Origin of the sequence: Amycolatopsis sp. WQ 127309 (genome assembly GCF_023023025.1) — a bacterium.
GTDB lineage: Bacteria > Actinomycetota > Actinomycetes > Mycobacteriales > Pseudonocardiaceae > Amycolatopsis.
In genome coordinates this window covers 6,233,484-6,344,811 of record NZ_CP095481.1, presented here as the reverse complement: position 1 = coordinate 6,344,811, position 111,328 = coordinate 6,233,484, and the positions used below count along the sequence as shown (strand labels likewise).

Annotated in this window: 114 protein-coding genes and 3 pseudogenes (1 of these 117 running past the window's edge); 61 read left to right on the top strand and 56 right to left on the bottom strand. The window is 72.2% G+C overall.

Features of this window, described 5'->3' with window-relative positions:
* The first annotated feature begins 142 nt into the window (after nt 1-142).
* A complete protein-coding gene (locus MUY22_RS29015) occupies nt 143-1,450 on the top strand; it encodes a lipase family protein (RefSeq protein ID WP_247049751.1) in 1,308 nt (435 codons plus the stop codon).
* A gap of 50 nt (nt 1,451-1,500) precedes the next feature.
* Nucleotides 1,501-2,145 carry a TetR/AcrR family transcriptional regulator gene (locus tag MUY22_RS29010; RefSeq protein ID WP_247049749.1) on the top strand — a complete coding sequence of 215 codons (645 nt, stop codon included), beginning with the start codon at nt 1,501-1,503 and terminating at the stop codon, nt 2,143-2,145.
* Here the strand turns inward: MUY22_RS29010 and MUY22_RS29005 are convergent.
* Nucleotides 2,135-3,007, bottom strand: a complete 873-nt coding sequence (locus MUY22_RS29005) for a LysR family transcriptional regulator (protein WP_247049748.1) — start codon at nt 3,005-3,007, stop codon at nt 2,135-2,137. The two genes, MUY22_RS29010 and MUY22_RS29005, sit on opposite strands and share 11 nt — an antisense overlap.
* Nucleotides 3,008-3,109: 102 nt before the next feature.
* Here MUY22_RS29005 and MUY22_RS29000 point away from each other — a divergent pair, with 102 nt between their 5' ends.
* Nucleotides 3,110-4,006, top strand: a complete 897-nt coding sequence (locus MUY22_RS29000; protein ID WP_247049747.1) for a TIGR03620 family F420-dependent LLM class oxidoreductase — start codon at nt 3,110-3,112, stop codon at nt 4,004-4,006.
* A gap of 40 nt (nt 4,007-4,046) precedes the next feature.
* On the opposite strand, the gene katG is transcribed toward MUY22_RS29000, so the two are convergent.
* From katG to MUY22_RS28985, 3 genes are all read right to left on the bottom strand, one after another.
* Nucleotides 4,047-6,233 (bottom strand): catalase/peroxidase HPI, encoded by a 2,187-nt coding sequence (gene katG / locus MUY22_RS28995; protein ID WP_371827496.1) that lies wholly within the window; start codon nt 6,231-6,233, stop codon nt 4,047-4,049.
* Nucleotides 6,234-6,290: 57 nt separating this feature from the next.
* The gene (locus MUY22_RS28990; protein ID WP_247049742.1) at nt 6,291-6,713 is read right to left on the bottom strand and encodes a Fur family transcriptional regulator; all 423 of its coding nucleotides are present in this window, start codon (nt 6,711-6,713) and stop codon (nt 6,291-6,293) included.
* A gap of 75 nt (nt 6,714-6,788) precedes the next feature.
* The gene (locus MUY22_RS28985) at nt 6,789-7,268 is read right to left on the bottom strand and encodes a pyridoxamine 5'-phosphate oxidase family protein (RefSeq protein WP_247049738.1); all 480 of its coding nucleotides are present in this window, start codon (nt 7,266-7,268) and stop codon (nt 6,789-6,791) included.
* A 125-nt stretch (nt 7,269-7,393) separates the two neighbouring features.
* Between MUY22_RS28985 and MUY22_RS28980 the strand changes: the two genes are divergently transcribed.
* Entirely contained in the window at nt 7,394-7,729 is a 336-nt protein-coding gene (locus MUY22_RS28980; protein WP_247049736.1) for a hypothetical protein, read from the top strand.
* Nucleotides 7,729-7,872, top strand: coding sequence for a hypothetical protein (locus tag MUY22_RS28975; protein WP_247049734.1), 144 nt, complete (start codon nt 7,729-7,731; stop codon nt 7,870-7,872). Before MUY22_RS28980 ends, MUY22_RS28975 begins: the two co-directional genes overlap by 1 nt.
* Nucleotides 7,873-8,245: 373 nt before the next feature.
* Here the strand turns inward: MUY22_RS28975 and MUY22_RS28970 are convergent, their stop codons facing one another.
* Nucleotides 8,246-9,064, bottom strand: a complete 819-nt coding sequence (locus MUY22_RS28970; protein WP_247049732.1) for an IclR family transcriptional regulator — start codon at nt 9,062-9,064, stop codon at nt 8,246-8,248.
* Between the two features lie 94 nt (nt 9,065-9,158).
* Here MUY22_RS28970 and MUY22_RS28965 point away from each other — a divergent pair, with 94 nt between their 5' ends.
* From MUY22_RS28965 to MUY22_RS28950, 4 genes are read left to right on the top strand one after another with little or no spacing between them, the layout of a single operon-like run.
* Nucleotides 9,159-10,268, top strand: a complete 1,110-nt coding sequence (locus MUY22_RS28965) for a mandelate racemase/muconate lactonizing enzyme family protein (protein WP_247049730.1) — start codon at nt 9,159-9,161, stop codon at nt 10,266-10,268.
* Nucleotides 10,256-11,761: an aldehyde dehydrogenase gene (locus MUY22_RS28960; protein WP_247049728.1), complete on the top strand. Its 1,506-nt coding sequence runs from the start codon at nt 10,256-10,258 to the stop codon at nt 11,759-11,761. The genes MUY22_RS28965 and MUY22_RS28960 overlap by 13 nt, the downstream gene beginning before the upstream one ends.
* Nucleotide 11,762: 1 nt before the next feature.
* Nucleotides 11,763-12,899, top strand: coding sequence for an iron-containing alcohol dehydrogenase family protein (locus MUY22_RS28955; protein ID WP_247049726.1), 1,137 nt, complete (start codon nt 11,763-11,765; stop codon nt 12,897-12,899).
* Nucleotides 12,900-12,942: 43 nt separating this feature from the next.
* On the top strand, nt 12,943-13,764 hold the full coding sequence (locus MUY22_RS28950) for a siderophore-interacting protein (protein ID WP_247049725.1): 822 nt from the start codon (nt 12,943-12,945) through the stop codon (nt 13,762-13,764).
* On the opposite strand, the gene MUY22_RS28945 is transcribed toward MUY22_RS28950, so the two are convergent.
* Genes MUY22_RS28945 through MUY22_RS28935 form a run of 3 tightly spaced genes read right to left on the bottom strand, consistent with a single transcriptional unit; the run spans nt 13,733 to nt 15,830 of the window.
* Nucleotides 13,733-14,212 carry a VOC family protein gene (locus MUY22_RS28945; protein ID WP_247049724.1) on the bottom strand — a complete coding sequence of 160 codons (480 nt, stop codon included), beginning with the start codon at nt 14,210-14,212 and terminating at the stop codon, nt 13,733-13,735. The genes MUY22_RS28950 and MUY22_RS28945 overlap by 32 nt on opposite strands.
* Before the next feature lie 11 nt (nt 14,213-14,223).
* The gene (locus MUY22_RS28940; protein ID WP_247049722.1) at nt 14,224-14,940 is read right to left on the bottom strand and encodes an SDR family oxidoreductase; all 717 of its coding nucleotides are present in this window, start codon (nt 14,938-14,940) and stop codon (nt 14,224-14,226) included.
* Nucleotides 14,941-14,942: 2 nt separating this feature from the next.
* Nucleotides 14,943-15,830 carry a DUF427 domain-containing protein gene (locus tag MUY22_RS28935; protein WP_247049720.1) on the bottom strand — a complete coding sequence of 296 codons (888 nt, stop codon included), beginning with the start codon at nt 15,828-15,830 and terminating at the stop codon, nt 14,943-14,945.
* Between the two features lie 102 nt (nt 15,831-15,932).
* On the opposite strand from MUY22_RS28935, the gene MUY22_RS28930 reads away from it, so the two are divergent.
* From MUY22_RS28930 to MUY22_RS49775, 6 genes and pseudogenes are all read left to right on the top strand, one after another.
* Nucleotides 15,933-16,436, top strand: a complete 504-nt coding sequence (locus MUY22_RS28930) for a CGNR zinc finger domain-containing protein (protein WP_247049718.1) — start codon at nt 15,933-15,935, stop codon at nt 16,434-16,436.
* 109 nt (nt 16,437-16,545) lie between these two features.
* Nucleotides 16,546-17,019, top strand: a pseudogene (locus MUY22_RS28925) (MOSC domain-containing protein); the annotation flags it as partial.
* A 487-nt stretch (nt 17,020-17,506) separates the two neighbouring features.
* Nucleotides 17,507-17,680: pseudogene (locus MUY22_RS28920) on the top strand (hypothetical protein); the annotation flags it as partial.
* Nucleotides 17,681-17,725: 45 nt separating this feature from the next.
* Entirely contained in the window at nt 17,726-18,130 is a 405-nt protein-coding gene (locus MUY22_RS28915) for a 2Fe-2S iron-sulfur cluster-binding protein (protein WP_247049716.1), read from the top strand.
* A gap of 45 nt (nt 18,131-18,175) precedes the next feature.
* Nucleotides 18,176-18,637, top strand: coding sequence for an SRPBCC family protein (locus MUY22_RS28910; protein ID WP_247049714.1), 462 nt, complete (start codon nt 18,176-18,178; stop codon nt 18,635-18,637).
* A 186-nt stretch (nt 18,638-18,823) separates the two neighbouring features.
* A pseudogene (locus MUY22_RS49775) lies at nt 18,824-19,510 on the top strand (LysR substrate-binding domain-containing protein); the annotation flags it as partial.
* Between the two features lie 100 nt (nt 19,511-19,610).
* Here the strand turns inward: MUY22_RS49775 and MUY22_RS28895 are convergent.
* Nucleotides 19,611-19,943 (bottom strand): hypothetical protein, encoded by a 333-nt coding sequence (locus MUY22_RS28895; protein WP_247064514.1) that lies wholly within the window; start codon nt 19,941-19,943, stop codon nt 19,611-19,613.
* 467 nt (nt 19,944-20,410) lie between these two features.
* Between MUY22_RS28895 and MUY22_RS28890 the strand changes: the two genes are divergently transcribed.
* A complete protein-coding gene (locus MUY22_RS28890; protein ID WP_247049712.1) occupies nt 20,411-20,899 on the top strand; it encodes a carbonic anhydrase in 489 nt (162 codons plus the stop codon).
* Between the two features lie 6 nt (nt 20,900-20,905).
* Here MUY22_RS28890 and MUY22_RS28885 read toward each other — a convergent pair whose 3' ends face one another.
* Entirely contained in the window at nt 20,906-21,292 is a 387-nt protein-coding gene (locus tag MUY22_RS28885; RefSeq protein ID WP_247049710.1) for a DoxX family protein, read from the bottom strand.
* 233 nt (nt 21,293-21,525) lie between these two features.
* Here MUY22_RS28885 and MUY22_RS28880 point away from each other — a divergent pair, with 233 nt between their 5' ends.
* Nucleotides 21,526-22,269: a hypothetical protein gene (locus tag MUY22_RS28880; protein WP_247049708.1), complete on the top strand. Its 744-nt coding sequence runs from the start codon at nt 21,526-21,528 to the stop codon at nt 22,267-22,269.
* Between the two features lie 52 nt (nt 22,270-22,321).
* On the opposite strand, the gene MUY22_RS28875 is transcribed toward MUY22_RS28880, so the two are convergent.
* Genes MUY22_RS28875 through MUY22_RS28860 form a run of 4 tightly spaced genes read right to left on the bottom strand, consistent with a single transcriptional unit; the run spans nt 22,322 to nt 27,493 of the window.
* Nucleotides 22,322-23,473, bottom strand: coding sequence for a Gfo/Idh/MocA family protein (locus MUY22_RS28875; protein ID WP_247049706.1), 1,152 nt, complete (start codon nt 23,471-23,473; stop codon nt 22,322-22,324).
* A gap of 10 nt (nt 23,474-23,483) precedes the next feature.
* Nucleotides 23,484-24,257 (bottom strand): sugar phosphate isomerase/epimerase, encoded by a 774-nt coding sequence (locus tag MUY22_RS28870; protein ID WP_247049704.1) that lies wholly within the window; start codon nt 24,255-24,257, stop codon nt 23,484-23,486.
* A 60-nt stretch (nt 24,258-24,317) separates the two neighbouring features.
* Nucleotides 24,318-25,259 (bottom strand): glycoside hydrolase family 6 protein, encoded by a 942-nt coding sequence (locus MUY22_RS28865; protein WP_247049702.1) that lies wholly within the window; start codon nt 25,257-25,259, stop codon nt 24,318-24,320.
* Nucleotides 25,260-25,285: 26 nt separating this feature from the next.
* Nucleotides 25,286-27,493, bottom strand: coding sequence for a glycoside hydrolase family 9 protein (locus MUY22_RS28860; RefSeq protein ID WP_247049701.1), 2,208 nt, complete (start codon nt 27,491-27,493; stop codon nt 25,286-25,288).
* Nucleotides 27,494-27,795: 302 nt separating this feature from the next.
* Here MUY22_RS28860 and MUY22_RS28855 point away from each other — a divergent pair, with 302 nt between their 5' ends.
* The 5 genes from MUY22_RS28855 (at nt 27,796) to MUY22_RS28835 (ending at nt 33,306) form a co-directional block, all read left to right on the top strand.
* The gene (locus MUY22_RS28855; protein WP_247049699.1) at nt 27,796-29,085 is read left to right on the top strand and encodes an ABC transporter substrate-binding protein; all 1,290 of its coding nucleotides are present in this window, start codon (nt 27,796-27,798) and stop codon (nt 29,083-29,085) included.
* 64 nt (nt 29,086-29,149) lie between these two features.
* A complete protein-coding gene (locus tag MUY22_RS28850) occupies nt 29,150-30,109 on the top strand; it encodes a carbohydrate ABC transporter permease (protein ID WP_247049697.1) in 960 nt (319 codons plus the stop codon).
* A complete protein-coding gene (locus MUY22_RS28845; protein WP_247049695.1) occupies nt 30,109-30,930 on the top strand; it encodes a carbohydrate ABC transporter permease in 822 nt (273 codons plus the stop codon). Before MUY22_RS28850 ends, MUY22_RS28845 begins: the two co-directional genes overlap by 1 nt.
* On the top strand, nt 30,927-32,249 hold the full coding sequence (locus tag MUY22_RS28840; RefSeq protein WP_247049693.1) for a GH1 family beta-glucosidase: 1,323 nt from the start codon (nt 30,927-30,929) through the stop codon (nt 32,247-32,249). The genes MUY22_RS28845 and MUY22_RS28840 overlap by 4 nt, the downstream gene beginning before the upstream one ends.
* A 55-nt stretch (nt 32,250-32,304) precedes the next feature.
* A complete protein-coding gene (locus tag MUY22_RS28835; protein ID WP_247049691.1) occupies nt 32,305-33,306 on the top strand; it encodes a LacI family DNA-binding transcriptional regulator in 1,002 nt (333 codons plus the stop codon).
* A 5-nt stretch (nt 33,307-33,311) separates the two neighbouring features.
* On the opposite strand, the gene MUY22_RS28830 is transcribed toward MUY22_RS28835, so the two are convergent.
* The 7 genes from MUY22_RS28830 to MUY22_RS28800 form a co-directional block, all read right to left on the bottom strand.
* A complete protein-coding gene (locus MUY22_RS28830) occupies nt 33,312-35,105 on the bottom strand; it encodes a DUF2264 domain-containing protein (RefSeq protein ID WP_247049689.1) in 1,794 nt (597 codons plus the stop codon).
* Nucleotides 35,102-36,067 (bottom strand): hydroxyacid dehydrogenase, encoded by a 966-nt coding sequence (locus tag MUY22_RS28825; protein ID WP_247049687.1) that lies wholly within the window; start codon nt 36,065-36,067, stop codon nt 35,102-35,104. The genes MUY22_RS28830 and MUY22_RS28825 overlap by 4 nt, the downstream gene beginning before the upstream one ends.
* On the bottom strand, nt 36,064-36,897 hold the full coding sequence (locus MUY22_RS28820; RefSeq protein WP_247049685.1) for a carbohydrate ABC transporter permease: 834 nt from the start codon (nt 36,895-36,897) through the stop codon (nt 36,064-36,066). Before MUY22_RS28820 ends, MUY22_RS28825 begins: the two co-directional genes overlap by 4 nt.
* Complete coding sequence (locus tag MUY22_RS28815) at nt 36,894-37,841, bottom strand: carbohydrate ABC transporter permease (RefSeq protein WP_247049683.1); 948 nt, start codon at nt 37,839-37,841, stop codon at nt 36,894-36,896. Before MUY22_RS28815 ends, MUY22_RS28820 begins: the two co-directional genes overlap by 4 nt.
* A gap of 211 nt (nt 37,842-38,052) precedes the next feature.
* Nucleotides 38,053-39,339, bottom strand: a complete 1,287-nt coding sequence (locus tag MUY22_RS28810) for an ABC transporter substrate-binding protein (protein ID WP_247049681.1) — start codon at nt 39,337-39,339, stop codon at nt 38,053-38,055.
* Nucleotides 39,340-39,400: 61 nt separating this feature from the next.
* Nucleotides 39,401-40,498 (bottom strand): substrate-binding domain-containing protein, encoded by a 1,098-nt coding sequence (locus MUY22_RS28805; RefSeq protein ID WP_247064181.1) that lies wholly within the window; start codon nt 40,496-40,498, stop codon nt 39,401-39,403.
* Between the two features lie 55 nt (nt 40,499-40,553).
* Nucleotides 40,554-41,165, bottom strand: coding sequence for a TetR/AcrR family transcriptional regulator (locus MUY22_RS28800; RefSeq protein WP_247049679.1), 612 nt, complete (start codon nt 41,163-41,165; stop codon nt 40,554-40,556).
* A 362-nt stretch (nt 41,166-41,527) separates the two neighbouring features.
* Here MUY22_RS28800 and MUY22_RS28795 point away from each other — a divergent pair, with 362 nt between their 5' ends.
* Entirely contained in the window at nt 41,528-42,781 is a 1,254-nt protein-coding gene (locus tag MUY22_RS28795) for a cation:proton antiporter (RefSeq protein ID WP_247064179.1), read from the top strand.
* Between the two features lie 39 nt (nt 42,782-42,820).
* Nucleotides 42,821-43,225 carry a hypothetical protein gene (locus MUY22_RS28790; RefSeq protein WP_247049676.1) on the top strand — a complete coding sequence of 135 codons (405 nt, stop codon included), beginning with the start codon at nt 42,821-42,823 and terminating at the stop codon, nt 43,223-43,225.
* 1 nt (nt 43,226) lies between these two features.
* Here MUY22_RS28790 and MUY22_RS28785 read toward each other — a convergent pair whose 3' ends face one another.
* A complete protein-coding gene (locus tag MUY22_RS28785) occupies nt 43,227-44,321 on the bottom strand; it encodes an aromatic acid exporter family protein (RefSeq protein ID WP_247049674.1) in 1,095 nt (364 codons plus the stop codon).
* Between the two features lie 76 nt (nt 44,322-44,397).
* Between MUY22_RS28785 and MUY22_RS28780 the strand changes: the two genes are divergently transcribed.
* From MUY22_RS28780 to MUY22_RS28765, 4 genes are all read left to right on the top strand, one after another.
* Entirely contained in the window at nt 44,398-45,399 is a 1,002-nt protein-coding gene (locus tag MUY22_RS28780; protein WP_247049672.1) for an acyl-CoA dehydrogenase family protein, read from the top strand.
* Nucleotides 45,396-46,664 (top strand): bifunctional PIG-L family deacetylase/class I SAM-dependent methyltransferase, encoded by a 1,269-nt coding sequence (locus tag MUY22_RS28775; protein WP_247049670.1) that lies wholly within the window; start codon nt 45,396-45,398, stop codon nt 46,662-46,664. Before MUY22_RS28780 ends, MUY22_RS28775 begins: the two co-directional genes overlap by 4 nt.
* A complete protein-coding gene (locus tag MUY22_RS28770; RefSeq protein WP_247049668.1) occupies nt 46,661-47,365 on the top strand; it encodes a glycosyltransferase family 2 protein in 705 nt (234 codons plus the stop codon). Before MUY22_RS28775 ends, MUY22_RS28770 begins: the two co-directional genes overlap by 4 nt.
* 114 nt (nt 47,366-47,479) lie before the next feature.
* Nucleotides 47,480-48,640 (top strand): NAD(P)/FAD-dependent oxidoreductase, encoded by a 1,161-nt coding sequence (locus MUY22_RS28765; RefSeq protein WP_247049666.1) that lies wholly within the window; start codon nt 47,480-47,482, stop codon nt 48,638-48,640.
* 449 nt (nt 48,641-49,089) lie between these two features.
* Here the strand turns inward: MUY22_RS28765 and MUY22_RS28760 are convergent, their stop codons facing one another.
* The 4 genes from MUY22_RS28760 to MUY22_RS28745 form a co-directional block, all read right to left on the bottom strand.
* Nucleotides 49,090-50,040, bottom strand: a complete 951-nt coding sequence (locus MUY22_RS28760) for an MEDS domain-containing protein (RefSeq protein WP_247049664.1) — start codon at nt 50,038-50,040, stop codon at nt 49,090-49,092.
* A 403-nt stretch (nt 50,041-50,443) separates the two neighbouring features.
* Nucleotides 50,444-51,013 carry a YbhB/YbcL family Raf kinase inhibitor-like protein gene (locus MUY22_RS28755; RefSeq protein WP_247049662.1) on the bottom strand — a complete coding sequence of 190 codons (570 nt, stop codon included), beginning with the start codon at nt 51,011-51,013 and terminating at the stop codon, nt 50,444-50,446.
* 28 nt (nt 51,014-51,041) lie between these two features.
* Complete coding sequence (locus tag MUY22_RS28750) at nt 51,042-51,476, bottom strand: MarR family winged helix-turn-helix transcriptional regulator (RefSeq protein WP_247049660.1); 435 nt, start codon at nt 51,474-51,476, stop codon at nt 51,042-51,044.
* A 26-nt stretch (nt 51,477-51,502) separates the two neighbouring features.
* Complete coding sequence (locus tag MUY22_RS28745; protein WP_247049658.1) at nt 51,503-52,996, bottom strand: FAD-dependent oxidoreductase; 1,494 nt, start codon at nt 52,994-52,996, stop codon at nt 51,503-51,505.
* Nucleotides 52,997-53,085: 89 nt separating this feature from the next.
* Here MUY22_RS28745 and MUY22_RS28740 point away from each other — a divergent pair, with 89 nt between their 5' ends.
* Nucleotides 53,086-53,694, top strand: a complete 609-nt coding sequence (locus MUY22_RS28740) for a TetR/AcrR family transcriptional regulator (RefSeq protein WP_247049656.1) — start codon at nt 53,086-53,088, stop codon at nt 53,692-53,694.
* A gap of 240 nt (nt 53,695-53,934) precedes the next feature.
* Here the strand turns inward: MUY22_RS28740 and MUY22_RS28735 are convergent, their stop codons facing one another.
* Complete coding sequence (locus tag MUY22_RS28735; RefSeq protein WP_247049654.1) at nt 53,935-54,702, bottom strand: hypothetical protein; 768 nt, start codon at nt 54,700-54,702, stop codon at nt 53,935-53,937.
* 267 nt (nt 54,703-54,969) lie between these two features.
* On the opposite strand from MUY22_RS28735, the gene MUY22_RS49770 reads away from it, so the two are divergent.
* The 8 genes from MUY22_RS49770 (at nt 54,970) to MUY22_RS28700 (ending at nt 62,725) form a co-directional block, all read left to right on the top strand.
* On the top strand, nt 54,970-55,095 hold the full coding sequence (locus MUY22_RS49770; protein ID WP_371827495.1) for a tryptorubin family RiPP precursor: 126 nt from the start codon (nt 54,970-54,972) through the stop codon (nt 55,093-55,095).
* Nucleotides 55,096-55,170: 75 nt separating this feature from the next.
* Nucleotides 55,171-56,211: a cytochrome P450 gene (locus MUY22_RS28730; RefSeq protein ID WP_247049652.1), complete on the top strand. Its 1,041-nt coding sequence runs from the start codon at nt 55,171-55,173 to the stop codon at nt 56,209-56,211.
* Between the two features lie 73 nt (nt 56,212-56,284).
* Entirely contained in the window at nt 56,285-57,772 is a 1,488-nt protein-coding gene (locus MUY22_RS28725; protein WP_247049650.1) for a long-chain fatty acid--CoA ligase, read from the top strand.
* Nucleotides 57,769-58,536 (top strand): crotonase/enoyl-CoA hydratase family protein, encoded by a 768-nt coding sequence (locus tag MUY22_RS28720; RefSeq protein ID WP_247049648.1) that lies wholly within the window; start codon nt 57,769-57,771, stop codon nt 58,534-58,536. Before MUY22_RS28725 ends, MUY22_RS28720 begins: the two co-directional genes overlap by 4 nt.
* Nucleotides 58,533-60,461 carry an acetoacetate--CoA ligase gene (locus tag MUY22_RS28715; protein WP_247049646.1) on the top strand — a complete coding sequence of 643 codons (1,929 nt, stop codon included), beginning with the start codon at nt 58,533-58,535 and terminating at the stop codon, nt 60,459-60,461. The genes MUY22_RS28720 and MUY22_RS28715 overlap by 4 nt, the downstream gene beginning before the upstream one ends.
* Nucleotides 60,458-61,351, top strand: coding sequence for a 3-hydroxyacyl-CoA dehydrogenase NAD-binding domain-containing protein (locus MUY22_RS28710; protein ID WP_247049644.1), 894 nt, complete (start codon nt 60,458-60,460; stop codon nt 61,349-61,351). Before MUY22_RS28715 ends, MUY22_RS28710 begins: the two co-directional genes overlap by 4 nt.
* Nucleotides 61,352-61,380: 29 nt before the next feature.
* Nucleotides 61,381-62,247 (top strand): 4-hydroxyphenyl-beta-ketoacyl-CoA hydrolase, encoded by an 867-nt coding sequence (couO, locus tag MUY22_RS28705; RefSeq protein ID WP_247049642.1) that lies wholly within the window; start codon nt 61,381-61,383, stop codon nt 62,245-62,247.
* 4 nt (nt 62,248-62,251) lie between these two features.
* Nucleotides 62,252-62,725 (top strand): GNAT family N-acetyltransferase, encoded by a 474-nt coding sequence (locus tag MUY22_RS28700; RefSeq protein WP_247049640.1) that lies wholly within the window; start codon nt 62,252-62,254, stop codon nt 62,723-62,725.
* On the opposite strand, the gene MUY22_RS28695 is transcribed toward MUY22_RS28700, so the two are convergent.
* Both MUY22_RS28695 and MUY22_RS28690 read right to left on the bottom strand, forming a co-directional pair.
* Nucleotides 62,722-63,729 (bottom strand): zinc-binding dehydrogenase, encoded by a 1,008-nt coding sequence (locus tag MUY22_RS28695; protein WP_371827696.1) that lies wholly within the window; start codon nt 63,727-63,729, stop codon nt 62,722-62,724. The two genes, MUY22_RS28700 and MUY22_RS28695, sit on opposite strands and share 4 nt — an antisense overlap.
* 54 nt (nt 63,730-63,783) lie before the next feature.
* Nucleotides 63,784-64,194: an STAS domain-containing protein gene (locus MUY22_RS28690; RefSeq protein WP_247049636.1), complete on the bottom strand. Its 411-nt coding sequence runs from the start codon at nt 64,192-64,194 to the stop codon at nt 63,784-63,786.
* 564 nt (nt 64,195-64,758) lie between these two features.
* Between MUY22_RS28690 and MUY22_RS28685 the strand changes: the two genes are divergently transcribed.
* A complete protein-coding gene (locus MUY22_RS28685) occupies nt 64,759-65,415 on the top strand; it encodes an HAD family hydrolase (protein WP_247049634.1) in 657 nt (218 codons plus the stop codon).
* Here MUY22_RS28685 and MUY22_RS28680 read toward each other — a convergent pair.
* From MUY22_RS28680 to MUY22_RS28655, 5 genes are all read right to left on the bottom strand, one after another.
* Nucleotides 65,408-66,232, bottom strand: a complete 825-nt coding sequence (locus MUY22_RS28680; RefSeq protein WP_247049632.1) for an ABC transporter ATP-binding protein — start codon at nt 66,230-66,232, stop codon at nt 65,408-65,410. The genes MUY22_RS28685 and MUY22_RS28680 overlap by 8 nt on opposite strands.
* 19 nt (nt 66,233-66,251) lie before the next feature.
* Nucleotides 66,252-67,172: a VOC family protein gene (locus MUY22_RS28675; RefSeq protein WP_247049630.1), complete on the bottom strand. Its 921-nt coding sequence runs from the start codon at nt 67,170-67,172 to the stop codon at nt 66,252-66,254.
* Between the two features lie 14 nt (nt 67,173-67,186).
* On the bottom strand, nt 67,187-68,383 hold the full coding sequence (locus MUY22_RS28670) for an acyl-CoA dehydrogenase family protein (protein WP_247049628.1): 1,197 nt from the start codon (nt 68,381-68,383) through the stop codon (nt 67,187-67,189).
* A gap of 201 nt (nt 68,384-68,584) precedes the next feature.
* On the bottom strand, nt 68,585-69,118 hold the full coding sequence (locus MUY22_RS28660; RefSeq protein WP_247049626.1) for a flavin reductase family protein: 534 nt from the start codon (nt 69,116-69,118) through the stop codon (nt 68,585-68,587).
* The gene (locus tag MUY22_RS28655) at nt 69,115-69,951 is read right to left on the bottom strand and encodes a fumarylacetoacetate hydrolase family protein (RefSeq protein WP_247049624.1); all 837 of its coding nucleotides are present in this window, start codon (nt 69,949-69,951) and stop codon (nt 69,115-69,117) included. Before MUY22_RS28655 ends, MUY22_RS28660 begins: the two co-directional genes overlap by 4 nt.
* 103 nt (nt 69,952-70,054) lie before the next feature.
* Here MUY22_RS28655 and MUY22_RS28650 point away from each other — a divergent pair, with 103 nt between their 5' ends.
* Nucleotides 70,055-70,762 carry a GntR family transcriptional regulator gene (locus MUY22_RS28650; RefSeq protein ID WP_247049623.1) on the top strand — a complete coding sequence of 236 codons (708 nt, stop codon included), beginning with the start codon at nt 70,055-70,057 and terminating at the stop codon, nt 70,760-70,762.
* Nucleotides 70,759-72,165 carry an amidohydrolase family protein gene (locus MUY22_RS28645; protein WP_247049621.1) on the top strand — a complete coding sequence of 469 codons (1,407 nt, stop codon included), beginning with the start codon at nt 70,759-70,761 and terminating at the stop codon, nt 72,163-72,165. The genes MUY22_RS28650 and MUY22_RS28645 overlap by 4 nt, the downstream gene beginning before the upstream one ends.
* On the opposite strand, the gene MUY22_RS28640 is transcribed toward MUY22_RS28645, so the two are convergent.
* Nucleotides 72,154-72,990 carry a helix-turn-helix transcriptional regulator gene (locus MUY22_RS28640; protein WP_247049619.1) on the bottom strand — a complete coding sequence of 279 codons (837 nt, stop codon included), beginning with the start codon at nt 72,988-72,990 and terminating at the stop codon, nt 72,154-72,156. The two genes, MUY22_RS28645 and MUY22_RS28640, sit on opposite strands and share 12 nt — an antisense overlap.
* 124 nt (nt 72,991-73,114) lie before the next feature.
* On the opposite strand from MUY22_RS28640, the gene MUY22_RS28635 reads away from it, so the two are divergent.
* Together MUY22_RS28635 and MUY22_RS28630 are read left to right on the top strand one after the other, a co-directional pair.
* The gene (locus MUY22_RS28635; protein WP_247049617.1) at nt 73,115-74,011 is read left to right on the top strand and encodes an MBL fold metallo-hydrolase; all 897 of its coding nucleotides are present in this window, start codon (nt 73,115-73,117) and stop codon (nt 74,009-74,011) included.
* Nucleotides 74,012-74,016: 5 nt separating this feature from the next.
* Complete coding sequence (locus MUY22_RS28630) at nt 74,017-75,432, top strand: carboxylesterase/lipase family protein (protein ID WP_371827695.1); 1,416 nt, start codon at nt 74,017-74,019, stop codon at nt 75,430-75,432.
* Here MUY22_RS28630 and MUY22_RS28625 read toward each other — a convergent pair.
* Entirely contained in the window at nt 75,374-76,312 is a 939-nt protein-coding gene (locus tag MUY22_RS28625) for a hypothetical protein (RefSeq protein ID WP_247049615.1), read from the bottom strand. The genes MUY22_RS28630 and MUY22_RS28625 overlap by 59 nt on opposite strands.
* Nucleotides 76,313-76,484: 172 nt before the next feature.
* On the opposite strand from MUY22_RS28625, the gene MUY22_RS28620 reads away from it, so the two are divergent.
* Nucleotides 76,485-77,246, top strand: a complete 762-nt coding sequence (locus MUY22_RS28620; protein ID WP_247049613.1) for a trypsin-like serine protease — start codon at nt 76,485-76,487, stop codon at nt 77,244-77,246.
* A gap of 198 nt (nt 77,247-77,444) precedes the next feature.
* Nucleotides 77,445-79,682 (top strand): PQQ-dependent sugar dehydrogenase, encoded by a 2,238-nt coding sequence (locus MUY22_RS28615; RefSeq protein WP_247049611.1) that lies wholly within the window; start codon nt 77,445-77,447, stop codon nt 79,680-79,682.
* Nucleotides 79,683-79,759: 77 nt separating this feature from the next.
* Here the strand turns inward: MUY22_RS28615 and MUY22_RS28610 are convergent, their stop codons facing one another.
* The 4 genes from MUY22_RS28610 to MUY22_RS28595 are packed head-to-tail and all read right to left on the bottom strand — an operon-like array spanning nt 79,760 to nt 82,912.
* Nucleotides 79,760-80,695: a 2,3-dihydroxyphenylpropionate 1,2-dioxygenase gene (locus MUY22_RS28610; RefSeq protein ID WP_247049609.1), complete on the bottom strand. Its 936-nt coding sequence runs from the start codon at nt 80,693-80,695 to the stop codon at nt 79,760-79,762.
* Nucleotides 80,695-81,621: an alpha/beta fold hydrolase gene (locus tag MUY22_RS28605; RefSeq protein ID WP_247049607.1), complete on the bottom strand. Its 927-nt coding sequence runs from the start codon at nt 81,619-81,621 to the stop codon at nt 80,695-80,697. The genes MUY22_RS28610 and MUY22_RS28605 overlap by 1 nt, the downstream gene beginning before the upstream one ends.
* A complete protein-coding gene (locus MUY22_RS28600; protein WP_247049605.1) occupies nt 81,618-82,112 on the bottom strand; it encodes a cupin domain-containing protein in 495 nt (164 codons plus the stop codon). Before MUY22_RS28600 ends, MUY22_RS28605 begins: the two co-directional genes overlap by 4 nt.
* A gap of 14 nt (nt 82,113-82,126) precedes the next feature.
* Complete coding sequence (locus MUY22_RS28595; protein ID WP_247049603.1) at nt 82,127-82,912, bottom strand: SDR family oxidoreductase; 786 nt, start codon at nt 82,910-82,912, stop codon at nt 82,127-82,129.
* Between the two features lie 41 nt (nt 82,913-82,953).
* Here MUY22_RS28595 and MUY22_RS28590 point away from each other — a divergent pair, with 41 nt between their 5' ends.
* From MUY22_RS28590 to MUY22_RS28565, 6 genes are all read left to right on the top strand, one after another.
* Nucleotides 82,954-83,772, top strand: a complete 819-nt coding sequence (locus MUY22_RS28590) for an IclR family transcriptional regulator (RefSeq protein ID WP_247049601.1) — start codon at nt 82,954-82,956, stop codon at nt 83,770-83,772.
* A 100-nt stretch (nt 83,773-83,872) separates the two neighbouring features.
* On the top strand, nt 83,873-85,357 hold the full coding sequence (locus MUY22_RS28585; protein WP_247049599.1) for an NAD(P)/FAD-dependent oxidoreductase: 1,485 nt from the start codon (nt 83,873-83,875) through the stop codon (nt 85,355-85,357).
* A gap of 11 nt (nt 85,358-85,368) precedes the next feature.
* Entirely contained in the window at nt 85,369-85,824 is a 456-nt protein-coding gene (locus tag MUY22_RS28580) for a cupin domain-containing protein (protein ID WP_247049597.1), read from the top strand.
* Nucleotides 85,821-86,195, top strand: coding sequence for a nuclear transport factor 2 family protein (locus MUY22_RS28575; RefSeq protein ID WP_247049595.1), 375 nt, complete (start codon nt 85,821-85,823; stop codon nt 86,193-86,195). Before MUY22_RS28580 ends, MUY22_RS28575 begins: the two co-directional genes overlap by 4 nt.
* Before the next feature lie 85 nt (nt 86,196-86,280).
* A complete protein-coding gene (locus MUY22_RS28570) occupies nt 86,281-86,868 on the top strand; it encodes an RNA polymerase sigma factor (protein ID WP_247049593.1) in 588 nt (195 codons plus the stop codon).
* Entirely contained in the window at nt 86,861-87,733 is an 873-nt protein-coding gene (locus MUY22_RS28565; RefSeq protein ID WP_247049591.1) for a CU044_5270 family protein, read from the top strand. The genes MUY22_RS28570 and MUY22_RS28565 overlap by 8 nt, the downstream gene beginning before the upstream one ends.
* Nucleotides 87,734-87,844: 111 nt before the next feature.
* On the opposite strand, the gene MUY22_RS28560 is transcribed toward MUY22_RS28565, so the two are convergent.
* Nucleotides 87,845-88,537: a siderophore-interacting protein gene (locus MUY22_RS28560; protein WP_247049589.1), complete on the bottom strand. Its 693-nt coding sequence runs from the start codon at nt 88,535-88,537 to the stop codon at nt 87,845-87,847.
* Nucleotides 88,538-88,697: 160 nt separating this feature from the next.
* Between MUY22_RS28560 and MUY22_RS28555 the strand changes: the two genes are divergently transcribed.
* From MUY22_RS28555 to MUY22_RS28545, 3 genes are read left to right on the top strand one after another with little or no spacing between them, the layout of a single operon-like run.
* Entirely contained in the window at nt 88,698-89,864 is a 1,167-nt protein-coding gene (locus MUY22_RS28555) for a hypothetical protein (protein WP_247049587.1), read from the top strand.
* A gap of 41 nt (nt 89,865-89,905) precedes the next feature.
* Nucleotides 89,906-90,241, top strand: coding sequence for a hypothetical protein (locus MUY22_RS28550; RefSeq protein WP_247049585.1), 336 nt, complete (start codon nt 89,906-89,908; stop codon nt 90,239-90,241).
* A 54-nt stretch (nt 90,242-90,295) separates the two neighbouring features.
* Nucleotides 90,296-90,451 (top strand): hypothetical protein, encoded by a 156-nt coding sequence (locus tag MUY22_RS28545; protein ID WP_247049583.1) that lies wholly within the window; start codon nt 90,296-90,298, stop codon nt 90,449-90,451.
* Between the two features lie 181 nt (nt 90,452-90,632).
* On the opposite strand, the gene MUY22_RS28540 is transcribed toward MUY22_RS28545, so the two are convergent.
* The gene (locus MUY22_RS28540) at nt 90,633-91,799 is read right to left on the bottom strand and encodes a GAF domain-containing protein (RefSeq protein WP_247049581.1); all 1,167 of its coding nucleotides are present in this window, start codon (nt 91,797-91,799) and stop codon (nt 90,633-90,635) included.
* A 145-nt stretch (nt 91,800-91,944) separates the two neighbouring features.
* On the opposite strand from MUY22_RS28540, the gene MUY22_RS28535 reads away from it, so the two are divergent.
* From MUY22_RS28535 to MUY22_RS28525, 3 genes are read left to right on the top strand one after another with little or no spacing between them, the layout of a single operon-like run.
* Entirely contained in the window at nt 91,945-93,762 is a 1,818-nt protein-coding gene (locus tag MUY22_RS28535; protein ID WP_247049579.1) for an NAD(P)/FAD-dependent oxidoreductase, read from the top strand.
* A gap of 31 nt (nt 93,763-93,793) precedes the next feature.
* Nucleotides 93,794-94,351, top strand: a complete 558-nt coding sequence (locus MUY22_RS28530) for a sigma-70 family RNA polymerase sigma factor (RefSeq protein WP_247049577.1) — start codon at nt 93,794-93,796, stop codon at nt 94,349-94,351.
* Nucleotides 94,352-94,360: 9 nt separating this feature from the next.
* A complete protein-coding gene (locus MUY22_RS28525) occupies nt 94,361-95,035 on the top strand; it encodes an esterase family protein (RefSeq protein WP_247049575.1) in 675 nt (224 codons plus the stop codon).
* A 6-nt stretch (nt 95,036-95,041) separates the two neighbouring features.
* Here the strand turns inward: MUY22_RS28525 and MUY22_RS28520 are convergent, their stop codons facing one another.
* Nucleotides 95,042-95,698 (bottom strand): DUF5134 domain-containing protein, encoded by a 657-nt coding sequence (locus MUY22_RS28520; RefSeq protein WP_247049573.1) that lies wholly within the window; start codon nt 95,696-95,698, stop codon nt 95,042-95,044.
* 138 nt (nt 95,699-95,836) lie between these two features.
* On the opposite strand from MUY22_RS28520, the gene MUY22_RS28515 reads away from it, so the two are divergent.
* Nucleotides 95,837-96,673 (top strand): SAM-dependent methyltransferase, encoded by an 837-nt coding sequence (locus tag MUY22_RS28515; protein ID WP_247049571.1) that lies wholly within the window; start codon nt 95,837-95,839, stop codon nt 96,671-96,673.
* 4 nt (nt 96,674-96,677) lie between these two features.
* Here the strand turns inward: MUY22_RS28515 and MUY22_RS28510 are convergent, their stop codons facing one another.
* The 4 genes from MUY22_RS28510 to MUY22_RS28495 form a co-directional block, all read right to left on the bottom strand.
* Nucleotides 96,678-97,385 (bottom strand): GNAT family N-acetyltransferase, encoded by a 708-nt coding sequence (locus MUY22_RS28510; protein WP_247049569.1) that lies wholly within the window; start codon nt 97,383-97,385, stop codon nt 96,678-96,680.
* A 123-nt stretch (nt 97,386-97,508) separates the two neighbouring features.
* Nucleotides 97,509-98,516 (bottom strand): right-handed parallel beta-helix repeat-containing protein, encoded by a 1,008-nt coding sequence (locus MUY22_RS28505; protein WP_247049567.1) that lies wholly within the window; start codon nt 98,514-98,516, stop codon nt 97,509-97,511.
* 21 nt (nt 98,517-98,537) lie between these two features.
* Entirely contained in the window at nt 98,538-100,469 is a 1,932-nt protein-coding gene (locus tag MUY22_RS28500) for a glycoside hydrolase family 55 protein (RefSeq protein WP_247049565.1), read from the bottom strand.
* A 639-nt stretch (nt 100,470-101,108) separates the two neighbouring features.
* The gene (locus MUY22_RS28495; protein ID WP_247064177.1) at nt 101,109-101,903 is read right to left on the bottom strand and encodes a SigB/SigF/SigG family RNA polymerase sigma factor; all 795 of its coding nucleotides are present in this window, start codon (nt 101,901-101,903) and stop codon (nt 101,109-101,111) included.
* A gap of 331 nt (nt 101,904-102,234) precedes the next feature.
* Here MUY22_RS28495 and MUY22_RS28490 point away from each other — a divergent pair, with 331 nt between their 5' ends.
* Together MUY22_RS28490 and MUY22_RS28485 are read left to right on the top strand one after the other, a co-directional pair.
* On the top strand, nt 102,235-102,966 hold the full coding sequence (locus tag MUY22_RS28490) for a GAF and ANTAR domain-containing protein (protein ID WP_247049563.1): 732 nt from the start codon (nt 102,235-102,237) through the stop codon (nt 102,964-102,966).
* Nucleotides 102,967-103,072: 106 nt separating this feature from the next.
* Complete coding sequence (locus MUY22_RS28485) at nt 103,073-103,540, top strand: hypothetical protein (RefSeq protein WP_247049561.1); 468 nt, start codon at nt 103,073-103,075, stop codon at nt 103,538-103,540.
* Between the two features lie 22 nt (nt 103,541-103,562).
* On the opposite strand, the gene MUY22_RS28480 is transcribed toward MUY22_RS28485, so the two are convergent.
* Together MUY22_RS28480 and MUY22_RS28475 are read right to left on the bottom strand one after the other, a co-directional pair.
* On the bottom strand, nt 103,563-104,216 hold the full coding sequence (locus MUY22_RS28480) for a VCBS repeat-containing protein (protein WP_247049559.1): 654 nt from the start codon (nt 104,214-104,216) through the stop codon (nt 103,563-103,565).
* Between the two features lie 130 nt (nt 104,217-104,346).
* Complete coding sequence (locus MUY22_RS28475; protein WP_247049557.1) at nt 104,347-104,925, bottom strand: TetR/AcrR family transcriptional regulator; 579 nt, start codon at nt 104,923-104,925, stop codon at nt 104,347-104,349.
* Nucleotides 104,926-105,011: 86 nt separating this feature from the next.
* On the opposite strand from MUY22_RS28475, the gene MUY22_RS28470 reads away from it, so the two are divergent.
* A complete protein-coding gene (locus tag MUY22_RS28470; RefSeq protein WP_247049555.1) occupies nt 105,012-105,893 on the top strand; it encodes an SDR family oxidoreductase in 882 nt (293 codons plus the stop codon).
* Between the two features lie 66 nt (nt 105,894-105,959).
* Entirely contained in the window at nt 105,960-106,874 is a 915-nt protein-coding gene (locus tag MUY22_RS28465) for an aminoglycoside phosphotransferase family protein (protein ID WP_247049553.1), read from the top strand.
* Here MUY22_RS28465 and MUY22_RS28460 read toward each other — a convergent pair.
* From MUY22_RS28460 to MUY22_RS28435, 7 genes are all read right to left on the bottom strand, one after another.
* A complete protein-coding gene (locus MUY22_RS28460; protein ID WP_247049551.1) occupies nt 106,871-107,701 on the bottom strand; it encodes an SAM-dependent methyltransferase in 831 nt (276 codons plus the stop codon). The two genes, MUY22_RS28465 and MUY22_RS28460, sit on opposite strands and share 4 nt — an antisense overlap.
* Before the next feature lie 188 nt (nt 107,702-107,889).
* On the bottom strand, nt 107,890-109,044 hold the full coding sequence (locus MUY22_RS28455) for a 4-hydroxybenzoate 3-monooxygenase (protein WP_247049548.1): 1,155 nt from the start codon (nt 109,042-109,044) through the stop codon (nt 107,890-107,892).
* 73 nt (nt 109,045-109,117) lie between these two features.
* The gene (locus MUY22_RS28450; RefSeq protein WP_247049546.1) at nt 109,118-109,903 is read right to left on the bottom strand and encodes an AraC family transcriptional regulator; all 786 of its coding nucleotides are present in this window, start codon (nt 109,901-109,903) and stop codon (nt 109,118-109,120) included.
* An 11-nt stretch (nt 109,904-109,914) separates the two neighbouring features.
* Nucleotides 109,915-110,037: a hypothetical protein gene (locus tag MUY22_RS49490; RefSeq protein ID WP_256474691.1), complete on the bottom strand. Its 123-nt coding sequence runs from the start codon at nt 110,035-110,037 to the stop codon at nt 109,915-109,917.
* 176 nt (nt 110,038-110,213) lie between these two features.
* On the bottom strand, nt 110,214-110,474 hold the full coding sequence (locus MUY22_RS28445; protein WP_247049543.1) for a hypothetical protein: 261 nt from the start codon (nt 110,472-110,474) through the stop codon (nt 110,214-110,216).
* Between the two features lie 187 nt (nt 110,475-110,661).
* Complete coding sequence (locus MUY22_RS28440) at nt 110,662-110,838, bottom strand: hypothetical protein (protein WP_247049541.1); 177 nt, start codon at nt 110,836-110,838, stop codon at nt 110,662-110,664.
* Nucleotides 110,839-110,899: 61 nt separating this feature from the next.
* Nucleotides 110,900-111,328 carry the 3' end of a glycoside hydrolase family 2 TIM barrel-domain containing protein gene (locus MUY22_RS28435; protein WP_247049539.1) on the bottom strand. Its footprint extends 2,385 nt past the window's final position, so 429 of the gene's 2,814 nt are visible here — the last part of the coding sequence; its start codon lies beyond the right edge, outside the window — the gene reads right to left on this strand; its stop codon occupies nt 110,900-110,902.

Sequence of the window (111,328 nt, the reverse complement as noted above, 5' to 3'; positions counted from 1 at the left end):
CGCGCACCGCTCTGGTCCGAGCTTCTCGTAGCCGCTGGTCACCCGACCGGCGGAAATGGTGTACGCCCCTGTACACCATTGCTACTGGCTGGTAGGTTACCGATTCACCATTGTGATCCACTTCATGATTCAAAGGGGAGTCATGATCAAGCCTGCCCGCTTGCTGGCCGTCGCCGCGGCCCTCACGCTGACCGTCGCCGCGGCGCCGGCGGCCTCCGCGGCTCCGGCGGCCGATTCCTTCTACACCTACAGCGGCAGCGAACCGCTGTCGTCGTTCGATCCCGGGACCGTGCTCAAGACCCGGACGCTGAGCTACCACATCGTCGGCATTCCCACGCCGCTGACGGCGATCCAGCTGCTCTACCGGACCACCGACGCGCAGGGGAACCCCGCGGCCAACGTCACCTCGGTGGTCCGGAGTCCCAACGGAGACACCAAGAAAGCCATCTCCTACCAGTCGGCCTACGACTCGCTCAACCCGGCGGACAGCCCGTCGCGGGCGATCGCCGGCGACGTCACCCTCGGCGGGCTGCTGCCCAACGGGGAGTCCCTGCTCGTCACGCCCGCGCTGCTCCTGGGCTACAACATCCTCATCCCCGACACCGAGGGGCAGGACGCGAACTTCGCCGCGGGGCCGGAGTACGGCACCAAAACCCTGGACTCGATCCGGGCCGCGACGAAGGCGGCCGAAACGGGCCTGACCGGCACCACCAAGTTCGGCCTCATCGGCTACTCGGGCGGCGCGATCGCGACCGGCTGGGCGGCCGCGCTCGCGCCGAGCTACGCACCCGACGTCAACAAGAACCTGGTGGGCTTCACCGAAGGCGGCGTGCTCGTCGCGCCGTCGCACAACCTGAAGTACGTCGCCGGCAGCCCGGTGTGGTCCGGCGTCATCCCGATGGCGCTCGTCGGCGTCGCCCGCTCCTACGACATCGACCTCAAGCCCTACGCCAGCGCGTACGGCCTGAAGGTCCTCCAAGAGGTGGAGCAGGCGTCGATCATCAACGCGCTGGGCCGCTACCCGGGGCTGACGTGGGAGAAGCTCGTCAAGCCGCAGTACTCGAACCCGAACTCGGTGCACCCGTTCGTCGACGCCGTCAACAAGGTGAACATCGGCTCGGCGCCGACGCCGTCCGTTCCCGGCTTCATCGCGCAGGGGAACAACGGGCTGCTGGAAGGCACCTTCGGCAACCCGCCGGGGATCGGGACGGGTGACGGCGTGATGGTCGCCGGCGACGTGCGGGCGCTGGCCCGGCAGTACTGCGCCGGTGGCAACAGCTCGATCAAGTACGCGCAGTACGACCTGCTCAGCCACGTCGGCGGCGCGGTGCGCTGGGCGCCCGACGCGATCGGCTGGCTGAACGACCGGTTCGCCGGGAAGGCCGCGCCGTCCAGCTGCGGGCACATCCCGGCGGGCAACTCGCTCGCCCCGGAGGTCCCCACGAGCTGACACCGCTGTGCCCGGCCGGAGCACCCGGCCGGGCACAGTACGGTCTGCACGTGACAGCGCACCGGAAGCTGCCGAAGGGCCCGCACGGCCTCAGCCGTGACGAGGTGGCCGGCACCCAGCGCGCCCGGCTGATCGACGCCGTGCTGGAGAACGTCGGCACCCGGGGCTACCTCGGCACCACGGTCGGGCACATCACGGCGACCGCGGGCGTCTCCCGGACGTCGTTCTACCAGCAGTTCGCCGACAAGCAGGACGCCTTCCTCGCCGCGTACCGCGTGCTCAGCAACGACTTCATCGACCAGGGCGTCGCCGTGGCCGCCGCGGCCCCGACCCCGCTCGAAGCCGTCGCCGCGTGCGGCGACTTCCTCGTCGACTACGTCCACCGCCGCCCGACGGCCGTCCGCGCCGTCCTGCTCGAGATCTTCGCCCTCGGCGACGCCGGCCTCCAGGCCCGCGAAGAAGTCCTGCGCGCGGGCGAAGCCGTGTTCGACCGGACGGTCCTGTGGTTGCGCAGCACCGATCCCGCGCTGCCGGCGCCGCCGCCGTTCACCGCGCGCACCGTCGTCGCCGCCACGATCGAACTCATCACCCAGGCCATCTGGCAGGCCACCGAAGAGGCGTACGACCAAGCCCGGGAAGCCGTCCGCTACACGTGGCTGCTCGGGATGTTCGGGCACCGGAGCCTCAGCTGGTGAGGCCCGCCTCCGCGCACTTGCGGAACGCCGCCACCAGCCGGTTCCGGTCCCCCGCGCGGGTCGCCAGCGCGACGTGGCTCGGCTCGACGTCCGCCAGCGGAACGGTGGTCAGGTCCGGGCGCAGGCCGGTGGGCGTGGCGGAGCCCGCCGGGACGATCGCCACCGCCTGACCGCTCGCGACCAGCTCGATCTTGTCCTCGATGGCGCTGATGAACGGCCCGTCCGGCGCCGGGCGGCCGTCGGGACGCGGGTCGACGCGCCAGAAGGCGTCCCACTCGGCGTCGGACGCGCGGGGCAGCGGTTCGTCGGCGATGTCGTCGAGCGTCACGGATTCCTTGCCCGCCAAGCGGTGGTCACTCGGGATCAGCAGGACCCGCGGCTCGTCGCGCAGGACCGTCACGTGCAGCCCGGTGCTGGGCAGTGGCAGCCGGACGATCGCCGCGTCCACGCGGTTCTCGAGCAGCGCCGCGCGGGCGTCGTCCCACTTCAGGTGGAGCGTGCGGACGTCGGCGTCCGGGTGGCGGTGGCGCAGCGCGCGGACGGCCGGGGTGACGATCAGGTTCCCGGTGTAGCCGACGGTGATCCGGCTGGGCCGGGCGACCGCGCGGGCGCGGGCCGTCGCCGCGGCCGCCGAACGCAGGACGTCGGCGGCGAGCGCGAGGAACGCCTCGCCGGCCTCGGTGAGCCGGGTACCTTGCGGCGTGCGGTCGAGCAGGCGCGCGCCGACCTGCTGTTCCAGCCGGACGATCTGGCGGCTCAGCGACGACTGCGTCAGGTGCAGCTCGGCGGCGGCGCGGCCGAAGTGCCGGTGCTCGGCGACGACGGTGAAGCTGCGCACCAGCCGGAGATCGAGGTCGTCCACGGTCCGAGCGTACCGCCATGAGCTGTGGTGATGCACAGATCGCGACACGCGATGCGAAACGCCAATTGGACGCGGCGGGGCAGGGTGGCCCACGGTGGAGGCATGGACATCACCACGGCTCGCGCCGCGCTCGGCCCGCTCGGCGTCTACCTGCCGATCTCGTTCACCAGCAGCCCCTCGGCCGAGGACCAGCGCGAAGGCGCGCGACGGCTGGAGCGCGCCGGGTACCGCGCCGCCTGGACCAACGAGGTCGTCGGCGGCAAGGACGCCCTGGTGCAGCTGGCCGTGCTGCTCGCCGCGACGGACCGGCTCACGTTCGGCACCGGCATCGCGAACATCTGGGCCCGCGAGCCGCAGACGCTGCACGCGGGCGCGGCCCAGCTGGCCGACGCGTACCCGGGCCGGCTGGTGCTGGGGATCGGCGTCGGCCACGCGCCGCAGGCCGCCGGGGTCGGGCGCGAGTACGGCAGCCCGGTGAAGACGCTGCGCGACTACCTGGAGCGCATGACGGCGGAGACGTGGCCGCCCGCGCCGGACGTGGCGTACCCGCGGATCCTCGGCGCGAACGGCCCGAAGATGCTGGCACTGGCGGGCGAACTCGCCGACGGCGCCTACCCCGCGAACCTGCCCCCGGCGTACACGACCGAAGCGCGCAAGACGCTGGGCGCGGACAAGCTGCTGGTGGTCGGCCTGACGGTGGTCACGGAAGCCGACCCTTCTCTCGCTCGCGCGGCGGCGCGGGAGAAGGCTGCTGCCAGCCTGGGCCTGCCGTGGTACGGGAAAGCCATGGAGCGCTTGGGTTTCGACGTCGCGAACGTCGACGGCTTGGCGGACGCGGTGGTCGCCCACGGCGGCCCGGACGCGATCGCGGCGAAGGCCCAGGAGCACCTGACGGCGGGCGCGGACCACGTCCTGCTGATGCCCCCGACGACCGACGACTTCCTCGCGGACGTCGCAGAGCTGGAACGACTCGCGCCCGCGTTCGGCACTTTCACGTGAAAGTGCCGGACGCGGGCGCGGAGCCTGCCTACAGGTCAGCTCAGACCAGGTCGTACCGGTCCGCGTTCATGACCTTGTGCCACGCGGCCACGAAGTCCTTGACGAACTTCTCCTTGGCGTCGTCGCTCGCGTAGACCTCGGCCAGCGCGCGCAGCTCCGAGTTGGAGCCGAACACCAGGTCGGCGCGGGAGCCGGTCCACTTGACCTCGCCGGTCGCGCGGTCGCGGCCCTCGAAGGTCTCCTGGTCCTCCGACGTGGACTTCCACTCGGTCTCCATGTCGAGGAGGTTCGCGAAGAAGTCGTTCGTCAGGGCACCCGGCGTCGCGGTCAGCGCACCCAGCGACGTCTGCTTGTGGTTCGCACCCAGGACGCGCAGGCCGCCGATGAGGACGGTCAGCTCCGGCGCGCTCAGGTTCAGCAGGTTCGCGCGGTCGATCAGCAGGAACTCCGACGGCAGGCGGTGGCCCTTGCCGCGGTAGTTGCGGAACCCGTCGATCGTCGGCTCGAGCGGCGCGAAGGACTCCGCGTCGGTCTGCTCCTGCGTCGCGTCGGTGCGGCCCGGGGTGAACGGCACCGTGATGTCGACGCCCGCGTCCTTCGCGGCCTTCTCGACGGCCGCCGCGCCACCGAGCACGATCAGGTCGGCCAGCGAAACCTTCTTGCCCCCGGCGGAGAAGGACTCCTGGACGCCCTCCAGCGTGCGCAGGACCTGCGCGAGCTGGTCGGGCTCGTTGACCTCCCAGCCGCGCTGCGGCTCGAGGCGGATGCGGGCGCCGTTCGCGCCGCCGCGCTTGTCACTGGCGCGGAACGTCGAAGCCGACGCCCACGCGGTCGAGACGAGCTGGGCGACGGTCAGGCCCGAGTCGAGCAGCTTGGCCTTGAGGTCGGCCACGTCGGCGTCGGAGACCAGCTCGTGGTCGACGGCGGGGACGCGGTCCTGCCAGATCAGGGCTTCCTGCGGCACCAGCGGGCCGAGGTAGCGCTGGATCGGGCCCATGTCGCGGTGGGTGAGCTTGTACCAGGCGCGGGCGAACGCGTCCGCGAACTGGTCCGGGTTTTCGTGGAAGCGCTTGGAGATCTGCGCGTAGACCGGGTCGACGCGCAGCGCCAGGTCGGTCGTCAGCATCGTCGGCTTGCGGGCCGGGTCGCCGGCCTCCGGGCCGGGGATGGTGTCCTCGGCGTCCTTCGCCACCCACTGGTGGGCGCCGGCCGGGCTCTTCGACAGCTCCCACTCGTAGCCGAACAGGTTGTCGAAGAACTGGTTGCTCCACTGCGTCGGCGTGGAGGTCCAGGTGACCTCGAGACCGCTGGTGATGGCGTCGCGGCCCTTGCCGGAACCGAAGGTGTTGTTCCAGCCGAGGCCCTGCTCCTCGATGCCGGCGCCCTCGGGCTCCGGGCCGACGTGCTCGTCGGGGTCGGCCGCGCCGTGCGTCTTGCCGAAGGTGTGGCCACCGGCGATGAGGGCGACGGTCTCCTCGTCGTTCATCGCCATCCGGCCGAACGTCTCGCGGATGTCGCGGGCCGAGGCCAGCGGGTCCGGGTTGCCGTTCGGGCCTTCGGGGTTGACGTAGATGAGGCCCATCTGGACCGCGGCGAGCGGGTTCTCCAGGTCGCGGTCACCGGTGTAGCGCTCGTCGCCCAGCCAGGTGCGCTCCGGGCCCCAGTACACGTCCTCGTCCGGCTCCCACACGTCGGCGCGGCCGCCGGCGAAGCCGAAGGTCTTGAAGCCCATGGTCTCCAGGGCGCGGTTGCCCGTGAAGATCATCAGGTCGGCCCACGAGATCTTCTGGCCGTACTTCTTCTTGACCGGCCACAGCAGGCGGCGGGCCTTGTCCAGGTTCCCGTTGTCCGGCCAGCTGTTCAGCGGCGCGAAGCGCTGCATGCCGGCGCCCGCTCCGCCGCGGCCGTCGTCGGTGCGGTAGGTGCCGGCGCTGTGCCACGCCATGCGGATCATGAACGGCCCGTAGTGCCCGAAGTCCGCGGGCCACCACTCCTTCGACGTGGTCAGCACCGCGTCGACGTCCGCGGCCAGCGCGTCCAGGTCGACGGTCTTGAAGGCGGCGGCGTAGTCGAAGTCCTCGCCGAGGGGGTTGGCGACGGCGGGGTGCTTGCGCAGGATCTTCAGGTTGAGCTGGTTCGGCCACCAGTCGCGGTTTCCCGCGCCCTCGGTCGGGTGGTTGCGACGCCCGGCCGAGACCGGGCAGCCGCCCGCGGTCTCCTCGTTCATCTCGCCAACAACGGCGTCAGGGCTGTCAGACACAGGAATCCTTCCGGGAAACGGTGTTCAGGAACTGGAACAGTCGGGGCACAGGCCCCGGTAGACGACCTCGGCCTCGTCGATGACGAAACCGTGGGCTTCGGAGGCGGTCAGGCAGGGCGCACTGCCGACGGCGCAGTCGACGTCGGCGATGGCCCCGCAGGACCGGCAGACGACGTGGTGGTGGTTGTCCCCGACCCGGGCTTCGTAGCGCGCCACGGAACCCGGGGGCTGGATGCGCCGGAGCAGCCCGGCGCCGGTCAGTGCCCGCAGGACGTCGTAGACGGCCTGGTGGGACACTTCGCCGAGGTCGCCGCGCACGACGCCGATGATCGAGTCGGTGTCGGCGTGCGGGTGGCCGTGCACCGCGGTCAGCACCGCCAGCCGTGGACGCGTGACGCGCAGGGACACCCCGCGCAGCATCCGCTCGAACTCCGATGTCGTGGGCACGGCGGCGAGTCTGCCCGATAATCTGGAATGAATCAAGATTGACTCTCTCGAAGCCACCCATCCGGGTCTTGACCGCTACAGCTCGACGCGGTGGTCGTCACTCCGGCCGTGCCGCTGACAAGGCGTTCCGGGCTCGCGCGGGCAGAGCACCCACATCTCCGACGCCGTGAACGCGTACAGCCGGTACGCCGACGGCGCCGTGACGTCGCCGAGGCTCATGTCCGCGGCGCCGTCACTCCGGGGGTAGCCGGCCAGGGCGCGTTCGAGGTCGTCACCGGCGAGTTCCCGCGCTTCGCCCGCCGCGTACACCGCGCGGCCGTGGTACGGCTGGACCGTCGAGTCGAAGACGACCGCGCTCGCCCGCGGGCGTTCGGCGAGGTTGCGGGAGTGGTGGGCGTCGAGGGCCGAGACCCAGACGAACTCGCGATCACCCGCCGGGGCGAAGTAGACGGGGGTGAGCCAGGGCGCGCCGTCCGGGCCGGTCGTGCCCAGGGTCAGGTAGCGGTTCGTCTCGATCAGGTCCCGCGCGTGGGCGTCGAGGTCGCTGTCGGTCATCGGGACATCCAACCGTATTCCCCGAACCGGTGAGATGGAGATCACGAGTGCCGGCGTTTACCGGTGCACCGGCCGGGTAACCGGACTGCGTCCGGGTTGGTTCACTTCTCCCAGGAGTCGTTCGCATGACCAGCGTCCTGACCGGCGGCCGCGAAAACGCCCGCCGGGTCCCCCCGCAGCAGCGCCGGCCGGACGGAGGCGACCCCTCCGCCGAGCTCACGAGGCTCGCGGCCCTGGCCGATCTGGCCCGGCGGTCGACACCGCCGATCATGCACCGCGCGATCCTCGCCGGCGGCGATCCGGCGAGCGTGGCCGCGGCCGCGCGGCTGAGTGCCGCGCAGGCCCACATCCGCTGGCACGAGTGGGCGGGTACCTCGGTCCCCCTCGACGAGTACCTCCGGGTCCACACCGCGTTCGCCGACGCCATCGGCGCCCACCACGACGTCATCCAGGAGATCTGATGTCCGCCACCACCGACACGCCGCCCGCGCCGGGCACCCGCGCGACGCTGGCCGAGCTGGCGGCCCTGGGCGAAGCGGCGACAGGCCTGCTGACGGAGATCACCGAGCACCTGGCGCAGCTGGACCCGCCCGCGAAGGACTGATCTCGCCCAGCTGACCACCCACGTCCACTGTGGACGTGAGTTTGATGCTTCCCGCCCTCAAGTGGGTCGGTGCGCACTGATCGGGTTGTTGCGCGCCGGATCAGACTCAGCTGCCCGCGCGGCGGCTGCGGACGTGGGCTTCGTGCTTTCCGTCCGCGAGTTGTTGTGCGCAGGATCGAACTCAGCCGCCCGCCGCCGCTGCGGACGTGGGCTTCGTACTTCCCTCCCCCAAGCGATCGGCGGGCTGTTGCCCGCCAGATCGGATTCAACCGCCCGCTGCCGCTGTAGTCGTGGCTTCGTGCTTCCCATCCCTGGCCGATCGGCGGGCCGTTGCGCACCAGCTCGGACTCAGCCGCCCGCGCGGCGGGCGGTCTCAGGTGAGCCGTGTGCGTGGGGGCAGTGGCTTCCGCTCCGCCGCGAACCCCAGGTGCTCCGAAACCTGGGCCGCCGCCTCCGCTGTGCTCCGGCCGGCCGCCTCCAGGCGGTTCGCCAGTCTGGCCGCCGGCGCGGAGATGTTCAGTGCCGCCACCACGCGGCCGCGGAAGTCGCGGACCGGGGCCGATACTCCGGCCAGGCCCTCCTCGAACTCCTCGTGGACGCGGGCGAAGCCGTCGCGGCGGCACTCCTGGATCTTCGCCCAGAGCTGCGGCAGCGTGCGGACCTCCGAGCGCGGGTCGTCGGCGTCGAAGGCGGGGAAGCGGACGTACAGCTCGTCCGGGGTCGCGTCGAGCAGCAGCACCCGCCCGGCCGACGTGCAGTACGCGGGCACCCCGCGTCCCTCCCAGTCGTGGGCGCGGAACGAGTGCCCGGACACCGAGAGCAGCGTCAGCACCTCCTGCTCCCGCAGGACGCACAGGTGGCTGGTCTCCTCCAGCTCCGCCGACAGCGCGTGCATCACCGGCTCGGCGGCGCGCACCAGCCGATCCTCCACCGTGCGCGCGACCAGGGAGAACAGCCGCCAGCCCAGCCGGTAGCCGAGGGTGTCCGGGTCGCGCTCGACAACACCCTCTTCGGCGAGGGCCTTCAGCGCCCGTGAGACCTGGCTCTTCTCCCGGCCGGTCAGCTGCGCCAGCCGGACGACGCCGAGCCCGCCGACCCGCTGCGCTTCGGGTGAGGCGAGCGCCTCCAGCAGGTCCAGGTCGCGGCGCAGACCGTGGCCCGAAGGCCGGGCCGCGTCGGCCGGGAGCGTCATCTCCGGACGTTAACAGTTGGTCTCAGCGCAACGCGCGTTGCGATGTGCCGCCGCCCCTTGCCGCGTCCCGTGGCGGCTCATAACGTCGAAGCCGATGAAGATCACCGACATCGTCCTGGACCGGCTGCGGCTCGACCTAGACCCGCCGCTGCGCGCGGCGTGGGACCCGCGGCCGCGGCGCCACTTCGACGCGACGATCGTGCGCGTCCACACCGACGAAGGCGTCACCGGCATCGGGTCCGGCGACACGATGGCCGGGTTCGACGCCGTCAAGGACCTGTTCCTCGGCGAAGACCCGCTCGACATCGTGCGGCACGTGAAGGCCATCGAGACGGCCAACTTCCACGGCGGCCGCTTCTGGCCGCTGGAGGCCGCGCTCTGGGACGTCATCGGCCAGGTCGCCGGGCTCTCGGTCGCGACGCTGTTCGGCAACGCGGCCAAGGCGGTGCCGGCGTACGCGTCGTCGGCCGAATTGAAGCCGCCCGCGGAACGGGTCGAGACCGCGCTGCGGGCGCGCGAAGCCGGGTTCCGGGCGATGAAGATCCGCATCGACCGGGACCACGTCGCCGACGGGATCGCCGCCGTCACCGCGGTGCGCGACGCGCTCGGGCCCGACTTCGCGATCATGGTCGACCTCAACCAGTCCTGGCGGATGGCCGGGGACACGGCGGCCGCGTCGGATCTCGCCAAGACCCGCGGGATCGTGCGGCGGCTGGCCGAGCTGGATGTCTTCTGGGTCGAGGAGCCGCTCCCCTACGAGGACGTCGACGGCTTCCGGACGCTGCGGGCGGAGAACCCGGGCGTCCGGATCGCGGCCGGCGAGATGCACCACTCGGTGCCCGAACTGCTGCGGTACCTGGAACACGACGTCCTCGACGTCTACCAGATGGACGTCGTGCTCGCGGTCGGCATGCACCGGGCGCGCACGCTCGCCGAAGTGGCCCAGCTCAAGCACCGGGCCTTCACCCCGCACAGCTGGACCAACGGCATCGGCGTGCTGGCCAACCTGCACGTGGCCGCCGGGGTCGGCGGCGGGCCGTTCTTCGAGTTCCCGTGGGACCCGCCCGGCTGGACGCCGCAGCGGCGCGACTTCATGCTGGCGGAGCCGCTCATGATCACCCCCGACGGCACCCTGGAGGTCCCGGCACGACCGGGCCTCGGCATCGAACTGGACGAGGAGGCGGTGGCCCGGTGGCGGATCTGACGCACCAGGACTGGCAGGCCCTGGCGGACAAGCTGACCTTCGAGACCCGGCCGTTCGTCGGCGGCCGGCCCGTCGAGTCCACTTCGGACACAACGTTCGCGAGCACGTCCCCGCGCGACGGCCGGGAGCTGACACGCATCCCGGCCGGGAGCGCCGAAGACGTCGACCGGGCGGTCCGCGTGGCGCGGGAGTCGTTCGAGGACGGCCGGTGGCGCGGCCTCGCACCGCGCGAGCGCAAACGTGTGCTCCTGCGCTGGGCCGAGTCCATCGTGGACAACGCGAACGAGCTGGCGCTGCTCGACTCCCTCGAGATGGGCAAGCCGGTCGGCGAGGCGCGGCGGGTCGACGTCACCAAGGCCGCCGAGACGATCGCCTGGTACGCCGAGACGATCGACAAGACCTACGACGAGGTCGCGCCCACCCCCGGCGACGCGCTGGCGTGGATCACCCGGGAGCCGCTCGGCGTGATCGGCGTCGTCGTCCCGTGGAACTACGCGCTGCTCATCACGTCCTGGAAGCTGGGCCCGGCGCTGGCCACCGGCAACTCCGTCGTCGTCAAGCCCGCCGAACAGACGTCGCTGGCGACGCTGCTGCTGGCCCGGCTGGCGACCGAGGCCGGGCTGCCCGACGGCGTGCTCAACGTCGTCCCGGGCCGCGGCGAGGTCGTCGGCCAGGCGCTGGGGCGGCACCCGGACGTCGACAAGATCGCCTTCACCGGCTCGGCCGAGGTCGCGCGGTTGTTCCAGGTCTACGCCGGGGAGTCCAACGGCAAGCAGGTCGCCGTCGAGGCGGGCGGCAAGTCACCGCAGCTCGTCCTGCCCGGCGCCGACCTCGCGGCGGCGGCACAGGCGGTCGCGTGGGGCATCTTCTACAACGCCGGGCAGACCTGCAACGCGGGTTCGCGCCTGGTCGTGCCCACCGCGTTGAAGGACGAACTGCTCGCCGAGGTCGTCTCGATCACGGACTCGACGTTCCGGATCGGCGACCCGCTCGACCCGGCGACCGTGCTCGGCCCGCTCGTCGACGACGTCCAGCTGGACCGCGTCCTGGGTTACCTCGACGGCGCCCGGGCCGACGGCGCGACGATCGCCCACGGCGGCGAGCGGGTGCTGACCGAGACCGGCGGGACGTACCTCGAACCGACCATCGTGGACGGTGTGCGGCCCGGGATGGCCATCGCCCGCGAGGAAGTCTTCGGACCGGTCCTGTCGGTGCTCACCTACGACGGCGACGTCGGCGAAGGCGTCCGGCTGGCCAACGACAGCGACTTCGGGCTGGTCGCGTCGGTCTGGACGCGGGACGTCACCACCGCCCACCGCGTCGCGCGCCGGTTGCGCGCCGGGACGGTGTGGATCAACACCTTCGACGCCAGCGACGTGATCACCCCGTTCGGCGGCTTCAAAGCGACCGGCGCCGGCCGGGACAAGTCGTTGCACGCCTTGGACGCCTACACCGCCCTCAAGACCACCTGGCTCGCGCTCCCGGAGGATTAGCGTGCGACTGAGCATCGAACCCACCGGCCGGACGGAGTTCGGCCCGGGTGTGGTCGCCGACCTGCCCGCCTACGTCGACACCCTGGGGCGGACCCGCGCGTTCGTGGTCACCGACCGGGGCCTGCGGGCCACCGGGATCGTCGGGCGCGTCGAGCAGATCCTGGCCGCGGCCGGGCTCAAGCACGCCGTCCACGAGGACGTCGGCCCGAACCCGTCGACCGCCGAGCTCGACCGCGGTGCCGCGCGGCTGCGCGAGTTCGGCGACGCCGCCGTGGTCGCCCTCGGCGGCGGCTCGGCGCTGGACGCGGCCAAGGGCATCTCGCTGCTCGCCGGCAACCCCGGCGCGGCGGCCGCGGACGCGGACCGGCTGTGGGACGCGGCGGAGGGACTGCCCCTCATCGCCGTCCCGACGACGTCGGGCACCGGCGCCGAGACCAACGGTTTCGGCGTCACGGAAGACCTGTGCGCCCGCCGGAAGGTCTACATCGGACACCCGTCGGTGAAGCCGCGGATCGCGGTGCTGGACCCGGAGCTGACCGTCGGCCTGCCACCGGCGGTCACCGCGGCCACCGGCCTGGACGCGCTCGTGCACGGCATCGAATCGCTCGCCTCGCGCGGGTCGAGCCCGGTGTCCGCGGCCTACGCGGCCCAGGCGGTCACCTTGGTCGGCCGCTGGCTGCCGGTCGCCCACCGCGACGGCGGTGACCTGGAAGCGCGCTCGCAGCTGATGCTCGGGGCCCACCTGGCGGGCCACGCGCTGACGCTGTCGGGCCTCGGCTTGGTCCACGGCCTCGGCCACGCGCTGACCGCCCACACGGGCACCCCCCACGGCGTCGCGCTGGCCGCGGTGCTCGAGGAGGTGATGGCCTTCAGCGCGCCGACCGCTCAAGCCGCGTACGAGGCGGTGGGCCGCGCACTGCGGGTCACGCCCGAACCGGACTGGGCGGCGGCGTCGATCGCGGCGGTCCGCGAGGTCTCGGGCGCGCTCGGGATCAAGCGCCCGCTGCGCGACCTCGGTGTCACGGCGGACCTGATCCCGGCGATCGCCGAGGGCGCGCTGGCCGACGCGGTGACCAAGAACGCCCCACGGCACCCCTCCGAGGCGGAGACCGTGGAACTGCTGCGGTCGGTGTACTAGGGTGACTCGAACAAAGGACAGCCTAACCTAACCGGGGGTCGAGATGGCGCGGCAGAACCTGACGGCCACCCGGATCAAGCCGGAGACCACCGAACTGCTCACCATGCGGGTGCTTCGCCGTGAACGGCTCTCGCCGCACTTCGCGCGGGTCACCCTCGGGCAGGACGACGTCGACTCGTTCACGCCGATGGGGTTCGACCAGTGGTTCCGGCTGTTCATCCCGGTGGCGGAGGGGTCCCTCGACAGGCTGCCGAACAAGCTCAACGCGCTGGCGTACGCCAGGTTCCTGACCATCACCAAGACGAGCCGGCCCGTGCTGCGCAGCTACTCCGTCCGCGCGTACCGGCCCGACGGCCCCGACGGACCGGAGCTCGACGTCGACTTCGTCCTGCACGGCTCCGCCGCGGACGGGACCGCGGGCCCGGCCGCGACCTGGGCGCAGCACTGCACGCGGGGCGACGCCGTCGCGATCCTCGACGAGGGCATCGGCTTCAACCCGGCACCCGGCCGCGAGCACTTCCTGCTCGTCGCCGACGAGACCGGCCTGCCGGCGATCGCGGGCGTGCTCGCCGCACTCCCCCGCGACGCGACCGGGCACGCCCTGATCGAGCTCCCCGACGCCGAGGATCAGCAGCCGCTCGACGCACCCCCCGGGGTCGAGGTCACCTGGCTGGCGCGCGGCCGCGGCGCCGCCGCCGGACAGGTGGTGCTGGCCGCCGCCCAGGACACGCCCGTGCCGGCGGTTCCGGTGCACGGCTGGGTGGTCGGGGAATCGGCCATGGCCGTCGCCCTGCGCCGGCACTGGGTGCGGGCCGGGATCCCCAAGGACGACGTCATGTTCTGCGGCTACTGGAAGGCGCGCTGAATCCGCGTTCCTGGACGACCCACGTGTTGCCGTCCGGGTCCGCGAAGTCCAGGAAACTCGCGTAGTCCCGCCGCCGAGGATCGGCTCCGGGCGCGAAATCCCCTTGCCAGTCCACGGATTTCTTGTGCCGGACCTCGCTCACGGGGACACCGCGGCCGGCCAGTTCGCGGTGCGCGGCTTCGATGTCGGCCACCACCAGGTAACCGGCGCGGGCCGAGCCGGGGGCCGCGTCGGTCAGGCCGGTGCCGAGCTGGATCGAGCACGCCGAGCCGGGCGGGGTCAGCTGCACGACGCGGAACCCGTCGTTCGGCCGGTAGTCGACGTCCAAGGCGAAGCCGGCTTGGCCGGTGTAGAACCGGATCGCCCGGTCGACGTCGGCGACGGGCAGGGTGACGACCTCGATGCGGTAGTCCATGGCGCGGGCGTCGCGCGGCGTCGGGGTGGACATGAGTGCTCCTTTCAGACGAGGGGTTCGCCGCCGTCGACGCCGAGCGTGACGCCGGTCAGGAAGGTGTTCGTGAGCGCGAAGACGACCGCGTCGGCGATGTCTCCGGGGTGGCCGATGCGCCGCGCGGGGTTCGTGGCCGTGCGAGTGGCGAACAGCTCGGCTTTCTTGTCCGCGCCGAGGCCGTCGTAGGCGCCGGTGTCGATCGTGCCCGGTGAGACCGCCGTGACGCGGATCGGCGCCAGCTCGACCGCGAGGCCGCGCGTCACCACGTCGACGGCCGCGTTGGTGGCGCCCACCGCGAGCATGCCGGCGGCGGGTTTGCGGGCGGACGAGCCCGAGAAGAAGACGAACGAGCCGTCCTCCGGCATCCGCGGCGCGAGGTACTTGGCCAGCAGGATCGGGCCGAGCACCTTGACCTCGAACGACTTCAGCACGGTGTCGTGGTCGAGGTCGCCGACCGCGCCGCGGGCGCGGGCCGAAGCGGTCGACACGACGTGGTCGACCCGGCCGAGCCGTTCGGCCAGCGCGGCCACGCCGGCTTCGTCGGTGAGATCGGCTTGCTCGGCCGTGACGCCCGGGTCGTCGTACGCCGCGGCGAGGGCTTCCGGGTCGCGGCCGGCGACGACGACCGTCGCGCCCGCCTCCCGCAGGGCCAGGGTGACGGCGCGGGCGATCCCGCTGCCGCGGCCGATGACGAGCACGCGGCGGTCTTTCAGGGTGGTGGACATGATCACTCCGTTCCGGTGGGTGCGGCCGCGGCGCGGGACCGCAGCTCGTCGGGATCGAGGCCGCGGTCGACGCCGTGCGGGGACACGGACTGGCCCGGTTCGAGGGCCAGCTTGCGGTCGTCGAGGTGGACGTCGACGAGGTCCGGTTCGAACGAGACGAACCCGGACACCCGGGCCACCTCGGGCCACGCCTCGGGGTACGACCACGCGGCGCGCTTGCGGGAGCCGATGTCGAAGTAGCCGGCCAAACCCTTGTAGGGGCAGAAGGTCTGCCCCTCGACCGGGGTCAGGGCCGCCTGGTCGACGTCTTCGCGCGGCACGTACCAGCGCGGCGCGAAGCCGGACTCGTAGAGCACGACCGGGCGATGGGTGTCGGCGACGACGCGATCGCCGTCGCGCACCACGAGGTGCCGGGACGTCCGCCGGATGTCGACGCGGTGGTACGGGTCGGCCGCGTGCCCGAGGATCCGCTCGTCCTCCTCGTAGAAGGCGTCCATCGCCCGCCAGGCGAAGGCGACGCGGTCGCGCAGCACAGCGGCGTGGTCCGGGAGCCCGGTGTACTGCCAGGCCGCCCGCGGCGCCTCCTGCTCCCCCGCCCGCACGGTGAACCACGCGGCCGGGCCGAGCTCGCGGTGGGTCGTCGTGCGCGGTTCGGTGCCGAGCAAGCCTTCGGCGACGTCGGCGCGCGGGAAGTACGCCACCGGGTAGCGGTTCGGCTCGTGCAGGAGCACGACGTCTTCACTGTCGGCCACCCACTGCCCGCCGAAGCGGACGCGCATCCGGCGGCGCAGTGGCTCGGCGAACAGCAGCCGCTCCGGCAGCGGCTGCGGCACCAGGAAGTGCCCGACCGACCGCTCCGAGAGCGGTCCTTGCTGCCATGACAGTCCCATGACCTGCCCCTTTCCGACTAACCCCATCGATCAGCTTTACTGGTTAGACACGGAACCACAGGAGGGTGTAACCTGTCAACTACGAGTTGGGAGGTTAGACCGATGGGCTTCGAAAAGCTGCTGCTCGACCTGCTGAACAGCACCCCCGTGCGCAACGGCGCACCCGAGGACGACCTGGCCGACGCGGCACTCGGCCGCAGCTGGCTCGCCGCCCACGGCCAGCCGGCCTCCGAAGCGGAGTGGCAGGCGCTGCGCGAGGCGCGTGCCGTGCTGCAGCGGATCGTGCGCGGCGAGGACCCGGCGGCGTCGGCCGCGCCGTTCGTCGAAGGCTTGAGCTACCGGGCGCACTTCGCGGACGACGAGATCCAGTGGGAGCTCGACCCCGCGCCGGGCCATTCCGCCGCGTCCCGGGCCGTGCTCGCCTGGGCCGACCTCACGAAGGCCGGCGGGAACCGGCTGCGCCCGTGCGCGAACCCGGAGTGCCGGCTGTTCCTGATCGACCACAGCAAACCCAACAGCGCCCGCTGGTGCTCGATGGCGGTCTGCGGCAACCGCATGAAGGCCCGGCGGCACTACCAGCGCTCGCGCGCCGAACCCGCGGAGTGAAACCGTGCCCAGACTGCTGTCCCTCAACGTCGGGAAACCGAAGGACGTGCCCTGGCAGGGCCGGACCGTCCACACCGGAATCTTCAAGTACCCCGTCGACGGCCCGGCGATGGTCCGCCGGCTCAACATCGACGGTGACGGCCAAGGTGACCTGGGCGGCCACGGCGGCGAGAACCGCGCGGTGCTCGTCTACCAGCGCCAGTCCTACGACTTCTGGCGCGCCGAACTGGGCCGGGACGACCTCGAATACGGCCAGTTCGGCGAGAACTTCACCGTCGACGGCCTGTCCGACGACGAGGTGCACATCGGCGACCGGTACCGGATCGGGGAGGCCGAGCTCGAGGTCACACAGCCGCGCGTCACGTGCTTCCGGGTGGGGATGCGCCTCGGCGAGCCGCGGATCCCGGCGCTGCTGGTCGCGCACCACCGGCCCGGCTTCTACCTGCGGGTGATCCGCGAAGGCCAGGTCCGGGCGGGCGACGAGATCGTCCGCACCCGGACCGGGCGTCACGAGATGAGCGTCGCCGACATCGACGCGCTCCTCTACCTGCCCGGGCGCGACACCGCCGATCTCCGCAAGGCCGTCGACATCCCGGCGCTCAGTCCCGGCTGGCAGGGGTCGTTCCGCGACCTGCTCGCCGGGCACGAACACGAACACAAGCCCGAAACCGTGGCCTGGACCGGGTTCCGCGAGCTGCGCGTGTCCCGCGTCGTGCCGGAGAGCACCACCGTCACGTCGATCCACCTCACGGCCGCGGACGGCGCACCGCTGCCCCGGCCCGAGCCCGGCCAGTTCCTCACGCTGCGCGTCCCCGGGGCCGGCGACCCGGCGCCGGTCCGCAGCTACTCACTCTCGGCGATGCCTTCGGACACCGAGTACCGCATCAGCGTCAAGCGGGAGGACCACGGCGCGGTGAGCGGTTTCCTGCACACCCGGCTGACCGCCGGCGCGGTCCTGCCGGTCGCCGCGCCCCGCGGTGACTTCGTCCTGGCCGAAGACGACTCGCCGGTGCTCTTGATCTCCGCCGGCATCGGCGTCACGCCGGTCCTGGCGATGCTGCACACGCTGGCTGCACACCAGCCGCTCGGCCGCCGAGCACGCCTTCGCCGCCGAAGCGCACACGCTGCTCGCCGGTCTCCCCCACGCCCGCGAACACGTCTACTACACGACGGAAACCCCGCCGTCCGGCACCGCGGGCGCCCGGCGGGGCCGGCTCGACCGGGCCGCTTTGTCCACTTTGGACCTGCCGATCGACGCGACCGCATACGTTTGCGGTCCCGAGGGTTTCATGTCCGCGACGCGGGACGCGCTCGTCGGGCTCGGCCTGGCACCCGGCCGGGTCCACAGTGAACTGTTCGGCGCACTGCCGGCGATCAACCCCGGGATCGTCGACGCCGTCCACGCGCCACCCCACCCACCGGCCACGCCGCCGGGCACCGGCCCCCGGGTCACGTTCGCCCGCAGCGGGCTGACGGTGCCGTGGAGCGCGGACTACCCGAACGTCCTGGAGTTCGCCGAGGCGTGTGACGTGCCGACCCGCTGGTCGTGCCGGTCCGGCGTCTGCCAGACGTGCGTGACGCCGGTGCTGTCGGGCGAGGTCGGCTACGAGCCCGACCCGCTGGAGGACCCACCACCGGGCACGGCGCTGGTGTGCTGCGCCCGGCCGCGGTCGGACCTGGTGCTGGACCTGTGACCGCCCGGACGGCGTACTCGCGAGAGCCGTGGCAGTCTCGGGACCATGACGTCAGAACGGTTCGAAGTGACCCGCAAGGTCGAGGCGCCGCCGGCGAAGGTGTTCGCCCTGCTGACCGACCCCCGGGGGCACGTCGCCATCGACAGCTCCGGGATGCTGCAGTCCGCGGACGGCGAACCGGTCCGCGGGGTGGGCGACGAGTTCGTCGTGCACATGGACCGCGAGTCCCTCAACGACGTGCCGATGGGCAAGTACGACGTCACGGTGATCATCACCCGCTACGAGCAGGACAGCCGGCTGGAGTGGACGATCTCCGGCACCATCCAGCCACCGATCCGGCACCTCTACGGCTACCGGCTCGAGGCGGACGGCACCGGCACGCTCGTGACGTCGTACTACGACTGGAGCCAGATCGAGGAGCGGTACCGGGACAAGATCACCTTCCCGATCATCCCCGAAACGGCGTTGCGCGCCACCCTCGGCATCCTGGCCCGGACGGTCGAGTGACCGAGGTATGAGTGACGGCGTGGAGTAGCGACTCAAGTCGGGTGTCCGGGGTGATCACGCGGACTAAAGTGAGCTCACCCCGACCGCCGGAGGGGCCGTGGAGCTGGAACTGCGTCACCTGCACGCGCTCGTGGCCGATACGCGCAGTTTCACCCGGGCCGTCCGGGTGCTGCGGGTTTCCAGCCCGTGCTGTCCGGGCTGCTGCGGCGGGTCGAGCGCTCGGTCGGCGGCCTGCTGTTCGTCGCTCCCCCCACCGGCTGCGTGCCGACGCCGCTGGGCGCGGACGTCGTCGCCGAAGCCCGCACCGTGCTCGCCGGCGTCTCCGCGCTGACCGAACGGATCGGCGAACAGCGGGCGCCCGCCGGGCCGTTGCGCGTCGGCGGGTACTGCGGCTTCCTGCACCTGGCCGTCTCGCGGTGGCTGCGGGACCAGCCGTGGTGCCACGGCGTGAGCGTCCAGGAGAACCAGGACGAGGCCGTGGCGTCGGCGCGGGTCGCCGCGGGCTCGCTCGACCTGGCGCTGGTCTACCTCCCGCCGTTGCCGGACGCGGTCGTGCCGGACGGCGCCGGGAGCGTCGTCGTGCACCCGCGGGAGCCGGTGTTCGTGATCCTCGCGCACGACCACCCCTTGGCGCGGAACCGGACCGTGCCGTTCGCCGGGCTCGCCGAGCACCCGTGGGCGGACGACCCGCCGGGCACCACGCGGTGGTCGGCCTACCTGCAGCGGGTGTGCCGCCGGCACGGCGTCGCGCTCGACCAGCCGCAGTGCCTGGCGACGCTGCAGGACCTCGTCCGGGCCGGCATGGCCGTCGCACCGGCGCTCGCGACGCGCGAGGACCTGCCGGCCACCATCGTCGTGCGGGCCATCGAAGGCGCGCCCCTGTGGCAGGAGCTGCGGCTCTGCTACCGGCCGGCTGAGCTGACACCGGTGGCCGCGGTCGCCGCGGTCGTCGTGGTGCTCGCCGGGCCGGCGTTCACCCCGGTCTCAGACGGTCACGCGCCAGGTGCTGCTCGGCGACGGCACCTCGAACCGCAGCGTCGAGCAGTCGTAGTCGGCGGGCCGCGGGTTCGCGGTGGGCCGCGGCGGCGAGTTCGTCGCCGACGCCGCCACCCACTGCCCGGTGGGCACGCAGCCGCAGCGAGCCCGACTCGAACACCGCGCCCCGCGCGTCCGCGCAGTAGTAGGCGTTGCCGGTCGCGGGGTTGCGCGTCGAGTAGAGCTCGAAGATGTCCCAGCCCTCGTCGAGCCCGCTCTGGACGTCCGATGAGTTGGAGATCCGCGGACTCGGCGTGACGCTCTGGGTCACGACCAGGCCGTGGCGCCGGCGCGAGCTGGGGTTCCGGCCCCCAGAAGGTGTGCTTCTGCGCGGCGGCCCGGGGCGCCGCGCGGCCGGCCTGCACCCGGCGGATCTCCATCTCGGCATCTCCTCGTCGGCGAAGGGATCCGCGCGGACGGCAGGGAGCGGGGAGGACGCCGTCCGCGGGCCACCGGAGGTCAGGCCGGGCTTTCTCTTGTGCGGCAGCGACTTTCGACGGGTCGGAGCACGTCGTCGCAGGCCACCGGGGTCATACGATCTGCGACGGCGAGGCGTTATGCCCCGTTCGGCGCAGACCGCGTCCGGAGTGGACGGACACGCGCGTTCGGCGCGGCGGCCCGCGCGGATGGGTGCGGCACCCGTTCGGGCCAGTCCGGTCCCAGGTCATGGGCACGGTTGCGCATGGCTGCATGGAAGGGTCCACTCGGCCGAGCCACTACTACCGCGGAAGGACCACCATGTCGGTCACCGACGACCTCCTGGCCAACAACGCCGAGTACGCCGCGCAGTTCTCCGGGCCGCTGCCGCTGCCGCCCGCCAAGCACGTTGCCGTCCTGGCCTGCATGGACGCCCGCATCAACGTCTACGGCGTCCTCGGCCTCAACGAAGGCGAAGCCCACGTCATCCGCAACGCCGGCGGCGTCGTCACCGAGGACGAGATCCGGTCGCTGGCCATCAGCCAGCGGCTGCTCGGCACCGAGGAGATCATCCTCATCCACCACACCGACTGCGGGATGCTGACCTTCACCGACGACGACTTCAAGAAGTCGATCCAGGAGGACGTCGGCGTCAAGCCCGCGTGGGCCGCCGAGGCCTTCACCGACCCCGACACCGACGTCCGCCAGTCGATCGCGCGGATCAAGAACAGCCCGTACATCCCCAAGAAGGACTCGGTGCGCGGGTTCGTCTTCGACGTCGCGACCGGGAAGCTGAACGAGGTCGCCTGACGGCGTTCAGGCGGTGAACGGCGCGGGACCGAACCGGCCCCACGCCAGGAACGCCGCGAGCGCGAGGTAGGTCAGGTTCAGCGCCACGAACCGGCTGGCACCGTCGTGGCGGAGGTGGGTGATCATCGCGCCGATCATCAGCACCACCCAGCAGGCGGCGGTGACCGGCACGAGCACCGGCGCGACGCCGGTGAGAGCGGGCAGAACCAGGCCGATCGCGGCCAGGAGCTCGAGGACCCCGAGGGTCTTCACGAAGCCGGCACCGAAGTCCCCGGTCCACTGCCCGCCGGGGATCCCGGCCAGTTTCTCCTTGGCCACGAAGGTCTTGCTGATCCCACCGGTCAGCGCGACGACGGCGAGCAGCCCGGCGACGATCCACAGTGCGAGGTTCACGGGGTTCTCCTTGAGGTCTCGGTGATCGACCTCGAGATGCCGCCGGACCGGAGTTTGTGACACCTCGGGAGACATTGCGGAAGGTGAGCACGCGGCTACGTCGAAGACGTCGATACCGCACCTTTCGGGCGATGAAGGTGATCTCCTCCAACAGGGCGTAACGGATCACCCGCTTGGTCGATAGTCCGTTCGTGTCCGGGACGCCCGGACCTTCACGAGGGGACCCATCGCTCATGTCTCGACTCCGCCTGGGAGCGCTCATCGCCACCGGGGCCGTCGCCGCCCTGATCTCCACCGGGTGCTCCAGCACCTCCGGGACCGCCGAGCCGGCCGGCGCGTCCGCCGCTCCCGCCGCCGCGTCCACCTCCGCCGAGGCCAAGGCCGCGTCGCTCGACGCCAAGCAGGCCGGGACCGCCGTGGTCGCCGCCGCGAAGCAGGCCAAGGCCGTGCACGTCCGGGGCACCGTCTCCGAGGGCGGGAACATCAACCTGGACCTGCAGCTCAACCCGGACAGCGCGAGCGGCACCATCGTGAAGGACGGCCTCGAGGTCCCGGTGCTGCGCGTCGGGGACAAGTACTACTTCCGGTTCAGCGAGTCGCTGATCAAGGAGGCCGGGATCCCGGCGTCGCTGAGCAAGCCGCTCAAGGACAAGTGGGTGCCCTCGACGTCCCAGATCGGCGCCGGCATGGGCGAGGCGTTCAAGCAGTTCCTCGACTACAAGACCTTCACCGACAACACCATCGGCGAGATCGACTCGGCGACCTTCTCCGGCGGCGAGCAGACGACCGCGGGCGGCGTCCCGGCCCTGAACTTCACCAGCTCCGACGGCACCGCGACGGTGGCCGCCGCCGAGCCGCACTACCTGCTGCGCATGCAGGAACCGAAGAGCGGCACGATGGAGTTCAGCGACTGGGACAAGCCGACGACGGTCACCGCGCCGAAGGCCTCCGAGATCTACTCCGGCCCGGGCGCCTGACCCGACCGACCCCCGAGCCCGGCAGCGACACGCTGCCGGGCTCGGTGTCGTTTCACGCCTTCAGCGCCGCCAGCTCCACCCGGCGACCAGTACGCGACGACGTCAGCCCCGCCTCGGCCAGGTGAATGCCGCGCGCGCCGGCCAGGAAGTCGTACGGGTGGGGCTCGTCCGCGACGACGTGGCGGACGAACTGCTCCCACTGCGCCTTGAAGCCGTTGCCGAACTCGGCGTTGTCCGGCACCTCCTGCCACTGCGCGCGGTAGTCCCGCGTCTCCGGCAGGTCCGGGTCCCACACCGGCTTCGGCGTCACCTCGCGCGGCTGGACGACGCACTTGTGCAGGCCGGCCACCGCGCTCCCCCGCGTGCCGTCCACCTGGAACTCGACCAGCTCGTCGCGGTGCACGCGCACGCACCACGACGAGTTCAGCTGCGCGACGATCCCGCCGTCCAGCTCGAAGATCGCGTACGCGGCGTCGTCGGCCGTCGCGTCGTAGGTGGTGCCCTGCTCGTCCACCCGGGACGGGATGTGGGTCACGGCGCGCGCGGTCACCGCGCGGACCGCGCCGAACAGGTTCTCCAGCACGTAGTTCCAGTGGCAGAACATGTCCACGACGATGCCGCCGCCGTCCTCGGCCCGGTAGTTCCAGCTCGGCCGCTGCGCGCTCTGCCAGTCGCCTTCGAAGACCCAGTAGCCGAACTCCCCGCGCACGGACAGGATCCGCCCGAAGAACCCGCTGTCCACCAGCCGCGCGAGCTTGCGCAGGCCGGGCAGGTACAGCTTGTCGTGCACGACGCCGTTCTTCACGCCCGCCGCGGCCGCCTGCCGGGCGAGCGTCAACGCGCCCTCGACGGATTCCGCCAGGGGCTTCTCGGTGTAGATGTGCTTGCCGGCGTCGATCGCCCGGCTGATCGACTTCTCGCGGACCGACGTCAGCTGCGCGTCGAAGTACAGCGGGAAGTCCTTGTCGGCGAGGGCGGTGTCGAGGTCGGTCGTCCAGCGGGTCAGGCCGTGCCGGCTCGCGATCTCGGACAGCTTGTCGTCGCTGCGGCCGACGAGCAGCGGTTCGAGCTGCACGCGGGAGCCGTCGGCGAGCAGGACGCCGCCCTGCTCGCGGATCGCCAGGACCGAGCGCACCAGGTGCTGGCGGTAGCCCATCCGGCCGGTGACGCCGTTGAGCACGACGCCCAGGCTGTGTTTCGTCATTTCCACCTCGTCATTCGGGGAGCGTGTACCGGCGGAACCAGGCCGCGGCCGCGCGCAGGGGGACGTCGATCGGCGCGAGCGCCGGGTACCAGGCCTTCTCCCACTCCAGGGAGATCCAGCCCGACCACGAACGCAGGAGTTCGCCGCACTCGGAGAGCGGGATCGCGCCGTCGCCCGGCGGCACCGGGGTCGGGTCGTCGCGGCCCACGGCGTCCTTGACCTGGAAGTAGCCGAGGTAGCGGCCCAGCACCTCGCGGGTGACGGCCGGTTCCTCGCCGGCGCGCCACGGGTGCACCGCGTCCCACAGGACGGCGACCAGGTCCGGGTCGCCGAACGGCTCGACGACCGCCAGGGCCGCGGCGCCGGTGGGACGCGAGTCGTGCGTTTCGAGCAGCAGGCGCACCCCGGAGTCACGCAGGTCGTCGAGGACGGCTTCGATCCGGGACCGCGCGTCGCCGTCGCCGCCCGGGAAGACGCGCACGGCCGGCGCGCCGATCCGGTGCGCCAGCTCGATCAGCGCGCGCAGCTCGCCGACCACCGGCCCGTCGGGGCCGGGGCGGCAGACCTTCGCGTACCCGGCCAGGCACGCGACGGCGAGCCCTTGACCGGAGAGAAGAGAACGGAGGTCGTCGACGGCCCGGCCCGGCAGTCCCAAGTGGACTTCCTCGCTCGCGTGCACCCGCAGCTCCAGACCTTCGCACCCGTGTGCCGACGCCGTACTCGCGGCCTCGCGCACCGGGATGCCCGGCATGCCCAGCGTGCTCACGGCGAACCGCCAGCCCATCGACGACCTCCTTCGCTCAGCCTCCTTTGTAAGCGCTTACAGTGTTGTGTGTCAAGCGTTTCACGTCCCGTCGATCAGCCGGACGGCGATGTCCGGGCTGAACGTCCCCGCCGGCACCGTCGGCGCGATGCCGCACTGGCCGTCGGAAACACCGGGCGTCTTCACCCACAGGAGCATCTCCGCGCCGCCGCCGGCCTGGGCGGTGACGCCGAGCTTGCGCCCGGCCGGGTTGCACCAGTTCCCGTTGGAGCCGTTGGCGTTGCGGCTGGTGTCGATGACGAACTGCGCGCTGCCGCCCACCCCCGACTTCACGGAGTTGGCGTAACTGATCGACTGGCTGGTCGTGTAGTAGTTCGACACGTTCACCGAGAAGCCGCGGACGTTGGCCACCCCGGCGGCCTTCAGGCGGCTCGCCATGGTCGCCGCCGCCACCCAGCCGGCGTTGCCGCCGTCGAGGTAGGCGTAGGTGTTCGGCGCCTTCTGCTTGAACATCTGCGTCGCGTACGTGAGCATCGTGTTCCGGTCGGCGATCTGCGCGCTGCTCATGCAGTCGAAGTCACCGAGGGCGTCCGGCTCGATGACCACGACCGCCGGGTGGGTCCCGACACCGGCCGCGAAGCTCGAGATCCACGTCTTGTACGCGCCGAGACTCCCGGCTCCCCCGCCGGATTCGCCGCCACACGCGTCACGGCCGGGCAGGTTGTACGCCACCAGCACCGGCAGCTTGTCGTGGCTGTCGGCGGCGCTGACGTAACTCGCCACCGACGTGCCGATGGCGCTGTCGTTGCCGAACCACTTCGCGATCGGCTTCGACGCGATCGACGCGTTGATCTTCGAGGCTCGCGAGTCACTCGAGTGCGACGCCACCCACTGGGCGGGCGCCGAACCCGTGTTGACGTAGAAGCCACTGGTCAGGTCGAGCGGACTGGCGGCGTTCGCGGGCACCGCGGTGCCGACGAGCAAGAGCGCCGACACCGCGATGACGCGGGCTGTCCACCGCATTGTGGACCTCCTTGTTTTCGATGGGTTTACTTACCGGCGGCGAACGCCGCGATCCAGGCGAGTGACGAGTTCCAGTTGATCGCCGTCTCGTTCGTGGAGTACGAGAAGATGTCGTCGATGTAGCACTTCGCGGGCGCGCAGCCGGGCAGGTTCTGCTGGGCGACCGGGTCCTGCAGCCCGCTGTTCGGGCCGCCGGCCAGCGAGCCCGGCGGCGGGGCCGGCAGCTTCGGGTCGAGCTGGTGGGCCCAGATCCGGCCGTGTTCGTTGGTGCTGGCCCGCTCGCCATAGCCGGTGACGAACGACTGGTTCAGCCCGTTGCGGCCGAGCAGGTAGTCCATCGACTCGAGGACGGCGTCGCGGTACCCCTGACGGTGCGTCAGGTCGTACGCCGTCGCGATCACCAAGGCGTTGTTGGTGGTGGAGCTGGTCGAGCCCCACGGGTAGGCCGCGTCCTTGAACGGGTTCGGGTAACCCTGCGAGTCGACGTTGCGGACGTACTGGTCGGCGACGTTCAGCACCCGCTGCCGGGCACCCAGGACGCGATCCAGGGGGAAGCGCCACGGGAGGCGGGCGATCGTGAGGTCGGTCAACGCGCCGGTGTCGCGCCACGAGAACCCGTCGGCGGTGATCCGGCCGGTCATGGACTTCAGGTAGGTCCGGTCGCCGGTCGTGGCGTACAGCTCCGTCGCGGCCCAGGAGAACTCGTCGGTGACGTTCGTGTCGTCGTACGCCCCGCCGCCGACGCTGTCCTCGTCGGGCGCGTAGATCGCCGGGTGGGCGAGCGCGGCCTGCCACGCCGTCTTGGCCGCGGCCAGGCACTTCGCCGCGAACGCGCGGTCGTAGGGCTGCCAGACGCGGGCGCACTGGGCGGCCGCGGCGGCCAGGTTGAGCGTCGCCGCGGTGGACGGCGGGTGGAGGTAACGCGGCTGCGCGTCGGCTTGGGGCTGGGTCGGCAGCGCGGTCCAGGCGAGGTCGTGGATCTTGTGGTGGGCCATGCCCGCGAGGGGCTGCCCGGCCGGGACCTGCATCTTCAGCAGGAACTCGACCTCCCAGCGTGACTCGTCGAGCACGTCGGGGACGCGGTTGCCCGCTTCGGGCACCTTCAGCAGGCCGTCTTTCAGGTTCGCCCAGTCCCCTGTGGACAGCGAGCGCTCGTAGCTGTCCATGAGCTGCCACGCGGCGAGCGCGCCGTTGACGACGTACTTGCCCTGGTCGCCGGCGTCGTACCAGCCGCCGCTGACGTCGAGGGAGTAGTCGCAGGTGCCGGGCAGGCAGGGCACGGAGGTGTCGCCCTTGTTGGGCGCGACGCCGAGGTGCCCGGCCGGGCGCGCGTAGGCGTCACCGGCGTAGGCAGCGTCGATCGGGGTGCCGCTGCGGACGAGGTAGAAGTACTCCAGCGAGTCCTTGCGCAGGCCGTCGTACGGGTTGCGCGCGATGTCGAACGGCGCGCTGACGGCGGTGCCGACCGCGAGGGTGTAGCCGGTCCCTTCCTTGCGGTAGTCGCCGAAGTCCGCGATGTGCACGTGGTCGCCGGACGCGGCGTCGTCGCCCCGCACCTGGGTCCGGCCCTTCTTCACGACTTTGCCCGCGCTGTCGCGAAGTTCCCACGGCACCGGCTTCGCCGAAGCATCCACAATGGACGCCTCCTTCGGCCCGGTCGTCGCGTAGCCGACCTGGTTCACCCGCACGGGTGAGCCGTAGTCCTTGCCGCCGCCCGGCGCGATGGCGCCGCCGGTGAGCGAGACGTCGTCGACGCAGAACGTGTACGGCTTGGTGGCGCCGCCGAACTGGAAGTTCACCTGGCCGCGGAGGGTGGACAGGCTGGAGTTGCCGGTGAAGGTGAACGTCTTCGGGGTGCTCGTGACGGCGGCGGTCTTCGAGAACATCGTCGTGCTCGGGGCGACCGCGAGGCCGAGGCCGGCGCGGATCGTGACGTCGGCGGTGGCCGTCGCGGTGAATCGCAGCGTGTACGGCTGGCCCGCTTCGAGCGGGATGTCGTTCTCGCCGAGCATCGAGTCCCACGGGTTGACCGTGCCGGCGGGGACGTCGGCGCAGAGGCGGCCGGCGTCCACTCGGGACGGTGTGGTCCCGCTGCTCCACCAGGGGGCCTTGGTGGTGTCGAACGTGCCGTTGAGCACGCGTTCGTACGGTGCGTCGGCGTGTGCGGCCGGGGCCAGCGACACGACGAGCACGACGGGCAAACAGGCCGCGAGCAGCCTGGGTCTTACGGACATACCGGTTCTCCTGGGGATCGAGCGGGGATCGGAGGAGCCGGCACGCCACAGCGTCAATGCGGGATGGTGCGCTCCGGGCGGCCGGTGTGTCAACCGTCGCGGGGTCTTGACAGATGCCTCTTCACAACCGCGCCAACTCCGGGTTACAGTCCTGTAAGCGCTTCCAATTCTGGCGCAAGCCAGCCAGCGTCTCACCGGCACAGCCGCAGCGTCGCAGCAGGTGAAGGTGTTTTCACAAAGTCGTGATGAAGGCCGTACGGACTGTTAGCGGTTCCGGAATCGGCCTCGTAAGTGGAGGTTTCATGCCTGCCAGACTCAGGCGAACACTGCTGGCCACCGCCATGGCCGCCACCCTCGTCACCGCCGCGGCCTGCGGCGGAGCGAGCGACGATCAGCAGAGCGCGTCCGGCCCGGTCACCCTCGTGGTGAAGACGTTCAGCCAGTTCGGCTACGACGCCCTGTACAAGCAGTACGAGGCGAGCCACCCCGGTGTCACCATCAAGGAGGAGAACATCGGGAAGCTGGGCGACTACTCGCCCAAGCTGCAGCAGTGGATGACCGCGGGCTCCGGCGCCGGCGACGTCGTGGCGCTCGAAGAGGGCATCATCAGCCAGTACGTCGCGAAGCCGGACAAGTTCGTCAACCTCCTCGACAAGGGTGCGGACTCCCTCAAGCCGGACTACCTGGACTGGAAGTGGAACCAGGCCCTGACCGCCGACGGCAAGACGCTGATCGGGCTCGGCACCGACATCGGCGCCCAGGGGATGTGCTACCGCAAGGACCTGTTCCAGAAAGCCGGGCTGCCCACCGACCGCGAGCAGGTCGGTGCTCTGTGGCCGACCTGGGACGCCTACCTGGCCACAGGAAAGCGCTTTCTCACCGCGAACACCGGCGCGAAGTTCTACGACTCCTCCAGCGGCATGTACCAGAACATCCTGATGCAGCAGGGTGATCACACGTACTACGACAAGGCCAACAATTTCGTCGCGGACAGCAACCCCGCCGTGCGCAGCGCCTACGACCAGACCGTCGGGATGATCCAGGGCGGCCTGTCGGCCAACCTCGACCAGTACAGCCCGCAGTGGAACGCCGGGTTCAAGAAGGGCACGTTCGCCACCATCGCGTGCCCGTCGTGGATGCTGGCGACCATCCAGAAGCAGGCCGGCCCGGAGAACGCCGACAAGTGGGACGTCGCCAAGGTGCCGGGCAACGGCGCGGTGCGTGGCGGCTCGTTCCTCGCGGTGCCGAAGCAGAGCAAGCACCAGGACCAGGCCGTCGAGCTGGTGAAGTTCCTGACCAGCGCCAAGGGTCAGATCGGCGCGTTCCAGGCCAAGGGCAACTTCCCGTCGTCGCCGCAGGCCATCGACGACCCGGTCGTGCAGGGGCTGACCAACGCCTACTTCGGCGGCGCGCCGGTCGGGAAGATCTTCGGCGCCAGCGCGAAGGCCGTGAAGCCGGTGTACCTCGGCCCGGCGAACGTCGCCATCGGCGACCGGTTCACCAACGCGCTGCTCGCCGTCGAGCAAGGCAAGCTCCAGCCGGACGAGGCGTGGGCGAAAGCCATCGACGAAGCCAAGCGCCTGGTCAAGTAGCCCGCCGGGCGGGCGCACGCGATCAGTCCGTGCGCCCGCCCGGCCTCCATTAAGGACACCCCAGTTGGTCACCCAGCAACGGCCCCGCGCGGCCGCGAAACCCCCGGCGCCGCCGCGTCCGCGGGAACGCGGCAGCCTGCTGTCCCGGTGGGACCTCAAGGCCTCGCCGTACCTCTACATCGCTCCGTTCTTCCTCCTCTTCGCGGTCTTCGGCCTGTTCCCGCTGCTTTACACGGCGTGGGTCTCGCTGCACGACTGGGACCTGGGCGGGGACGGCGGCTTCATCGGCCTCGACAACTACGCCACTCTCTTCGGCGACCCGGACTTCTGGAACGCCGTCGTCAACACCCTCGGCATGCTGGTGCTGGCCACCGTGCCGCAGCTGCTGCTCGCGCTGGTCGTGGCCGCGCTGCTGAACCAGCAGCTGCGGGCCCGGCTCCTGCTGCGGATGGGCGTGCTGCTGCCGATCGTCACGTCGGTGGCCGCGGTCGGCATCGTGTTCAGCCAGATCTTCGACCGCGACGCGGGCATGGTCAACGGCCTGCTCCACCTCGTCGGCGTCGCCCCCGTCGACTGGCGGGCCGACAAGTGGTCGTCCTGGATCGCCATCTCGACCATGGTCGACTGGCGCTGGACCGGCTACAACTCGCTGATCTACCTGGCCGCGATGCAGTCGATCCCGCGTGAGCTCTACGAAGCGGCCACGGTCGACGGCGCGTCCAAGATCCGCCAGTTCCGCAGCATCACGGTGCCGATGATCCGCCCGGCGATCGTGTTCACGGTGATCATGTCGACCATCGCCGGCATGCAGCTGTTCACCGAGCCGCTGATCTTCGGCCAGGGCACCTACGCCATCTCCGGCGGCTCCCTGCGCCAGTTCCAGACCGTGTCGATGTACATGTTCGAGAAGGCCTTCCGCGACGCCGACCTCGGGTACGGCTCGGCCATCGCGTGGATGATCTTCCTGCTCATCACCATCCTCGCGGTCGTCAACTTCCTCATCACCCGGAGGTCGTCGAAGTGATGCGGAAGACTTCTCCCCTGGTCTACGTCACGCTGCTGGCCGGGATCGCGCTTTCGGCGTTCCCGCTGTACTGGCTGTTCGTGGTCGCCACCCGGACCAACGACATCGTCGGCGACTGGCCGCCACCGCTGCTGCCCGGGGGCAACCTCTTCGGCAACATCGGCCGGCTGTTCTCCGCGGAGGACGCGAACTTCCTGCTGGGCATGGCGAACTCGGCGATCGCGTCGGTGGTCGTCACCGTCTGCGTCGTGTTCTTCAGCACCCTGGCCGGGTTCGCCTTCGCCAAGCTGCGCTTCCGCGGCCGCAACGGGCTGCTGGTGGTCATCCTCGGGACGATGATGATCCCGGTGCAGATGGGCATCATCCCGCTGTACATGATCATGGTGCAGCTGGGCTGGCAGAACCGGCTGCAGGCGGTCATCGTGCCGTTCCTCGTATCCGCGTTCGGCGTGTTCATGATGCGGCAGTACGCCGAGCGCTCGGTGCCGGACGAGCTGATCGAGGCCGCGCGCATCGACGGCTGCTCGACGTTCCGGATCTACCTCACGGTCGTGCTGCCCGCGCTGCGGCCGGGCGCGTCGGTGCTGGCGCTGTTCACCTTCATGAGCACCTGGAACGAGTTCCTCTGGCCGATCGCGGTGCTGGAGAACGACAACCCGACCGTGCAGTTCTCCCTGAACCAGCTGTCCACGAGCTACTACACCGACTACACGCTGATGTTCGCGGGCGCGCTCGTCGCCTGCGTCCCGCTGCTGCTGGTCTTCCTGGCCTTCGGCAAGCAGATCATCGGCGGCATCATGGAAGGAGCGGTCAAGGCGTGAGCACGTTCGAACCCGGTTTTCTCTGGGGCGCGGCGACGTCGAGCTACCAGATCGAGGGCGCGACGGCCGAGGACGGGCGGGGTCCGTCCATCTGGGACACCTTCGCCGCGACCCCGGGCAAGGTCGACCGCGGCGACACCGGCGACGTCGCCGCCGACCACTACCACCGCTACCGCGACGACGTCGCGCTCATGCAGGACCTCGGCCTCGGCGCGTACCGGTTCTCGATCGCCTGGCCGCGGATCCAGCCGGCCGGGTCCGGCGCGGCCGAGCCGCGCGGCCTCGACTTCTACCGGCGACTTGTCGACACGCTGCTGGAGCGGGGTATCCAGCCGTGGCCGACGCTCTACCACTGGGACCTGCCCCAGCCCCTGGAAGACGCCGGTGGCTGGCCGAACCGCGACACCGCGCAGCGGTTCGCCGAGTACGCGGCGATCGTGCACGACGCGCTCGCCGACCGCGTCACCCACTGGACGACGCTGAACGAGCCGTGGTGCTCGGCGTTCCTGGGCTACGCCACCGGACGGCACGCGCCGGGCCGGCAGGAGCCCGGCGCCGCCGTGCGCGCCGCCCACCACCTGCTGCTGGGCCACGGCCTCGCCGCGGAAGCCATGCCGGGCAGCACGGTCGGCCTCACGCTCAACCTGACCGAGGTCACCCCGGCGACCCGCGGCACGCCCGACGTCGACGCGGCCCGCCGGATCGACGGCATGCAGAACCGGCTGTTCCTCGACCCGGTGCTGCTCGGCGACTACCCGGCCGACGTCCAGTCGGACCTGGCCGGCGTCACGTCGTTCGACCACGTGCTCCCGGGCGACCTGAAGACCATCTCGGCGCCGCTGGACTTCCTCGGCGTCAACTACTACTCCCCCATGCTCGTCGCCGGCGGCGGCGCGCCCCGGCCGTCGGCCTACGTCGGCTCGGACCGGGTCGCCCAGGTCGACGGCGGCCACCCCCGGACCTCGATCGGCTGGGAGATCGACGCGGGCGGCCTGCTGGCCGTGCTGACCCGGCTGAAGCGGGACTACCCGGCCATTCCGCTGTACGTCACGGAAAACGGCGCGGCGTTCGACGAACCCGTGCACGACCGGGCGCGGGTGACCTATCTGGACGGTCACCTGCGGGCCTGCGCGGCCGCGATCGACCGAGGGGTGCCGCTCAAGGGGTACTTCGCGTGGTCGCTGCTCGACAATTTCGAGTGGTCCTTCGGGTACGCGCAGCGGTTCGGGCTCGTGCACGTCGACTACGAGACGCAGGAGCGCACGCTCAAGAACAGCGCCCGCTGGTACGCCGCCGTCATCGCCCGGCACGGCCTGTGAGCGCTCACACCCTTGTTAAGCTGACTGTCCGATCGATCTGGGGGAGGCGAGCACGATGAGCAACCGGCCGTCGACGCTCGAGGAAGTGGCGCGCCTGGCCGGGGTGTCCACCGGCACCGTGTCCCGGGTGATCAACAACGCCCCGCACGTCAGCACGAAGTCGCGCGAAGCCGTGCAACGCGCGATCGAAGAGCTCGGGTACGTGCCGAACACCGCGGCCCGGTCGCTGGCCACGGCGCGGCGAGGCGCGGTGGTGCTGGCCATCTCCAGCGACGACCCGGCGTTGTTCGCCAACCAGTTCTTCGCCGAGGTGATCGCCGGGGTCAACGCCGTCATCGAGGAGACCGACCTCCAGCTGATGCTGGTGCTCGCGGCGTCCGAACGCGGCCGCTCGCGGCTGACGCGGATCCTGCAGTCGCGCGCCGCCGACGGCATCATGCTGCTGGCGCTGCGGGAGAACGACCCGCTGTCGAAGATCGCCGACGAGGGCCAGGTGCCGGTGGTGCACGGCGGGCGCTCGCTCGACCGCACTCCCCCGCACTACGTCGACGCCGACAACCGCGGCGGCGCCCGGCAGGCCGTGGAGTACCTGGTTTCGCTCGGGCGGCAGCGGATAGCGACGATCACCGGGCAGACCGACCAGCACGCCGGCGTCAACCGGTACCTCGGGTTCCGGGAGGCGCTCGCGCTGGCCGGGCTGCCCGACGACCGCGTCGCGCACGGCGACTTCAGCGAAGCCAGCGGCGTCGAGGGGATGACGCGGCTGCTCGACGAGCACCCGGATCTCGACGCCGTGTTCGTCGCGTCCGACGCGATGGCGGCCGGGGCGCTGAAGGTGCTGCGCTCGCACGGGCGCTCGGTGCCCGACGACGTCGCGGTGGTCGGGTTCAACGACATCGTCACCGCGCAGCACACGCACCCCGCGCTGACCACGGTCCGGCAGCCGATCGAGGCGCTGGGCCGGGAGATGACGCGGATGCTGGTGCGGCTGATCGACGGCGAGAAGCCGACGTCGCTGATCCTGCCGACCGAGCTGGTGGTCCGCGAGTCCGCCTGAGCGCGTCATCCGGCGGTCACGTCCAGGGGGTCGAAGCCGATCCGGACGGTGAAGCCGTCCGGCCAGCGGATCTCTTCTTCGGTGACGGCCAGGTCTGCGGCCTCGGTGCCGAGCACCGCGTGGGCGATGAAGACCGCCGTGCCCTCGGCGGGACCGGTGAGCCGGGTCAAGGTCACGGAGGGGACGTACGCGGTGCCGTGCGGCGCGCGGACCTCGTCCTGACCGGTCCAGCCGCTCAGGGGGCGGAGGACGGACTCGCCGGGAGCGGTGGCCCAGCCGGTCTGCTCGGCGGTCGCTCCCGGCGGGCCGCCGACCACCCGGTGCACCCGCACCTCGTCGTGCCCGCGCACCACGGTGACGCTCTCGACCCGCAACCCCGGTACGGCCGCCGTCGTGAAGATCGGGCGGTGCCAGGACGCGGCCCAGCCCCAGCCGTCGCCTTGTCCCGCACCGAGCGGGTGGATCCGGCGGCGGACGCTGCGCACTCCCCCGACGACGACGGCGAAGTGGTTGTCGGCCGCGTTGTCCTTGGCCGTGGGGCCGGTGTGGGTGGAGTAGGCGAAGCGGCCGTAGTGCGGGTCGTCGCCGTCGGCCGACTCGGCTTCGTGGGGCCTCAGGTGGTCGCTGCCGTGGTTGTGCAGCCGGACGACGCCGTCCGCCTTCTGCAGCAGGAAGCCCGGTGCGGGCTCCGCGCGTACCGTGTCCGCGTCGTCCGATTCCTCTGTGGACGTCCACAGTGGATGATCGGCCGGGGCGAGCAGGCAGACGAAGGCCTTCGACGCCCAGTACGGCGAGCCCGGGCCGGAGTAGAACTGCGTGGTCGGCGCGTGCGGGCCGTGCCAGCCGAGGCTCAGGAGGCCGTTGTCATCGACGGCGCCGCGGTCGAGGAAGTACTTGAGCGCGCCGCTGAGCAGCCGTCGTGACACGCCGGGCCGCAGCGGGGTGTCGCCGGTGACCGCGCCGAGGCCGACCGCCGACGCGGCGGCGAAGCGGTAGGTCAGGGACCGTCCGAAGTGGAGCGGGGCGCCGTCGGCGGCGAACCACAGCTTGAAGCCTTCCAGGTGCTCGTACAGCCGGCCGCCGTGGCGGGGCGGTTCTCCGGCGAGGTGGGCGTCGAGGACCGGGTAGAGGTGCAGGGCCCAGCCGTTGTAGTGGTCGAACGCGCGGCCGTCGCCGTCGGCGTACCAGCCGTCGCCGCGGTACCAGCCCTCCAGGAGCTCCAGCGCGCGGTCGCGGGCCCGCGCGGTCTCGGCGTCGCCGCGGCCGACGTCGTCGAGGAAACCGGCGACGGTGAACGGGAACAGGTACCAGTTGTTCGGTGCCGGGACGTGCCGCAGTGCGCCGCGCAGCCAGGCTTCGACGCGGTCCTGGACGTCTTCGCCGAGGTGGTCCCAGAGCCACGGGCGCGTCAGGCGGAGGCCGAGGGCGACGGACGCGGACTCGACCATCGGCTGCCCGGCGACGTCGTGGCCGAGGATGACCGGCCACGACTCGGCGTCGTCGCGGCCGGGGGTGCGGGTGCCCGCGTCGAGGCCTTCGGCGTAGCGCTCCAGCCAGTTGTGCGGGTCACCGCCCCCGGCCACGCGGAAGCCGGCGGCGAGGAAGGTGCGAGCGAAGCCTTCGAGCCCGTCCGAGCGGACGCCGCTGGCCGACGCGGGTCCCGGCAGGTCGAGCCGGGCTTTCCGGGGGCTCGCCCAGCGCCACGCGGCGTCGAGGAGGCCGTCCGCGGCGGCGACCCAGTGGTCGCGCGTGTAGCCGGTGTGCGGGCTCAGTTCGCGGTCCTCAGGCGGCAGCTTCACGCGATCAACCCCATCCGGTCGCGGTGCAGCGGGTGGGCGAAGCCGTCGCCGGCCGCCCAGCGCGTGACCTCGGCGACGGCCAGCGCGGCCAGCCGGCCCATCTCGTTGCCCTGCGAGCCCGCCAGGTGGGGGGTGATCAGCACGTGGGGGTCGTCCCAGAGCGGGTGCGCGGGCGGCAGGACCTCGGGGTCGGTGACGTCGAGGATCGCGCGGAGCCGCCCGGCGCCGGTGGCCTCGGCGAGGGCGTCCTGGTCGAGGACGGCGCCGCGGGCGGTGTTGATCAGCACGGCGTCCGGGCGCATCGAGCCGATCAGCCCCCGGCTGACCAGGCCGCGGGTTTCGGGCAGCAGGGGTGTGTGGACGCTGACGACGTCACTGCGCGCGAACAGCTCGGCCAGGCCCACCCGCTCGGCTCCCTCCACTTCGGTCACATAGGGATCATGCACCAGTATCCGCAGGTCGTGGGGGCGCAGCAGGTCGATCACCCGGCGGCCGATCATCGACGCGGAGAGGATGCCGACCGTCCGGCGGTAGTTGCCGACGTCCCGGAGCCAGTCGTCGCGGGTCCGGTTTTCCCGGTATTCGCGGGCGCGTTCGAGCACGCGTTTGCCCGACAGCAGGATCATCGCGAGGGTGTATTCGGCGACGGGCACGGCGTTGGCCGCGGCCGCCGACGTCACCTCGATGCCGCGGTCCCAGCACGCCTCGGTGACGTGCGCGCGGACCGACCCGGCGGTGTGCACGATCGCGCGCAGCTTCGGGGCGGCGGCGAGCGCGGCGGCGTCCAGCGGCGGGCAGCCCCAGCCGGTGACCAGCAGTTCGACGTCCCGCAGCGGGTCGCCCGCGAAGTCGTCGATCACGCCGTCGGTCAGGTCCACGAGGCCGCGCAGCTCGGTCAGGGTTTCGTCGTCGAGGACGGCGTGGGCCGCGTCCCGGCTCATCGCGAGGGCGGCGCGGATCACTTGACGGATCCCGCGGTGAGCCCGGAACGCCAGAAGCGTTGCAGGAGAACAAAAGCCAGCAGCAGGGGGAGGACGGCCAGGAGTGAGCCCATGATGACGACCGGGTAGTACTCGGGCGACACGGTGGCCGAGCTGTTCCAGGTGTAGAGGCCGAGGCTGACCGGGTAGAGCTTCTGGTTCGAGAGCATGACCATGGGCAGGAAGAAGTTGTTCCAGATCGCGGTGAGCTGGAAGAGGAACACCGTGACCACGCCGGGTCCGAGCATCCGCAGCGCGACGCGGAAGTACGTCTTCAGCTCGCCGGCGCCGTCGATGCGGGCGGCTTCGAGAACCTCGTCCGGGACGTACCCCTGGCTGAACACGCGGCCGAGGTAGACGCCGAACGGATTGAACAGCACCGGCACGAACACCGCCCACGGCGTGTCGACGAGCCCGGTGCCCGAGGCGATCAGGTACAGCGGCAGCGCGAGCACGGTCTGCGGCACCATCACCGCGGCGAGCACCAGGCCGAAGAGCTTTTCCTTGTGCTTGAAGCGGTACTTGTCGAAGGCGTACCCGCAGGCGATGCTGATCAGCGAGCTGAGCGCGCCGCCGACGACGGCGTAGAAGAGGCTGTTGGCGTACCAGCGGCCGTAGATCCCCTTGTCCGTCGCGAAGAGGTCTTTGAGGTTGTCCAGCGGCGAAAACCCGTTCAGGGACAACAGATCGCTGCCGAAGAGCGCGTCGCCGTTCTTGGCCGCGGCGAGGACGAGCCACAGCACCGGCAGGAGCGTGTAGAGCACGGAGATCCCGACGACGGTGTTGACGGCCGTGCGGCTGAGCAGCTTCACGGCTTCACCTCCCGGGTGCGGTTGGTCCAGCGCGTCACGCCGTAGGACAGCGCGATCGTGCAGGCGAGGAGGATCACGGACGCGGCCGCGGCGAGGCCGTAGTTGTTGCGGGTGAACGCGGCGTCGTAGATGTACATGCTCGGCGAGAAGCGCGCGGTGATCACCGGCGTGGACTGCGACAGCAGCATCGGCTCGGTGAACAGCTGCAGCGACCAGATGAGCGTGAACAGCACGACCATCACGACGCTCGAACGGATCAGCGGCGTCTTGATCCGCAGCGCGGTGCGCACCGGCCCGGCGCCGTCGACCACGGCGGCTTCGAGCACTTCGCGCGGCACGGCTTGGAGGGCGGCGTAGAAGACGACGACGTTGTAGCCGAGGTTGCTCCACAGGGCGATGTTCACGATCGCCGGGAGGACGGCGTGAAAGCCGAGGAAGTCGACGGTGAGCCCGGCCTTGCCGAGCAGGTCGACGACCGGGCTGAGGCCGGGGGTGTAGAGGTAGAGCCAGATGATCGCGGCGATGATCCCGGGCACGGCGTGCGGCAGGAAGAGCCCGAGCCGCGCGAGCGACGTGAGCCGCGCGGCGGCGGAGTCGAGCAGCAGCGCGAGCCCGAGCGACGCGACGACCAGCAGCGGCAGGTAGATCAGGCAGTAGAGGGCGATGACGCCGAGTCCACTGAGGAAGGTGGGATCGGTGAGCACGGCGAGGTAGCTGCGCAGGCCCACGAAGACGGTGTGTTCGGGGCCGAACCCGAGCCCGGGTTCGTCGGCGCCGAAGAAGCTCAGCCACACGGCGGTCCCGACGGGGATGAGGAAGACGACGAGGAGGAGCACGAAGAAGGGCGCCATGAGGATCGCGGCCGCGGACCGCTCTTTGTCGCGTCGGCGCGGGGTTGCGGTCTTCGCGGGCGGCTTGGCCGGGCGGGTGAGAGTGGCGGTCATCGACGACCTCCGGTCGCTCGGGCCCGGTCGCCGCCGGGCCCGAGCTCCGCGAGACGGCTCACCTGCGGCTGCTCGCCGCGCTTGAAGTCCGTGAATGCCACATTGAGGGACATAGTGTCCGTGAATGTGGCATTCACGGACTTCGGGAGGACGGCGGTGGGCGGGCAGCTGTCGGGCGTCGTGCGCGTGCGCGTGGTCATCGGGAACCCCCTCAGCTTTCGTGCTCGGTGGTGGCCAAGCCCAGGGCTGTCAGGTCCGGCATCGTCGCCTTCTGGGCGTCGCGGACCGCGTCCAGCACTGTGCCTTGGCCGGCGCCCGCTCGGGCGAAGCCGTCTTGCAGGACTCGTTGGGTTGCGCTCATCCGGGGGCCCCAGAGCCAGCCGTCGCGGATGAGGTGGGCCTGGTCGTCGAACAGGCGGTAGATGTCCTGGCCTCCGTAGTAGCTGCGGTCGAACGCTTTGCCGCCCACCTCGACCAGGGCCGGTGCCGCCGGGTACTGGCTGCTCGTGCCGCTCGACAGGCGCGCTCGCAAGGCGTCCGGGTGGGAGACCTGCCACTCGATGAACTCCATCGCCGCCTCCGGGTTCGCGCTGTCCTTGGTGATGGCGAACGTCGAGCCGCCGTGGGTGCCGACCGCCGGGTGGGCCGGGTCCCACTGCGGCAGCGGTGCGATCGCCCACTTGCCCTTCTGGCCGGGGCGCGCCTTCATCTGCGCGCCCGCGTCCCACGCGCCGCTGAGCCGGGCCACGACCAGGCCCTGCCCGATCTGCGCGTCGCTCTGGCGGCTCAGCGACGCGTTGGTGAAGACCAGGCCGTCCTCGATCAGGCCCTGCCAGTACGCCGAGACGCGCCGGGTCGCGGCGTCGGCGAGCGAGACGTTCCACGCGCCCGCCGACGTGTCGAACCAGCGCGCTCCGGCCTGCCAGGCGAACGCGGCGAACTGCAGGGCGCCGTCGGTCGGGAACAGCGCGATCCGGCGGCGGCCGTCGCGGATCCGGCGGGCCGCCGCGGCGAACTCGTCCCACGTGCGGGGAACCGGCCCACCGAACAGGTCCGAGCGGTAGTGCAGCATCATCGGCTCGACGTCCAAGGGCACGGTGAACACCCGGCCGGCGAACGTCGTCAGCCGCAACGCCTGCGGCAGCAGCTTCGCGCGGAGGCGGTCGCTCACCAGGTCCGTGATGTCGCGGGCGACGCCGTCGATCGCGAAGCCGGGCACCTGCGGGTACTCGATCGTGGCGACGTCGGGGGCGTTGCCGGCGCGGGCGGCGTTGCTCAGCTTCGCGTAACCGCCCTGGTCGCCGGACGGGATCTGCTGGAAGTCGACGCGGATGCGGTTCTGCGTGCGGTTGAACGCGTCGACGACCTGCTGGCTGCCGCGCAGCGCCGACCAGAACGTGATCCGGGCCGGGCCGCCGGAACCACCGGGCGCCGAGCACGCGGCCGCCAGGGGCAGGGCCAGGCCCGCGGCCAGCACGGCTCGGCGGCTTGCAGGCATCGTCGCCTCCTGTGGTGCGTTACGGGGACGCCCACAGTCTGATCACCTGAACGTTTTTCGGTCAATAATTCCGCTCAACTCGGTCAAACGATCGCGTTGAGCCGCGCACCTTCAGCTCGGGCAGCACCGCGACCTGACGCGCCGGCCCGGCGCCCGCTTCGAGCCGCTCGAGCAGCAGCCCGGCCGCGAGCCGGCCCACTTCGGCCTTGGCCGGCGCCACCGCGGTCAGCGGCGGGCTCCCCAGCGCCGCGACGACGTCGTCGTAGGCCACGACCGAGCAGTCCCGCGGCACGGCGATGCCGGCCTCGGCCAGCTGCCGGACCAGCATCAGCGCGTCGACGTCGCCGTGCATGACCACCCCGGACGTCCCGCGCTCGCGCACGACGTCGGCCAGCGAGGGCCCGGCGGCGACGGCGGCCGGGTCGGCGCCCGCGTCCGGCGCGCTGAGCACCGCGGCCGCGTCCTCGACCTGCGGCCGCGCGGCGCAGATCTCGGCGAAGGCGGCGCGCAGCGCCCGCGCCGTCGGGCTGTCGTCACGCGCGGCCAGCACCAGCCGCCGGTGCCCGAGCGCGACCAGGTGCGCCACCGCGAGGTGCATGCCGAACCAGTGGTCCGTGCACACCGAATCCCGCGCGTGCAGGGCACTTCCCCGGCGGGGACGGCGTTCCAGCAGGACCACGGGCACCTCGACGCCGGCCAGCCAGCCGTCGTCCGCGGCTTCGGCCGCGACGGTGCGCCAGCGCGGCGCGATCAGCAGGCCGCGGACGTCGTCGCCGGCGAGCGCACGTTCGACGATCGGCCGCTCCGCCCCCGCGACCTGCGGCGCCGGGTGCAGCACGATCCGCGTGCCGGCCTCCTCCAGCGCTTCGCGGGCGCCGTGGACGACCTCGTTGAGGTAGGCGTGCCGCTCGGGCACGACCAGCGCGACGACGCCGGTGCCCCGCTCCCCCGGCACCGGCGCCCGCCGCACCGGCACCAGCGACCGCGCGACGCCGTGACCGCGGCGAAGCCGGCCTTCGCGGGCGAGGTCTTCGACGTCCCGGCGGGCCGTGATGACCGAGACCTCCAGCTCGGCGGCGAGGTCGGTGACCCGCACCTCGCCGCGCGCCTCGACCACGGCCAGGACCCGCTGCCGCCGGTCCGCACCCGTCTCCCGCATCACGCCACCCTGCTTGCTCGTTTGACCGTTTGATCGAGCATAGCGATCAAACGGCTTACGAGTCGACGGCGCCGAGCATCCGGAAGCCGTGGTCGACGACCTTCTCGAACGGCGTGCCCGGCCGGACGGCCGCGAGCCGGAACGCCGTCTCGAGCACGCCGAGCGTGAGGTCGGCGACCAGCGGCGCGACGACGTCCAGGTCGGCCGCGCCGGCCAGCCGCCCGCGGACGTGCGTCTCGAGCTCGCTCAGCCACCTGATGCGGTTTTCGTAGGCCTGGCCGAGGACCACGCGGGAGCTGACCATGATCCGGGTGTAGGCGGCCGCGTGCGCGAGCGCTTCGGCGTCCATCCCCGCCAGGTAGGCCGACACCGCGGCGTGCAGGCCGGCGAGCAACGGCTTGTTTTCCTTGTCCAGCAAGGCGAAGAACGCTTCGCGCCGCTCGGCGTCGTCCGCGGCGAGGACGTCCTCCTTGGCCGTGAAGTAGCGGAAGAAGCTGGCCCGGGAGACGTCGGCGCGCCGCGCGATGTCCTCGACCGTGGTGGCCTCGAAGCCCTGGGTGGTGAAGAGGTCGAACGCGGCCCGGCGGAGGGCCTGCTTCGCGATGGTCTTCTTGCGCTCGCGCAAGCCGACCGCCGGGACGTCGCCGGACGAGCTTCCAGTCGGCATGCCGGAAGCCTACCGACGCGCCGGCGTTTCCCCGGTGACGCAAGAAAGAATTGGCGTAAAAGAAAAGTCCCGCTTCCGCTCGGCGAAGGCTGAGGGGGAGTCGCCTGCGAGCGGAAGCGGGAGTTCGAAGCCGGTACGGGGGTCGCCTCGCGGCGAGTGGCGCGACACGGCTCCGGCGGACCGGACTTCCGTGAAGGCTGGGGGTGAGGCCCGGGGACCCACCCGTACCGACACTCCTTACAACGTCAGGGAGAACGCGGTGTTCCGCGCCGCACGGTGACGTGCGGCACTAGCGCCGGGGTTTGCCCGGTGCACCCCCGGGTATTCCGGTGACCACGCCGAACGAAAGAGCTCCCTTGTCCATGTTGACCGTCCTGTTCGGCGTCGCCGGGCTGCTCGCGCTCGCCGCCGCGGTGCTGCCGAAGCTGGTCGCCGAACGGCCGTTCTCGACCCCGCTCGTGATGCTCGTCGCCGGCATCGGCCTCGGGCTCCTCCCCCTGCCCGCGCCCTACGGCGGCGGCTGGACCGACCCGACCGCGCACCTGGAGAGCGTCGAATCGTTCGCCCAGCTGGGCATCCTGGCGTCCCTGGCCGGCGCCGGGCTGTCCGTGGACCGCCCGTTCGGGTTCCGCGCCTGGGCGTCGACCTGGCGGCTGCTCGGGATCACGATGCCCGCCATGATCGTCGTGGTCGCGGTGCTCGGCTGGTGGTGGCTGGCGCTGCCCGCCGGCGCCGCGCTGCTGCTCGGCTCGGTGCTCGCGCCGACCGACCCGGTGCTGGCCGGGGACGTCGGGGTGCCGTCACCGGACGTCGAGCCGGGTCTGGCGCGGGACAACGAGATCCGGTTCACCCTGACCACCGAAGCCGGGCTCAACGACGGGCTCACGATGCCGTTCGTCCTGCTGGCCCTCGCGCTCGCCGGGCAACGCGCGGGCGTCGACCTGCGGTGGATCCTGGTCGACCTCGTGCTGCCGGTCGCGGTCGGCGTGCTCGTCGGGCTGGCCGCCGGCTGGGTGCTGGGCTGGGCGATGTTCCGGGCGCCGTCGTCGCGGCTGCGGCTGGCCGAGTACGCCGACGGGCTCGTGCTGCTCGCCCTGGCGTTCCTGCCGTACGCGGTCGCGGAACTGGTGCACGGCAACGGGTTCGTCGCGGTCTTCGTGGCCGCCGTCGCGGTGCGGACGCAGGAGCGGTCCCACGAGTACCACGGCGTGCTGCACTCGTTCGGCCGGCAGCTGGAACGGCTCTTCGTCGCGATCGCGCTGCTCGGTCTCGGCCTGGCCATCGGCGACGGGCTGCTGCAGGGCATCACGGTCGTCGAGGTGGTGCTGACGGTGGTCGCGGTCCTGGTGGTCCGGCCGGTGCTCGGCTGGCTGTCGCTGCTCGGCTCGTCGGCCGGGCGGCACGCCTCCCCCGCCATCGCGTTCTTCGGCGTGCGCGGGATCGGCACGCTGTTCTACCTCGCCTACGCCCTCGACCGGTTCCCGGTGCCGCGGCCGGACGTCCTGTGGCGGATCGGCGCCCTCGCCGTCGCGCTGTCGGTGGTGGTGCACGGCATCCTCGCCGAACCGGCGATCCGCCGGATCGAGTCCCTCGGCGGCCACCTCCCGGTCGGCTGACGCTCGTTTGTCCCCGGCTCCCGCGGGTAGCCCTGGAGCATGAGCCCAGACGAGGACGCCGTCGTCCGGCACCGCCTCCACGCGAAGTTCGCCGGCCCGTCCTGGCTGCAGCCGTGGCTCGAGCGCCACAGCGGCCTCGACCTCGACGCGACCGGGCTGCACGTCCACCTCGGGCCCTGGTCCGTCTCGACGCCGCTGGCCAACCTGGCCGGCGCCGAGGTCAGCGGGCCCTTCAAGCCTTGGCGCGCACTCGGCGTGCGCCTGTCGCTGGCCGACTGCGGCCTGACGTTCGGCACGAACTCGGCGCGCGGCCTCTGCGTCCGGTTCCGGGACCCGGTGCCCGGCATTGAGCCGTCCGGGCTGCTGCGGCACCCCTCGCTGACGGCGACGATCGCCGAGCCCGACCTGGTCGCCGACGTCCTCAACCAGGCGATCGGCGCCTGACTCAGCGCCCGGCCAGTCGCTCCAGCAGGTGCCGGACCGGGAGCGTCATCGCGCCCAGGCCCAGCGCCGGCGTCACACCGTCGTCCGGGGCCGCCAGCCGCCGCTCGAGCCGGGCCAGCAGTTCGCGGCCGCGGTCCAGGTCCACCGGGTGCCCGGTGGTGCCGACGGCGCGGACGACGTCGGCGACGCTCTCGATGAGCTCGGCCAGCGCGTCGCGGGCGTCGGGCCACGGCAGGACGAACGTCTCCTCGTGCTCCGACGCCGTCCGGACCGCGCCGATCAGCTGCTCCACCGGGGGCCAGAGCGCGATCAGGGTCCCGGTCCGGCGGTCGTGGTCGTGGCCGGAGCGGGGGTGCCGCCGCCGCAGGTTGAGGACGCGCTCCTCGCGGGTCTGCCGGACGGCGTCCGTGGCCGCCGTGACCAGGCTGCGCAGCTCGCGGGCCTCGCCGAGCCAGTCCTCGACGTCGTCGGGCGGCTCCTCGGCGCGGATCAGCGCGGCCGTGCTGTCGAGGAACGCCGCCATCGCCGTGGCCAGCCGGCCGGCGGCCGCCGCGATGCGCTGCCCGAACAGCGGCGGGTACACCAGCGCGTTGACCGCGGCGCCGATCGCCGCGCCCAGCGCCGTCTCGATCAGCCGGTCGCCGAGCAGGACCGTCGGCGTCCCGTAGGCGATCAGCAGCATGCCCGTGACGCCGACCCAGACGCCGGAGTCGCCGAAGCGGCGCCACGACCCGGCCAGCAGCCCCAGGAACACCACCAGCCCCAGCGCCACCGCGGGCCACAGGATCAGCTGCCCGGCGATCCCGGCCAGGACGACGCCGGCGGCGACCGCGCCGACCTGCTGCGCCCAGCCGCGCACCGACCGGTAGACCGTCGTCTCCACGAGGAACACCGCGGCGTAGGGCGCCAGGAAGGGCTGCGGCAGGTGCAGCACCGCCGTCGCCAGCAACCACGCCCCGGTGGCCGCGAGGGTCGCCTTCGCGGCCTGCACGAGGACGTGGCGTTCCCGGCCCGGGACGCGGAAGGCGCGCGTCAGCCAGCCCAGCGGCGTCCGGACGCCCTGGCCGAGGACGTCGTCGCCGGCCGCCGATGTCATCTGGTCCACCCGCCGCGACTACCCGGCCCGGCGCCGGTCCACGCATGATCGCCCGGAATCGGGGTACTCGTGCCGCATGATCACGTGGGAGGCCAGACCGGCGCACGGTCTGCTGGAAAACGCTCCGCCGAAACCGCTGCCGCTGCCCCGCTCCACCGCTTCGATCGGGTCCGACCTCCGCACGCTGTACGCGGCGGGCGCACTCGACCTGCCGCAGCCCGGCACCGGCGGGCTCGTCGGCCGCTGGGCCGCGCTCGCCGCGCTCGGCCGGATCGACCTGACCCTCGCGCGGCTGGCCGAGGGGCACACCGACGCCGTCGCGATCCTCGGCGAAGCCGGCCTGATCCCGGTGCCCGGCGCGCTCTACGGCGTCTGGGCGGCGAAGTCCGGCGGCACCGGCGCGACCCTCGAAGACGGCAGGCTCGGCGGCACCGTGCGGTTCTGCTCCGGACTGTCCCTCCTGGACCGGGCGCTCGTCGCGGCGGGCGACCGGCTGGTCGACGTCGACCTCACCGACCCCGGCGTGCAGCGGCACCCGGACACCTGGCAGGCGGTCGGGATGGACGCCTCCGACAGCGGCGACGTCGTCTTCGACGGCATCCTGGTATCCGCCGACGCGCACATCGGCCCGCCGGACTGGTACATCGGACGGCCCGGCTTCGCACTGGGCGGCGGCGGGGTCGCCGCCGTCTGGCTCGGCGGCGCGGCCGGCGTCTTCGACGGCGTCGTGGCGTACCTGCGCGAGTCCGGCCGCGCCGACGACCACCAGCTGGCCCACCTGGGCGCGATGCACGCCGCGCTGCGCTCGGCCGAGACGCTGCTGCTGCAGGCGGCCGGCACCATCGAGCAGGCCGCCGACCCGTGGCACGTCGCCAGCACGTGCCGCGCGGGCGTCGAGCACGCCGTCCGCGAGATCCTCGACCACGCGCCCCGGCTGACCGGCGCGACCCCGCTGGGCCGCGACCGCCGGTTCGCGCAGCGGCTGGCCGACCTGAGCGTCTACGTCCGCCAGCACCACGCCGAGCGCGACCTCGCCGCGCTGGGCCGGCAGGTGCTGGACGCCGTGGAGGACGTGTGACACCCGAAGAGGCGTGGACCCGGGAGTTTCCCGGGTGGACGGACGACGCGTTCGCCCGCGCGCTGGTCGTCGCCGCCCACCCGGACGACGAGACGCTCGGCGCGAGCGGCCTGCTGCAGCACCTGCACCGCGCAGGCACCGCCGTGACGCTCGTCGTCGCCACCGACGGCGAGGCCGCGTTCCCCGACGCCGGGCCCGACGAACGCCGGGAGCTGGGCCGCACCCGGCGCCGGGAGCTGCGGGACTCCCTGCGGGAGCAGGGACTTTCCGACGTCGAACCGGTCTGGCTCGGCCTGCCCGACTCCGGGCTCGCCGAGCACGAGGAGGCGATGACCGACGCGCTGCGCGAGCACGCCGAGGGCCGCGACCTCGTGCTGCTGCCGTGGCCGGAGGACCCGCACCCGGACCACCGCGCGGCCGGCCGGGCCGCGCTCGCCGCCGCGCCGGTGACCGCCCACCGCTGGTCCTACCCGATCTGGCTGTGGCACTGGCACTCCCCCGCGGACACCGGGATCCCCTGGGCGCGGGCCCGGTCCTACCGGCTGACCGGCGCCGAGCGCGCCGCCAAGGCCGCCGCCGTCGCGGCGTTCACCTCCCAGCTCAAGCCCGGGCCCCGGGGTGAGGACCCGATCCTGCCGCCGGAGGTCCTCGCGCACTTCGACCGGCCGGCCGAGACGTTCTTCCGCGAACCGCCCGCGCGGTCGGCGCCGGTGAGCCGGTTCGCCGAGCTGTACGCCGCCGACGACGACCCGTGGCACGTCGCCGACGGCTGGTACGAGCGGCGCAAACGCGCGGTGCTGCTCGCTTCCCTGCCGCAGGAGCACTACGGCACGATCGTCGAGCCGGCGTGCGGCCTCGGGCTGCTGACCCGCGACCTGGCGGCGCGTTGTGACCGGCTGGTCGCGTTCGACCCGGTTCCCGAAGCCGTCACGCGGGCCACTTCTTCGGTGTCCGGCTTGTCGCATGTGGACGTCCACAGTGGATCCGTCCCTTCCGGACTCCCGAGTGGACCGGTGGATCTGCTGGTGTACAGCGAACTCCTGTACTACCTGGACGACGCCGACCTCACCGCGACCATCGAGGCGTCGGCGGCGGCGCTGCGGCCGGGCGGGGAGCTGGTCGCCGTCCACTGGCGGCCGTGGGCCCCGGAGGCGCCCCGCGACGCCGCCGAAGCGCACGGACGGCTGCTCGCGCACCCGGCGTTCGACCAGGTGGTGGCCCACACGGACGAGGCGTTCCTGCTGCACGTGCTGAGGCGCCGGTGATCACGGCGGTCGGCGTCGTCGTCCCGGCGCGGGACGAGCGGGACCTGATCGAGCCGTGCCTGCGCGCGCTGCGGCAGGCGTTGTGGCGGCTGCCCGCGCGGGTCGAACGCGCGGTGTGCGTGGTCGCCGACCGCTGCGCGGACGACACCGCCGCCCGCGCCCGTGCCGTGTTCGGCGGGTGGGCGACGGGCCGGGTCGTGGTCACCGGCCGGGAGCGGACCATCGGCGAGGTCCGCGACCTCGGCGCCCACGCGGTGCGGACCGGCCTGGCCGGGCACGCGGCGTCGCAGGTGCTGCTGCTCAACACGGACGCGGACACGCGGGTCGGCGTCGGCTGGGCGCGCGAGCACGTGCGCCGCGTCGAGCGGGGCGCGCACGCGGTCACCGGCCCGGCCGAGCTGGCGGCACCGTTCCCGGGGTCACCGGACGCGGCCCGCCGCTACCACGGGGTGGTCGCGGGCGGGGTGAACGTCTACGGCGCCAACCTCGGAGTCCGCGCGGACGCGTTCGACGCGGTCGGCGGCTTCGGCGTCTGCCGCACGGGCGAGGACCACGACCTGTGGCGCCGCCTCGGCGAAGCCGGGTTCCACTGCCGGGTCGAGCCCGCGGCGGTGGTCCGCACGAGCGCCCGCCTCGACGGCCGCGCTCCGGACGGGCTGGCGGCGCTGCTTCGCACGTTGCGGGAAGAACCGGTCGCCTGACCTGCGGCCGGCTCGACGGCCGCGCTCCGGACAGGCTCGCCACGCTGCTTCGTACGTTGCGGCAGGAACCCGTCGCCTGACGATTACGCCGGCTCGTGGTGGGTACGCAGGAGGATGACCTCCGAAAGCCTGGTAGTGATCGGCAGTGGCGCGGCCGGGGTGTCGGCCGCCCGGGCGTATCGCGAAGCCGGTGGGCGCGGCGATGTCCGGCTGCTCACCGCCGACACGGATCCGCCCTACGAGCGACCGCCGTTGTCCAAGGACTTCCTGCGCGGCGAAACCGACGACATCGGCATGGAGAGCGAGGAGTTCTTCACCTCGCAGGACATTTCGGTCTCGCTGGGCGATCCGGTCGTCGAGCTCGGTGATCACCGCGTGCGCACCGCCGCCGGTCTGGAGCACGCCTTCACCCGCTGTGTCCTCGCGACCGGTGCCGAACCCGTGCGGCCGGACATCCCCGGCGCGGAGCACGTCGACGTGCTGGTGCTGCGCTCGGCGAAGTCGGCGCGTGAGCTGCAGAAGGTCGCGTCCGACGCCCGTAGCGCGATCGTCGTCGGCGCCGGGTTCATCGGCTGCGAGGCCGCCGTTTCGCTCGTGCGTCTCGGGGTGCAGGTGACCGTCGTCTGCCAGGAGGACGTCCCGCAGGAAGCCCGCCTCGGCCGCGACGCCGGGATCCGGATCCTGCGGTGGCTCAAGGCCGAAGGCGTCAGCGTGCTGCGCGGCACGACGCTGGAGTCGATCGAGGCCGGCCACCGGATCCGCTCCGACCTGGTGCCGGTGCTCGACGCCGGGCTCGTGCTGCTCGCCACCGGCATCCGGCCCCGGAGCACGCTCGCCGAGAAGGCCGGGCTGACGATCGAACAGGGCCGCGTCCGCACCGACGCCCGGCTGCGCACCAGCGCGCCCGACGTCTTCGCGGCCGGCGACGTCGCCTTCGCGGACAACACCGCCGCGGGCCGCGCCCTGGCCGTCGAGCACTGGGGCGAGGGCCTGGCGATGGGCGCGATCGCCGGCCGCAACGCCGCCGGCGAGTCGGAGACCTGGGACGACGTCCCGGGCTTCTGGTCCGAGATCGGCGACCGGGTGCTGAAGTACGCCGCCTGGGGCGACGGCTTCGACCACGCCCACCTGGTCGAACGCGACGGCGGCGGCTTCACGGTCTGGTACGAACGCGACGGCGCGGCGGTCGGCGTCCTCACCCACGAAGCCGACGACGACTACGAGCGCGGCGAGGAGCTGATCCGCAAGCACGAGCCGGTGCCTGCCAGGAGCTAGAGCGGACTGAGCGTCACCGCAGCGGCCGGGCCCGCTCCCGGCGTCGTGGAACAGGATCGCCTCGACCTCGGGCTCGGCCGCCGCGAGCAGCGAGTGGCCGGCGGACGGCTCGGTCCGGAGGTCGAGGGTCACCAGGCTTTCGGCGGCCCCCGCCGGGCCCGGGCGGAACGCCGCGACGCCCGCCGCGGCGGCCGGTGTCGACCAGGTGGCCGTGGCGCGAGGCGACCGACGTACCGCACAGCTCGCACTTCTCCGGCCACGCCGAACGCTGCTCCGGCACCGGGCCCGGCTGGTCCGCGCCGCGCGGCGGCTCGGGGTGCCGGTGAAGACGGTGAACCGCCGGATCGGCGGGCAGACCGAGCCGCGGCTGCGTGAGCTGCGCCGGATCCAGGAGCAGTTCGGTGACGTGCCGCTGCGCTGAGGCCGCCGCGGACACAAGTGTCCGGACGTCAGTTCTCGCTCGCCCACGATCCCGGCGTCGCCAGCTCGATGGTGCACCCCGACGCGTCGGAGCTGATGTCGAGCCACTCGCAGATCTGGTCGGTCAGCCACAGCCCGGTGTCGGAGCAGCGCAGGTCCGGCGGCCGCGAGCCGAAGAACGGGGGCAGGTCGAGCGGCTCGTCGCTGTGCAGCGTGCAGACCACGCGCCCAGCGGCCGGGCGGACCCACACGGCCGCGCGGCCGATGCCGTGCTCGGTCAGGTAGGTGATGGCCTCGCCGACGGCGATGCCGAACATGGCCACGGCGTTCTCGGGCCGCAGCAGCGGGCCGGCCTTCTCGAGCACGTAGCGCCGCACGGCGACCAGGTCGCCCTCGAAGCGGAAGATGTCGGCGGCTTCGCCGAGCGGCGGCGGGGACGCGGGAAGGCCTTCGACCCGCTCGGGCGCGGCGAACTGCGCGGACGGCTCGGCCTTGCCGCCGACGAGCAGCTCCGGGTGCGCGCGCCGGGCGTCTTCGATCGCGCCGGCCTCGAAGATCCTGGTGTCGTACGGGCAGAGCATCCAGATCCCGGTGTCGGCGAGGGCCACGTTGAACCCGGCCTCGGTGTGCGGCCACCCGGCCGCGCCGACGCGGGCCGGTTCGGCGAGCACGCGCACGGTGCTGCCCGGCGCCGTCGAACGGTAGCGCGTCCAGTACCGGTGCAACGCGGCCGCGAGCTGCGGCGGACGGCGTTCGAAGCAGGCCGGCTCGACCAGGACGATCCTGCCCGCGTCGGGCCCCAGCACGTCGTCGAGCAGCTCCTGGTTGGCCTCCGTCGTGCCGACGAGCACCGGCTCGCCCCGGCACAGCCCGGCCTGCGCGAAGGGGACCGCCATCGCGAGGAACTCCGCGTCGCTGCCGTAGACGCAGCTCTGGTGCCGAAAGTCAGTCTCGGCGGGGACGGACGTCGGGGTCGCCATACGCGCTTAACCTCCGGGGACCGGTCTTCGAACTCGACCGCAAGATGGTGTCGCTCCGCAGAACGTTCCGTGGGAACGAGGGGAGAGTACCCGCGGCGGAGCCTTTTCGGCATCGCCGCCGGAATCCATTCCACCTTTCGGAGCATTCACCCCTGGTCGTTTTGGAACGTCTCGGTACCGCGCCATTTATGTCCCGGGCGTCGATCACCATCGACACAGGTCAGAGCCGTGCCGACCATCGACGTACCGGCGTCGCGACCATTTATGTCCGAGCACCCCGGAGCCTCGGCCACAACTGTCCCGGCGACGGCCGGAAAATACTTCGCGGCAATGCCACCAAGTGTGCGCGTTGTTCGCAAAACACGAATATCCGGAGTCCGGTGGCAATGCCCGGCGAGCCGGGTCAGGTCGTCCGCGTGCCCGTGAGGGTTCCCGACGCCAGGACGTGTCCCGCGAGCGCCGCCGGCACCGCCTGCGCGTCGGCGACGCCGGTGAAGTCGACGGCGGCGTCGAGGGCGTAGAGGTGGAAGCGGTAGCGGTGCGTGCCGTGGCCGGGCAGCGGCCGCGGTCCGACGTACTTGGCCTGACGGCGGTGGTTGGGGACGAACCGGAAGCGCGGGTCGGCCGGCGTCAGGGCGCCTTCCGGAAGGCCGCCGTCGAGCGGCGCGAACGCGGCGATCGTGTGGATGCCGGGGGCGGCACCGGGGCTGTCGAGGTCCTCGAGCACGAGGACCAGGCCCTGGGTGCCCTCGGGCAGCGCGCTCCACGTGAGAGCGGGTGAGACGTCGGCGCCGATGAACTGCCCGCAGTGCGCGGCGGGCACGACCTCCCCGTCGCGGAAGGCGGGCGACGTCAGCGTGATGCGGTTGCCGGTCGCGAGCCCGGGGGCGTTGGCGATGCTCGCGGCTTCGTCGGGACGCCGGTTGCGCAGCAACCGGCCGACGGGGACGAGAAGGGCTTCGACGGGGTGCATGGCGGGTCCTGTTCGAGAGTCGGCCTGGTCAGGAGTCGGCGAGGCGGAGGAGGAGCGGGGTGACGCGCAGGAGGTCGGCGCGCTCGGCGGCGGTGAGCTCGGCGAGCAGGCCGTTGAGCCAGTCCTGCCGGTGGCGACGCGATGCCGTGGCCGCGGTCCGGCCCTCGCCGGTCAACGTGAACAGGACCTTGCGCCGGTCTTCGATCCCGCGGGCCTTCGTGACGTAGGCGAGCTGCTCGAGCCGCCGCACCGTCTGGCTCATCGAGCCGAGCGTGACCTTCGCGGTCGCGGCCAGGTCACTCAGGCTCAGCGGGCCCTGTTTGTCGAGCACGATGAGCACGAGCAGCGCCTCCTCGGAGACCTCGCCCTCCAGGCGCTCGGACCGGAACCGGCTGTAGAGCCGCACGACCGCGCGCCGCAGCTCCGCTCCGACGTCGTCGACGTACTCGACGTGCTCGCTCACGGCCCACCTCCCAATTGCTTAGTAGACTATAGCATCTGCTTAGTACTACTAACCATCTCGGTGAGGTAGCCCGCGACCGCCGAGGCGTCGCCCGCGTCGGAGATCAGGGCGATGTAGCCGTCGGGGCGGATCAGCACGAGGGTGCGGGCACCCGCGCCGTACGCGTCGGCGAGGTGGCCTTCGGGGTCGGCGACGTCGCCGGGGGCGGCCGGTGCTTCGACGACGTGGAGGGTCGTGACGTCGAGCGCCGGCGGGGCGCCGAAACTCAGCAGCGTGAAGCGGCCGCCGCGGGTCAGGTCGAACAGCCGGCGTTCGCCTTCCTGGGTCGTCAGCCCGGTCGCGTCGGGGGCGCGGTCGCCGGCGCGCAGCCGCGCGGTCTCGTCGCGGTCGTCGCGGGCCAAGGCGGAGTCGCGGTAGCCGACGCCGAGCTGCTTCGTGCTCGCGTCACTGCGGACGACGAGGCCCTTCTGCTCGATCGCGTCCTTGAGACGCGCGTCCGACAGCGCGAGCACCCCGGCCGCGACCGGGCGGCGCTCGGCCTCGTAGGTGTCGAGCAGCGCCGGCGACGCGCCGTTCGCGACCGCCGCGAGCTTCCAGCCGAGGTTGTACGAGTCCTGGATGCCGGTGTTCATCCCCTGGCCGCCGGCGGGCGAGTGGATGTGCGCCGCGTCGCCGGCGAGGAACACCCGCCCCGCGCGGTAGCGGTCGACGAGGCGGATGTTGGCGCGCCACAACGACGTCCACGCCGGCTCGTGGAGCCGGATGTCCGCGCGGCCGCTGCGCCGGTCGAGGATCGCCTGCATGTTCGCGAGGCCCGGCTCGGAATCCTGTCCCGGCGCGATGCTCGCCTGGTACTGGAAGACGCCGGTCGAGGGCAGCGGGCAGAGGTTGATCATGCCGTCCTCGTGGCGCCACATGTGCCAGGCGTCGCGATCGAGGCCGTCGACCCCGACGTCGGCGACGATCATCCGCACCGCGTCCCGGGTCTCGCCCTCGAACGCGATACCGGCCTGCTTGCGGACGACGCTGTGGCCGCCGTCGCAGCCGACCAGCCAGCGCGCGGTGACCGTCTCGGCCACGCCGTCCCGGACGACGACCGCCGACACGCCGTCGTCCGACTGCTCGAAGCTCTCGAGCGCGGTGCCGAACTCGACCGCGCCGCCGAGTTCCGCGAGCCGGAGCCGCAGCGTTTCCTCGATCCGCCACTCGGGCGTGATCAGGCTCGCGGGGTACGGGATGTCGGGGTGCGCCGCGACCGGCTCGGTGCCGCTCAGCGTCACCTGGCCGTCGGCGGCGGTCGTCCGGATCGGCATCGCCATCCGGCCGTGCGCGAGCACCCGCTCGACGACGCCGAGGTCGTCGAACACCTCGAGGCTGCGCGGCTGGACGCCCTTGCCGCGCGAGCCGGGCTGCGGACCGGCAGCGGCGTCGACCAGGCGGAAGGGGACGCCGCCGCGGGCGAGCACGCAGGCCAGCGTCAACCCGGTCGGGCCCGCGCCGGCGATCAGCACCGTGGTCATCTCGTCCTCCATCTCAAGAAAGGAATCTCTTTCTAACGTCAGAGTAGAGCGGCTTGCCAAGAAAGGAAAGGCTTTCTATCGTGGGCCGGGTGGTCACCGAGTCAGCCGAACCCGCCCGCCGTCGCCGTCACGGCAAGCAGCTCGAGGCCGCGCTGCTCACCGCCGGGTGGGACGAGCTGGTCGAGGTCGGTTACGGCCGCCTGACCATGGAGTCGATCGCCGTCCGCGCCCGCACCAGCGAGGCCGTGCTCTACCGCCGCTGGGCCAACAAGGACCGGCTCGTGCTCGCCGCGATCGAGCACCACCGGGGCGCCCACCCGGTAGCGCAACCCGACACCGGCACCCTGCGCGGCGACCTGATCGCCCAGCTGACGGCCGCGAGCGAAGCACTGGCCGCGTTCTTCGCCATCGCCGTGGCCACCGCCTTCTCGGGGCTGCTCGCCGACACCGGCCTGACCCCGGCGCAGGTCCGCGACCAGGTCATGGGCGACCAGCCGCTCCCCCACGGCCGGGCCCTCTACCAGCGCGCCCACCACCGCGGCGAGATCGACCTGGCGCGCATCCCGGCCACGGTGCTCGCCATGCCGTTCGACCTGGTCCGCCACGACCTGGTGATGGGCCTCGAACCCCCGAAGCCCGAGCGCATCGAGGCGATCGTCGACGAGCTGTTCCTGCCGCTGGTGCGGGCGACCGCCTAGGGCGCCTCGGTCAGAGCGAGCCACACGCGGTCCTGGGTCAGCGGGAGCTTCGTGAACGGGAGCTGCCCGGCTTCGCGGCGCTGGTCGCGGCCTGGACAGGTCGGCGCGCGCGAGTGCCCCGACCGGGGCGGCGGACCAGCTGAACCCACTGGAGACGTACGCGCCTCATTGCCGTGCGGGTGAACGCAAAAGGCTCCGCGGCGCACACTTGGTGCGTCGCGGAGCCTTTCGTGCTTACTACTACTTCTTCGGGCTGTTCTCCGGGCTCGGCGCGGGCTTCGGCGGGGTCACCGCCGGCTTCGGCGGGACGACCGCGGGCTTCACACCGCTGCTCGTCGGCGCCGCCGGGGGCTTCGCCACCGGGGTCTTCGCGCCGTTCTGCGGGGCCGGCGGCGGCGTCGCGGGGGTCACCGGCGGCTTCGGCGCGTTGCCGTTGGCCTGCGCGGCCGCCTTCTCCGCGGCCGCGTCGGCCTCGTGGAGCTGCGGTTCCGCCAGCGGGTTGCCCCGCTTGGCGCGCAGCACCGCCGCCGCACCCGCGGCGAGGACCGCGATGCCCAGCAGCCACGGCCAGCGGGCCTTCTTCGACCGCTCGCCCTTGGCCGCGCTCTTGGCCTCGGCCAGCGCCGCCGTCAGGTCCCTCTTCGCCGTCGCCACCGTCTTGCGGCGCTTCCGGCCGGAATCACCCCTCGAACCGACGACGGCCGCGACCGCCTCGGCGGCCTTGCGGCCCGGGTCGCGCATCTTCACCGCACGGGCCAGCACCTCGTCACGCGCCGCGACGGAGTTCACCCGCAGCTCACGGCGGGACGCCTTCGTGCCCTTGTCGAAGTCCTTCGTCGCTTTGCGGCCGACCTGAGCCAGCTCGTCGGCCCCCTCGGTCAGCTTCCGGTCGGTGATCTCCACCGCCCGTGCGGCCGCGTCCGCGCCCACTCGCGCGGCCTCGACGGCGAGCTCTCGCACGCCGGCCGCCGCCGTCTTCACTCGTTGCCCGACCGCAGCGTCGCCCATGGCTTCACCTCTCCACTCGTATCGGCGGACGTCGCCCACCACACCCCCTGGCTACCCACCCGAGGGCCGTCTCGAACATGCCGCCGGAGACACGAATGTGAAGAATGAAATACGTGTGTGTAAATCCATTCCGTAGCATCGAAGGCGAATTCGATCAATACCGACGTTCGTAGGGCATTCCCGCTCACCGGCGACCGGACAGGGAATGGACAACCGCAAGTTCGTTCTTGACCAACCGGCACACCGTCCCCGTAATGTGGTCCCCGGATGATCGCGGACGCGGGATCCCTTTCACACGAACGAAGGAGGACGTCGGTGAAGCTGGTTCGTCTCGTCAAGAAAGCGCTCCCCGCAAAGAGCCTGAAGGCCTACGCCTGGTACGGCTGGATCTGATCCGCACCATCGGATCGGGCCGGTTCCGGGCATCCCGGAACCGGCCCACCGATTCCCCCGAAGGAGCACGGAAGCGTGGTCATCGCCGCCGGCAACCGGACAAAACACACTGTCTTCGCACCCCGGATCGACCGGCTGCTGCGGGAGCACCGGGGCGGCGAGCTCTTCCGGCTCGAACCGGACACCATCGGCGTCGCGGACCCCGATCTGATGAACGCCCTGCTCCTGGCCCGCCCGGCGAACGCCGAGGAACGGCCCACGTTCAAGCCCGTCCTCGGCCGGCGCGTCACCCGGACGGAGTCCGCGAGCCTGATGCAGGCCGTCGGCGCGGACGTCCGGGCCGCCCTGAAGAAGCCCGCCGGCCGGCCCGACCTCACCGGGAAGTGGCCGGCCGTGCCGCACGCCCACCTGCGTGACCTGGTCTTCGGCCCCGAAACCCGCCGGTTCCGGACACTCGTCGACCGACGGCTGGAGCTGACCCCGAAGCTGACCTGGTCGGCCGTCACCACCGGGTCCGCGGTGCTCCCGCCGTCCCCCGAGGGCCGGGAGCTGTCCACCCTCGCGCGCCAGGTCCTCGCGGCGGACGGCTTCGCCGAGCGGCGCTTCCGGATGTACCTCTACCGCCGCGTCGCCGCGCCGATCTGCTTCACCGTCGCCGCTCTGGTCACCAACGCGGTCTGGCTCGGCGCGCCGTTCGCCGACGACGTCCCGAACGAGCACGTGCTCGACGAAGCCCTGCGGCTGCTGCCGCCGTCGTGGAACATCCTGCGCGTCCGCTCGCCGGAGTACACCGAGGTCGACGCGCGGATCACCCCTGGTGACGACGTCCTGCTGCTGCCGATCGTCAGCCACCGCTCCCCCGCGCTCTGGGACGACCCGGACGAGTTCCGCCCCGAGCGCTGGGCGGACCTGGACGCCGACACCCACCCGGGCTACCTGCCGTTCGGCCACGTGAGTGAACGCTGCTGGGGCCGTCACATGGTGCTGCCGCTGGCCAGCCGCCTGCTGGACGTCGTCCGCGCGGAAGGGCTGGTGCCGGACCCGCGGCAGCTCAAGGGGCACGTCGACCTCGACGGCCTGCTGGAGGTGGCCGACCTGCGCGTCGTGCGCCACTGACCCCCTTGACACCCGCCGCGGTCCGCGCGCATCCTGAGTCTTATCAGGTTCCCTGATATCAGGAGGCGTGGCTATGAGCGCGGACTTCGGCCTGGGCAGCTGGCCCGCGCGGCGCGCCCGGATCGACCCGGGCCGCGTCGCGCTGACGCAGGCCGGGCGCACCCTCACCTACGCGCAGCTCGCCGGCCGCGTCGACCGGCTGGCCGGTGACCTGACCCGGCGCGGCGTGCGACCCGGCGACCGGGTCGCCTACCTCGGCGTCAACGACATCGCCGTGTTCGAGACGCTCTTCGCCACCGCTCGCTGCGGCGCGATCTTCGTGCCGCTCAACTACCGGCTCGCCCCCGCCGAGATCCGCTACATGCTCGGCGACAGCGGCGCGTCGGTCCTCGTGCACAGCCCGGACGCCGACGCCCTCGTCGCGGCGGCCGGACCCCACGAGATCGCGACCATGAAGGCCGGGGAAACCACGACCGACGGACCGCCGCCGAGCCCGGACGTCGGCCTCTACGACCCGTGCCTGCTGCTCTACACCTCCGGCACCACCGGCCGGCCGAAGGCGGCGGTCCTCACCCACGGCAACCTGACCTGGAACACCGTCAACCAGCTCGCCCACCTGGACGTCCTCGGCACCGACAAGGCCCTCTGCATCGCGCCGCTGTTCCACTGCGTCGGCCTGGGCCAGATCACGCTGCCGACGCTGTTCAAGGGCGGCAGCGTCGAGCCGGTCGCCAGGTTCGACGCCGGGACGATCCTCGCGCGCATCGCCGAAGCCGGGATCACGAGCTTCTCCGCCGTCCCCACGATGCTGGAGCTGATGTGCCGCCACGAAACGTGGGCGGCCACCGACCTCGGCTCGCTGACCTGCGTCCTCTACGGCGGCTCGCCGGTGGCCGAACGCGTCGCGCGGGCGTGGCTCGACCGCGGCGTCCGGCTGCTGCAGGGCTACGGCATGACCGAGGCCTCCCCCGGCGTCTTCATGGCCACCCACGACGGCACGCTCGGCCACCCCGTCGCCGCCGGCGTGCCGCACTTCTTCACCGACGTGGCCGCCGACGGCGGCAAGCCGCTGAGCGCCGAGCCCGCCGAGCTGCTCGTGCGCGGCCCGCACGTCTTCACCGGCTACTGGAACCGGCCCGAGGAGACGACCGCGAGCTTCGCCGGCGAGCACTGGTTCCGCACCGGCGACGTCGTCCGCGTCGAGGACGACGGCTGGGCGCACATCGTCGACCGGGTCAAAGACCTGATCATCTCCGGCGGCGAGAACGTCTACCCCGCCGAGATCGAGGCGATCGCCGTCCAGCTCGACGCCGTCGACGCCTGTGCCGTGGTCGGCGTGCCGGACGAGCGCTGGGGCGAGGTCGGCGCCGCCTACGTCGTCGCCCGCGACGGCGCGGAGCCGGACGAAACCGCGTTCCGCGCGCACCTCGAAGCACACCTGGCCCGCTACAAGGTGCCGAAGTACGTCCGGTTCGTCGAAGCGTTGCCGCGCAACGCCACCGGCAAGATCCGCCGCGTCGAGCTGCGCGAGCAAGCCGCACAAACCTACGGAGCCCCATGACCAGCACGCTGCACCTCGAACTGCACGACGACGTCGCCGTGCTGCGGCTGTCGCGGCCGAAGAAGCGCAACGCGCTCGACGACGCCACCGTCCTGGCCCTAGAGACCTTCTTCGGCAACCCGCCGGCCGAGGTCAAAGCCGTCGTGCTCGACGCCGAAGGCGACCACTTCTCCGCCGGGCTCGACCTCTCGGAGCTGACCGAGCGGGACGCGTTCGAGGGCCTGCAGCACTCGATGATGTGGCACCGCGCGTTCGAGCGGATCGAGCGCGGCCGCGTCCCGGTCGTCGCGGTGCTCAAGGGCGCGGTCATCGGCGGCGGCCTCGAACTCGCGTCGGCCACGCACATCCGCGTCGCCGAGTCGACGGCGTTCTACGCGCTGCCGGAGGGCCAGCGCGGCCTGTTCGTCGGCGGCGGCGGTTCGGTGCGGGTGCCGCGGCTGATCGGTGCCCACCGGATGACCGACCTGATGCTCACCGGCCGCGTCCTCGACGCCGACGAGGGCCACGCGGCCGGCCTGTCGCACTACCGCGTCGAGCCGGGTGAGGGCCTGGAGCACGCGCTCGGCCTGGCCCGCAAGATCGCCACGACGTCGCCGATCACGACGTTCGCGGTGCTGCAGGCGCTGCCGCGCATCGCCGAGGCCAACCCGGCGGAGGGCTACCTGCTGGAGGCGCTGATGGCGGCGGTCGCCACCGGCAGCACCGAGGCCCAGGACCGGATGCGGGCGTTCCTGGACAAGCGCGCGGCGAAGGTCGCCCGGTGACGCCGCTGCGGCCGGTCGCCGCCGACGTCCGCGACACCACGGAGATCGGCCGTTACCTCGGCTGGCTGGCCACCCACCGCGGCCTCGACTTCGAGGACTACGCGAGCCTGCACCGCTGGTCGGTGACGGATCTCGACGGCTTCTGGTCGTCGATCCGCGACTACTTCGGCGTCCGCTTCCACACAAAAGAAACGGCGGTCGTGCCCGATCCGCGCATGCCGGGCACCGAGTGGTTCCCGGGCGCGACGCTCAACTACGCCGAGCACGCACTCAGCCACCGGCCCGACGACGAGGTCGCCGTCATCGCGTATGCGCAGACCCGGCCGCGCGTTGAGCTGACCTGGGCGGAGTTGCGCGACCAGGTGGCCAGGGCCCGCGCCGGCCTCAAGCGGCTGGGCGTCGGACGCGGTGACCGCGTCGTGGCCTACCTGCCGAACATCCCCGAGACCGTCGTCGCGTACCTGGCCACGGCGAGTCTCGGCGCGGTCTGGGCGTCCTGCGCGCCGGAGTTCGGGGCCCGCGCGGTGCTCGACCGGTTCGGGCAGGTCGAGCCGAAGGTGCTGCTGACCGTCTCGGGGTACCGGTACGGCACCAAGGACGTCGACCGCCGCGGCGAGGTCGCCGACATCGTGGCCGGGCTGCCGACCCTCGAGCACGTCGTCCGGGTCGCGTACGGCGACGACGCCACCGGCTGGGCGGAATTGCTGGACCAGCCGGGTGAGCCGGGGTTCGAGCCGGTCGGGTTCGCGCACCCGCTGTGCGTGCTGTTCTCCTCCGGCACCACCGGCAAACCGAAGCCGATCGTGCACGGCCACGGCGGCCTCCTGCTGGAACACCTCAAGAACCACGGCCTCAGCTGGGACCTGCGCCCCGGTGACCGGCTGCTGTGGTTCTCCACCACCGCCTGGATGATGTGGAACGCGCTCGTGTCCGGGCTGCTGACCGGCGCGTCGATCGTGCTCGTCGACGGCAACCCGCTGCACCCGGACCTGGCCTGGCAGTGGCGTCTCGCCGCCGAAACCCGCGCGACGACGCTGGGCGCCAGCCCGGGTTTCCTGATGGCGTGCCGGAAAGCGGACCTCGACCCGGCGGCGGACCTGGACCTCTCGGCGTTGCGCCAGATCGGCGCGGCGGGCAGCCCGCTGCCCGCCGAGGGCTACTGGTGGGTAGCCGACCGGTTCCCCGGCGTCCTGCTCAACGTCGGCAGCGGCGGCACCGACGTCTGCAGCGGGATCGTCCAGGGCAGTCCGCTGCAACCGGTGCAGGCCGGCGAGATCTCCGGTCCCTGCCTCGGCGTCGACGCGCAGGCGTTCGACGAGCGCGGCCAGCCGGTGGTCGGCGAGCTGGGGGAACTGGTGATCATCGCGCCGATGCCGTCCATGCCGGTCGGGTTCTGGAGTGACCTCCCGGTCACGGACCCGGATTCCCGTTACCGCGCAACGTACTTCGCCGACTACCCCGGCGTCTGGCGGCACGGCGACTGGGTGCGCTTCTCACCGGACGGCGGCTGCGTCATCGCCGGGCGCTCCGACGCCACCCTCAACCGCGGCGGCGTCCGGCTCGGCACCGCCGAGTTCTACACGGTCGTCGAGGAGCTGCCGGAGATCGACGACTCGCTCGTCGTGCACCTCGAAGACCCGGCGGGCGGCAACGGCGACCTCCGCCTCTACGTCGTCCTGCGCGACGGCGCACCCCTCGATGACCACTTGCGCCGCCACATCAAGAACACGTTGAAGAGCGCGCTGTCGCCGCGGCACGTGCCCGACGAGATCACCGCCGTCCCGGTGATCCCGCGCAACCGCACCGGGAAGAAACTGGAGCTGCCCGTGAAGAAACTCCTGCTCGGCGCCCGCCCCGAAGACGTCGTCGGCCGGGACGTCCTGGCCGATCCCACCGCCCTCGACCACTTCCGGGCGCGCGCGTGAGCACCGTCGCGGTGGTCGGCACCGGCGTGATCGGCGCGAGCTGGGCGGGCCTCTTCCTCGCCCACGGCCACGACGTCGTCGCCACCGATCCGGCACCGGGCGCCGAAGAACGGTTGCGCGGCGCTCTCGGAGACACGCCGACGGATCGGCTGCGGTTCGTCGCCGACGCCGGGGAAGCGGCCGCCGCCGCGGACTTCGTGCAGGAGAACGGTCCCGAGCGCGAAGACGTCAAGCACGCGCTGTTCGGTGCCCTCGACGAGGCCGCGCGGCCGGACGTGATCCTGGCGAGCAGCTCGTCCGGGCTGCTGCCCAGCGTCATCGCCCGCGGCTGCCCGCGTCACCCCGAGCGGGTCGTCATCGGGCACCCGTTCAACCCGCCGCACCTGATCCCGCTCGTCGAGGTCGTCCCCGGCCGCGACACCGCGCCCGAGGTCGTCGACCGGGCGGTGGAGTTCTACACCTCGGTGGGCAAACGCCCGATCCGGCTGACGCGCGAGCTGCCCGGCCACGTCGCGAACCGGCTGCAGGCCGCGCTGTGGCAGGAGGCGTACTCGCTGGTCGAACGCGGGGTCGCGACGGTCGCCGACATCGACACGGCGATCGCGTACGGGCCCGGGCTGCGCTGGGCGGTGCTCGGCCCGTTCGTCAACCAGCACCTCTCCGGTGGTCCCGGCGGCTTGGCCCACGTCCTGCGGCACCTCGGCCCGCCCACCGAGGAGTGGTGGCGCGACCTAGGCCAGGTGCACCTGACGCCGGAACTCGCCGAGACGCTCATCGCCGGCGTCGACGCCGAACTGGCCGACACCGACCAAGCCCGGCTCGTCGCCGCGCGCGACGCCGTCCTCGACCAGCTGCTGGCCGCCAAGGCCGCGCAGCCCGACCTGCCCTGAACCATCCCGATCCAACGACGGAGATACCCGTGGACCTTTCCGCACTGACCGCCCTCGACGTCCACACCCACGTCGAGCAGGACGGCCACGGCTGCTTCGCGCTGGACCAGGAGCTGCTCGACGCGTCCGCGAAGTACTTCCGCGCCGATCAGGACCGGACGCCGACCGTGACGGCGATCGCCGAGCACTACCGCGCCCGCAACATGGCCGCGGTCGTGTTCACGGTCGAGGCACCCGCCGCCACCGGGCACCCCGCGCTGTCGAGCGAGGAGATCGCCGACGCGGCCGCCGCGCACCCGGACGTGCTCATCCCGTTCGGCTCGGTCGACCCGCACTCGGGCAAGGCCGCCGTGCACCGCGCGCGCCGGCTCGTCACCGAGCACGGCGTCCGCGGCTTCAAGTTCCACCCCAGCCTGCAGGGCTTCGAGCCGAACGACCCGCGGTTCTACCCGCTGTACGAGGCGATCGGCGAGCTCGGCGTCCCGGCGCTGTTCCACACCGGCCAGACCGGGATCGGCGCGGGCCTGCCGGGCGGGCGAGGCATCAAGCTGCGCTATTCGAACCCGATGCTGCTCGACGACGTCGCCGCCGACTTCCCGCACCTGACGATCATCCTGGCGCACCCGTCGGTGCCCTGGCAGGACGAGGCGATCTCGGTGGCGACGCACAAGGCGAACGTGTACATCGACCTGTCCGGCTGGTCGCCCAAGTACTTCCCGCCGCAGCTGGTCCGCGCGGCGAACACGCTGCTGAAGCGCAAGGTCCTGTTCGGCTCGGACTTCCCGGTCATCACGCCGGACCGCTGGCTGGCGGACTTCGCCGAGCTGGACATCAAGGACGAGGTGCGGCCGATGATCCTGAAGGACAACGCGATCCGGCTGCTCGGCCTATCCTGAGCCGGTGGCAGCGATAGCACTCCGGCCGGTCGAGGACGCCGACCTCGACGCGTTGTTCGAGCAGCAGCGGGACCCCGAGGCGGTCCGGATGGCCGCGTTCACCCACAAGGACCCCGACGACCGCGAAGCGTTCGACGCCCACATGGCGAAGGTGCGGTTCTCCGACGGGATCACCCACCGCGCGGTGACCCGCGACGGCGTCCTCGTCGGCAGCATCGCCGCGTTCGTCGTGGAGGGCGACACCGAGATCACGTACTGGATCGACCGGGCGGTGTGGGGGCAGGGCATCGCCGGGCAAGCGCTTGCCCTGCTGCTCGACGCGGTCGAGGTCCGGCCCCTGCACGCGCGGGCGGCCAGCGACAACGCCGGGTCGTTGCGGGTCCTGCGGAGAGCGGGCTTCACCGTCGTCGGGACCGACACCGGGTACGCGAACGCCCGGGGCGCGGAGATCGAGGAAACGATTCTGCGGCTCGACTAACGCCGCGGATCGACGTGGACCTTCGGTCCGGGTCCGGCTCGGTGCTCCCCGGCGAGGACGGCGCCGACGTCGTCGAGCCCGACGGTCGCCGCGACCAGCGGGCGCGGGTCGACGGCGCCGCTCGCGTACGCGGCGATCGTGTCGGCCAGGCCCGGTGACGCGGACAGGATGCCGACGGCCGTGACGTCCTTCAGGACCAGCTCGCGGGTGTCGATCCGGCTGGGCTGTCCGGCCAGTCCGATGTAGACGACCCGGCCGGCCGGTTCGACCAGGTCGAGGGCCAGCGCGGGCAGCTCGACGGCGTTGGACGCGTCGACGACCGCGTCGAACGGCCGGTCCGGGAGCGTGCCGCGGGTCCAGGCGTGGGTGAAGCCGAGGGTGCGGGCGAAGGCGAGGGTGGGCTCGTCGCGCCCGAGCAGGTGCACCTCGGCGCCGGCCGCGCGCAGGAACAGGGCCACGAGCAGCCCGATCGTGCCGGGCCCCAGCACCAGCGCGCGATCGCCGGGCCCGACGTCGGCGGCCTGCGCCGCGCGCAAGGCGTTGCCACCCGGCTCGACCAGGGCGCCGAGGACGGCGTCGACGGAATCGGGCAGCGCGTGCAGCGACCACGCGGGGACGGCGATGCGTTCGGCCAGCGCGCCCGGCCGGCCACCACGGATGCCGACCTCTTCGCGGCGCGCGCAGGTGTGCTGGTGGCCTTTGCGGCAGCGGCGGCACGTCCGGTCGCCGAGCATGGTGTCGCCCATGACGCGCCGGCCGAGCCACGCCGGGTCGACGCCGTCGCCGACGGCCGAGACGGTGCCGGCCCACTCGTGCCCCAGCCGCATCGGGTACGCCGAGTGGCCCTGGTGCAGGTAGGCCATCTCGCCGGTGAAGAACTCGACGTCGGTGCCGCAGACGCCGGCGCGTTCGACGTCGACGACCACCTCGCCGGGGACGGCTTCGGGCACCGGGACGTCCTGCACCGAGAACGCCCGCGGGCCGGTGAGCACGAAGGCCCGCATGGTGGTGATCACCCCGGAAGTCTCACCCGGGAGCCGGGTCGCACGCCACCTGGGTCAGACGGGGATCTCCGTCGCGCGCTCCCAGCCGGCGGGCAGCGGGCTGACGTTGAGCTCGTGGTCGAGCCCGGTGTCGGAGAGGGCCCGGCGCACGACGCGGTTGTCGCCCGTGACGACGCGCAAGGTGGTGCTCTCACGCTGCGTCCGGGCCTGGATGTCGGCCAGCGCGTCGAGGCCGGCCGCGTCCAGGAGGTCGACCGCCGAGAGGTCGAGCACCAGGACGGGGAACTTGCGGTGGGCCCAGGTGGCCAGGACGGCCTCGAGCTGGGCGGCGCTCTCTTCGGCGAGGGCGCCCCGGATCCGGACCATCACGGCACCGAAGTAGGGGCGGATCACCTTGATATCGAACGCACCGGCGCCCGCGCGGGTCACGGGGATCGCCGTCGCGGGGTGCTGCACAACCAACATCGGCAGACGCCTTCGTTCACAGATTGAAGTGCCGGGCGGGAGTCCCGCTCGGACGCAGACCGGAATGGGGGTAACGGCTGTTGCCTGAACCGTACCCTCGCAGCGTAGCCTCCCGTCCTCCCGGCGCAACCCCGCCCAACGGGCGAGCCGCGCTCCACCGCCTGCCCCATGGCGGAGGGGTACCCACGCCGATCGCCACGGCCGGGTGAAGTACGGAGTGCCCGACAGCGCACGCTCGAAGAAACGGGTCCACAGTGGACAAAAAGGACCCGCTCCCGCTCGGCGAAGGCTGGGGGTACCTGCGAGCAGAAGCGGGAGACGAAGCGTCGGTACGGGGGTCGCCTCGCGGCGAGTGGCGCTGCACGGCTCCAGCCGGACTGGTACTCCGTGAAGGCATTGGGTGAGGCCCGGGGACACCACCGTACCGACAGTCCGTACAACGCACGGCCTGCGGAAATGTTCCCCGCGTGACGCACGTCGCCACAGCGGCCGACGGGACGTTTCGCGGTCGCCCCGCCGGGTATCACCAGAGCGTCCGAAGGAGGGATCGCCATCGCCACCGCCGTGCTCTTCGACGTCGACGGCACGCTCGTCGACTCCAACTACTTGCACGTCCACGCCTGGCAGCGCGCGTTCCGCGAGCTGGGCCGGGACGTCGACTCCTGGCGCGTCCACCGCGCGATCGGGATGGGGTCCGGCAAGCTGCTCGCCGACCTGCTCGGGCAAGGCGGCGCCGACGAGCTCGGCAGCCGGCTCGAGGACCTCCACAGCCGTTTCTACCTCGAGACGGCCGGGATGCTGCGGCCCTTCGACCAGGCCGCCGCGCTGATCCGCGTCATCGCCGGGCACGGGGTGCGCGTCCTGCTCGCGACGTCGGCCGGGCCGGACGAGCTCGACGTGATGCGCAAGATCCTCGACGTCGACGACGTCGTCACCGCCATCGTCGCGGGCGAGGACGTCGAGGCCACCAAGCCCGACCCGGAGCCGGTGTACGCCGCGCTGGAGCGCGCGGGGACCGAGCCGGGCGACACGATCTTCGTCGGCGACTCCGTCTGGGACGTCCACGCCGCCACCAAGGCGGGCGTGCGCACCGTCGCCGTGCTCTCGGGCGGCGTCAGCGCGGCGGAGCTGACCGAAGCGGGCGCGGTGGCGACCTACGACGACCCCTCGGCCCTGCTCGACGGCCTCGACCACAGCCCGCTGGCGGAGCTGTTCAGCTAGCCGCGCGGGCGTGCGCCACCCACCGGCCGTTGAGCCGGTGGACCTCGACCTCCCGCTCGTAACACGCCGACAACCCGTCGTTCGTCAGGACTTCGTCGATCGGCCCCGCCGCTGTGACCGCGCCGCGGCGCACCAGCAGCGCGTGCGTCGCCGTCGCCGGGATCTCTTCCAGGTGGTGCGTCACGGTCACCGTGGCCAGCTCCGGCTGCGCCCGGGTCAGGTTCTCCAGCGCCAGCAGCAGGTCCTCGCGGCCCGGCATGTCCAGGCCGGCGAACGGCTCGTCCAGCAGGAGCAGCAGCGGGTCGGCCATCAGCGCCCGGGCCAGCCGGACGCGGGCGCGTTCGCCCTGCGAACACACCCGCACCGGCCGGTCGCCGAGGCCGGCGCACCCGACCAGCTCCAGCAGCTTCGCCGCGCGGTCGCGGATCGTGTCGTCGTAGCGCTCCCACAGCGGCAGCACGCTGCCGCTGTACCCGGTCAGCACCACCGTGTGCGCGTGGTGGTTCTCCGCGTCGGGCAGCCGCTGGTTCGCGCCGACGAACCCGATGTGCGTCCGGACGTCCCGCAGGTCGACCGCGCCCATCCGGTGCCCGAGCACCACCGCCGTGCCCGCGCTGGGGAACCGCTGGGTCGAGGCCACGGACAGGATCGTCGACTTGCCGGCGCCGTTGCGGCCCAGCACCACCCAGCGCTGGCCGTAGTCGACCCGCCAGTCGACGCCCGACACCAGCGGCGTCCGGCCGACGCGCACCTCCACGCCGGCGAGCTCGATCGCCGGGCCGTCGAGGTTGGGCTGCACGAAGACGGGCTTGCTCATCCGTCCATGATCACACGCGTCAGGCTCCCGGGTGGGCGTCGGTCATCAGGTCGGCCAGGTCCTCCGGGGCCAGGAACGACGGCGGGGGCGGCGGGCCCCACGCGTAGAGGCTCTTCTCCCCCGCCACCACCCGCGGCTCCCAGATCTGGTCCTCCAGGATGCAGTCGATGTCGGAGTAGTACTCGGAGAAGTTGCCCGCGGGGTCGCGCAGGTACCAGAAGAAGTTGGAGCCGATGTGGTGCCGGCCCAGGCCCCACGTGTGCCGCTCGGGGTGGCCCTGCAGCATCGCGGTGGCGCCGCGGCCGACCTCGTCGACGTCGTCGACCTCCCAGGACGTGTGGTGCAGGAAGCTGACCGGAGCCTGCTGGACGAGCACGTTGTGGTGATCGGTCGAGCAGCGCATGAAGGAGGCGAAGCCGGGGGCCTCGTCGCTGACCTTGAAGCCGAGCCCCTCGGTGAAGAACTTCTGGGTGGCGGCCTGGTCGGTCGAGCCGAACACGACGTGCCCGAGCTTGCGCGGGCGGACGGCCTGCTCCCGGTCGATGGCGGGCGCGCGGACGTTGGCCCGTCGGGCCGCACCGGGCTGGTTGTAGACCACCGGCTCCGGCGGTTCCTGCCGCAGCCGCGGCGCGACCGAGACGACGACGTCGAGGCCGGTCACCGGGTCCTTGGTGTGCAGGGCGTCGCCGACGCGCCGGCTGCCGAGGTCGAGGCGGGCCAGCGACGCGGCGACGCGGTCCAGGTCGTCCGGGTCGTCGGCGCCGACGCCGAGGGTGAGCAGCCGCCGCTGCGCGCTGGGGCGCAGTTCGAGCTGCTCGCCGCCGTCGGCGGTGGCGAACCCCGAGCCGGTCGGGGTCAGGCCGAACTCGGTGTAGTACTTCGCGGTCTCGTCGACGTTCGGCACGCCGACGGTGATCTTGGTCAGGCGGTGCAGGCTCACGCTGTTCCTCCGGGTCAGACGAGCGGGGTGATCTGGTCGTCGCGGCCGAGCAGGGCCTTGCCGTAGACCTCATAGCCGACGGCGGGCAGCACGATCGCGTGCCGCGCGGCGACGGCCGAGTCGCGCCACATCCGCTGCAGCGGGTTGGCCTCGGCGAAGCTGCCCGCGCCGTGGGCGGACAGCAGGACGTCGAACGCCTTGGTGACGTTCTCGACGGCCCAGCCGGTGTCCGCGCGCACGCGGGCCCGCAGCTCGGCGTCGGGGTAGGTGCGGTTCGCGGCGGCGGTGTCGATGTCGTCGGCCGCGCGGAAGACGTGCAGGTGCGCGGAGTCGATCCGCATCGCGGCTTCGGCGAGCTGCAGCTGGAAGGCGGCCGACTCGGCCTGGGTGGTGTAGGCGGTGTAGGAGATCGCCTTGCGGGCGGCCTTCTCCCGCACCATCCGCAGCGCCGCGCGGCCGAGGCCGAGCTGCGGCCCGGCGAGCACGAGCGCGAGGGTGGGCACGAACGCGGCCCGGTAGAGGTCTTCTTCGGGCTCCTCCACGGCGTACCGCCCGGCGATCGCGGGCGGCACGGACATCACGCGGTGATCGGGCACGAAGACGTCCCGCGCGATCAGGCAGTTCGAGCCGGACGAGCGCATCCCGGCGACGAACCACGTCTCCTCGAGACCGAGGTCGGTGCGCGGGATCAGCGCCATCCCCTGGTCGACGACCTCGCCGCGCTCGTCGGTCAGCGGGATGCCGACGCCGGCCCAGTCGGCGTGCCAGGAGCCGGAGTTGTAGTACCAGCGCCCGGTGACGCGGTAGCCACCGTCCACTTTGGTCGTCTCGGCGGTCGGCGCGAGGACGCCGGAGACCTTCGCGTCCGGGTTCGCGCCCCAGACGTCGTCCTGCGCCTGCCGGCTGAAGAGCCCGGCCAGCCACGCGCAGACGTTGCTCAGGGCGACGACCCAGGCGGTGCCGCCGTCGGCCTCGCCGACCGCCGCGGACACCTCGAGCATCGACCGCACGGGCAGGCCGTAGCCGCCGTAGCGGCGAGGCTGGGCGATCTTGAAGGCGCCGGCGTCGGTCAGCGCGGCGATGCTCTCCTCGGTGACCCGCCGGTCGGTCTCGCCCTGCGCGGCGTTCTTCGCGAGCAGCGGCTGGATGTCCCGGATCCGGGCCAGGACGGTTTCGGTGGTGGGCGCGGGCTGTTCGGTCGCGATGGTCATGACGTCGTTGTCCTTTCGCAGACTGGTCCTTCTGCCGCGGCTGGTCGTGCAGGCGGCGGGCCGGGTTCGCGGGCCCGGTCGGCTGGGGCGCCGGCGGCGGTCGGTGGGTTGGGGTGCTGGGGCCCGAGGGCTGGGCCTGGCCGGGTGCCCAGGACCGGTCGGCTGCCTGGGCACAAGCGGCGGGCGGGCCACTCACGGCCGCTAGCGGGCGCAGGCGGCGATCAGGTCCGTGATGGGCGGCCGGGGCCGTTCGGCGAACTTCGAGTGGGTGCCGAACGTGCGGTGCGCGTAGACCAGCGGCGGGCGCTCGGCTCGGCCCAGCGCCGTGACCCCGCCGAACAGCAGCAGGTGGTCGCCCGCCTCGACCGTGCGGTCCAGGTCGCAGCCGACCCAGCCGGCGGCGTCGCGCAGCCTCGGCAGGCCGTCGTCGGCGAACCACGCCGTTTCCGCGCCGAAGCGGTCGGCTCCTCGGGTGGCGAACAGCACGGCCAGGTCGTCCTGGCCGTGGCCGAGCAGGTTGACGCCGAAGCGACCACGAGCCCGGATCGAGGCCAGCAGCGCCGATCGCCGGTCGAAGGCGACGCCGACCAGGGGCGGGTCGAGCGACAGGGACGTGAACGAGCTGACCGTCGCGCCGCACGGGCGGCCGTCCCCGGAAACCGTCGTCACGATCGTCACCGGCGCACACACCGCCGCCATCACCGCGCGGAAGCGGTCCGGATCGGGGGTCGTCACGGCGCGGTGAACCGGTGGTGCATCCGGCCGATGCCCTCGATGGTGCTGACCAGCTCGTCGCCCGGGCCGAGGAACCGCTGCGGGCTGCGCGCCATGCCGACCCCGGCCGGCGTCCCGGTGAAGATCAGGTCACCCGGCCACAGAGGCAGCACGGCCGAGAGGCGGGCCACCAGCTCCGGCACCGAGAAGATCAGCTCGCCGGTCCGGCTCTTCTGCACGGACTCGCCGTTGACCGCGCAGCCGAGCGCGAGGTCGTCCGGGTCGGCGAACTCGTCGGGCGTCACCACCCACGGCCCGATCGGCCCGAAACCGGGACGCGACTTGCCCAGGCTGAACTGCGGCGCGGGCCCGGCCAGCTGCAACGTCCGGTCGGAGAGGTCCTGCCCGACCGTCAGCCCGGCGACGTGCTCCCAGCCGCGCTCGGCCGGGACGTCGCGGGCGAGCACCCCGATGACGGCGACCAGCTCGACCTCCCAGTCCGTCGGGCCGGGGAGCGCGATCGCCCCGGACGGGCCGGTCAGGCTGCTCGCGAACTTCGTGAAGACGGTCGGTGAGTCCGGCAGGCCGAGGCCCGCTTCGGCGGCGTGGTCGCGGTAGTTGAGGCCGACGCCGAAGATCTGGCGCGGCGCCGGGACCGGGGCCCCGAGGTCGCTTTCCGCGAACGGCGCCGCGGTGTCGTGCGGGGCCGCCGCGGCCCAGTCCCGGAACTCGGCCCAGCGGTCGTAGATCGCCTGCGGGTCGGCGGAAAACCGCCGCTCGCTGGCTTGTTCGACGTCGACGGCGCCGGCCTCGGTCACGAGGACGAGCCGTCCGGAGAGAGTCGCGATCCGCATGAGCTGCCTTTCGGTCGGTCGATGCGACTCATACTCTGCCCGTCATAGACGACTGTCAAGCACAGAATCGATTATCTGTCGCAGAGTGTGTTACGCTGTGATCATGGCGAAGAGAGCGGGCGGCGAGAGCCTGGCCGTGATGGTCTACGAGCAGCTGCGGTCGGCGATCCTCAACGGCGACCGGCCGCCCGGGGAGCGGCTCAAGCCCGGTGAGCTGGGCGAACAGTACGGCGTGAGCCTCAGCGTCGTGCGGGAGGCGCTCGGCCTGCTCGGCGCCAAGGACCTCGTGCAGGTCGACCGCAACCGCGGCTTCCACGTCACGCCGTTGTCCCTGCGCGCGCTCAACGACCTCACCGAAGCCCGCGTGGTCAACGAAGGCGCGGCGCTGCGGCTGTCCGTCGAACGCGGCGGCGTCACCTGGGAGTCCGAGGTGCTGGCCGCCCACCACCGGCTGTCGGTGCAGCCGATGCTGCTACCCGGCGACCAGCCGCGGCGCAACGAGGAGTGGGCGCTGGCGCACCTGGCGTTCCACCGCACGCTGATCGAGGCGTGCGGCAACGCCGTGCTGCTGGACATCTGCGCCCGGCTCTCGGACGCCGCCGAGGTCTACCGCGCCTGGTCGGCCACCGGCACGCGGGAGCTGCACCGCGACGTCGCCGGCGAGCACAAAGGACTCCTGGACGCGGCGCTGGCCCACGACACCGAAGCCGCGGAGACCCTCTTCGCCGCGCATGTCCGTCGCACGCAACAGATCCTCATCGACGGCGGCCTCACCCCGGCCGCCGACCGGCCCGCGACGGAGACCGCATGACCACCCGCCTGCTGCTCACCGCCGCCACCGTTGTCGACCCGCGGGACGGCGGTCTGAGCGAAAGCACCGACGTCCTGATCCAGGACGGCCGGATCCTCGACGTCCGGTCCGGCATCGAGGCGGACGCGCAGCGCGTCGACGGCAGCGGGACCTACGTCGTCCCCGGGTACAACGACATGCACGCCCATCCCCTCGGCACGGCCGACCCGGCGACGACCCTCGAGCTGATGCTCGTCCACGGCATCACCGGCTTCCGGCAGATGGGCGGCAGCATCGACCTGCTCCGCCGTCGCGCCGCCGGCAAGCTCGGCTTCCCCGAGGCCTCCCCCGCGCTGCTCGCCACCCCGGGCCCGCTGCTGACGCCGGCGAACGCGTCCACAGTGGACGCGGCCGTCGCGGCCATCCGGGAGCAGCACGCGGAAGGCGCCGACTTCGTCAAGGCCGGGCTCGTCACCCGCGACGTCTTCTTCGACGCCCAAGCCGAAGCGCGCCGCCTCGGCCTGCCCATCGTCGGGCACCTGCCGGCCGGCATCGACGTCGAAAAGGCGTCCCGGCTCGGGATGAAGTCCATCGAGCACCTCGGCCCCGGCGTCGCGCTGTTCGCCTGCTGCTCCGGCGACCACGACCACATCCGCGAGACCGCCGCGGCGGGCGGGCCCCAGCTGAAGCTGCCGCCGTTCAAGATCCCGTTCCTGGACAAGATCATGGACCGTGTGCTGCGCAAGCTGGTGATCAACCCGCTCAACCGCAGCAAGCCGACGGACATCGCGAACCTCTCGCACGCCGTCGGCACGTTCGACCGCGACCGGGCGCACGTCCTCGCCGAGCGGTTCGCCGCCGACGGCACCTGGCAGGTCCCGACGCTGATCCGGATCAAGACCCAGGAACTGTGCGACTCCCCCGAGTTCGCCGACGACCCGGACTTGACGTACATCACGCCGTCGACGCGGAAGGCCTGGCGGGCGGCGGCCGCCAAGTTCGCCGCGTTCCCCGCCGACGCCCGCGCGACGTTCACCGAGGCCTACGAACGGCAGCTCGACCTCACGAAGCTGTTCGACGACGCCGGGGTCAAGATGCTCGCCGGCACCGATTCTTCCGGCGCCGCCTGGGTCGTCCCCGGCGCGGCGCTGCACCGCGAGTTCGCGGAGTTCGCCCGCGCCGGTCTCACGCCGTTGCGGATCCTGCAGCTGACGACGACGCTCCCGGCCGAGTTCCTCGGCACGACCGACACCATGGGCACCGTCGAACCCGGCAAGAACGCCGACCTGGTGCTGCTGGCCGACAACCCGCTGACCGACGTGAAGCACCTCGGGCACATCGCGGGCGTCGTCCGCGCCGGAAAGCACTACCCCGCCGCGGATCTGGCCGCCCGCAAGGAGAAGCTGGCCGGGTCAGTGCCCTGACCGGGCGAGCAGCTTGAGCGTGGTCTCCGAGGCGGAACCCTCCGCCGTCGTTACGACGACGACGGTCTGCTCCGGCGACCGCGCCGGTGTCAGGATCTGCTGGGCCACCGTCAGCGCGCCCACCAGCGGGTGGCGCAGGAGGTAGGAGTCGGCTTCGCACGGCTTGACCCGGTGATCGCCCCACAGCGCGACGAACTCGGGGCTCTTCATGGTCAGCTCCCCCACCAGCGACGCCAGCAGCGCGTCTTCGGGGTGCCGACCGGCGACGGCCCGCAGGTTGCCGACGACGGCGCGCGCCTTGCGCGGCCAGTCCGCGTACAGCTCGCGGGTGTGCGGGTCGAGGAACAGCATCCGGGCCGTGTTGGGCCGATCCGCCGGCCGGTCGGGCGCGGTGGGATCGACGTGGCCCGCCATCAGCGCGTGGCCCAGCGGGTTCCACGCCAGGACGTCACTGCGCCGCCCGAGGACCAGCGCAGGCACGTCACCCAGTGAGCGCAGCAGGTCGCGGGCCAGCGGGTCGAGCCGTTCCGGCGGCGGGCGGCGCTGCGCGCGGGGCCGGTGCGCGGCCAGCTCCCGCAGGTGTTCGCGCTCGTGCTCGTCGAGCCGCAGCGCCCCGGCCAGCGCGTCGAGGATCGCGTCGGACGCGTTGACGGACTGGCCCTGCTCCAGGCGTGTGTAGTACGAGACGCTGACGCCGGCCAGCTGCGCCAGCTCCTCGCGCCGCAGCCCGGCGACACGTCGGCGTTCACCAAGGGCGGGCAGGCCGACGTCTTCGGGGCGCAGCAGGGACCGCCGCGCCCGCAGGAACTCGCCGAGAACCGCCATGTTCCCAGTGAACACGGGATCCGCGCGGCGAGCCTGACCCTGCCGGGGGTACGCAACGGCGGGGCTGGTTGCCCGCGTGAACCCGCCGCAGGCTGGGGGAAACACCAGCGACCCCGGAGCGGACATGCAGGAGATTGTGCTGGGCGACGTCACGGTCACCCGGATCACGGAGTACTACGGCTCGGTCGGGATGACACCCGAGACCTTCTTCCCCGAAAGCCCGGACGGCGCCTGGGACGCGGACTGGCTCGCACCCGACTTCCTCGACCGGGAGAACCACGTCTGCGTCTCGGCCATCCAGACCTGGCTGCTGCGCAGCGAAGGCAAGACCATCCTCGTCGACACCGGCGTCGGCAACCACAAGGAACGGCCGTACACGCCGGTGTGGAGCCACCTGAACACCGGCTTCCTCGGCAACCTCGCGGCGGCCGGCGTCCGGCCGGAGGACGTCGACCTGGTCGTCAACACGCACCTGCACGTCGACCACGTCGGCTGGAACACCTACCTCGACGACCGCAGCTGGGTCCCGACGTTCCCCAACGCGACCTACCTGGTGCCCAAACCGGACTTCGAGTTCTGGAACCCGGCCAACGGCCACGAGCCGAACCTGGGGCGGGGCAACCAGAACGTCTTCGAGGACAGCGTCGCGCCGGTGCACGAGGCCGGGCAGACGCTGCTGTGGGAGGACAGCCACCGCATCGACGCGAACCTGACGCTCGACCTGGCGCCGGGGCACACGCCGGGGTCGTCGGTGCTCACGCTCGACTCGGGCGGCGACCGCGCGCTGTTCGTCGGCGACCTGCTGCACACGGCCCTGCAGCTGGTCGAGCCCGACACGAACAGCTGCTTCTGCGAGGACCCCGCGCAGGCCCGCGCCACCCGGCGGCGGCTGCTCGGCCGGGCCGCGGACACGAACGCGCTCGTCCTGCCCGCCCACCTCGGCGGCCACGGCGGCGCCGAGGTCGTCCGCGACGGCGACCGGTTCGCCATCAAGGACTGGGCCCCGTTCGCCAAGCTCTGAGGAGGATTCCGTTGATCGTCACCACCACCGCGGGCGCCGTCCGCGGCCACGCCGGGGTCTTCCTCGACGTCCCGTACGCCGCACCGCCGGTCGGCGCGGGCCGGTTCGCGCCACCCCGGCCGCACGAGCCGTGGCCGGGCGTGCGGGACGCGACGCGGCCCGGGCCAACCGCCCCGCAACCGCGCCGGGACGGCTTCGGGGCGCTGGACATGTCGCCGTACTTCGGGACCGGCTGGGTCCGCGGCGACGACTACCTCACGCTCAGCGTCTGGGCGCCCCCGTCGGCCCGGGACTGTCCGGTCATCGTGTTCGTGCACGGCGGCGGGTTCGTCACCGGCTCGACGCGCTCGCCGCTCTACGACGGGACGGCGTTCGCGCGTGACGGCGTGGTGCTGGTGACGGTCAACTACCGCCTCGGCATTCCGGGATTCCTCGACCTGCCCGGCGCGCCCCGCAACCGCGGGCTCCTGGACGTCGTCGCCGCGCTGCGGTGGGTGCGCGAGAACATCGCGGCGTTCGGCGGCGACCCCGGCACCGTCACCCTGGCCGGCCAGTCCGCCGGCGCCACCATCACGGCCGGTGTCCTGGCCACGCCCGAGGCCGACGGCCTGTTCCGGCGGGCCGTCGTGCAGAGCGGCAACGGCCTGGGCGCGTTCACCCCCGAGCAGGCGGCCCGGGTCACGCGGGCGGCGGCCGGCGCGCTGGGCGTCGAGCCGACGGCGGCGGCGTTCGGCGAGGTCCCCGACGAGCGGTTCGTCGCGGCTCAGCTGGGCGGCCTGGACCTGCGGACCGCGACGGACTTCGACCCGCTGCTCGGGCTGAGCGCGTTCAGCCTGGTGCTGGATCGCCAGCCCGCCGAGGCGCTGGCCACCGGCGTCGACCTGCTCGTCGGCACGAACGCCGACGAGGGTGCGCTCTACCTTGCCCCGCAAGGAAACCTGGTCGGGTCGACCGAACAGGATCTGTTCGAGACCGCGGCGCGGGTGTCGGCCGACCCGGCCGCACTGGTCGCGAGCTACCGTGCGAAACGTCCACATGCGACACCGGGCGAGCTGCGGTCGGCGATCATGGGGGACGCGTTGTTCGGCACCGGCAGCCGTCGCCTCGCCGAAGCGCACGGCGCCGCGCACACCTACGAGTTCGCGTGGCGATCGTCCGCTGTGGACGGTCAGCTCGGCGCGGCCCACACGATGGAGCTGCCGTTCGTCTTCGATCGCCTGGACCTCCCGGCCCTGCGCGGCCCGCGCGGCCTGCTGGGCACCGGGGAGCCGCCCGCCGAGCTGGCGACGCGGATGCACACGGCGTGGGTGGACTTCGCCCGCACCGGCGACCCCGGCTGGGCACGGTCGGAAACCCGCCGTTTCACCGCGCGGGCCAGCTCCACCGCATCCCCAGGATCCCCGGCGCCACAGCGGTCCTGAAGACGTGCGCGGGCACCACCGGCGACACGACGACCTCGGCCGTCTCGCGCTCGGGGCCCTCCGGTGACTCCAGCCGATACGCCCGACAGGACAACGGCAGGGCCTTCGCGTCGAAGTGGACCTCCTGGAGGTGCTCGGCCACCGGGTGCCGGAAGCGGCGGTCGTAGCTGGTGTCCGGGACGCCGTCGGTGTACTCGAACTCGTACTCCAGGATCGCCGTCTCGCCCTCGGCCAGCGAGCGGCTCAGCACCAGTTCGCTGACGAGGAAACCGTGCTCCGGCAGCACTTCCGTGCGGCCGGGCCCGCAGTACCGGGTGGCGACCAGCCGCGGCGGCGTCCCCGCGACGCACCCGCGCAGCGTCACCACCCGGGCCTGCACGGGTTCCGCCACCGCCTTGACGACCTCGCGCACCCGCAGCCGGGACAGCGAGCGGTCGGCGCGGACGTGCAGGGACTCGTGCAGGCTCAGCACCACCAGCGCCGGGTCGTCGGCGGCTTCGAACGAGTTCAGCACCGGGACGACGCCGTTGCGCGGCCCCCACAGCCGCTCCCACTGCACCAGGCCGACCGGCGACCGGCCGCCGTCCGGGCGGGCGAGCAGGCCGGTCAGCGCGCCGGCGGGCAGGCCGAGGACGTCTTCGAGCACGGTGACCGCGCGCAGGGACTCGGGGCGTTCGGGCCGGGTGCGGCCGGTGCGCCAGTAGCTGAGGGTCGTCGTGCTGACCGGCGCGCCCGCCGCGGCCAGCCGGTCCTTGAGGCGGGCGAGGCCGAGCCCGCTGTGGTCGACGGCCAGCGACAACGCCCGGCAGAACGGGCCGTCGGCGAGCGCGCGGGCCAGCTGCTCCCGGCGTCCCGGCGAGTGCACCGCGAACAACGTCATGCGGGTCCTTCTCGGGTAGGTCCGTTCGGTCTAACACCCCGAGTGGCCCGTGTCACCCAACGAACGATCCGTCCTGTTCCGTTGATCGGCCCGGATCTTCGGACGGTTACCCGAACCACCTCGGCCGCTTACTTTCGGTGAGTCCCCACCGCAAGCCCCGAGGAGTCCCCCGATGCGTCAATCCCACGGCCGGTTCGTCCGCGCCGCCGCCCTGCTCGCCGGTTCCTGCGCCGCCCTCGCCACGCTCGCCGCCGCCCCCGCGTCGGCGAGCACCGCGCCGCTCTCCCCCGACGCGGCGCCGTCGATCATCGGCGGCAGCACGGCGCAGAACCCCGGCTACATCACCCGCTTCAACGGCCACGCCAACGGCTACACGTTCTTCTGCACCAGCACGCTGATCGGCGCGCGCTGGGTGCTGACCGCCAAGCACTGCATGTACGACAACAACGGCCAGCGGCTGTCCGACATCGACCTGTACGTCGGCTCGAACAGCGCGTCGGGCGGCGTGCACGCCAAGGCGTCGTCGACCTACGTCTGGTCCGGCGGCGACCTCGCGCTGATCAAGCTGAACACCAACGGTGGCAGTACGTTCGCCCAGCTCGCCACCAGCTCCTCGGACGCCGAGGAAGGCGACACCGCGCGCGTCTACGGCTGGGGCTCGACCCAGGCGACCGACGAGGGCAGCCACCAGTCGAGCGTCCTCAAGCGCGCCGACGTCCGGATCTCCGACACCTCGGCGTCCGACAACTACGGCGGCCCGGCGATCTCGGCGTCCACCCCGAACGGCGCGGTCGCGGGCGGCGACTCGGGCGGCCCGATGATCGACGGCGGCGTCCAGGTGGGCGTCTGCTCGACCAGCGACCGTTCCAGCATCACGACGTACGGCAGCGTCGCCGCGGGCCGCAGCTGGATCCGCCAGACCACCGGCGTCTGACCGGCCGGTCGGTGAATATCCCCCCAGGCGTTTGGGCGATCAGGGTACGTTTTCCGCCTTGATGTAACACCTTTCGGACTTCTCGCGGCATACGGGACGCGATCGCGCTCTTCCCGGTCCCCGGCGTTAGGAGTTCGTGTGATGGGTTTTCGACGCCCGCTGTTCCCGCGTAGAGCCAGACGTGCGGTGGCGGCGGGGGTGATCGTGCCCCTCACCGTCGCCCTCGCCGCCGCTGTGCCCGCCACGGCGGCGGTCCCCACCGGGTTCACGGACACCGTGGCGATCGGCGGGCTCAGCTCGCCGACCGCCGCGGCGTTCGCCCCCGACGGCCGGGTGTTCGTCGCCGAGAAGAGCGGCCTGGTCAAGGTCTTCGACTCCCTGGCCGACACCACGCCGACGGTGTTCGCGGACCTGCGGACGCAGACCCAGGACTTCTGGGACCGCGGCCTGCTCGGGCTCGCCGTCGACCCGGCGTTCCCCGCGCGGCCGTACGTCTACGTCTCCTACACGCTCGACGCCGTCCCCGGCGGCACGGCGCCGCGCTGGGGTGACACGTGCCCGACGCCGCCGGGCGCGACCGACCAGGGCTGCGTCGTCACCGGCCGCGTCTCGCAGCTGACGATGGGCCCGGCCGGCACCGCCGTCAGCGAGAAACCGCTGGTCACCGGCTGGTGCCAGCAGTTCCCCAGCCACTCGATCGGTTCGCTGGCCTTCGGCCCGGACGGCGCCCTGTACGCGGGCGGCGGGGACGGCGCGAGCTTCAACTTCGCCGACTACGGCCAGGTCGGCAACCCGTGCGCCGATCCGCCGTCCCCGGCCGGGACGAACCTCGCGCCGCCGTCGGCCGAGGGCGGCGCGCTGCGGTCGCAGTCACCCCGCCGCGCCGCCGGGCAACCGGTGCTACTCAACGGAACCCTGCTGCGCCTCGACCCCGACACCGGCGAGGGTGCGCCGGGCAACCCGTTCGCGAGCAGCACGGACGCCAACGCCCGCCGCGTGATCGCCTACGGCGCGCGCAACCAGTTCCGCTTCGGGTTCCGCCCGGGCACCGGTGAGCTGTGGGCCGGCGACGTCGGCTGGAACACCTGGGAGGAGATCAACCGCGTCCCGAACGCCGGGGACGCCGTCGCGGAGAACTTCGGCTGGCCCTGCTTCGAAGGCACGGCAAGGCAGGCCGGGTACGACGGCGCGAACCTCGACCGGTGCGAGTCGCTGTACTCCGCCGGCGGGCAGACCGCGCCGTACTACGCCTACAACCACAACGCGAAGGTCGTCGCGAGCGACCCGTGCCCGACCGGCGGCTCGTCGATCAGCGGGATCGCGTTCGAGTCCGGCAGCAACTACCCGGCCGAGTACGCGGGCGCGCTGTTCTTCGCGGATTCGTCGCGGGGCTGCATCTGGGCGATGCAAACGGTTGCGGGCCAGCCGAGCCCGACCAGGCTGGTGCCGTTCGTGACCGGCGTCAACGCACCGGTCCAGGTCCTGAGCGGGCCGGGCGGCGACATCTTCTACGTCGCGCTCGGGAGCGGTGAACTCCACCGCGTCAGCCACCCGGCCGGCACCAACCGCCCGCCGGTCGCGGTCGCCACGGCCACGCCGGCCACCGGTCCGGCCCCCCTCGCGGTGCAGTTCGACGGCACGGGTTCCAGTGACCCCGACGCCGGTGACGCTCTCACCTACGCCTGGGACCTCGACGCGGACGGCGCGTACGACGACTCGACGGGCCCCCGCCCGACGTGGACGTACACGACGGCGGCAGCGGTGGACGCGGGCTTGCGGGTGACGGACTCGCACGGCGCGTCGGCGACGACGACGGTCCGCGTGACGGTCGGCACTCCCGCGGGCCTGGACCCGGTGCCGGTGATCGACACGCCGGACGCGTCGCTGACCTGGTCGGTGGGTCAGCCGATCCCGTTCTCCGGCCGGGCGGTGGACGCCCAGGACGGCACGCTCCCGGCGTCGGCGCTGTCGTGGCGGCTGGCGGTCCGCCACTGCGCGGCCAACGGCACGTGCCACACGCACAACGTCCAGGACTTCACGGGTGTCGCGTCGGGTTCGTTCGTGGCGCCGGACCACGAGTACCCGTCGTACCTGCAGCTGACGCTGACGGCGACGGACTCGACGGGCCGCACGGGGACGCGGACGGTCGAGCTGCAGCCGAAGACGGTGACGCTGAACTTCACGTCGAGCCCGAACCAGGTGCTGCTCACGGTGGGCGGCACCCAGCAGCGGACGCCGTTCTCCCGCACGGTGATCGCGGGGTCGACGAACTCGATCAGCGCGGACAGCCCGCAGAACGTCCCACCGCTGAACCTAAAGTACGCCTTCACAAGCTGGGCGCACGGCGGGCCTCGCGCCCAGAACGTGGTGGCGCCGGCGACGTCGGCGACGTATCAGGCGAACTACCGCCTCTGCTGGCTGCTCCAGCCCTGCTGACCCAGCCGAGGTCGTGAGGGGCACCTTCAGGGACGTGGAGTCCCTGAAGGTGCCCTTCACGGCTTTCGCCCCCGCCGTCAGAGGATCGGGAACGTGGTCCCGATGCCCATGCCCGTGATCCACTCCGGGACCGGCTCGTAGCTCGTCCAGACCAGTGGGAGCCCCGCCGCCACCTGGCCGATCAGCCAGCAGCGGACCTCGTGGCTGCCCGTGCCCGCGGTGTCCTCCAGCGCCTCGTGGCCCAGGGCCGCCACGGCGTCCGCGTCGCCCGAGGACAGCTGCGACAGGAACCACCGGTCCCACTCCGCGTTCACCCGCGCCCCGGGATCCCCGCCCATTGCGCGGACCCGCGGCTCGCGGGCTGCCGCGAAGGCGTGGACGTCCGCTCGGCCGTGGATCAGTGACTCACGGCGCTCCCCCGCCACCGCCGGGTCGCGCGGGTCGTTCGACGGCAGCCAGTGCGACAGGCCGCCGCTCGCCGCGATCAGGACCCGGCCCGGGAAGTCCGCTGATCGCAGCGCCGCTCCCAGCGCGTGGCCCAGGGAAACGCAGCGGCGCAAGGAAGGCAGCGGCGGTGCGGCCGTGTTGACGACCAGCGGCACCATCGGCAGCGACGTGCCGCCGGTGATCATCTCGTAGCTCTGGACGATGCCGTGGTCGACCGTCAGCGAGTACGACAGCGAGATGTCGAAACCCGCCGAAGTCAGGCCCGCGTGCAGTGGCCAGGCCAGTGAGGACGCCACCGGCAGCGGACCTTCCGTGCTGCCGTAGTCCCCGAACCCCGCCGCCTGCTCGACGCCCAGCACGAACGGCGGCATCACGTCGTAGAAGTTGCCGTGGAAGTGGTCCGGGCCGATCACGACGATCGCGTCCGGGGCGAGGTCCTCGACCGCGCGGCGGACGCGCTCGGCGTCGCCGAGGAAGCGGCCGCCCGGACCGTCCACCCGGGACGGTGGCAGCAGTGTCGCGAACGGACTGTGGGACATCCCGGCGAAGCCCGCGATCTCGGCCATCAGGACGGCTCCTTCCCGGTCAGCAGCCAGGTGCGGTGGACGTCCAGGAACTCGCCGACCTTCTCCCACTGCGGCCAGTGGCCGGCGTCGTCGATGACGTGCAGCAGCGCGTCCGGCAGCCAGCCGAGCAGCAGGTCGGCCTCGTCGAGCCCGCCCGTCGGGTCGTGGCTCGTCCACAGCAGCAGCGTCGGCGCCGTCACCTTCGACACCCACGCCGGGTCCCACGCGAAGTCCTTGCGCACCTGCGGGTCCTGCAGCACGAGCGTGTTGGTGATCGCCTGGACGAACCCGGGCCGGGAGTAGATCCGGCGGCGCAGGTTCACCAGCTCGTCGGTGACCATCTCCTTGTGGTGGAACAGGAACTCGACGCGACGGCGGACGGTGGCGTCGCTCGGGTCGCGCACCGCAGCCATCGTGCTGTCGCGCATCCGCGCCATCACCTCGGGCTTGTCGGCGATGTTGCCCGGGGTGTTCAGGACGAGCCGGTTCACCCGGTCCGGGTGGTGCGCCGCGACCCAGGCGACGACCCAGCCGCCGAGCGACTCGCCCGACAGGTGCACCCGGTCGATGCCCAGGGTGTCCAAAAGGGACACGAGGTGCGCGGCCAGGACGTCGATCGTGTACGGCCGGTCCGGCAGGTCCGACCAGCCGTGGCCGACCATGTCGTAGACCGTGACGTGGAAGTCGCGGGCCAGCCCGGCCAGGTCCCGCGCGTACGCCTCCAGGTGCCCGCCGGTCCCGTGCAGCAGCACCAGTTCCGGCCCGGTCCCCGCCTGCAGCACCCGCGTCCGCACGACCCCGCCGTCCAGCGGGACGTCGACGTAGCGCAGGGTGTGTTCGAGTTCGCCCAGCTCGCCCCAGATCCCGGCGTGCTCGGGGATCGGCGGCCCCGACGGTTCGACGCGGGTTTCGTCCACTGTGGTCACTTGTCCTCCGCCTTCCGGGCTTCTTCCATGGTGGCGAGGCCCGCGCTTTCCCGGCGGCCCAGGCCGAACAGGCCGAGCAGCCTCGAGTTCTCGATGGTCAGGAACTCGACCGGGTGCTCGGCCGAGTCGTTGTAGTGGCGGTGCCAGGTCCACGGCGGGGTGTAGACGAACGAGCCCGTCGTCCAGCTGACGACCTCGTCTTCGATCTCGCTGTGGCCGTCGCCGGTGAGCACGAAGTGCACGGTCTCGTGGTGGTGGCGCTGCATGTCCGAGCTCTCACCGGCCGGGATGACCTGCCGGAACAGCTCGAACGTCGTGGTCGGCAGGGTGCCGGCGACGCGCAGCGACGTCGGGTTCGGCACGGTGCCGGCCGGGATCTCGACGAGGTCCGCGTCGTGCACGACCAGCGGGCGCTGCTCGCCGGGGCGCACGACGTGGGCGATGCTCGCGAGGAAGTCGCGCATCGCGAACTCGGGTCCGGACGTGGACATGGGTTTCCTTCCCCTCAGGCCGGGCATTCCGTGCGGCCGCCGTCGACCGTCAGCACCGTGCCGTTGACGTACCCCGCTTCGGCCGAGGCCAGGAACGCCACCGCGGCCGCGACCTCGCCCGGCGCGGCGGCCCGCCCGGCCGGGATGTCGGCGAGGTCCTGGGCCATCGCGGTGGCGACGTCGATGCCCGCGGCGTCGGCCCGGCCGCGCACCACCTCCAGGCGGCGCGGCGTGAGGGTCGCGCCGACGGCGACGCAGTTGACCGTCACCCCTCGATCGGCGAACTCCCGGGCGGCCAGCTTCACCGCGGACGTCGTCGCCGACCGCAGGACCGTCGACGCGGCGAGCGCGGGCTGCGGCTGCCGGACCGCCGTCGACGTCGTGACGACGACCCGGCCGAACCCGCGTTCGGCCATCGCGGGCAGCGCGGCCCGCATCAGCGCGAGCGGGCCGAGGAGCAGCAGGTCCAGGTCGTGGTGCCACTGCTCGGCCGGGACGTCGAAGACGCCGCCGGGAGCCGGGCCGCCGGTGTTGGCCACGACGACGTCGAGCGAGCCGTACTGCTCGCGCACGCGCGCCACGGCGTCGGCGGCCGCGGCGGGCACGGCCAGGTCGCAGACGCGGTAATCGACGCCGTCGCCGAGCGCCGACGCCGTCTCGGCCAGGGTCTTCTCGGTCCGCCCGGCGAGCACGACCCGGTGCCCGGTGGCGAGCAACGCGGCCGCGGCGGCGGCGCCGATCCCGCCGGCGCCGCCGCCGACGAACGCGACCCGGGGACTGGGGTGCTGGTTGGTCTCCATGATGTGTCCTACATTCGGTCCATGAGCGAGAGCGGCCAAGGGTGAGTCCCACTGCCCGGGACTCCCGATCGGCTGACGACGGGTCGGCGGCCGGCGCGCTCGAACGCGCGGCCGCCATCCTGGACGCCTTCGACGCGACCCACCGCGAGCTGCCGCTGGCCCGGCTGGTCGAGCGCTCGGGGCTGCCGCGCTCGACCGTGCACCGCACGGCGGCCCGGATGATCGAGCTGGGCTGGCTCGACAAGCCCGGGGACAAGTACCGGATCGGCACCCGGCTGTTCGAGCTGGCCGGCCTGGTCCCGGTGCGCCACGAGCTGCGCGAGGCCGTGCTGCCGTACCTGCAGGACCTGTACGCGGCGGCCCGGACCACGGTGCAGCTCGGCGTGCTCGACGGCGTCGACGTGCTGGTCGTCGAGAAGATCACCGGGCACCGGCCGCTGCCGATGCTCTCCCTGGTGGGCGGCCTGATCCCGGCGCACTGCTCCGGCCTCGGCCGGGCGATCCTGGCCTGGTCGGACGCGGCGACCGTCGACGCGGTCGTGGCGGCCGGGCTCACCCGGCGCACGCCCCGCACGATCACGAACGCCGAGGCGCTCGCCCGGGAGCTGGCCACCGTGCACGAGCAGGGCTGGGCCTACGACCGGGAGGAGGGCAACGCCGGGATCAGCTGCGTGGCGGCGCCGATCTTCGACTTCACCGGCAACGTCACCGCCGCGCTGTCGGTCACCGGGCCCAGCGCCGCCGTGCTGCCGGACCGGATCGGGCCCGCCGTCCGGATGGCGGCCGCCGCGGCCAGCCGGGCGTACGCCGCCCGCCGGTGGGCGGTGCCGCGGCCCGCACCCGAGCTGCCGTCCCAGTGACCAGGACTCCCGGTTGGCTCGCCGCGGCCGGTTGTTCCACGCTGTGGCCCACGCCGCGCCGGAGCTGCCCGGCACCGGCGCCGGATCAGGAGGACCAGGCATGCACGTCGCGATCATCGGGGCCGGGCTCGCCGGGCTCACCACGGCCAAGGTGCTGCTGCAAGCGGGCCACGACGTCGCGGTCTTCGACAAGACCCCCGACGTCGGCGGGGTGTGGAGCCGGACCCGCCGCTACCCCGGCCTCACCACGCAGAGCCCCAAGGCCCAGTACTCGTTCTCGGACTTCCCGATGCCGAAGGACTTCCCGGAGTGGCCGGGCGGGGCCCAGATCCAGCAGTACCTCGCGGCCTACGCCGACGTCTACGACGTCACCCCGCACCTGCGGCTCGAGACCACCGTGGAGTCCGTCGTCCCCGACGGCGCGCGCTGGGTGGTGACGACGGACTCCGGCGTCCCGGAGACGTTCGACCGGGTCGTCGTGGCCAACGGCGTGTTCTGCGAACCGGCGGTCCCGGACTATCCCGGACGCGCGGAGTTCGAGGCCGCCGGCGGCCGCGTGCTGGCCGGCAGCGAGTTCACCGACGTCGAAGAGGCACGCGGGAAGCACGCGCTGGTCGTCGGCTACGGGAAGTCGGCCTGCGACGTGACCGTGGCGATCAGCGAGGTCGCCGGGACCACCGACGTCATCGCCCGGCAGCTGCTGTGGAAGGTGCCGCGCAAGATCGCCGGGTTCCTCAACTTCAAGATGCTCCTGCTGACCCGGATGGGCGAGGCGCTGTTCCGCTACCGGTGGCTGCGCGGGTTCGAGAAGTTCCTGCACGGCCCGGGAAACCGGCTGCGCGCGTCGATGCTGAACTCCGTCGGCTCGGTGTCGGTGCGGCAGTTCCGATTGCGCCAGCACGATCTGCTGCCCGCCGGGCAGATGGAGGACATCGTCAAGGGCGCGATCGGCCTGGCGACCGAAGGGTTCTTCGAGGGCGTGGCCGATGGCGCCATCCGCGTCCGCCGCGACCAGGTGATCACAAGGTTGTACGGCGGCGACCGGCCGGGCGCCGAATTGGCCGACGGCACGGTGCTGCCCGCCGACCTGGTCGTCTGCGCGACCGGGTTCACCCAGGGCGTGCCGTTCCTGGACGAGACCGTGCAGAAGCAGCTGTTCGACGAGCGCGGGAACTTCCTGCTGTACCGCCAGATCCAGCCGCTGCGGGCGCCGGGGCTCTACTTCAACGGGTACAACTCGTCGTTCTTCAGCCCGCTCAACGCCGAGATGGCGGCGCTGTGGATCGCGGCCGACCTCGCCGGCGTGCTCGCGCTGCCGGACGTCGAGACCCGGCACGCCGACGTCGTCGGGCAGCTCGCGTTCCTGGACGTCGCGACCGGGGCGCACCACTGCCGCGGCACGAAGATCATCCCGTTCTCCATCCACAACGTCGACGAGGTGCTCGGCGACCTCGGCCTGCAGATCCCCCGGTTCACCCGGGCGACGCACTGGCTGAACCCGGTTTCCCCGGCGGCGTACCGGAAGCTGACGCCCGAGCTGCTGGCGCGGCTCGCGAAGCACACCCCCGAACCCGCGGCTCTCTAGGAGGATTCCCGATGGACACCGCACCGAAGACCGGCCACCACGTCATCCACCCGGGTGACGGCACGAACCTCGGCGCGATCGGGCTGGGCATCCACGCCCGGCTCACCGGCGCCGACACGAACGGCGCGTACTCGCTGTTCGAGTACGTCGTGCCGCCGGGCCTCGGCGGGCCGCCGACCCACATCCACAGCCGTGAAGACGAGCTGTTCACCTGCGTCCAGGGGCAGGTCGAGGTCGAGCTGGACGGCGAACGGCACGTCCTCGGCCAGGGCGACTCGCTGCTGATGCCGCGCGGGGTGCCGCACGTGTTCCGCAACCCGTTCGACGAGGAGACCCGCGTCGTCGCCGTCGTTTCCCCACCCGGGCTGGAGAACTACTACAAGGAATTGAGCGAGCTGCCGCCCGGGCGCGACATGAAGCTGGTCGCGCAGGTGATGACCCGCTACGGCCTTTCGCTGCAGAAGTGACCGGCCACGAAGAGATGGTGCGCGCGATGTGCGCGGCCGTCGACGCGGGCGACGCCGAGGCGTTCGGCTCCTGGTTCGCCGAAGACGCGACGTACACCTTCGGCAACGGCGAAACCCTGTCGGGCCGCGACGCGATCGTCGCGGCCACGGCGGGGGCCGCCGGCGCGTTGCCCTGGGTCCGGCACACCGTGGACCAGGTGGCTTTCGCCGGAGACGACCAGCTGTTCTGCCGCTTCACCATCGAAACGGAGTCCCCGGAAGGGAAGCCGCTCGCCCTGCCGTGCGTCACGGTCATCTGGCTCGACGGGCCGCGGATTGTCGACTACCGCGTCCACATGGACATCTCCCCGGCCTTCACCTCCTCGCTGTGACCTGAGTCACCTCTGCTCCGGTTCCCGGAACCCGTTCGCGGGTTCGGAGAACAGCAGATGACACTGGCGGAGCGAGAGGCGGGCGATGACCCCCGAGAACCCCGAAGACGACGACGCGAGCGTGCTGGCGCGCTCCCGGGACGAGCCGAGCCTGTTCGCGGTCATCTTCGACCGCCACGCCCGGCACATCCACCGCTACCTGGTCCGGCGGCTCGGCCCGTCGGCCGCGGACGACGTGCTCGCGGACACGTTCCTCATCGCGTTCGGCAAGCGCGCGAAGTTCGACCTGTCCCGGCCGGACGCGCGGCCGTGGCTCTACGGCATCGCCACGAACCTCGTCTCGCGCCGCCGGCGGATGGAAGTGCGCGAGCTGAAACTCCGGCTGGCCCTCGGGCCACCGGCCGTGGCGGACGGCCACGCCGACCGGGTCGCCGACCGCGTCACCGCGCAGGCCCTCGGCGCGAAGCTCGACCGGGCGCTGGCCGTGCTGCGCCCCCGCGAGCGGGACGTCCTGCTGCTCGTCGCCGCCGAAGGGCTGGGCTACCAGGAGGTCGCCGAAGCCCTCGCCATCCCCGTCGGCACCGTGAAGTCGCGGCTCAGCCGCGCCCGGGCCCACCTCCGCGCCGAACTCGGCGCCGTCGACCTCGTGAAGGAGACCTCGCACCATGGATGAGCTGGACCTGATCCGCGAACGCGCGGAGGCCGTCGGCTTCGCGACGGCGGAGGACCTCGCGCCGGCCCGGGCGCGGCTCGTGGCCGCGACGCGGACCGGACGGCCCCGCCGGTGGTTCCGGGCCGCGGGCGCCACGACGATCGGGCTGGCCGCGGCGATCACCGCCGTCGTCACCCTGACCCCGGCCGACCGGATCGGGGTGGGGGCCGGCGTCGCGAACGCCGATCCGGTGAAGGTGCTGACCGAGGCGGCCGGCGCGGCGCTCGCGGAACCGGCCGCCGCGCCGCACCCCGACCAGTTCCTCTACGTGAAGACGGCGCTTCCGGAGCACCGGACACGCGAGGTCTGGCTCTCGGTGGACGGCACCCGCGACGGCTTGATCGACGGCACGAAGTCCGCCGGCTGCCGAGACGGGAAGGCGCCCGTCTACGGCGCCAACGACCCGAAGCTCGAAGGCACCCTGGAGGACTGCCGCCCCTCCCCCGCCTACCGGGCGGACCTGCCGGCCACGGCCGACGCCATGCTCGCGTACCTCGAAGCCCACCACAGCGGCGAAAAGGGCGACGCGAACGCGCTCGGCAAGGACGTGGTCGCCCTCGCCTACGAGCAGGCCCTCACCCCCGCGTCGAACGCGGCACTGTTCGCGGCGGCGGCGAAGGTGCCGGGCCTGACTGCCCTCGACCACGTCACCGACGGCGCCGGGCGTCCCGGAGTGGGCATCACCTGGCCGGTTCCGCCCGGCTCGTCGCCGGAAGCGAAGCCGGAGGTGCTCGTCTTCGACCCGGCCACACACCGGTTCCTGGGCACGGCCGACAGCGCGGTGCTCGTGAAGACGTTCGTCGACCGGGTCGGCCAGCGTCCCTGAACCCAGCGCTCGGCTGTGTCGGCACGGCTCATGCGCCCCAATGTGGCGTTGGGTGCGTTGAACGCACCCAACGCCACATTGGGGCGCTTGGTGGAGCCCCGACCGGGCCGCTCAGTCGAGCCCGGCGCGGCCCTCGGCCCAGTAGGCCTTGCCGGTCACCGCGCGGGGTGGGTGCGGCCAAGTCCGGCTGTCGCGGCGGACCGCGTGCACCGTCGCCGCGTCGCCGGTGACGACGAGGCTGCCGGGGCCGGCCGCGCGGGCCCGGCTCAGCAGCTCGGCACGGTCGGCCGTCTTCTCGACGACCTGCGCGTCGAGGCCCAAGCCGGCCAGGACCTCGGTCAGCCCAGCGGGATCGCGTGCTTCGAAGACGTGCGACACCTCGGCGGTGACGGTCCGCAGCGCGCAGGCGAGGGCCACGCTGGACTCATCCCCGACGAAGACCACCGGGCCGGCGACGGCACGCAGGTCGATCGAGCGGCGCGGGCCGAACACCTCGCACGCATCGCCGACCGCGACCTGCCGCAGCCACCGCGCCGCCGGGCCGTCGCCGTGGGTGAAGCCGAGCAGTTCCGTCACGCCGCGCTCGACGTCCCAGCCGATCGGCGTGTAGGTGCGCAGGCTCACCGTGCCCCGCCGCGGCCGGAACTGCAGCTTCGCGCCCGGTACCCAGGTGGCCTTGCGGAAGGCGTCGGCCGTCAGTTCCACGCGCACGAAGTCGGCCGGCAGCCGGGTGACCCCGGCGACTCGGGCGGTGTCCAGCACCATGCCGCCGGCGAGGTCGGCGAGGCGTTCGAGTGCGGTCATCGTGCTCCTTCTCGACGTCCCCATGGACATCTCACGAACTCTGGACGGGTCCGGGTACCGTTTGACGAACGGGTATTGCGGCGCTCCGGCGACAGTCCTAGCGTGTGCCCCGACCGTTGATCGGACTGGGGGTCCCATGCCACGTAGTCGTCGATTCATCATGCCCATCGCCGCGGTGCTCGCCGCCGGAATGCTCCTCGCACCACCCGCGAACGCCGCGGCGGGGCCTGCCACCCTGCCCGCGAGCCAGTACACGCTCAGCGCGAACTACCACCAGTTCGACGCCGTCGACGCGGCCCTCGTCTCGACGCTGGGGACCGCCGCCGTGCACACGGTGATGGACAACGCGAACCACGACCGGACCGGGCTCCCGTCGTCGTTCGCCCCGGCCGGCCTGTCGACCGGGTTCCAGTTCGACAGCGCGGACAACTCCGACTGCGCGAACTACCCGCAGGGCATCACGACCAGCCGGGACGCGGTCGGCACGGCCGACAGCGGCAACTACGACGGCCACCAGCTCGTGGCCGTCAGCTGGTACACCAAGGCCTCGTGCACCGGCGCCTCGGAACGCAGCCGGATCACGCTGGTCGACTGGGATGCCACCTACCCCAACAAGTACCGCAAGATCCTGCTGGTGCAGCCGACCGGAACCGCGGCGGCGCCGGACTTCCAGGACATCCCGATCCACGCGGGCGGCGTTTCCTGGTACGGCGACTACCTGTACGTCGCCGACACCGGGCACGGCATGCGCGTGTTCGACATGCGCAAGATACTCAAGACGAACACCGGTGGCACCGCCGACCAGATCGGCCACCAGAGCGGCAGTACCTATTACGCGCACAACTACGCCTACGTCCTGCCGCAGGTCGGCACCATCACGGCGAGCACGACGTCCGGCACCAACCTCGCCTGGTCGTCGATCTCGCTGGACCGGGTCAGCAAGTCGATCGTGATGGCGGAGTACACCTGCGCCTCGGGCTGCACGGACTACCCGAACCGCGCCCCGCGCGCGGTCCGCTTCCCGTTCGCCGCGGGCGCGACGACGTTCGCCGCGACGACGACCGCGAGCCAGGCACTGCAGCTGCCCTGGTACAAGCTCAACGGCGTCGCCTCGCACAACGGACGCTGGTGGTTCAACTCCTCCGGGGACAAGAAGCTGTACTACTGGACCTCGGCGACCGGCCCGGCCACGCACACCTGGGTGGGCAGCGGCGAAAGCCTGTCGTACTGGGAGGACTCGGCCAACGCCGACCTGCTGTGGAGCCTGCAGGAGGGCGCGGGCAGCCGGAACGTCTTCGCCGTCACGCAGGCCACCTACGGCGCCTGACGTAAGCTGGGCGAAACGGACACGCCCCAGCGGAGGTGCAGGTGACGAGGCTCAAGCAGCTGCTCGTCGTCCTGCTGATCCTCCTCGGTGTCTTCGGCACGGCGACCGGCGCGACCTCCTGGGACGCGCCGGTCGTCATCGCCGGGCCGTCGGCGTCCACTCAGGACACACTGACCGAGCGGCCCGCCGTCCTGCGGGTCACGGCGACCGCGCCACACCTGACCGCGCCGGCGCCGCACACCTGGTGGGCGGTCCACCCGCCCACTCTCGAAGCGTCCTCGCCGGACCGGACCGGCCGCGTCCTGGACGCGCCCGGTACCCGATCGGCCGTCTCCCTCCCCACCGCGCAGTCCCCTCGGGCCCCGCCCGCCTGGTGAACCGGATTCCCTGTTCACCACGCCTTCAGTGAGGACTGCGTTGTGCCTTTTGTCGTGCTCGTTTTGCTGATCGCCACGGTCGTGGCCGCGGTCGGCCTGCTCGTGAAGATGTTCCGGAACGACGAACCGCTCATGGGCGGGTTCGCGCTCTGCCTGCTGGTCGGCCCGGGAGCGGTGCTGGCGTTCCTGCACCTCGCCCTGGACGGCTGACGTCCGGTGCCCGGCCGGCGCTCGCCCCGGGCGCCGGCCGGGCTCGCTTGTGCTCACGGCGTGGAGACGGCACTGATCCTCGGCGGCTCGGGTGTGGGCCTGCTGATCTTGCTCCTGCCGTGTTGGCCACGCCCGCCACCGTGTTGGCCGCTCCGGGGAAGTGTGCGCACTGACCGGAAGCTCAGCCGTCGTGGACGGTCAGCTCCACGCCTTCGGCCAGCCGGTACGGGCGAGTGTCCACAATGGCCCCCAGCCAGCGGCGCAGCCGTGATACCTCCGCGCGGACCGTCACCAGGTGCTCGGCGTCGCCGTACAGGGCCCGGCTCAACGCTTCCGCCGACAGGCCCGCCGGGCCGGCCGCCCGCAGGCAGCCCAGGATCTCCGCGTGCCGCGGGGTCACCGGGCGGCACCAGCTCGTGTCGCCCGAGCGCATCCGCAGCATCGGCGCCCCGGCGACGTCGAGGTCCAGCCACACCCGGCGTTCGGTGCCGGCCGGGCGCACGAGCCAGCCGTCCGCCAGCCGCTCCGGCAGGCACGCGCCCAGGCCCGGCACCGCCAGCACCTGGCCCTCCGCCGGCGCGGCGATCCGCTCCCCCGCCGCGATGCCGGCGGCGTGGGCGACCCAGCCGTCGTCGTCGACCAGCAGGGCGGGGCCGGCCAGGACCGGTTCCGCCGTGCGCCGCAGCCGGTCGAGGCGTTCCTGGTGGTGGCGCCACAGCTGCGACTCGACCAAGCGGCGGCCGGTCTCCACCAGCGCGCCGATCGCCGGGTGCAGGGTCAGGGCCGGGCCGCTGACGTCGATCACCCCGAGCAGCTCGCCCGTGCGCGGGTCGTGCACCGGCGAGGCCGTGCAGTACCAGGGGTGCTGGTTCTGCTCGAAGTGCTCGCCCGCCAGCAGCTCGACCGGCGCGGCTTCGGCGAGCGCGGTGCCGATCGCGTTGGTGCCGACGCGGGCCTCCCGCCAGTCCGCGCCCTCGGCGAACCCCAGCGTGTCGGCCTGGCGCCGGATGCGGGGCGAGCCCTCGCGCCACAGGATGACGCCCTCGGCGTCGGTCACCACCAGGAGCACGTTCGCCGTGTCGAGCACCTGGCCGAGGTCGCCGACGACGTGGCGCAACGGCGAGGCGTGCCGGCGTCGCGCGACCTCGTCGAGCGGGACCGAGTCGCGGGTGTTGATGCCGTCGGCGGCGAGGCCCAGGCTCAGCGCGCGGGACCACGACCGCGACACCAGCGGCCGCGGCCGGACGCGCGGGCGGCCGCCGCCGATCACGGCTTCGTGCATCCGGACGAGGTCACGCGCGTGCGCCGGCAGGCTGGCACCGGGCGGTAGGGAGCTGTGCACGCCCATGAGGCCACCTCCGCACCGTCGCGTCGGCTCACCAGCCTAGATCCGCCGGCCGGGTCCGCCAAGGGCGTGCAACACGGTGCAACCCTTGCCGCCGCGGTTCACCCAGGAGTGTGATCGGGGGCACAGCCGACGCTTGGGAGTGCTCATGACACAGACGGTGGATCGGACGGCCGCGACGGACACGCCGCAGGCCCGGGTGGACGCCTGGCTGAACCGGTTCGAGACGGCCCTCGCGGCCCGCGACGTCGAAGCCGCCGCCGCGCTCTTCGCCGTCGACAGCTACTGGCGTGACCTGGTCTCCTTCACCTGGACGATCAAGACGGTCGAGGGCCGCGACGGCGTGACCGGGCTGCTGGAAGCCACCCTCGACCGGATCGGCCCGTCCGGCTTCCGCACCACCGAGCCGCCGACCGAGGCCGGCGGCGTCACCGAGGCGTGGCTCGAGTTCGAGACCGCGAGCGGCCGTGCGAAGGGCCACCTGCGGCTGAAGGACGAAGGCGCGTGGACGCTGCTGACCAGCCTGCGCGAGCTCAAGGGCTTCGAGGAACGGCAGCGCGACCGGCGTGCGAAGGGCGTCGAACACGGCGTCGTCCGCGGCCGGACGTCCTGGGCGGAGAAGCGGGCCGAGGAAGACGCGCGTCTCGGCTACGAGCAGCAGCCGTACGTCGTGGTCATCGGCGGCGGCCAGGGCGGCATCGCGCTCGGCGCGCGGCTGCGCCAGCTCGACGTGCCGGCGCTGGTCCTGGAGCGCAACGCGCGGGCCGGCGACTCGTGGCGCAAGCGCTACAAGAACCTCTGCCTGCACGACCCCGTCTGGTACGACCACCTCCCCTACCTGCCGTTCCCGGAGAACTGGCCGGTGTTCGCGCCGAAGGACAAGATCGCCGACTGGCTGGAGATGTACACCCAGCTGATGGAGGTGCCGTACTGGACGAGCACCGAGGTGACGTCGGCGAAGTGGGACGCCGACGCGGAGCAGTGGCTGGTGACCGTCGTCCGCGACGGCGAAGAGCTGGTCCTGACGCCGCGGCACGTCGTGTTCGCGACCGGGATGTCCGGCAAGCCGAACGTCCCGGCGTTCCCCGGGATGGACGACTTCGCCGGCGAGCAGCACCACTCGTCACGCCACCCCGGCCCGGACGCCTACGCCGGCACGAAGGCGGTCGTCGTCGGGTCCAACAACTCCGCGCACGACATCTGCGCGGCGCTGTGGGAGCACGGCGCCGACGTCACCATGATCCAGCGCTCCTCGACGCACATCGTGAAGTCGGATTCACTGATGGACCTGGGCCTGGGCGACCTGTACTCCGAGCGCGCGGTGGCCGCGGGCGTCACCACCGACAAGGCCGACATGATCTTCGCGTCGATCCCCTACCGGATCATGGCGGGGTTCCAGACCCCGGTGTACGACGCGATCCGCGAGCGAGACCAGGACTTCTACGAGCGCCTGGAGAAGGCCGGTTTCCGGCACGACTGGGGTGACGACGGCTCGGGCCTGTTCATGAAGTACCTGCGCCGCGGCTCGGGCTACTACATCGACGTCGGCGCGGCCGAGCTGGTCGCCGACGGGAAGATCAAGCTGGCCCACGGCCAGGTCGATCACCTGACGCGCGACGCGGTGGTGCTGGAGGACGGCACCGAACTGGCGGCCGACCTCGTCGTCTACGCCACCGGCTACGGCTCGATGAACGGGTGGGTCGCCGACCTCGTCGGCCAGGAGACCGCGGACCGCGTCGGCAAGTGCTGGGGGCTCGGTTCGGAGACGACCAAGGACCCCGGGCCGTGGGAGGGCGAGCAGCGCAACATGTGGAAGCCCACCCAGCAGGAGGGCCTGTGGTTCCACGGCGGGAACCTGCACCAGTCGCGGCACTACTCCCTGTACCTCGCGCTGCAGCTCAAGGCGCGCTTCGAGGGGATCCCGACGCCGGTCTACGGCCTGCAGGAGGTGCACCACAAGGCGTGAACCGTCCGGGCGTGCCCGACGTGTTCGCGGTGTGAGGTCACCTACCGCGGAAGACGCCGAGATCACGCAGTGGGCCCAGCTCGCCGGCCGCGGCGACCGGCAGGCCCTCGACGAGTTCCTGCGGGCGACCCAGCCGCACGTCCGGCGGTACATCGCGAGCCTGAGCGACTTCCAGACCGCCGACGACCTGACGCAGGAGACGTACCTGCGCGCGCTGGGCGGCCTCGGCCGGTTCCGGGCCGATTCGTCGGCCCGGACCTGGCTGTTCACCATCGCCCGGCGGGTGGTGGCCGACCACATCCGCGGCCTGCGCGCCCGCCCGCGTCAGGCCGCGCTGGCCGACTGGCAGTCCGTGGCCGAGGGGGTCGCCCCCGCGGTGTTCGAGGAACGCGTCGTGCTCGGTCACCTGATCGACGCGCTCGAACCGGACCGGCGGGACGCCTTCGTGCTCACCCAGACGCTCGGGCTGTCCTATGTGGACGCCGCCGCGGCGTGCGGCTGCCCGGTCGGCACGATCCGCTCCCGGGTGGCCCGCGCCCGCGACGACCTCACGGCGGCGATGCGGGAAACCCCCGCCCGGTGCGCCTAAGCTCGCCGGATGACCCCACCGGCGGGACGTCTCGTCACCGAAACGCTCGGCTACGACGGCGGCCGGCCGGTCACGGCGTACGTTCCGGCCGCGCCGCCCCGGTTCGTCGTCTTCGCCGGTGACGGCCCGTCGATCGCGTCGTGGGGCAGTGATCTCGAGGCGGCCGGTTCGCCGCCCACGATGATCGTCGCCGCGCACCGCCCCGACGACGAGACGCGGCGGATCCACGAGTACTCACCGGGCGAGAGCACGGCGGAGTTCGGTTTCGACCCGGACCGGTTCGCCGCCCACGAGACGTTCTTCGTCGAGGACGTCCGGCGCTGGGCGCGATCGCGGTTCGGCGTCGCACTCCCCGCCGAGCGGACCGCGGTGCTCGGCGTCTCGGCCGGTGGCGAGCTCGCGCTCGCCGTCGGGCTGCGTCATCCCGACGTCTACGGCGCGGTCTTCTGCGCGTCGCCGGGCGGCGGGTACCGGCCGCCCGCGGTGCTGCCGAAGGCGCTCCCGCGCACGTACCTCGTCGGCGGCACGAACGAGCCGTGGTTCCTCGCGAACGCGACCCGGTGGGCCGACGCGCTGCGCGCCGCCGGCGCGGACGTCGTCATGGAGGAACGGACCGGCTCGCACGGCGGCGCGTTCTGGCGGGCGGAGTTCCCGCTGATGGTGACGTGGGCGTGCGCCGTTTGAGCAGGACTAGGCCATCGCGACGAGCAGGCAGCCCATCCCGACGCTGGTGAGGATCCGGCAGGCGCCCAGCAGCCGCGGTGACCGGTTCCGCTCGGCCGTCGCCCCGGCGCCGGGCGCGCCGGCCAGGGTCGCACCGAGCCGGACCGTGTGCGCCGCGAAGTACCCGGCCAGCACCCACGCGATGATCGGCACCGCGAGGCCCGTGCCGGCCCCCGCCACGGCGGTCATGCCGGGCATGCCGGCCATCTCGTGCATCCCCGCCATGTCCATCCCGGCCATGCCGGACATGTCGTGGGCGGCCGGGATGCCGAACATCGGCGGCAGTTCGGGCATCGCGACGACCATGTACAGCATCGCCGCGCCGCCGACGACGTGGTGCAGCTCCCCCGCCGGGGCCCGCCGGCGCAGGATGCGCGCGGTGAACCACACCGTGACGCCGCCGAACAGCGCGATCCACACCGGCGCGGGGAGCGGGTCCATCGCCGGCACGACCGTGACGGCCATCCCCGCGCACAGCACGAGGTGCGACGCGTGGGCCGGGCCGTCACCCCACCCGGCGGCGGGCCCGTCACGGCGGGAGAGCACCCACCGCCCGGCGTAGTACGCGGCGAGCAGGAGGAACACGACGCCGAGCGCCAGCCGCAGCGCGAACGAGGCTGTCATCGCACCACCTTTCGAGGAGATCCGCGCATAGGTCGGACGGCGGGGGCGAAAAGTTCCCGGTGGCCCGGCGTCACCCCGGCCCACCCGGATGGTTACGGTGGGTGGGAGTTTCTCCCCGCGGACAGGAGGCGCCCGGAAATGCCGTCGGACGATGCCGGTTCCCCGAACACCCCGGTCGGCGTCGACCCGGACCGGGCCAGCGTCGCGCGGGTCTACAACTACCTGCTGGGCGGCAAGGACAACTACGAGATCGACCGCAAGACCGCCGACCAGCTGGCGGCGTCGATGCCGGACGTCGTCGAGGTGGCCCGCGAGAACCGGCTGTTCCTCATCCGGGCGATCCGGTTCCTGGCGCACCAGACCGGGATCACGCAGTTCCTCGACTGCGGCTCCGGGCTGCCGACCGCGGAGAACGTCCACCAGGTCGCGCAGCGGTTCGACCGGCTGTCCAAGGTCGTCTACGTCGACAACGACCCGGTGGTCACCGCGCACGGCCGGGCGCTGCTCGAGGACAACGAGCTGACCCGCTACGTCGAAGGCGACATCTTCGACCCTCGCAGCATCCTGGACCACGAGGTCGTGCGCGCTCACCTGGACTGGACTCGGCCGATCGTGTTGTCGCAGGTCGCCACCCTGCACCACCACAAGGGCGACCGCCACGCGCCGGCCGACGTCATGCGCGAGTACATCGACGCCCTGCCACCGGGGTCGCACGTGCTCATCTCGCACCTGCTCGACCCGCAGGAACCCGCGGACAGCGACGCGGCGCGCCAGCTGTCCGACGTCGTGGCCCGCGGCTCGTTGGGCGGCGCGACCTGGCGCACCCACGAGGAGATCGCCGAGCTGTTCGACGGCCTGGAGCTGATCGACCCGGGCATCGTGCCGCTCTACCAGTGGTGGCCCGACGGCCCGCGCATCAAGCCGGTCACGGTCGCGCACCGCATCATCGCCGGCGGCCTCGCCCGCAAGCCGTGACCGATCAGGGTTTCGTCCAGGCCGAACGCCGGTAGCGGCGGAACCCCGCCCGGCCGAGGTTGGCGGCGCTCACCGACCCGGCACGCGCCGTCGCGACGGCCAGCACACAGCCCGCGTCGGCCGCCACCCGCAGCCGGTGCCGCAGCAACCGCGACTGGGCGCCGCGCCCCCGGTGCGCCGGCAGGGTGGCCGCACCCCCGAGCACCGCGACGTCGCCGTGCACGGTCATCCCCGCGGCGGCGATCGGCGTCCCGCCCTCGACCAGCAGGAACCGCCGCATCGCCGGCACCCGGTGCTCGGCGGCGACGAACGCGGCGACCACGCCGGTGACCTCGTACCCGGCGAGCAGGACGTCGACGACGTCGTCGCCTTCGGTGACTCCCGGGTCGGCTTCGGGCGGCTCCCCGAGCCGTCGCACGGCCAGGAGGCGGTCCTCCGCCCGCACCAGCCCTTCGGGCACCTCGTCACCGGTCGTGAGCACGGTGGGCTCCCAGCCGGCGAGCAGGACGTCGAGCGCGGGCAGCGTCTCCGGCGTGACCCCGGAGACCGTCGACAGGAACCCCAGCGCGGGGTCGGTGGCCAGCACGGCCAGCAGCCCGCCGTCCTCCCACACCCGGAACCGCCCGGGCAGCCCGGCCGCGGTCGCCGCCGCACAGGCCAGCCCCATCCGGCGGTGCAGCGCCCGCTCCGCGTCCCCCACTTCGCTCGACACGCCTCCAGCATGCCCCGCCGACCGGGCGATCATCCGACCCGGCCCCGTCACGCGCGAAGGACCGAGCGGCTGACGCCGTTCTCCTCCGAGCACGACCCGGAGGAGAACGGCGTCGAACGGCCGTCAGGTTCCCGGGGTCACCGGGGTCTTGGACACCCCCTTGCCGCCCGTGGACGTGTTCGACGCGCCGATCACGTTCGGCTTCTTCTGTGAGACGCAGTCACTCTGGTTCGTCGCGTTGATGCCGTAGCCCGACGCGTTCGTCAGCGTGAACGTATTCTTGCTGAACGTGTTGCCGCAGCCCGCGTTCTCCCAGACGTTGTGCACCTGGAAGCCGTCCAGGTACGGGTGAGTCACCTTGTTGCCGGTGATCGTGTACTCGTCGCCCTTGACGTCGATCGTGGAGTCGCCGGAGTTCTGGTTCTTCTCCCCCGTGCCGTCCAGGGTGTTGCCGGAGATCAGGCCGTCGTGGGTGCCCTCCTTGATGTCGATGCCCTCGGCCGCGACGCCGGGGCCGATCTTGTTGTCCAGCACCTGGATGTAGTCGCCCGCGTCAGGGTTCTCGCCGCCGCCGGTGCCGTAGCACTCCCAGTTGCTGTTCGCCGAACCCAGGTAGACGCCCTCGCCGTAACCGGGCTCTTCCTTGCCGGTGTTGTAGACGGTCGAATTCTTGATCATGCCGTACGCGCTGCTCTTGCGGAAGTGCACACCCTCGTAGCCGATGTCGTGCACGCTCACGCCGTCGATCGTGACGTGGGTCGCGCCGTCGAGGACGATGCCCTTCTTCGAGTTCGTGACCGAGATTCCCTTGATGTTCCAGTAGCTCGCGCCCTGCAGCCACAGGCCGTAGCCGGTCTGGCCGGACGGGCAGTCGGTGTCACCGGGGTTGAACAGCGGGTCGTGCAGCACGGCCTTCGCGCTGCCGGTCAGGGTGATCGGCGCGGACGCCGTGCCCGGCTTCGTCGCCACGAACGCGCCGCTGTAGTCGCCGTCCGCCAGCGCGATCGTGTCGCCCGGCTTGGCCGCGGACAGCGCCGCGGACAGCTGGGTCGCGGTGGTGACGGTGATGGTCGTCGCCGCGGGGTGCACGAGCTGTCCGACCAGGCTCAGCGCCGCCAGTGTCTTGATCATCGAATGGTCCTTTCCGGACGGTCAGCTCGCCGGGATGCTCTTGAGGAACAGGGACTTCGCGGTGCTCGTCTTCGTGTCGTCGACACCGTGCCCGTTCGTGTAGTCCCGCTGCTCGTTGTGCGCCCAGTCGACGATCGGCTGGCCGCCGGCGTCGAGGTGGTGGAACTGGGTGCCGTCCCAGCCGAACTGGTAGATCTTGGTGTGGTCGGCGTAGTACGGCGTGTACGCCGCGCCCGCGGTGATCTGCTTGGTCATCGTGTTGTTGAAGAAGACGTTGCGGGGGCCCGACGAACCGGACCACTTGACCGCCTTCTGCCCGGTCGACCAGTAGATCGGGAACCAGCTCGAGTCGTCCGGCGCGTCACCGCCCTCGTCACCGCAGTGCGCGGTGCAATTGCCCGAGCGGTGGGCGTAGGACACCCGGTTGGTGTTGTTCTCGAACAGGTTGTTGCGCTCGTAGCCGCCGTGGATGTTGAAGTCCGAGTCGATGTCGTTGCCGATCACGACGTTGCCCGAGGCCGACCACTGGAAGGTGAAGTGCCGCAGGTCGCGGGTGGTGTTGCCGGCGTAGAGCGAGTCCCAGACGCGGGAGCCGCGGAAGTAGCCGTTGCCGCCCTTGCCCTTGTTCCACGAGCCGTCGAGCTCGTTGTTCACGATCTGGAGGTTCTTGGCCTCCTCGGTCACGATCGGGTGCGACCCGGTCATCGTCGAGTGGATGCCGGTGACCCAGGAGTCGGCGGCCCACTTGAACACGATGCCCTGCATGGCCAGCGACGGCGCCAGGTTGCCGTAGTTGTCCTTGGCCTGCGCTTCGGTGATGCCGGCCGGGGCCGACTGACCGAAGGTGAAGTTCTCGAAGCCGACGCCGACGATCGGGTCCGGGATCGGCGACGCCTTGGAGGCGTAGACGCTGCCGTCGATCGCCGCGGAACCGTCCGAAGTGGAGTCGACCGGCATGTCGTACTCGAGCGGCTTGTCGATGGACACGGTGTGGTTCTTGGTGTCGATCGCGGTGATGGTGAACCACTGCTGGCGCATGTGGAGGTTCTCCAGCGGCCACGTCGTCGGGTACGCGTTCATCGACTTGTAGAAGTTGATCGAGTTCGCGGCCCGCATGTTGATGAAGCCGCCGACCTTCATGTTCGTGGTCTTGGCGCTGGTGGCCAGGTAGACGGTCTTGTCCCCGGCCCGCGCCGCGAAGCCCTTGTCACCCGGCTTCTCACGCAGCTTCGCGCCCGCCTTCCAGTGCACGTTGACCGTGCCCTCGAAGATGTCCTTGCGGTTGGCCGGCGCGGCCTTGTACTCGCTGGCGTAGCTGGGGTCGACGCCCCGCGACTGCACGCGGAAGAGGCCGCGGCCCGGCCACAGCCAGCCGCCGGAGCCGTCTTCGTAGCCCATGTTGCCCTGGTCCCACTGGTCCCCGTCCGGCGTGAGCACGTCGTACTCGGTGTTCTTGTCCGGGGTGTAGACGAACTTCGTCGAGTCCGTGCCGGCGCCGCGCAGGATCAGGTAGCTGGCGTCGACGTGGATCTCGTGCGTGACGTTCAGCGTGCCGGCCGGGAAGGTGATCAGGCTCAGCTTGTCGTAGCTCGCCGAGGGCGTGCACGACGTGTGGATCTTGTCGATGGCGGCCTGGATACCGGCGGTGTCGTCGACGCCGTCGTCCGGCTTGACCTTGTACGTCGAAGCGAGCTGGGCCGCGGTGATCTTGCAGCTCGCGCTGGGGTTGACGGCGCCGGCGCCGGGCAGGTTCTGCCCGCCGCGGTAGCCGGCCTTGCTCCAGTCGTACAGCCCGGCCACGGGGGCCGCCCGGTTGCCGGCCGAGGTGTCCAGGGTGGTGAGCGCGCCGGGTCCGGGCGGGACCGCGGTGGCGATCGACGGCGACACCGCGTTGACGCCGGCCGCGATGAACGCGGCGGCGGCGATGCACGCGACTGTTTTCTTGCGTGACAAAGGAACCCTCCGATCGAGTGGTGCACGGGACAGGGCACGGGCCCTCGTGGAGACGCGGAACTCAGGCGGTGACGGGAATCCCGCGCGCCGGCCTCCTGGGGAACGCCGGCGGGACGGCGGGAACCGTCTCCGGGGACGTCGGGTACGCGGCAGACGACGGGGCTGCCGGCCGGGCGGTGACCGCCGGGCCGATCGCTGGTCTGGGCAAGGCTCCTCCGTAGCTGACTGGTTCTCACCAGGACTGCATGAAGGCGGCGTTGCCCCGAACCGTACAACGCCGGGCCGCTCTAGTAAAGATACTTTCCTAACAAAGGGTGTCCCACCGGCCACTCAGTGCAAGCCGATCTTCGCTTCCACCAGGGCTTTCCCGACGAGCGCGCGGTCGCCGTCGCGCTGCAGTACGCCGACGGCGCGCCCCCGCTGCGGGATCCCACCGGGCTCCGCATCTCCGGCGACGCCACGTTCGGCGAGGGCGCCGACTTCGAGGGGTTACCTGGGCATCGCCTGGCGCTTCCCCCACGGCGTCGGCGGCGGAACCCGGCCCGCGGGCGTCCCGGGTCGGCCACCTTCGACGGCACGTCGTTCTTCGACGGCACGGGCGGGTACGCGCCGGCGTTCCGGACCGCGACCCTGGTGACCCTAGCCGTCGAGCTGGTCTCGCAGCTGGTGCAACGTCTTGGCCAGCAAGCGCGACACCTGCATCTGGGACACGCCGACGCGGGCGGCGATCTGCGACTGCGACAGGCCTTCGAAGAAGCGCATCCGGACGATCGCCTGCTCCCGCGCCGGCAGCTTCTTCAGCAGCGGGACGAGGGTGTGGTGGTCCTCGACGAACCCGATCCCGGCGTCCGGCTCGCCCATCACCTCGGCCAGGGAGCTGCTGCCCTCGCCGTTGTTGAGCGGCTGGTCCAGCGACGACGTCTCGTAGCAGTTCGCCGCGAGGAGGCCGTCGCGGACGGTCTCGACGTCGATGCCCAGGTGGCCGGCGAGCTCGCTGGGCGTCGGGGCGCGACCCAGGTGCTGGGCGAGCTCCGTGGTGCCGCGGGACAGCCGGCCTTGCAGCTCCTGCAGGCCGCGCGGGACGCGCAGCGCCCAGCCGGTGTCGCGGAAGTGCCGGCGGACCTCGCCCATGACGGTCGGGACCGCGAAGGACAGGAAGTCCGCTCCGTGCGTGGGATCGAACCGGTCCACCGCTTTCATCACCCCGAGCCGGGCCACCTGGACCAGGTCGTCGCGGGGCTGGCCCCGGCCGCTGAACCGGGTCGCGATGTGGTCGGCGAGCGGGAGGAACTCGATGATCAGCCGCTCACGCAGCCGCGCCCGGCCGGCGTGGCCCTCGGGCAGGGCCGCCAGCTCGGCGAACAGCGGCGCACAGTGGGAGTAGTCGTCCCGCTTGCGCTCGCGGGATCGCGGGTGGTCCTGCGTGACCGGCACCGGGACGGCGACGTCCTGCTCGGTGCGGCCCGCGACCGGCGTGACGGTCGTCAAGGCGATCTCCTGTTCGTCGGGCTGCTGATACCCCCGCCACGGCGGGGCAAACCTCGTTCCGCGGTGACGGACGTCATCGTGACACTGCGGTTACGAACCGTCTCCGCCGGTAGGCCATTTGGTCCATTGTGGACGGCCTGACCGCCGGCCGGCGAACGCCGGCCGCACCCCGCGCGCCGACCCGCTAGGATCCTTGCTGATCCGTTGAAACCACAGCGGTTGTGGTGGCGGCCGCGACTCGGCCCCACGTACGCAGCAGTGGCGAACGGAGACCGGAATGGCGGACACGGAACTCACCGGCCAGCTCGACGAACTGGCCGCGTCGGCCTCGGCCCTCACCCGCGCGCTCGAGTCCGAAGACGGCGAGCAGAGCGTCCTCGACACCATCGTCACCGAAGCGGTCAACGCGTTCCCCGACGCCGACATGGCCAGCATCACCGCCATCCACCACGGCGAACCGGAGACCGCCGCGCATTCGGACCAGCGCGCCGTGGACATCGACCGGCACCAGTACGAAGCCGGCGACGGCCCGTGCCTGCAAGCCGCCGAGACCGGGCACATCGTGCGCGTGTCGCTGTCCACGGCGACGCGGGAATGGCCGGAGTTCACCGAGCACGCCACCGCGCTCGGCGTCGGCAGTTACCTCGCCGCGCCGCTGCGCGTCGACGAGACGCTCGACGGCGCGCTGAACCTCTTCGGCTTCGGCGACCACGGCTTCGCCGAAGCCGAATCGCACATGCTGAGCGTCTACACCACGCTCGTCGCGTTCGGGCTGCGCACCGTCCGCCGCTACCGCGTGGCCTTGACGGAGTGCGAGAACCTCACCACCGCCATGCGGTCACGCGCGGTGATCGAACAGGCCAAGGGCATGCTGATGGCGATCCACCGCATCGACGCCGACGACGCCATGCGGCGGCTCGTGCGCCAGTCGCAGCAGACCAACGTCAAACTGCGCGACGTCGCACACCGGTTCGTCACCACGGTTTCGGACAAGGACATCCGGGCCTGACGCCTCTCCTACCGGGGTATGAGGAAGCCGGCCCGCTTCTCGTGCCCCGGTACGGACTTCCGCTTCCCGCACGGCGGCGGCCCGGCGGCCTGCCTACTTTCGGCTCATGGACATCCGAACGGACCACCCCACTCCCCCGGGCACGCTGGTCGCCGCGTTCTTCGGCTACCTCGTGTCGACGATCTCCGCGCTGGTCGGCGCCGGGCTGCTGCTCGGCTACCGGGACGAGCTGGCGCAGGCGCTGCGCACCGCGAGCGCCGGCTCGTCCTCGGCGCACCTGACCGAAGACCAGATCCAGCGGTCGGCGACCTTCGGGCAGGCGGTGGGGATCGGGGTGCTGGTCGTGCTCGCGGTGCTGTACCTGTTCCTGAGCTTCCGGCTCAAGGCCGGCCGGAACCGGGCCCGCATCGTGCTGACGATCGTCACACTGCTGCAGGTCGCGTCCCTGGTGGCGACGTCGGGCACCGCGGTGAACTACGTCAGCACCGCGGTGTCGGTGCTCGCCCTGGTGTTGTCGTACCTCCCGGCGTCCAACACCTACATCGCGCGCGTGAAGCACGCCCGCGCCGGGTGACACCTCCCGACGTCGCCGAAGGTCAGGCGCAGCTGCCGGAATCCGTGGCGAGCACCGGGTCCTTCGCGGGACGAGCGGTGAACGGCGTCTTCTCGTGGACGCTCAGCGCGCCGTCGCGCAGCGTGTAGACGGTGCGGGTGCCCGAGTACGTCATCTGATCCACGGGGCGGCTGACGTCGTCGTTCTCGGCGGCGACGGTCGTGAACGCGCGGCCGCCTTCCAGGGGCGTGCACTGGTAGCCGAGGTGCGCGGCGACGCCGCCGCCTTCGGCGACCGAGAACGGCTGGTCGTCGGCGCCGACGACCTGGCTCAGGTTGCGGCCGTCGTAGTGCAGCACGGAGTAGAACGTCGTGTTGGCGCCGATGGACTGCGTGACGACGAGCTCGGCCCGGCCGTCACCGTTGAGGTCGGTCACCCGCGGCGCCTCGACGCCGAACCGGCTGTCGGCCGGCAGGTGGATCGACGTGTACGTGCCGTTCACCGTGGCCGAGATCAGCTGGTCGTTGTCGCCGGTCAGCTGCGCGGTCACGGTCTCGATCTCCCCGTTGCCGTCCAGGTCGGCGACGGTGGTGACCGGGGCCGGGCCGGCGGCCATGGCGGGTGCGGCGGCGGCGAAACCCAGGGCCGCGGCGAGGCCGGCGACGGTGGCGGTGCGGACGAGTCCGGTGCGGTTCATGAGATCTCCCTCCGTCTTCCGGTGATCTTTTCACCGGAAGTGCTCTCATGAAGGAAGACGGTCACGGAGCCGTCGCGTGCACCGCGGGTGCGATGTGCCACACGAACGCAACCTCGACTCGAAGGCCAGGTCAGCCCAGGGACGCGCTCGCCGCACGCAGCTCGTCCAGGGCGGCCAGGACGTACGGCGCGAACTCGCCCGCGATCTCGCGGTCGGCGTCGGACCACTCGGCGTAGGCCCGCTTGAAGGCGAGGACGCCCAGCTCGGCCGCGAGGTGGGCGATCGGGTCGGGCACCCCGCGGGCGACGAGCGCCGACGTCATGGCGGCCGCGAGACCGACGCTCTTGAGGGCGTCCCGCTCCTGCAGCTCGGCGCTGGCGGCGACGGCCGCCTTCAGCCGGGGGCCGAGCTCGCGGTTCATCGGGCCCATCGTGCTCGCCGCGCGTTCGAGGCCGGCCGCGACCGCTTCGAGCGGCGTGGCCCCCGGCGGCGCTTCGGTGATCCCCTCGGCCAGCAGCCGGCTCAGCGCCTCCTGCCCGGCCACCAGCAGGTCGCGCTTGTCCGGGAAGTAGCGGAAGAATGTGCTTCTCGTGACCCCGGCCTGCTCGGCGATCTGCGCGACCGTGGTGGCGTCGTACCCCTGCTCGGTGAAGAGGTCGACGGCAGCCAGGACGAGCCGTTCACGCGCCCCCGGTTCCCATCGTGCCATGGGGCGATCATAGGTGATGGGACTAGTGTCGCATCACTCTGGTAGTGTGATGAGACACTAGTCCCATCACTTTCTGGAGAGTCTCCATGCATGTCTTTGTCACCGGCGGCACCGGGCTGGTCGGCTCCGCCGTCGTCGCGGAGCTGCTCGGCCACGGCCACACCGTGTCGGTGCTCGCCCGCTCCGACGCGTCCGCACTGGTCGTGGAGAAGGCCGGCGCCGAGGCGGTGCGGGGCAGCATCGCCGACCTGGACGTCCTCCGCGCCGGGGCCGAGCGAGCCGACGGGGTGATCCACCTGGCCTTCAGCAACGACTTCAGCAGCGCCGAAGCCGTCGCGCAGTCGGTCGCCGAGGAGAGCGCCGCCATCGCGGCCCTGGGCGAGGCGCTCGTCGGTACCGACCGCCCGTTCGTCACGGTCTCGGGGACGCCGTGGGTGTCCGGCCGTCTCTCCACCGAGGCCGACCCGGCGCCGACCGACGGGCCGGTCGGCGGCCGCGGCCGCGCCGTCACGGCCGCCCTGGAGCTGGCCTCGCGCGGGGTCCGCAGCTCGGCCGTGCGGCTGCCGCGCACCGTCCACAACGAGGGTGACGGCGGTTTCGCCGGCCTGCTGACCCGGATCGCGCGGCAGACCGGCGTGTCCGGCTACCCGGGCGACGGCGCCCAGCGCTGGCCGGCGGTGCACGCCCTGGACGCGGCCGTCCTGTTCCGGCTGGCCCTGGAGCAGGCCCCGGCCGGGACCGCCTGGCACGCCGTCGCCGACGAGGGCGACGCGGTCCGCGACATCGCCGCGATCATCGGCCGGCGCCTGGGCCTGCCGGTCGAATCGGTGGCCGAGGAGACCTTCGGCCCGCTGGGCCCGATCTTCGCGGCCGACCAGCCCTCGTCGAGCGTCCACACCCGGGAAGCGCTCGGCTGGGAGCCGAAGCACCCGAGCCTGCTCGAGGACCTGGAGAACATCCAGGCCTGACCGGACCGGCAGCGGGACCGGATAATTGGGTCCCGCTGCCGGTACCTCACCGATCATGATGACCGGGTGAGCACCACACCCACGCTCGGTCCCGTGCCCCAGCGCGTGACCGTCGACGCCGACCAGGTCCGCCGGCTCGTCGCCGAGCAATTCCCGCGGTGGGCCGGTCTGCCGATCCGGCCCGTGGCGGACGGCGGCTGGGACAACCGGACCTTCCACCTCGGCGACACGCTGTCGGTGCGGCTGCCCAGCGCGGCCGAGTACGCCTTGGCGGTCGCCAAGGAACAGCGCTGGCTGCCGGTGCTCGCGCCGCGGCTGCCGCTACCCATCCCCGTGCCGCTGGCGGAAGGCCGACCCGGCGCGGGCTATCCGTTCCCGTGGTCGATATACCCGTGGCTCGACGGCGAGCCCGCGAGCGCGGACCGGATCGCCGCCCCCGTCCGGTTCGCGGCCGACCTCGCCGATTTCCTGGTGGCGTTGCGGAGCGTCGACACCACGGACGCGCCGCGGCCGGGCAAGCACAACTGGTTCCGGGGCGGCACCCTGCGCACCTACGACGAGTCGGCCCGGCGCGCGCTCACGAAGCTGGCCGGCCACGTCGACGTCGACCTGGCCGGCGAGATCTGGCAGACCGCGCTGGCCGCACACTGGGACGGCGCGGAGACCTGGTTCCACGGCGACGTCGCCCCGGGGAACCTCTTGCTGCGAAACGGAAAGCTGGCGGCGGTCATCGACTTCGGCACCTGCGGCGCCGGCGACCCGGCCTGCGACGTGGCCATCGCGTGGACCCTGCTGACCGCCGACGGCCGCCGGTCGTTCCGCGAGCGGCTATCGCTCGACGACGCCGAGTGGGCGCGCGGCCGCGGCTGGGCACTGTGGAAGACGCTCGTGACGTGCGCCCAGACCTGGGGCCGCGACGACCGCGAAGCCGTGAACGCACGTCACGTCTTGGGCGAGATCGTTGCCGAGTACCAGCCCTAGGACCGCTTCATCCCGACACCGCCGACAGCGAGCCGTTGTGCTGGGCGGGGGGCGCGCAAGGACGGGCCGTCGGGCCACCAGTCCTGCAGGCGTACCAAGCCCGGGTCCAGCAGGTCGAAGCCGGTGAACAGGCGCTCCACACCCGTTTCGGTGCGGCAGCGGACCGGCCGGTGGCAGCGGGACTCCCACGTGCGTTCGATCGCGCGCGGGGTGACGCCCGCCCCGGTGGGTTCCGCCCAGCAGCTCAGGGCCAGCACCGATCCCGGTGGCAGCAGTGCTCGGTAGCCGGCCAGGGCCGCGGCCAGACGGGCGTCGTCCGGCTCGTGCTGGACGCCCGTGGTCAGCAGTACGGCGACCGGGCGGGTGAGGTCGAACGCCGTGCTGACCGTCTCGTGGCCCAGCAGGTGCCACGGCTCCAGGTGGTCGGCGCGCACCACCGCGGTGTTGTCGTTGTCGTCGAGCAGCGCGCGTTCGTAGCTGAGCACGAGGCTGTCGGTGTCGGTGTAGATCACCTTCGCGTCGGGGTTCGCCCGCTGCGCGGTCTGGTGCGTGTTGTCCTGCGCGGTCGGCAATCCCGCGGCCAGGTCCAGGAACTGGTCGACGCCGCGGGTGGCGAGGTGGCGGACGACCCGCACGTGCCACGCCCGGGCCGCGCGCAGCAGGTCGGTGAAACCCGGCGCGGTCTCGTCCAGGTCGCGCAACGCGGCGCGATCGGTGGCGTAGTTGTCGTGGCCGCGCAGGGCCGCGTCACGAATGCGGGCCGGTGACGCGACGTCCTGGTCCCACCAATAACCTGACCACACATCCGGGTCGACTGCGAGAGTCACGCCACCTCCGGATCGGGACCACATTCACCTGGGCTGGCAGTTTAACCACTTTGGTAACTCCTGTGACCACATCGGGGGCTACACGAAAGCATGGTCCGTAGCAGGCGGTGAACCACTGGCTGTGGGTCACCGCCCGCCGAGCGGTCGGGCGATGCGGCCGTTCAGGTAACGCGACCGGCCACAGCCGGTCACCGCACCGGCTCCACCATGCTTTCCAGGTTCTCGCGGGCGATCCGCTTGCGGAACTCCCCCTCGTAGGACGCGTCCCCGGAATCGTGCATCGTCTCGGTCATCCGGACCGCGGCCGTCTGCCGCGCCCACGTGTGATCGAGACAGGTTTCGGAATAGCGGTCGAGCAGGCTCGGATCGTCCTTCTCGATCTGCTGCACGACGGCGCGGGCGAGCACCTCGGCGTCGTGCAGGGCGAGGCTCATCCCTTCCGCGCTCATCGGGGAAATGAGGTGCGCGGCGTCCCCGAGGAGGTGGAGCCGGCCGTAGCGCATGGGGCTGAACACCACCCCGCGCAGCGGCACGACCTGCTTGCTCGTGATCGGCCCGCGGACCGCCACGGGTTCCCCGAACCGGGTGCCCAGTTCGGTCCAGACGCGCTCGTCCGGCCAGTCGCCGGCGGTGTCGGTGAGCGGGCACTGCAGGTAGACGCGGCTCGCGCGCGGGCCGCGGGTGATCCGCGCGGCGAAACCGCGCGAGTGCACCGCCAGCACGGCCGGCGGATCCGCCGGCACCTCGGTCAGCACCGTCAGCCAGGCGTACCCGAACTCGTGGGTGTGGCAGGTGAGGACGTCGGCGGGCACGGCCGTCCGGCTGACGCCGTGGTAGCCGTCGGCTCCGGCGACGACGTCGCAGCCGAGCACCTTCGCCGCACCCGACGCGTCCCGGTAGCGCACCCGGGGCGACTCGGTGCCGATGTCTTCCAGCGCAACGTCTTCGGCCTCGAAGCGCAGGTCGCCGCCGTCGCGCAGGAACACCCGGATGAGGTTCCGGACGAGGACCTGCTGGGGGCAGAACGCGCCGTCGGCGTCGTCGTCGAGGTCATCCCTCTTCCACCAGCGCGTTTCCCCGTCGATCAGCAGCGGCATCCCCGCGTCGGACGATTCGTGGCTCGTGCTGCCCTCGACGACCTCGTCCAGACCCCATTCCCGCAGCACGCGCACCCCTTGCGCGTCGAGGGACCCGGCCCGCTGCCGGTGCTCGACGTGCTCACGGCTGTGCTTCTCCAGGATCACGCAGCCGATTCCGCTGCGCAGCAGGAAGTTCCCGAGGGCGAGCCCGGCGACTCCGCCGCCCACGATCGCCACGGTGGTGTGCTCTTCGGTGTTGGTCATGGCACCACCGTGGCCCCGGACGCGCGGGCCGACCACCGGTATCCGGTCAGCCAGTACCGGAAACCCGCCAACCTCAGACGCCGTGCTCCTGGAGGCCGGCCTGGTAGCGGCCCGGCGTCTGGCCGACGACGGCGGTGAACGCCTCGATGAACGTCGAGGGGTTGGACCAGCCGCACGCGATCGCGGTGTCGGTGACCGACTGCCCGCCCGTGAGGTGGGCCAGGGCGTGGTGGATGCGCAGGATGGTGCGCCAGCGGTGGAAGCCCATGCCGAGGTCGGCGTGGAACAGCCGGCTGAGCGTGCGCTCGCTCGCCCCCGCGGCGCGGCCCAGCTCGGCCAGCGTCGCGGTCCGGCCGGGATCGGTGCGCAGGAGATCGGTGACGACGCGCAGCCGGTCGTCACGCGGCTCGGGCAGGTGCAGGGACTGCTCGGGCGGCTCGCCGAGCTCGTCGAGCACCACCGCGCGCAGCCGCTTCTCGGCCTCGGGCGTCCGCCCGGCCGGGCCGGTCAGCGTCAGGAGGACCTCCCGCAGCAGCGGGCTCACGGCGAACACGCTGGGGTGCGCCACGAGCCCGCCGCACTCCGCGGCCGGGATGGCGACGAGCCGGGCGTCGGTCCGGCCGTAGAAACGGTGGGAGTGCGCGAACCCCGGCGGCGTCCACGTCACCCGGCTGGCCGGCGCCACCCACGTCCCCCGCTCGGTCGTGGTGGCCAGCGCACCGGCGGCGGCGTACACGAGCTGGCCGTCGGGGTGGGAGTGCGCGTCGAGGTGGTAGCCGTGCGGAAGCCAGCCGCCACCGCGTGGCGTCGGCTCTCCCGGCTTCGCAGGCGGCTTCGGGGCTTGGCGGGTTTCCGGCATCGGACGTCAGTTTACCGCCGGTCCAGGGGGTAGCCGCGAAGGTTGACCTCCGTGCCCATCGGCGGCTCCTGACCGTCCACAGTGCACAGCGCCAGGTCCACCGCACCGCCCGAGACGTGCGGGGCCACCTTCACCGCGGACGCCGCCACCGGAGCGGGCCGGTGGGCCGTGAAGGCCTCCTTCCCGGCTGTAAGAGCCGGGAAGGAGGCCTTCACGGCTTTCAGGGAGTGACGTCCTCGCCGGGTGTCACATTTCGGGGGGATCTGTCACCGGGAATCGCGCCTGGGGGCATTTCCGGCGCGATTCTTCCTCATCGGGGGTCGAGTTCGTCCGTCAGCGCGGCGTCGACCTTCGCCGCGGCTCGACGCAGCGTCCGGCGAGCCGCGGCCAGCAACCCCACGGCGGCCAGTGTCGCGACCATCGCCCAGGCGCTGCCGTCGTCGTCGGCCGGGACCACCGCGAACGTGACCAGGGAAAGCAGCAGCCAGCGATTCCGGTCACCCGCCCGGATCCGCGGCCGGCGGGGAGCGTGGTCGCGCGCGATCGACTGCGCCTGCCCAGGTACACCCATCGATTCTCGGCCTCCCGTCGGCGATCCACGCGCCCCTCGGCGTCACGGATCGCAGTCGTCTGACCCCCGAACAGTCGATCTGCCCGACAAGAGAGTTACAGATTTTTCTGTTTTTGACTCAGCGCAATCATCGATTCAGTCGAATGAGTGAAGAAACCGTCTTGTTCTCTCTAAGTCAAAAACTTTTTCACTTTTCGCCGGGCGCTTCCTCGTCCGGCGGGGCGAGCCCGCGGTCGAGCGGGTGGGTCGAGGTGATCTCGGGCTCCACCGAGGGCGGCGCGAGGCCGCGGTCCAAGGTCCGCTCTTCGGTCTGGTTCTCGTCTTCGGCGGGCAGCCGCCCGCGGTCTTCGCCATCGTTCGTCATGGCGGCGGAGTACCCGGAATCCGCCGCGTTATCCGGCGGCCGGCCCTCGGACCTGCGGCGATCACGCGTCGAAGCGGAAGTACACCGTCCGGTGGTAGTCGCCGGCGCCCGCGTTCGGGCGGCTCTCCGGGCCCAGCGACGCGACGCCGTGGAACTTGTTGCCGATCGGCGCGATGCCGTCGAGCAGGGAGAGGTTGCCGGCCGGGTAGGTGACGACCGCGTTCTGCGGGTCGGGTCCCACCGCCGGGGTGAACAGCCGCAGGAAGAGGCCCTCGTCCGCGGCGACCACCGTGACCGCGCCTTCGGTGGTATCGAGCACCGCCCAGCAGGTCCGGGCGTGGTAGCCCGTGAACTCCGGGTAGCCGAACCCGCTCGCCCCGGTCGCGGTGTTGTTGTACGGCTTGCTCCAGACGTCGGGCTGAACGCCGCGCAGCCGGTTCTTGTAGACGCGGTAGGGCCCGTCGCCGAGCCAGGTGAGGCCTCGGACGCA

Bases quoted from the DNA above. Each gene is read 5' to 3' on its own strand.
- MUY22_RS29015 (WP_247049751.1), top strand. From the start codon at position 143: ATGATCAAGCCTGCCCGCTTGCTGGCCGTCGCCGCGGCCCTCACGCTG.
- MUY22_RS29000 (WP_247049747.1), top strand. From the start codon at position 3,110: ATGGACATCACCACGGCTCGCGCCGCGCTCGGCCCGCTCGGCGTCTAC.
- katG (WP_371827496.1), bottom strand. From the start codon at position 6,233: ATGAACGAGGAGACCGCGGGCGGCTGCCCGGTCTCGGCCGGGCGTCGC.
- MUY22_RS28985 (WP_247049738.1), bottom strand. From the start codon at position 7,268: ATGACCGACAGCGACCTCGACGCCCACGCGCGGGACCTGATCGAGACG.
- MUY22_RS28980 (WP_247049736.1), top strand. From the start codon at position 7,394: ATGACCAGCGTCCTGACCGGCGGCCGCGAAAACGCCCGCCGGGTCCCC.
- MUY22_RS28975 (WP_247049734.1), top strand. From the start codon at position 7,729: ATGTCCGCCACCACCGACACGCCGCCCGCGCCGGGCACCCGCGCGACG.
- MUY22_RS28970 (WP_247049732.1), bottom strand. From the start codon at position 9,064: ATGACGCTCCCGGCCGACGCGGCCCGGCCTTCGGGCCACGGTCTGCGC.
- MUY22_RS28965 (WP_247049730.1), top strand. From the start codon at position 9,159: ATGAAGATCACCGACATCGTCCTGGACCGGCTGCGGCTCGACCTAGAC.
- MUY22_RS28950 (WP_247049725.1), top strand. From the start codon at position 12,943: ATGGCGCGGCAGAACCTGACGGCCACCCGGATCAAGCCGGAGACCACC.
- MUY22_RS28945 (WP_247049724.1), bottom strand. From the start codon at position 14,212: ATGTCCACCCCGACGCCGCGCGACGCCCGCGCCATGGACTACCGCATC.
- MUY22_RS28940 (WP_247049722.1), bottom strand. From the start codon at position 14,940: ATGTCCACCACCCTGAAAGACCGCCGCGTGCTCGTCATCGGCCGCGGC.
- MUY22_RS28935 (WP_247049720.1), bottom strand. From the start codon at position 15,830: ATGGGACTGTCATGGCAGCAAGGACCGCTCTCGGAGCGGTCGGTCGGG.
- MUY22_RS28930 (WP_247049718.1), top strand. From the start codon at position 15,933: ATGGGCTTCGAAAAGCTGCTGCTCGACCTGCTGAACAGCACCCCCGTG.
- MUY22_RS28915 (WP_247049716.1), top strand. From the start codon at position 17,726: ATGTCCGCGACGCGGGACGCGCTCGTCGGGCTCGGCCTGGCACCCGGC.
- MUY22_RS28910 (WP_247049714.1), top strand. From the start codon at position 18,176: ATGACGTCAGAACGGTTCGAAGTGACCCGCAAGGTCGAGGCGCCGCCG.
- MUY22_RS28890 (WP_247049712.1), top strand. From the start codon at position 20,411: ATGTCGGTCACCGACGACCTCCTGGCCAACAACGCCGAGTACGCCGCG.
- MUY22_RS28880 (WP_247049708.1), top strand. From the start codon at position 21,526: ATGTCTCGACTCCGCCTGGGAGCGCTCATCGCCACCGGGGCCGTCGCC.
- MUY22_RS28875 (WP_247049706.1), bottom strand. From the start codon at position 23,473: ATGACGAAACACAGCCTGGGCGTCGTGCTCAACGGCGTCACCGGCCGG.
- MUY22_RS28870 (WP_247049704.1), bottom strand. From the start codon at position 24,257: ATGGGCTGGCGGTTCGCCGTGAGCACGCTGGGCATGCCGGGCATCCCG.
- MUY22_RS28865 (WP_247049702.1), bottom strand. From the start codon at position 25,259: ATGCGGTGGACAGCCCGCGTCATCGCGGTGTCGGCGCTCTTGCTCGTC.
- MUY22_RS28860 (WP_247049701.1), bottom strand. From the start codon at position 27,493: ATGTCCGTAAGACCCAGGCTGCTCGCGGCCTGTTTGCCCGTCGTGCTC.
- MUY22_RS28855 (WP_247049699.1), top strand. From the start codon at position 27,796: ATGCCTGCCAGACTCAGGCGAACACTGCTGGCCACCGCCATGGCCGCC.
- MUY22_RS28845 (WP_247049695.1), top strand. From the start codon at position 30,109: ATGCGGAAGACTTCTCCCCTGGTCTACGTCACGCTGCTGGCCGGGATC.
- MUY22_RS28835 (WP_247049691.1), top strand. From the start codon at position 32,305: ATGAGCAACCGGCCGTCGACGCTCGAGGAAGTGGCGCGCCTGGCCGGG.
- MUY22_RS28815 (WP_247049683.1), bottom strand. From the start codon at position 37,841: ATGACCGCCACTCTCACCCGCCCGGCCAAGCCGCCCGCGAAGACCGCA.
- MUY22_RS28810 (WP_247049681.1), bottom strand. From the start codon at position 39,339: ATGCCTGCAAGCCGCCGAGCCGTGCTGGCCGCGGGCCTGGCCCTGCCC.
- MUY22_RS28805 (WP_247064181.1), bottom strand. From the start codon at position 40,498: ATGCGGGAGACGGGTGCGGACCGGCGGCAGCGGGTCCTGGCCGTGGTC.
- MUY22_RS28800 (WP_247049679.1), bottom strand. From the start codon at position 41,165: ATGCCGACTGGAAGCTCGTCCGGCGACGTCCCGGCGGTCGGCTTGCGC.
- MUY22_RS28795 (WP_247064179.1), top strand. From the start codon at position 41,528: ATGTTGACCGTCCTGTTCGGCGTCGCCGGGCTGCTCGCGCTCGCCGCC.
- MUY22_RS28790 (WP_247049676.1), top strand. From the start codon at position 42,821: ATGAGCCCAGACGAGGACGCCGTCGTCCGGCACCGCCTCCACGCGAAG.
- MUY22_RS28785 (WP_247049674.1), bottom strand. From the start codon at position 44,321: ATGACATCGGCGGCCGGCGACGACGTCCTCGGCCAGGGCGTCCGGACG.
- MUY22_RS28780 (WP_247049672.1), top strand. From the start codon at position 44,398: ATGATCACGTGGGAGGCCAGACCGGCGCACGGTCTGCTGGAAAACGCT.
- MUY22_RS28765 (WP_247049666.1), top strand. From the start codon at position 47,480: ATGACCTCCGAAAGCCTGGTAGTGATCGGCAGTGGCGCGGCCGGGGTG.
- MUY22_RS28760 (WP_247049664.1), bottom strand. From the start codon at position 50,040: ATGGCGACCCCGACGTCCGTCCCCGCCGAGACTGACTTTCGGCACCAG.
- MUY22_RS28755 (WP_247049662.1), bottom strand. From the start codon at position 51,013: ATGCACCCCGTCGAAGCCCTTCTCGTCCCCGTCGGCCGGTTGCTGCGC.
- MUY22_RS28745 (WP_247049658.1), bottom strand. From the start codon at position 52,996: ATGACCACGGTGCTGATCGCCGGCGCGGGCCCGACCGGGTTGACGCTG.
- MUY22_RS28735 (WP_247049654.1), bottom strand. From the start codon at position 54,702: ATGGGCGACGCTGCGGTCGGGCAACGAGTGAAGACGGCGGCGGCCGGC.
- MUY22_RS49770 (WP_371827495.1), top strand. From the start codon at position 54,970: ATGATCGCGGACGCGGGATCCCTTTCACACGAACGAAGGAGGACGTCG.
- MUY22_RS28725 (WP_247049650.1), top strand. From the start codon at position 56,285: ATGAGCGCGGACTTCGGCCTGGGCAGCTGGCCCGCGCGGCGCGCCCGG.
- MUY22_RS28720 (WP_247049648.1), top strand. From the start codon at position 57,769: ATGACCAGCACGCTGCACCTCGAACTGCACGACGACGTCGCCGTGCTG.
- MUY22_RS28695 (WP_371827696.1), bottom strand. From the start codon at position 63,729: ATGCGGGCCTTCGTGCTCACCGGCCCGCGGGCGTTCTCGGTGCAGGAC.
- MUY22_RS28690 (WP_247049636.1), bottom strand. From the start codon at position 64,194: ATGTTGGTTGTGCAGCACCCCGCGACGGCGATCCCCGTGACCCGCGCG.
- MUY22_RS28680 (WP_247049632.1), bottom strand. From the start codon at position 66,232: ATGAGCAAGCCCGTCTTCGTGCAGCCCAACCTCGACGGCCCGGCGATC.
- MUY22_RS28670 (WP_247049628.1), bottom strand. From the start codon at position 68,383: ATGACCATCGCGACCGAACAGCCCGCGCCCACCACCGAAACCGTCCTG.
- MUY22_RS28655 (WP_247049624.1), bottom strand. From the start codon at position 69,951: ATGCGGATCGCGACTCTCTCCGGACGGCTCGTCCTCGTGACCGAGGCC.
- MUY22_RS28650 (WP_247049623.1), top strand. From the start codon at position 70,055: ATGGCGAAGAGAGCGGGCGGCGAGAGCCTGGCCGTGATGGTCTACGAG.
- MUY22_RS28645 (WP_247049621.1), top strand. From the start codon at position 70,759: ATGACCACCCGCCTGCTGCTCACCGCCGCCACCGTTGTCGACCCGCGG.
- MUY22_RS28640 (WP_247049619.1), bottom strand. From the start codon at position 72,990: ATGGCGGTTCTCGGCGAGTTCCTGCGGGCGCGGCGGTCCCTGCTGCGC.
- MUY22_RS28635 (WP_247049617.1), top strand. From the start codon at position 73,115: ATGCAGGAGATTGTGCTGGGCGACGTCACGGTCACCCGGATCACGGAG.
- MUY22_RS28625 (WP_247049615.1), bottom strand. From the start codon at position 76,312: ATGACGTTGTTCGCGGTGCACTCGCCGGGACGCCGGGAGCAGCTGGCC.
- MUY22_RS28620 (WP_247049613.1), top strand. From the start codon at position 76,485: ATGCGTCAATCCCACGGCCGGTTCGTCCGCGCCGCCGCCCTGCTCGCC.
- MUY22_RS28610 (WP_247049609.1), bottom strand. From the start codon at position 80,695: ATGGCCGAGATCGCGGGCTTCGCCGGGATGTCCCACAGTCCGTTCGCG.
- MUY22_RS28600 (WP_247049605.1), bottom strand. From the start codon at position 82,112: ATGTCCACGTCCGGACCCGAGTTCGCGATGCGCGACTTCCTCGCGAGC.
- MUY22_RS28595 (WP_247049603.1), bottom strand. From the start codon at position 82,912: ATGGAGACCAACCAGCACCCCAGTCCCCGGGTCGCGTTCGTCGGCGGC.
- MUY22_RS28585 (WP_247049599.1), top strand. From the start codon at position 83,873: ATGCACGTCGCGATCATCGGGGCCGGGCTCGCCGGGCTCACCACGGCC.
- MUY22_RS28580 (WP_247049597.1), top strand. From the start codon at position 85,369: ATGGACACCGCACCGAAGACCGGCCACCACGTCATCCACCCGGGTGAC.
- MUY22_RS28570 (WP_247049593.1), top strand. From the start codon at position 86,281: ATGACCCCCGAGAACCCCGAAGACGACGACGCGAGCGTGCTGGCGCGC.
- MUY22_RS28565 (WP_247049591.1), top strand. From the start codon at position 86,861: ATGGATGAGCTGGACCTGATCCGCGAACGCGCGGAGGCCGTCGGCTTC.
- MUY22_RS28560 (WP_247049589.1), bottom strand. From the start codon at position 88,537: ATGACCGCACTCGAACGCCTCGCCGACCTCGCCGGCGGCATGGTGCTG.
- MUY22_RS28555 (WP_247049587.1), top strand. From the start codon at position 88,698: ATGCCCATCGCCGCGGTGCTCGCCGCCGGAATGCTCCTCGCACCACCC.
- MUY22_RS28540 (WP_247049581.1), bottom strand. From the start codon at position 91,799: ATGGGCGTGCACAGCTCCCTACCGCCCGGTGCCAGCCTGCCGGCGCAC.
- MUY22_RS28535 (WP_247049579.1), top strand. From the start codon at position 91,945: ATGACACAGACGGTGGATCGGACGGCCGCGACGGACACGCCGCAGGCC.
- MUY22_RS28525 (WP_247049575.1), top strand. From the start codon at position 94,361: ATGACCCCACCGGCGGGACGTCTCGTCACCGAAACGCTCGGCTACGAC.
- MUY22_RS28520 (WP_247049573.1), bottom strand. From the start codon at position 95,698: ATGACAGCCTCGTTCGCGCTGCGGCTGGCGCTCGGCGTCGTGTTCCTC.
- MUY22_RS28515 (WP_247049571.1), top strand. From the start codon at position 95,837: ATGCCGTCGGACGATGCCGGTTCCCCGAACACCCCGGTCGGCGTCGAC.
- MUY22_RS28505 (WP_247049567.1), bottom strand. From the start codon at position 98,516: ATGATCAAGACACTGGCGGCGCTGAGCCTGGTCGGACAGCTCGTGCAC.
- MUY22_RS28490 (WP_247049563.1), top strand. From the start codon at position 102,235: ATGGCGGACACGGAACTCACCGGCCAGCTCGACGAACTGGCCGCGTCG.
- MUY22_RS28485 (WP_247049561.1), top strand. From the start codon at position 103,073: ATGGACATCCGAACGGACCACCCCACTCCCCCGGGCACGCTGGTCGCC.
- MUY22_RS28480 (WP_247049559.1), bottom strand. From the start codon at position 104,216: ATGAACCGCACCGGACTCGTCCGCACCGCCACCGTCGCCGGCCTCGCC.
- MUY22_RS28475 (WP_247049557.1), bottom strand. From the start codon at position 104,925: ATGGCACGATGGGAACCGGGGGCGCGTGAACGGCTCGTCCTGGCTGCC.
- MUY22_RS28470 (WP_247049555.1), top strand. From the start codon at position 105,012: ATGCATGTCTTTGTCACCGGCGGCACCGGGCTGGTCGGCTCCGCCGTC.
- MUY22_RS28455 (WP_247049548.1), bottom strand. From the start codon at position 109,044: ATGACCAACACCGAAGAGCACACCACCGTGGCGATCGTGGGCGGCGGA.
- MUY22_RS28450 (WP_247049546.1), bottom strand. From the start codon at position 109,903: ATGCCGGAAACCCGCCAAGCCCCGAAGCCGCCTGCGAAGCCGGGAGAG.
- MUY22_RS28445 (WP_247049543.1), bottom strand. From the start codon at position 110,474: ATGGGTGTACCTGGGCAGGCGCAGTCGATCGCGCGCGACCACGCTCCC.
- MUY22_RS28440 (WP_247049541.1), bottom strand. From the start codon at position 110,838: ATGACGAACGATGGCGAAGACCGCGGGCGGCTGCCCGCCGAAGACGAG.